The following is a 111,249-nucleotide window of genomic DNA, read 5'->3' as shown; positions in this document are numbered from 1 at the left end:
CGCGACGGCCGCTCGCAGATCAGCATCACCTTCCGCCTGGACCGCGACCTGGACGCCGCCGCCAACGACGTGCGCGACGCCGTCAGCCGGGTCTCGGCCAACCTGCCCGACCAGGCCGACCCGCCGCAGATCGCCAAGGCCAACGCCGACGCCTCGCCGATCATCATCCTGAACCTGACCTCGACGACCCTGGATCCGCTGGAACTGGCCGACTACGCCGACCGCTACCTGGTCGAGCGGATGTCGACCATCGACGGCGTGGCTCAGGCCAACCTGTTCGGGGCCAAGATCTACGCCATGCGCATCTGGCTGAACGCCGACGCCATGGCCGCCCGGGGCGTGACCGTCAGCGACGTCGAGGACGCGCTGAACGCCCAGAACCTGGAACTGCCGGCCGGTTCGCTGGAAAGCAGCGCCAAGGACTTCACCATCCGCGTGGCCCGCGCCTACGCCACGCCGGCCGACTTCGCCCGCCTGCCGATCCGGGCCGCGGACGGCAACGGTTTCGTGCTGCGCCTGTCGGACGTGGCCCGCATCGAGGAAGGCCCGGACGAGCGCCGCCGCCTGTTCCGGGGCAACGGCGTCGACCAGGTCGGCATCGGCCTGACCCGCCAGTCGCAGGCCAACGACGTCGCCATCTCCGACGCCGTCCGCAAGGAGGTGGAGGTCATCAACCAGACCCTGCCGCCCGGCACCAAGCTGGTGGTGGCCGTGGACAACTCGGTGTTCACCGCCGAGGCCATCCACGAGGTCTGGATCACCATGGGCATGTCCGTGGCCCTGGTGGCCCTGGTCAACCTGATCTTCCTGGGCAGCTGGCGCTCGGCGCTGATCCCCTCGATCGTCGCGCCGATCTGCATCCTGTCGACCTTCATCGTGCTGGCCCCGCTGGGCTTCTCGCTGAACCTGCTGACCTTGCTGGCCCTCGTGCTGGCCGTCGGCCTCGTCGTCGACGACGCCATCGTCGTGGTCGAGAACATCCAGCGCCGGGTGGACGAGGGCGAGCCGGCCCTGATCGCCGCCCAGCGTGGCTCGCGCCAGGTGTTCTTCGCGGTGGTGGCCACCACGATCGTGCTGATCTCGGTGTTCGCGCCGCTGATGTTCCTGCCCGGCTATATCGGCCGCCTGTTCGTCGAACTGGCCGTGGCCATCGCCGCGGCCGTGGCCTTCTCGGCGCTGCTGGCGCTGAGCCTGTCGCCGATGATGGCCTCCAAGCTGCTCAAGCCCGCGCACGGCGGGGGCTGGTTCAACAAGCGCATGGACTGGGCGATGGATCGGCTGAAGGAAAGCTACCGCGCCTCGCTCGAGAGCCTGCTGGGGGTGCGCGCCGCCAGCTTCGCCGCCGGCGGGGCGGTGATCCTGCTGGCAGGTTTCGCGGCGCTGCTGTTCGTCAGCCTGCCCAAGGAACTGGTGCCGGCCGAGGACCGCGGCCGCGTCGACATCCAGATCAGCGCGCCCGAAGGCGCCGGTTTCGACTACACCGCCGGCATCGGCGCCAAGATCGAGAAGATCATGGCCCGCTACCGCGAGGACGGCATCGCCGAACGCACCATCCTGACCATCCCGCGCTTTGGCCAGAGCCAGTTCAACTCGGGCAACGGCGTGGTGGTGCTCAAAGGTTGGGGCGAGCGCGACAAGACCGCCGACGACGTGGCGGCCGAGCTCAACAAGGACCTCTCGAAGATCACCGGCGTGCGCGCCGTGGCCAGCGTTCGCGGCGCCTTCCAGCGCGGCGGCGGCGGTGGTGGCGGGGGCGGCACCAATGTCGACCTGATCGCCGTGGGCAACGACTACGTGCAGCTGTCCAACTGGCTGAAGCCGATCCTGGCCGCTGCTCAGGAGAACCCGGGCTTCTCGCGCCCGCGCATCGACTACGAGCCGACCGCGCCGCGCCTGTCGGTGCAGATCGATCTCGACAAGGCCGCCAGCCTCGGCGTCTCGGCCCAGGCCGTGGGCCGGGCGCTGGAGACCATGTTCGGTTCGCGCCAGGCGACGACCTACATCAAGAACGGCCAGGAATACGACGTCATCCTGCAGACCGAACTCGATCAGCGCCGCAGCGTCGCCGATCTCGACAAGCTGCAGGTGCGCACCAACGCCGGCGGCCTGGTGCCGCTGTCGACGGTGGTGAAGACCGAGCTGCGCGGCGACACTCCGGATCGTCCGCGCGTCGACCGCCTGCGCTCGGTGACCCTGACCACCCAGCTGTCGCCGGGTTACACCGTCGAGGACGCCGTGAGCTTCTTCCAGCAGCAGGCCTCGCAGCATCCGACCCCCGGCGTCAGCATCAAGTGGGGCGGCCAGGCCAAGGACTACCTGGAAGGCTCGGGCGGCATCGCCATCGCCTTCGGCCTCGCCCTGCTGCTGGTCTTCCTGGTGCTGGCCGCGCAGTTCGAAAGCTGGATCCATCCGGCGGTGATCATGCTGACCGTGCCGCTGGCGGTGCTGGGCGGCCTGTTCGGCCTGGTCATGGCCGGCTCGACCATCAACACCTACAGCCAGATCGGCCTGATCATCCTGATCGGCATCGCCGCCAAGAACGGCATCCTGATCGTCGAGTTCGCCAACCAGCTGCGCGACGAGGGCCTGAAGGTCACCGAGGCGGTGATCGAGGCGGCGGCCCTGCGCCTGCGCCCGATCATCATGACCTCGATCGCCACGGCCATGGGCGCCTTGCCGCTGCTTCTCTGGACAGGGGCCGGGGCGGGAAGCCGCCAGACGATCGGGGCCGTGATCTTCTTCGGCGCGATCGTGGCGACCCTGCTAACGCTGTTCATCGTTCCGGTGTTCTACAACCTGCTCGCACGCTTCACGAAATCTCCGGAGTGGACGGCGCGGCAGATCGAGGACTATGAAGCGCGCGAAAAGGCGGGCGAGGGGCATACCTCACCCGTATAAACGGGTGAGGAAGCATGGCTGACGGGTCTCTGACGGCCAAGCGGCAGGAAATCGCGCTGCTGCGGCGTCTCGAGGAACGCATTCTCTGGCTGGCGTCGTGGACGATCCACAACGCCAACCACCTTCGCGAAAGCCGCGACGGGCTGAAGGTCGGCGGTCACCAGGCCTCCTGCGCCTCGATGACCACCCTGATGACGGCGCTCTACATGAAGGCGCTGCGGCCGCAGGATCGGGTGGCCGTCAAGCCGCACGCCAGCCCCGTCTTCCACGCCATCCAGCACCTGTTCGGCCGCCAGAGCCTGGACAAGCTGAAGGCCTTCCGCGCCCTGGGCGGCGCGCAGTCCTATCCCTCTCGCACCAAGGACGTCGACGACGTCGACTTCTCGACCGGCTCGGTGGGCCTGGGCGTGGCGGTCACCGCCTTCGCCTCGCTGGCCCAGGACTACCTGGCCGCGCGGGGCTCGGTGAAGCCCGAGAGCATGGGGCGGATGATCTCGCTGCTGGGCGACGCCGAGCTGGACGAGGGCAACATCTACGAAGCCCTGATCGAGGCCTGCAAGCACGACCTGCGCAACACCTGGTGGATCGTCGACTACAACCGCCAGAGCCTGGACGCGACGACCAAGGACCGGATGTTCACTCGCTACGGCGAGATCTTCGAGGCCGCCGGCTGGACCGTCGAGACCCTGAAGTGGTCCAAGCGCCAGCGCGAAGCGTTCGAGCGGCCGGGCGGGGCGGCGCTGAAGGCCTGGATCGAGACCGCGCCCAACGACCTCTATTCGGCCCTGACCTATCAGGGCGGGGCGGCCTGGCGCGAGCGGCTGGCCACCGACCTGGCCGGGGACCCCGACGCCCTGGCGCTGATCGGCGCATACAAGGACGTCGACCTCGGTGAGCTGATGACCGAACTGGGCGGCCACTGCCTGGAGACGATCCTGGAGGCCTTCGAGCGGGCCTCGCGCGACGACGCCCCCCGGTTCTTCATCGCCTACACCGTCAAGGGCCTGCGGTTGCCGTTCCAGGGCCACAAGGACAACCACGCGGGCCTGATGAACCCCACCCAGATCGCCGAGCTGCGCGAGCGGCTGGGCGTGGTCGAGGGCGAGGAGTGGGACGCGCTGTCGGGCCTGTCCTCGGCCGAGCGCACGGCCCTGAAGGGCCTCGTCGCCCGCGCGCCCTTCGCGGTCGCCAACGATCGCAACTACACGGCGGCGACCGTGGCGACGCCGACGCCGGACGAACTGCTGTCCGCGGTGGCCGCCAAGGGGGAGGGAAGCGGCGAGCAGTCGACCCAGGCCGCCTTCGGCAAGGTCATGTTCGACATCGCCGCCCGCAAGGACGAGTTCGCAGGCCGGGTGGTGACCACCTCGCCGGACGTGACGGTGTCGACCAACCTGGGCGGCTTCGTGAACCGGCGTGGCGTGTTCCATCGCCGGGCCCACGAGGACGTCTTCAAGCGCCGCCGCATCCCCTCGGCCCAGGTGTGGTCGATGGGCGAGACAGGGCAGCACGTCGAGCTGGGCATCGCGGAGAACAACCTGTTCATCGCCCTGGCGGCCCTGGGCCTGACCGCGCCGCTGTTCGGCGAGCGCCTGTTCCCGATCGGCACGCTCTACGACCCCTTCATCGCCCGGGGCCTCGATGCCCTGAACTACGCCTGCTACCAGGACGCCCGCTTCCTGCTGGTCGCCACGCCCTCGGGCCTGACGCTGGCCCCCGAAGGGGGCGCGCACCAGTCGATCGGATCGCCCCTCATCGGCATGAGCCAGCCAGGGCTGGATGCTTACGAACCCGCCTTCGCCGACGAGACGGCGGTGCTGATGGCCCACGCCTTCGAACGGATCCAGGCCGCCGACGGGTGCTCGACCTACCTGCGCCTGTCCACGCGCTCGATCGCCCAGCCCGAACGCGGCGACGCGGCCTGGAAGCAGGGCGTGGTCGAGGGCGCCTACTGGCTGAAGCCCCCGGCCCCGGATGCGCGCCTGGCTATCGTCTACAGCGGGGCCCTGGCCCCCGAGGCGCTGGAGGCGCACGCGGCGCTTCTGGAGGACGAGCCGGGGGCGGGCCTGCTGGCCGTGACCTCGGCCGACGTGCTGCACCGCGACTGGACCGCCGCCGGCCGCTCGCGCTGGACGCTGGGCGAAAAGCAGGTCTCGACGGTGGAGCGGCTGCTGGCCGACCTGCCGCGCGAGGCGGGCCTGGTGACCCTGGTCGACGGCGCGCCGGCGACGCTGTCCTGGCTGGGGTCGGTGCATGGTCACCGCCTGCGGGCGCTGGGCCTGGAGACCTTCGGCCAGTCGGGGGATTTGCCGGATCTGTATTCGAAGTACCGTCTCGACGCGGAGGCGGTTCTGGACGCCTGCGCGGACCTGCTGGCTTAGGGGGAGGGCCCCCTCCGGCCCTCTGGGCCACCTCCCCCCAGAGGGGGAGGATCTGGTCAACGGGATGCTCCCCCCTCTGGGGGAGCTGTCGCGGAGCGACTGAGGGGGCCGCCGAAGGCGGTCTACCGCGTACCAGGATCCGGCAGCGGGTCGATCCCCACGATAAGGTCGTCGCGGATCAGGTAGGCGATGATGGCGGTGTTCTGCGACCACAGGCGGCCGTCGGGGCGGCGCAGGGCGATCTCGACGTCGGCATGGACCCAGCCGTCGGTCTGGCGGCGCACGCGCATCAGGCTGATCTCGACGCCGGCCATGGCGAACTGGCGCTCGAAATAGCCTCGCGCGGCCTCCAGGCCCACCACTTCGCCGCCTTCCAGCACGTTGGCGAAGGCGACGTCGGGATGCAGCTGGGCGACCACGGCTTCGAGGTCGCGGCGGCGCGTCGCCTCGAAGTGCCGGGTCAGCAACACTTCCGCCTTCGCCATGCTTACGCCTCGTCCAAACGCTCGACGATATCCATGCGCGACACGCGCTCGCCTTGGAACGTGTAGATATGTCGCACGCAGCTGTCGGACCAGAGCCGGCCCTCCAGGTTATGCACAGTCTGGTTCGTGGCGACGGAAACGCGACCGTCCTCCAGAACCGTGAACTCCATGGGCGCGGCCTCGACCCGGACCATGCCGTCGCGCCGCGCCCAGAAGGCCCGCATCGCCTCGACCCCCACGACCCGGCCGCCGCCGATCTGGTCTGGCCAGTCGACGGCGGGATCCAGCTCGGCCGCGAAGGCGTCGAAGTCGCCCTTGTTGTAGGCGTCGTAGAGCCGGGTCAGGAGGGCGATGCGGGGTGTCATGGGGCCGATGGGGCGGGGGGCGGCGTGGCGGGGGCTGTCGCCGTTGCGGGCTCGGGCGTGTAGCCGGTCTCGACCTTCAGATAGGCGATCAGGTCGATCCGGTCCTTGGGATTGGACAGGCCCGCGAAGGTCATCTTGGTGCCCGGCAGGAAGGTGCGCGGGTTGTCGAGCCAGTGGTCCAGATGCTCGGCGTCCCAGGTGAAGCCGGCGTTCTTGACGGCGTCCGAGTAGGCGTACTTCGGATGGGTCCCGGCCTTGCGGCCGAACACGCCGTAGAGGTTGGGACCGGTCATGTTGGGGCCGCCCGGCGTGATCGTGTGGCACGAGCGGCAGAGGGCGAACTTGCTCTGGCCGTTCAGCAGGTCGCCGGTGTTGTAGGGGGCGGGGAGGGCGGCCAGGGCGGCGGCCTTCTCGGCGGGGGTCGGAGGCGGCGCGGGCGGTGGCGCGGCGGCGCCTTCACCGGAGGTTTCGCCGCCCTTCGAGCAGGCGGCCAGAGACAGGCTGATGGAAAGGCAGAGCGTCGCGGTGGCGACGACGGTGAGGGTACGCATCACAATCCCCGTAGGCGTTATGTCGCAAGGCTTGCGACGCCGCGCCGCATTCAAATCCAAGCCGGTTTCTGACCCGTGAATTCATCGCGGAACGACGTTATTCGGTCAAGGTCTTGCCGCAGTTCAAAACGGCTCCCTGCGACATCGTCTGCTATCCACCGGGATTCGTTCGGAAAATGTGATTTCGAGAACCGTGGGTATGCACGGAAGAATTTGACCGTCGTTAACCATGATTCTACCGAAGAAGGGCGGGGGCTGATCCCGCACCCTTAAGAAGCGGAAACCGTCATGGACTGGAACGAGGAACGTACCGCCACGCTCAGGAAGTTGTGGCTCGAAGGGTTGAGCGCCAGCCAGGTGGCGCGCCAATTGGGCGGCGTCAGCCGCAGCGCCGTCATCGGCAAGATCCACCGCCTGGGCATCACCGTCCGCGAAACGCCGGTGCGCCAGCGCGCCGTCACCGTCCGGGTGTCGCGCCAGGCCCCGCGGGCCCGCACCAGCGCCCCGGCCCAGGCTCGTCCGGCCGCCCGGGCCCTGACCTCGGTGATGGAAGAGCTGACCCCCACGGCCGGCATTCTCGACCTGTCGATGCACTCGTGCCGCTGGCCGATCGGCAATCCGGACGCCGGCGACTTCGGCTTCTGCGGCCGCGAAACCACCAGCAAGCGCGCCTCGTACTGCCCCGACCACACCCAGGGCGCCTTCCGCCGCTTCCAGAGCTCGGCCGACATCGACGCCTGGACCCGCCAGAGCCTGCCCCAGGAACGTCGCGTCCTCTGACGCGCCCTTAAGCCCTCTCAGAGAGAGACATCCCATGATCCTCATCGAGAACGCCGCCGGCAGCAGCCAGGTGATCACGATCATCCAGGAATTCGCGGGCCACTCGGTCTCGCGCGACCTGCAGCCGGGCGACGCCGCCCGCATCCCGGTCGGCCAGTTCAAGTCGATCGTCGTGCGTGAGACCTATCCCGAAGACTGGATGAGCCGAGTGCGCAGCCGCCAGGCCGCCGCCTGAGATTCGACCAGCGGTACGATCTTCGCGGAACAGCGCGCTCGCCCGTAGGGAGGCTGGAGCCAAGCGCTGAGGATCGCGAAGCCGGACCGGCGCAGTACGTCTAGACAGTCCGCGTAAAGAACGACCCCCGCGAACCCGGTTCGCGGGGGTCGTCTTTTGTCAGGCCCGGGACAAGCCTCAGACTTGGGGCGAGGCCGGCGCGGTGGCGCGGATCAGCTCGTTCAGCAGCAGGCGGCCGCGCGGCCAGGCGCCGTGGCCGGAGTCGACGTTGATGTGGCCGGCCCGGCCCAGGTCGACGAAGCGCGAACCCCAGCCCCGGGCGAAGGCCTCGGCCCGGTCGATGGCCACATAGGGGTCGTCGCGGCTGGCCACCACCAATGAAGGGAAGGGCAGGCGCGGGCGGGGGATCGGCGAGAAGCCGATCAGCAGGCGCCCGGCCGGGCCCTCGCGGTTGACGTCGGCCGGCGCCACCAGCAGGGCGCCGCGCACGCCCCGGCCGCCGGTCACGTGGGCCAGGTGGCAGACCAGGGCGCAGCCCAGGCTGTGGGCCACCAGGATCGCGCCGGGCCGGCTGCGCACGGCCTCGGCCAGGCTGATGGTCCAGTCGCCCAGGGCGGGCCGCTCCCAGTCGACCTGGTCCACGCGCTCGGCGTTGGGCAGGGCGCGCTCCCAATGGCTCTGCCAGTGGTCGGGGCCGGAGTTGTAGAGGCCGGGCACGATCAGGATCGGCGGATCGGCGGCGGGATCGGGCGACGAGATGAAAGACATCGCTGAACTCTTCAAGACGGGACCGCGCGAAGCGGATTTGTGCTGCTTGTCGCTCCCGCGAGGCGGGAGGATCAAACCAGATCAATTCAATAGGAATTGAGAAGTGCTGATGACACCATGCTGGCAGCAGGCCGCCTTGCCCTCGATCCGGGGAACGCCCAAGCTCGCGATCCGTTTTGGACAACGGCCCGCGCGCGGGGCCGGACAACGCCAGGAGCGTGCATGAGTCCCGACGACACCTTCGTCCTGACGTCCGTCGCCGAGGCCGCCGATACGCCGCTGGCCCGCTATCGCGCCGTGCGCGAGCGGACCGAGGCCCTGGCCGCGCCGCTATCGCCCGAGGACCAGGCGGCCCAGTCGATGCCCGACGCCAGCCCGACCAAGTGGCACCGGGGCCATACGACCTGGTTCTTCGAGACCTTCCTGCTGGCCCCGTACGCGCCGGGCTACAAGCCGTATGACCCGGCCTTCGGCTACATCTTCAACTCGTACTACGAAGCCATGGGGCCGCGGCAGCCGCGGCCGCAGCGGGGACTGCTGACCCGGCCCTCCTGCGCCGAGGTCGGGGCCTATCGCCGGCACGTCGACGCGGCCATGGCCCGGTTGCTGTCGGGTCCGCTGTCGCCCGAGCTGATGGAGCGGCTGGACCTGGGCCTGGCGCACGAGGAGCAGCACCAGGAGCTGCTGCTGATGGACATCCAGCACCTGTTCGCCCAGTCGCCGCTGTATCCGGCCTATCGCGAGCGCCCGGATCCGCCGCGGCCGGCCGTCCCGGCGCCGGGCTTCGTCGGCTTCGAGGGCGGTCTGGCGACGATCGGCGCGGACGAGGGGGTCTTCGCCTTCGACAACGAGCGGCCCCGCCATCGCGTGTTCCTCGAGCCCTTCCGCCTGGCCGACCGCCTGACCACCAACGGCGAGTGGCTGGGCTTCATGGAGGACGGCGGCTACGAGCGGGCCGAGTTCTGGCTGTCGGACGGCTGGGCCACGGTCCAGGAGCAGGGCTGGCGTGCGCCGCTCTACTGGCGCCAGGACGAGGACGGCGCCTGGAGCGAGTTCGGCTTGGCCGGCCGCCGGCCGTTGGATCCGGCCGCGCCGGTGGCCCACGTCAGCTATTACGAGGCGGCCGCCTTCGCGGCCTGGGCCGGCGCGCGCCTGCCCACCGAGGCCGAATGGGAGCTGGCCGCGCGCTCCGGCAAGGACCTGCGTCAGATGTCGGGCGAGGCCTGGCAGTGGACCGCCAGCGCCTATGCGCCCTATCCGGGATTCCGGGCGGGGGCAGGGGCCCTGGGCGAGTACAACGGCAAGTTCATGGTCAACCAGATGGTCCTGCGCGGCGGGGCGGCGGGTACGCCGCCGGGCCATGCGCGGGCCAGCTATCGCAACTTCTTCCATCCCGCCCTGCGCTGGATGTTCTCGGGCGTGCGCCTGGCGCGCGACGGGGCGGGCGGCCGCGAGAAAGCCATGGACGCCGGATTCCGCGAAGACGTGCTGGCCGGCCTGACCGCCAGCCCCAAGAGCCTGCCCAGCAAGTATTTCTACGACGCCGAGGGCTCGCGGCTGTTCGAGGAGATCACGGTGCTGCCGGAATATTATCCGACCCGCACCGAGACGGCGCTGCTGCGCCGCATCGCGCCCGAGATCGCCGCCCGCATTCCGGAAGGCGCGGCGATGATCGAGTTCGGCAGCGGGGCCAGCACCAAGACCCGCATCGTGCTGGACGCCGCGCCGCAGCTGGCCGTCTACGCGCCGATGGACATCAGCGCCTCGGCCCTGGACGCGGCGGCGGCCGCGATCCGCGCCGACTATCCCAAGCTGGCCGTAGCGCCGGCCGTGGGCGATTTCACCCATCCGCTGGGCTTGCCGGCCGCCGCGCGCGGCCGGCCGACGGTCGGCTTCTTCCCGGGCTCGACGATCGGCAATTTCCCGACGGACGAGGCGACCGCCTTCCTGGTCGCGGCGCGCGAGTTGCTGGGGCCGGGGGCTCTGTTCGTGGTCGGGGCCGACATCGCCAAGGGCGAGGACGTGCTGATCCCGGCCTATGACGACGCGGCGGGCGTGACCGCGGCGTTCAACAAGAATCTGCTTGTCCGCATCAATCGCGAACTGGAAGGCGGCTTCGACCTGGCCGCCTTCGCTCACCGGGCGGTCTGGAACGCCGTCGAGAGCCGGATCGAGATGCATCTGGTCAGCCTGCGCGACCAGACTGTGAAGATCGCCGGCCGGTCCATCGCCTTCGCCGCCGGCGAGACCATCCACACCGAGAATTCCTACAAGTACGACCCCGACGCCTTCGCTTCGATGGCGCAGAAGGCCGGTTGGCGCGTCGAGGCGCGCTGGATCAGCGAGGCGCCGGCGTTCGGCGTCTTCGCGCTTCGCTCCTGAGAAGCGGAAAAGAAGAAGTCGCGGCCGGCCGCTGGATGGCGGACAGCCCAAGAGCCCGGATCGGCAAGACCGATCCGGGCTCTAAAATCCTGATACGTGCGCCACCACCGTCGGCTGCGTCGCCCGTCCCCCCCTCGGCCGCGGCATTCCTAGAGGTCGCGAGCGCCGAGGCGGCCGCCGCCACGCGACGAGGAACCGCCCTTGCGGCCGGCATTGGCGGCCAGGTCGCGGTCCTTGGCGAAGCTGCGCTTCTCACTGGGGACGCTGGCGCCGCCCTTGCGAGCTATCTCGCGGCGGCGTTCCGGATCCATGGCGGCGAAGCCTCGGCGGCCGCGGGGCCGTTCGCTGTCGAGGTCCATGTCTTGCTCCTAATCGGGACTGGTAACGGGAGGGAACGGGGCCGGAGCGGCGTCATAGGGCCGATCGTCGCCCGGCTGCACCGGAGGCGGCTGCAGCGGGACTTCGTCGGGCGTCGAGCCCGGCGGATCGTCCGGCGTTTGCGGCTCCAGCGGAGGCGGTGCGTCGGGGTCGGTCATGGCGTCGTTCCAGTGTTCCGGTGAAGTAACCGGTGAAGCCGAGTTCGGTTTCACGTGTCAGGCGAGACAAATGCAGCGTTAAGGACGATTGTCTGGGGAAAAGGCAGGCTGAGAGCGATGCGCAAGAGCACCTTGGAAGGTGGTAAATCCTCATTAATTACAAGGCACTGGAGGCTCTTTGTCGGCGTTCTGGCGGGGCTTCTTGGATGGCTTTTCGCCCGCCAGATAAATCTGCCCGAAAGCACGCATATTTTGATCGGGTGGGACTTCGGCGCCGCGATTTACGCCGTTCTGCTGTGGCGCCTGTTCCTCACCGCCGACGAGGCGACGCTGCGGGCCAAGGCGGCGGCCGAGGACGAGGGACGTTCTTTGATCCTGCTGATCGTGCTGTCGGCGATCGCCGCCAGCCTGGCCGCGGTGGTGGCCGCGATGATCGGGGCGCGCGCGCAGGCGGCCTTCGCCAGGAACCTGACGGCGGCCTGCGCGGGGGTGACCCTGGTGCTGTCGTGGATCGTGCTGCACTCGGTGTTCGTGCTGCACTACGCCCACCGCCATTTCGGCGCGGGGGCGGGGAAGGGCGGGTTCGGCTTTCCCGGCGAGCCGGCCCGCACCTACAAGGACTTCGTCTACCTGGCCTTCAGCATCGGGGCGACCTTCCAGGTCTCCGACAACGACGTGCGCACCGGGGCGCTGCGCAACCTGGTCACCGCTCACGCCGTGACGGCCTATTTCTACAACACCGCCATCCTGGCCCTGGGCATCAACATCATCGCCGGGGTGGTGGCGGGGTGAGGGGCGCTAGCGGGGCGGGCGGCGGCCGCCCTTGCCGCGCCGGCCGCCTTCGCGCGGATCTTCCTCGCCGCTCATGATGCGCTGGACGCGGGTCTGGGGCAGTTCGGCCAGGGTCAGGCGGCCGTCGCCGTCCTTGTCGAGCAGCTTGAAGCGGGCGTTGGCCGCGCGGGTCGCCTCGTCGCGGGTGATGCGACGGTTGAAGTCGGCGTCGGCGCCCATCACCGGCTGGGGCTCGGCCAACAGGGCGTAGGGCGTGGCGCCCAGCAGCATGTTGCCAAGGCCGCCGTCGCGGCGGGGGCGCGGACCCTCGCCGTCGGGGCCGTCGCCGCCCGAGGGCGGGGCCTGCTGCGGCATGGCCGAGGCCTGGACGATCTCGGGGGCGATGTCGCGTTCGTAGGCCGAGACCTCGAAACCGTCGAGGACGCCCGACCTGTCGGTATCGAGCCTGTCGAAGAAGCGCAGGGAGTCGGCGACGAACTCCTCGCGGGTCAGCACGCCGTCGTGGTCGGCGTCGGCGCCGGAAAGCCACAGGGCGACCGGGTAGGGCTGGCCCGGATCGGCGCGGAACGGCTCGCCGGCCGGGCTGATGAACACCTGCTTGCCGCCGCCCATGCGCGGGCCGCTGGGGCCGCCGGGGCCGCCTTCGCCCGGAGGCGGACCGCCGCCGAAGCCGGGACGGCCGCCCGGACCGCCGGGGCCGCGGCCGCCCGGTCCATCCGGCGGGGCGTGGCCGCAGGCGGCGAGCGAAAGGGCGGCGAGGGCCAGGAGAGGCAAGGCGCGTGCGGTCATGGAAAGAAGCTCCTTCCCTCCGCTTGAAGCCCCGCCGCATTGCGCGGTTATGTCGTCACGGCCGCGCTTGATTGCGCGGCCGCAACAGACGTCAGGCCGGCAGGATCACGCGGGCCCGCAGGCCGCCTTCGGAACGGTTCAGCAGGGTCACGTCGCCGCCGTGGGCCCGAGCCAGCGAGCGGACCACGGCCAGGCCCAGGCCGATGCCGCCGGTCTCGCGATTGCGCGAAGGCTCGCCCCGGAAGAACGGCTCGAACACGCGCTCGAGCTCGCCGGAAGGCACGCCGGGACCGTCGTCGTCGATCTCCAGGATCGCGCCGCCGCCCTGGCGATAGACCCGGCCGCGCGCGGCGCCGCCGTACTTGAGGGCGTTCTCGACCAGATTGGTGACCAGGCGCTTGAGGGCGATGGGGTCGCCCTCGATGACGATCCTCTCGCTCTCCTCGGCCGTGGCGTCGCCGCCGGTCTCGGCCGCCTCGTCCATGACGCTTTCCAGCAGCGAGGCCAGTTCCAGCTTGGTGCGCTCGGCCGGACGGCTGGTGTCGCGCACGAAGGCCAGGGTAGCCGAGATCATGGCCTCCATCTGGTCGATGTCGCTCTCCAGCTTGCTGCGGACGTCGTCGGGCGTGGTCTCGATGCGGAAGCGCAGGCGGGTCAGCGGGGTGCGCAGGTCGTGGGCCACCGCGCCGATCATGGCGGTGCGGTCCTCGACGTAGCGGCGCAGGCGCTCCTGCATCTCGTTGAAGGCGTTGGCGGCGGCGGCCACCTCGGCCGAACCCGACAGGCTGAGCGGCGGCGCGCGCGGGTCGCGGCCCAGGCGCTCGGCGGCGGCGGCGAAGGCGGTGATCGGGCCGGCCAGGCGACGGGCGAACAGCCAGGCCAGCGGCGACACGGCGACGACCGACAAGACCAGGATCAGCAGGATCCGCACCTGCCAGGTGTCGCGCAGGACGGTGAACTTGGGCTCGACCACCAGCCAGCGGCCGTCGGTCTGTCGAATGCCCAGCTCGAAATCGCCGAACAGGAAGGGCTCGTCGCGCATGACGGCCGCGATGCGGTCAGCGAGGATCTGGACGCCGGGAGGCTTCGGGCCGGCCGCGCCAGGCGGCGGCGGCGGAGGGCCGCCGGGGCCGCCTGGCCCAGGACCGGGGCGCGGACCGCCAGGACCTGGCGGGGGCGGCGGCCCCTTCTGCCGGGCGGTGCGGACGAAGAAGCGGGGGCCGTTCTCGGTGCGGATCGAGATCCGGTCGACCGGCACGTTCAGCTCGCGGCCGATGGCGGCTTTGAACTCGGCGCGGCGCTGGGAGTCCTCGCCGTCGGGCTTGATGCTGGCGCGGTGGCGGACCGTCAGGGGGCGACCGTCGCGGGGATGCACGGTTTCGCCGGTCTTCAGCGCCCGGCTGATCTCGCTGAGCTTATAGAGCTCGGGAGGCGGGGGCGGCACGTTGAACACGACCGCCACGCAGATCAGGATCGTAGCGACCAGTGTGACGAGCGCCAGTCCCAGGGCCTGGGCGAACAGGGGCGCGCCGCCGCGCCCCGGGACTGCGAACTTCATGGCGTGCGGGTGACCTTGGGCGTGAACATGTAGCCCTCGCTGCGGATCGTGCGGATCAGCTCGCCGCCGCCGCCGTCGTCGAGCTTGCGGCGAAGCCGGCTGATCTGGACGTCGATGGCGCGATCATAGGCGTCGCTGTCGCGGCCGCGGGCGAGATCGAGCAGCTGGTCGCGGGTCAGCACGCGCTGCGGGCGTTCGACGAAGGCGCGCAGCAGCGAGAACTCGCCGCTGGAGAGATTGACCACCACCGACTGCGGCGAGCGCAGTTCACGGCGGACGAGGTCGAGGCGCCAGCCGGCGAACTCGCAGGCAGCCCCCATGGTGTCGTCGCTGGAGCGCGGCTCGGTGCGGCGGCGCAGCACGGCGCGCACGCGGGCCAGCAGCTCGCGCGGATTGCACGGCTTGGGCAGGTAGTCGTCGGCGCCGAGCTCGAGGCCGACGATGCGGTCGGTCTCCTCGCCCATGGCCGAGAGCATGATGATGGCGGGGCCGTCCTGGGCGGCCAGGCGGCGGCAGATGGCCAGGCCGTCTTCGCCCGGCAGCATGACGTCGAGCACCACCAGGTCGACCGGGCCCTTGGCCAGGGCCTGCTCCATGGTGCGCGCGTCCTGGGCCGTGTCGACGACATAGCCATGGCGGACGAGGAAATCGGACACGACGTCGCGGATGCCCGGATCGTCGTCGACGATCAGGATGCGGGCGCCGGCGCCCTTGGCGGTGTCCGCGACGGCGGCGGACGAGGCGGTGGTCGGGGAGGTCTCCATGCCGATGGTCCTTTCATGCCCCTGTCACCGTCAGATTTCACGCTTGCAACAGGCGCGCAACCTGATCGTGGCCCCCTAGCGTCAAATCGCCACGGAGCGTCTTCATGAACCGACTCGTTTCCACCGTCCTTGGATTGTCGTTGCTCGGGGCCGCCGCGGCCCACGCCCAGCCGGGTCCCGGCATGCGCGGCCCGGACGCCGACGGCGACGGCGTGGTCAGCGCCGCCGAGTACGAGGCCTCGGCCCTGCAGCGCTTCGAGCGCATGGACGCCAACAAGGACGGCGTCGTCGACGCGGCCGAGATCGAGGCGATCAAGCAGCGCTTCGCCCAGCGCGAGGGGCAGGGCGGTCCCGGCGGCGGTTTCGGCGGCCGGATGCTGGCCCAGCTGGCCGCCCAGGACGCCGACAAGGACGGCAGGATCACCAAGGACGAGGCCCTGGCCGCCGCCCGCGCCCAGTTCGCGGCCGCCGACAAGGACGGCGACGGCAAGCTGACCGGCGACGAGTTCCGCCCGGGCCCGCCCGGTGGCCCGCCGCCGCGTCAGTAGGAAGGTCTCACCCCGGCGAGCGGTTCACCGGAGCCGTGTAGCCGGGGCCCTTCATGGCCGCGACCGCGCGGTCGCCGACGAAGGGGTTGGTGCGCCGCTCGGCGCCGAAGCTCGACATCGGGCCGTGACCCGGCACGAAGCGGATATCGTCGCCCAGCGGCCACAGCTTGCCGGTGATGGCGTCGATCAGGTCCTGGTGGTTGCCGCGCGGGAAGTCGGTGCGGCCGATCGAGCCCTGGAACAGCACGTCGCCGACCTGGGCGAATTTGGTCTCGCGGTGGAAGAACACCACGTGGCCCGGCGTATGTCCCGGGCAGTGCAGCACCTCGAACTGCGTCTCGCCCAGGGTGACGACGTCGCCGTCCTCCAGCCAGCGGTCGGGCACGAAGATGCGCGCCTCGGGCATGCCGTACATCTCGCCGCTTTCCTGGATGCGGTCGATCCAGAACTGGTCGTCCTTATGGGGGCCCTCGATCGGGACGCCGGTCTTGGCCTTCAGCTCGGCGGCGCCGCCGGCGTGGTCCATGTGGCCGTGGGTGATCCAGATCTTCTCCAGGGTCAGGCCCTGGTCCGTCAGCGCGCGCAGCAGGCGGTCGACCTCGCCGCCCGGATCGATGATCGCGGCCTTCTTGGTCTTGGAGCACCAGACGATCGTGCAGTTCTGCTGCAACGGCGTGACCGGGGCGATGACGGCGCTGATGGGCGACGGGGTGGTCAAGGTGTCGGCTCCAAACGAAAACGGGCGGGAACCGGAGTTCCCGCCCGTCTGAACTAGAGACTACTGTCTCGAGATCAAGACCGTTCCTCGGGCGAGCCCGGGGCCGGAGCGCCCGGCATCGGCGGGACGGCCGTCGCCGGCGCGTTCGGATCCAGTTCCGGCACGTCGATCAGGCCGCGGCCCAGATGGCTCTTGCGGATGCCGTAGGCCAGGTAGATCGCCATGCCGATGGCGCCCCAGATCGGGAGCACCAGCATGGCTTCGGCCGGCAGGTTGAAGTAGAGGGCCGCGCAGCCGACCATGGCCAGCGGGGCCACGACCCAAACCAGCGGGGTCTTGAACGGACGGTGGCGGTTCGGATCCTTCACGCGCAGCACCATCACCGCGATCGCCACCATGAAGAAGGCGAACAGGGTGCCCGAGTTCGAGATGTCGGCCAGCTGGCCCACCGGGAAGAAGGCGGCGGCGATGGCGACGAAGATGCCCGTGACGATGGTCACGATGTAGGGCGTCTTGAACTTCGGGTGGATGGTGGCGAGCTTTTCCGGCAGCAGGCCGTCGCGGGCCATGACGAAGAAGATGCGGGTCTGGCCGTAGATCATCATCAGGATGACCGAAGGCAGGGCCAGGTTGGCGGCCAGGCCCAGCAGGTTGCCGACCACCGGCCAGTTGATCTCGCGCAGGACGTGGGCGAGGGCTTCGTTCGAGCAGACCAGGCGGCCGCTGTTGTCGGCCAGGGCGCAGGCGGCCTGGAAGGCGGCCGAACCGGGCTGGACGGCCGAGCCGTCGGCGCCGAACACCGGCTGGGCGCCGATGGCGCCGATCGCGCCGGCGGCGACCAGCAGGTAGAAGACGGTGCAGAGCGCCAGGCTGCCGATCAGGCCGATCGGCACGTTGCGCTGCGGGTTCTTGGTCTCTTCGGCGGCGGTCGACACCGCGTCGAAGCCGACATAGGCGAAGAAGATCGAGGCGGCGGCGCCGACGATGCCCATGCCGCTGGTGCCTTCCGGACCGAACCAGCCGTTGGGGGCGAAGGGCGAGAAGTTGCCGCTCTTGATGACCGGGATGGTCAGCACGATGAAGGCGGTCAGGGCGGTGACCTTGATGGCCACGAGCACGGCGTTGACGCGGGCGCTCTCGGTGGTGCCGAGCACCAGCAGGCCGGTCACGGCCAGGGCCACCAGGATGGCGGGGATGTTGACGATGCCGACGCTGAAGTCGGCCACCGGGATGAAGCCGTTCATCGACCAAGCCGGACCGGCCTTGAGGAGGGCGGGCCACTGGAAGCCCAGCGCGTTCTCGATCAGGCCGAGGAAGTAGCCGGACCAGCCGGCCGACACGGCGCTGGCCGCCACGGCGTATTCCAGGATCAGGGCCCAGCCGACCATCCAGGCCAGCGGCTCGCCCATCACGGCATAGGAATAGGTGTAGGCCGAGCCCGAGACGGGGACCATCGAGGCCAGTTCGGAGTAACAGAGCGCGGCGATGGCGCAGACGGCGCCGGCGATCACGAAGCTCCACATCATGCCGGGGCCGGCCTTCTGGGCGGCGGCGGCGGTCAGGACGAAGATCCCCGTACCGATGATGGCGCCCACCCCCAGCAGCGTCAGCTGGATCGGTCCGAGCGAGCGATGAAGGGATTTTTTCTCAGCCGTCGCAAGGATCGCATCAAGCGATTTAACGCGCCACATAGTTCCTCCTGGATAGGCAAGACTCCCCCCCGGGGGTCGCCTTTGGAAAATTTTGCGGACGGTGACCCGTTTATGAGCATGGGGTCAAGGCCGCGCCGCCGAAGCGCGTAAATGTTCTCCGCCGGGGAGGCTAGTCCAGTCCTGCTTGGCGTTGATCCCCAGCCCGGCTAAAGGCGGCGCGATGCTGCCCATTTTTCAGGCCATTCCCGCGCTCAAAGGCGCCTTGTCCGACCGCGAGACCGCCGTTCTCGTCGCGCCCCCCGGGGCGGGCAAGACCACGGCCGTTCCCTTGGCCCTGCTGGAGGAAGCGTGGGTCGGGCAGGGCAAGATCGTCATGCTGGAACCCCGCCGCCTGGCGGCCCGGGCGGCGGCCGCGCGCATGGCCCAGACCCTGGGCGAGGCGGTCGGCGAGACGGTCGGCTTTCGCGTGCGCCTGCAGTCGAAGGTGTCGGCCAGGACGCGCGTCGAGGTGGTCACCGAGGGCGTCTTCACACGGATGATTCTCGACGACCCCGGCCTGGACGGCGTGGCCTGCGTGATCTTCGACGAGTTCCACGAGCGCAGCCTGGACGCCGACCTGGGCCTGGCCCTGGCCCGCGACAGCCAGGGCCTGCTGCGCGAGGACCTGAAGATCCTGGTGATGTCGGCCACCCTGGACGGCGCGCGCGTCTCGGCCCTGCTGGGCGATGCGCCGGTGGTCGAGAGCGAGGGACGGATGTTCCCGGTCGAGACCCGCTATCTGGGCCGCGACGATCGGCAGCGGTTGGAGGAAAGGGTCGGTCGCGCGGTCGAGCGGGCCCTGGCCGAGGAGAGCGGCTCCGTCCTGGTCTTCCTGCCGGGCCAGGGCGAGATTCGCCGGGCCGAGAGCTGGTTGGCCGAGCGCCTGCGCCGCCCGGACGTCGATCTCGCTCCCTTGTACGGCGCGTTGGAGCCGGCCGAGCAGGATCGCGCCGTGCAGCCGGCGCCGGCCGGCCGCCGCAAGGTGGTGCTGGCCACATCGATCGCCGAGACCAGCCTGACCATCGAGGGCGTGCGGGTGGTCATCGACGCGGGCCTCTCCCGCGTGCCGCGCTTCGACCCGTCCAGCGGCTTGACCCGGCTGGAGACGGTGCGCGTGGCGCGCGCCGCCGCCGACCAGCGCCGGGGCCGCGCCGGCCGCACCGAGCCGGGCGTCTGCTACCGCCTGTGGGACGAGCCGGAGACCCGGGCCCTCACACCCTTCGCCCGGCCTGAGATCCTGGAGGCCGACCTGTCGCGCCTGGCCTTGGACCTGGCGCGCTGGGGCGCCAAGGACGCTGAAGGCCTAGCCTTCCTCGATCCGCCGCCCAAGGCCGCGTTCAGCGAGGCGCGGTCGCTGCTGAACCGCTTGCAGGCGCTTGACGCCAATGGCGGGCTGACGGCGCACGGCAAGGCGCTGTCGAACATGCCGCTCGCGCCCAGGCTGGCCCACATGGTCGCCCGCGCGGCCGCCAGCGGACAGGCGCACCGCGCCGCCGAGATCGCCGCCGTGCTCAGCGAGCAGGGCCTGGGCGGGCGGAGTGTCGATCTGCGCCAGCGGCTGGAGGGCTTTGGCCGTGACCGCACGCCGAGGGCCCGCGACGCCCGGGCGCTTGCCGAGCGCTGGTCGCGCCAGGCCGGCAAGCCCAGCGGCGCCGAGCCCCTGGACGACGCCCTGCTGCTGGCCGAGGCCTATCCCGAGCGGGTGGCCCGGGCCCGCGGCAAGCCCGGCGAGTACCAACTGGCCAGCGGCCGCGGCGTCTATCTGGAACCGACCGACGCCCTGGCCCGCGAGACCTGGCTGGCCGTCGGCGAGCTGGGCGGCGGCGACGCCCGCGACCGCATCCTGCTGGCCGCGCCTCTGGATGAAGAAGCCTTGCGCGCCGCCTTCGCCGACCGCCTGGTCGCCGAGGACCGGCTGGAGACCAGCGGCGGCGGCAGGCTGCGCGCCAAACGCCTGCTGCGCCTGGGCAAGCTGGTGGTCGACGAGAAGATCATAGAGAAGCCCGACCCGGCCCTGATCGCCGGGGCCCTGGCCGACCAGGTGCGGGCCGAGGGCCTGGCCGCCCTGAAGCTGGGCGAGCGGGGCAGGGGGCTGCTCGACCGCGTGGCCTTCCTGCGCGCCAACGATGGAGAGGCCTGGCCGGATCTGTCGGAAGCGGCCCTGGTCGCGCGGCTGGACGAATGGCTCGAACCCCTGCTGGCCGGGCGCTCGTCTCTGGCCAGCCTCGACGAGGGCACACTGGAGGCGGCGATCAAGACCCTGATCCCGTGGGACATGCAGGGCCGCATCGAGGCCCAGGCCCCCGCGCGCTTCACCGCCCCCACCGGCTCGACCTTCGCCATCGACTACGGCGCTGAGGGCGGCCCGCGCGTCGAGGTGCGGGTGGGCGAGCTTTACGGCCTGGCCGAGCACCCCTGCGTGGCCCACGGCAAGGTCCCCCTGACCCTGGCCCTCCTGTCGCCCGCCCACCGCCCGATCCAGATCACCAAGGACCTCCCAGGCTTCTGGAAGGGCTCCTGGCGCGAGGTGAAGGTCGAGATGAAGGGGCGCTATCCCCGGCACGTCTGGCCCGACGATCCGGCCAGCGCCGCGCCGACGACGCGGGCGAAGCCGCGGGGGAAGTGAGGGGCGTTGACGCCCAACGGACCCTCGCAAGATTTGCTTGTTGGCGACAGACTTCATGGTCTTCGCTGAGCAATTAAGGTCACTCTCCGGTGGGGGGATTTTGATCGGAAAAGTTGAATTTAGCCGCTAAAGTGAGTCATGGCCCGGGAACATGACGAAGATCACTGCCCTCTCGCCGCTGTAGATCGGCGGTTAGGTGACCTGCACCGCCTGTGGCATCAAGCTGCGGACGCGTATTTTGATCCGGATGCTTTTCGTGTCGCCATCCAGGGCGCGATCCAGACTATGCGCTCGGTTACCTTCATTCTCCAGAAGAACAAGGCCCAGATTCCGGACTTCGATCGCTGGTATGGCGATTGGCAGAAAAAAATGGGTGCAGATCCATTGATGGTCTGGATGCGCGACGCGCGAAATTCCATCGAGAAGGAGGGCGATCTCGAAGCGCATAGCTTCGTGCGCGCCGAGATCGTCGCATCGTATCTGGAGAACGGCCCCAGGATCGATGTTCCGGCCAAGCTTTCAGACGCACCGCTTAAACTTGTGAAGAGCATTCCGGTGGGCGCACTGGGCGACCATATCCGGAAGGACGGCATCGTCAGAATTCAGCGGCGATGGGTGGAGAACACGCTACCCGAATATGAACTCCTTGACGCCGTCGCGATCGCCTACGGAAAATTATCGTTGCTTGTCGACGCGGCTCACGAACAGCTTGGGCTATCTAAGCCAAGGCCTACAAATGTAGAGACAGGTCAGGCTTTTCATGAGGGCGACCGCGGCGGACGACTGCCCTGCATGATCGGTCACGCCGATAGCCGGACACTCGACATTTGGCTGGCGACGGGCGCTCCCGTCGAGTTCGAGACAATAGAGCGGCGGCTGGATCTATCTGAGGCACTCAAGCTGGAAGCCCGCTATGGCGTAAAGCCAGCTGGAGTTTTCGGCGTAGACAATGCGCCGGAGGAGCGGCTGCGGAGCCTCTTCGCGACCGCTCGGAAGATGTTCGAGAAGGACGGTCACCACATCATGATCGCCTTTCTGCTCCGGCAGGGTAAGCCAGTCGACATTCGGGAGCTTCGTCCTGGCGAGCATGGGCATAAGTATCTCATGATGCGCTCACTAGCCCATGAGGTGGTCATCCATGGTGCCGACGCAGTTATCATGATCAGTGAGTCCTGGTCCGCACCCTATAATCCGGCGAAACCGATGAGACGCGCCGCCGATGCGCCAGACAAGATCGAACTGTTGACCGGCACGTTGGTTACAAAAGTCGGAGAGCCTCTATACCTCGTGGCACAGATCAGGCGCGATGGTAGGGCTGTGAAGCTGGACACGACTGTGGAGCGACAGGGGGGATCACATTACCTGTTCGCGCCAGTCTACGAAGTCTGGGGCAAGCCTGTGCCCAAGGAATGGATTGAGCATCCCGAGCGGGATGGGGCTCGCGAAAGATAGGCATCTTCACTCGGCCGGCCCTGGCCTATGTGTTGGCGGCTAAGGAGTTCGCTAACGACATCAGCACACGATGTTCAAGCGTGATTTCAACGCCCGGATTACGGCGTGATCCTCCGCGGCCAAATGTCTGGAGATTGCCGGCACGCCAACAAGTAGTTGATGGTGCATTGTTGTTGCTTTTCGTTCGCTCGCTCGGCGAGGGGCTACTCGCTGGGGGAGGCGAAGTGATGAAAGGTCGGGGGCAATGCCCTTGGCCCCTCAACAAACCACCCCGCCAGCCTTGCGCTCAACGACCCCCACGGTGCATGAGGAACCTCTGAAACGGCGAGGCCTCTGCTTCGCCGCCCGCGCTAACCGGCCTTCCGGCGACGGAGGGAGGACAAGAGACATGACCGAAGCTGCTTCCAAGACGATCAAGGGTCGCACCGGCGACTGGGAAATTGTGCTGGGCCTCGAGGTCCACGCCCAGGTGGCCAGCAAGTCCAAGCTGTTCTCGGGCGCCGCCGTCGGCTTCGGCGCCGGTCCCAACGAGCAGGTCAGCCTCGTGGATGCGGCCATGCCGGGCATGCTGCCGGTGCTGAACCGCTTCTGCGTCGAGCAGGCGGTGAAGACGGGCCTGGGCCTGAAGGCGCAGATCAACCTGAAGAGCCGCTTCGACCGGAAGAACTACTTCTATCCCGACCTGCCGCAGGGCTACCAGATCAGCCAGTTCGACCAGCCGATCGTCGGCGAGGGCGTGGTGACCGTCGAGCGCGACGACGGCACGACCTTCGACGTGCGCATCGAGCGCCTGCACCTGGAACAGGACGCCGGCAAGTCGCTGCACGACCAGGACCCGAACGCCACCTATGTGGACCTGAACCGCGCGGGCACGGCGCTGATGGAGATCGTCTCCAAGCCCGACATGCGCACCTCGGAAGAGGCGGCCGCATACGTCAAGAAGCTGCGGACGATCCTGGTCTATCTGGGCACCTGCGACGGCGACATGGAGAAGGGCAACCTTCGCGCCGACGTCAACGTCTCGGTCTGCCGTCCGGGCGACTACGAAAAGTTCCGCGAGACCGGCAGCTTCAAGCACCTGGGCACGCGCTGCGAGATCAAGAACGTCAACTCGTACCGCTACATCCAGCAGGCCATCGAGTACGAAGCCCGTCGCCAGATCGAGATCCTGGAAGACGGCGGCGTGATCGACCAGGAAACCCGCCTGTTCGACCCGACCAAGGGTGAGACCCGCTCGATGCGGAGCAAGGAAGAGGCGCACGACTACCGCTACTTCCCCGACCCGGATCTGCTGCCGCTGGTGCTGGACCCGGCCTGGGTGAAGGAGATCGAGACCACGCTGCCGGAACTGCCGGACGCCAAGAAGGCGCGCCTGCAGTCGGAGTATGGCCTGTCGGCCTACGACGCCGGCGTGCTGATCATCGACGCCGAGCGCGCCGACTACTTCGAAGCCGCCGCGAAAGGCCGCGACGCCAAGCTGACAGCCAACTGGGTGACCAACGAGCTGCTGGCCAAGCTGTCGGCCGCCGGCACGGCGTTCCCGGACTCGCCGCTGCCCTCGTCGGATATCGCCCAGCTGGTCGAGCTGATCGAGAACGGCACGATCTCGTCGAAGATCGCCAAGGAGGTCTTCGAGCACATGTGGGCCGGCGAAGGCCGCCCCGCCGAGATCGTCGAGAAGCGCGGCCTGGTGCAGATCAACGACACCGGCGCCATCGAGGGGGCGATCGACGAGCTGATCGGCGCCAACCCCGACAAGGCCGCGGCCGTAAAGGAAAAGCCCCAGGCCATCGGCTGGTTCGTCGGCCAGGTCATGAAGGCCACCGGCGGCAAGGCCAACCCGGGCACGGTCAACGACCTCTTGAAGGCCAAGCTGGGTCTCTGATCCCGGCTTTCAGGCAAAAGAAAGGAAAAGGGCCCGTCGCGAAAGCGGCGGGCCCTTCTCTTTGTCGGAGGGGGGACTCGAACAGGGACGCGCCTATTGAGGTGTGGTCGGGTCCTGCGCGGACGCGCCGGCCGCGGCCGGGTCGTCGTGCTTCTTGTGCTTCTTGGACTTCTTTTCGGGCTTGGCCGCGTCCTCGGCGGCCGGGGCCGTGGTGGTCGAGGTCTCGCCCGGGGCCGTGGCCGAGGTCGGTTCGCCCGCGCTCGCGGCGCTGTCGGCCTGCGGGGTGGTGCTGTCAGTGGTCGCCGGAGCGGTGGTCGAGGCCGACGGATCCGTGGTCGTGGTGGACGAGCCCCAGCTGCTGCTGGACGAAGGCGGGGTGGATTGGGCGGAAGGGTCGGCCGGGGCCTGCTGGGCCAGGGCCGAACCGGCGTAGCCGGCGGCGGCGAGGGCGAGGACGGCGGCGGAGATGCGCAAGCTCTTCATCGGTAAGCGCCTTCGTGTCTGCTGCGTCGGACTGTGACGCGAGGCCTACGCTGGCGACTGGATACGGCCGAAATGACCCGACAATCGGGCTTTGCGGCCCGATGCGTGGCGCGCGCGCGGCGAGCATGGCGCAAAAACGGCGCCCCAGGTGGAGTTCCCGGGGCGCCGCAAGACTTTTCAGATACCGGTGATCGAGTTCGATCTAGTTGTTGATGATCTCGAAGATCAGGCCGGTGGCGATGGCGGCCAGCACGTAGTCGTTGCCGGCGCGGTACCAGTAGTAGCCGCGGGGCGGCTGGCGCAGGTGGTAGCGGCCGTAGTCGTGCACGACATAGCCGCCGCCGCGATAGTAGGGCGGCAGGTAGCCGCCGCGGCGCCAGGCGTTGTAGCCCGGGCGATAGTCCGGGCGGCCGTAATAGTGGGCCGGCGGAGCGCCGTAGTGCCAGCGGTCGCGGTAGTAGTAGCCGTTGTAGCGGCGGTCGTCCCAGCGGCCGTGACGGTCGCCGCGGCGGTCGTCCCGACGATCCCAACGGTCGTCACGGCGGTCATCGCGACGATCCCAGCGGTCGCCGCGACGGTCGTCACGGCGGTCCCAGCGGTCTTCGTGGCGATCGCCGCGGCCTTGGGCCGAGGCGTCGGTGGCGACGGCGGCCATCGGGCCCGCGACCGAGGCCACGGCGGCGATGGTGAGCAACAGACGTTTCATGTGTACGTCTCCTTGTGGTCAGCGGTCGCCTGGAGGCGGCCTAATCCCTCGACCTTGGAAACAAGATTGATCCCCGGCGCCTGAACCGTCGCTGAACGGTCATGTCAGGATGGATATTGGCGTCGCGCGCGCGGATGGCCATGTTCTGCGTCACCAAGACCGACATCAGGGAGTCGCGTGCATGACCAGTCCGATCGAGCTGCACTATTGGCCCACGCCCAACGGCTGGAAGATTTCCATCGCCCTGGAGGAGATGGGCCTGCCCTACGAGATGATCCCGGTGAACATCGGCACGGGCGAGCAGTTCAAGCCGGAGTTCCTGGCCATCAGCCCCAACAACCGCATGCCGGCCATCGTCGATCCCGACGGACCCGACGGCCAGCCGATCTCGATCTTCGAGTCCGGGGCCATCCTGCAATACCTCGCCCGCAAGTCCGGCCAGTTCTACGGCCAGGGCGAGCGCGACCGGGTGAACATCGACCAGTGGGTGATGTGGCAGATGGGCGGCCTTGGCCCGATGGCCGGCCAGACCCACCATTTCCGCCAGTACGCCGGGGCGATCATCGCCGATCAAAGACAGCTGGCCTACGGCGCGATCCGTTACACCAACGAGACCCACCGCCTGTACGGCGTGCTGAACAAGCAGCTGGCCGGGAAGGATTTCGTCTGCGGCCAATTGTCCATCGCCGACTTCGCCATATGGCCATGGGTCGTGCCGTGGAAGAACCAGGGCATCCAGATCGAGGAGTTCCCGAACATCCAGGCCTGGTTCGAGCGCCTGAACGCGCGCGAGGCCGTGCAAAGGGGCTTCAAGCTGGGGGCGGAGCTGCGTTCCAGCGGCCTGCAAGCGTCGGGAAAAGCTGCCGAAGAAGCGCGCAAGGTTCTGTTCGGCCAGCGGGCGCGTTAACCACCCGTATACCCGTGTTTATCGGGTGTTACTTCAGTGATCGAGGCGTGTTGTCGCGCCTCGATTCATGATCTCTGCGCGCTTAACTATATGTTCAGCGAGCAAGGTTTTCTCTGTGTTCATGGCCGAGCTGGACCACTGGGGACCAGCCGGAAGGACTGGGGAACTGAAGTCATGATGATGAGCATCGAACCGCCCGCCGCCGTGATGGGCCTGCCGCTGCCGACCGCCGAATCCACGGGCGACGAGCTGTTCCGCATGGGCATGCTGTATTCGACCGGCCAGGGCGGCGCGCCGCTGGACTACGTCTCGGCCCACATGCTGTTCAACCTGGCCGCCATGCGCGGTTCGGTCGAGGCCAAGGTCTATCGCAAGGAACTGTCGCAAGAGATGGCCAGCGAAGACGTCGCCGAAGCCCAGCGCCAGGCGCGCCAATGGCTGGCTCACGGCTGAACCACGGTTCAGCCGTTTCTACTCTCGGGCCGGACGCTCTCTGGATCCGGCCGTGACTTTCCAGCTCAGTTGCTGAAGCCGTTGATGGCGTAGCTGAAGCTGATCGGCAGCAGGTCTCGGAAGTACTGCTGCATGAACAGGCCCGTCTCCGCCGCCCCGCTGCGCGGCACGTAGACGATGTCGAAGCGGCGAAGCGGCACCAGGTCCGCGCCGCGCGGGTCGGTCAGACCCTTCAGAAGATCCGCCGTCCGCATCATGGCCCGGCCGTCCGGGCCGCGCCGGATGATGATGACCTGGCTGCGCTTGGACGAGCTCTTGAACCCGCCGGCCTGGATCACGGCCCGCAGGGCGTCGCCGTCGCCGGCCATGTCGTAGACGCCGGGATTGCCGACCTCGCCGCCGACGAACACCTTCAGCGGGGCCGTCGCCTTCACCGCCACCTGCACCTGCGGGCGCAGCAGCTGCTGGCCGTAGGCCCGGGTCAGAGAGTCCTCGAGTTCCTCGATCGTGCGGTCGGCGGCCATCACCGGTCCGACCAGCGGCAAAGCGACGCGGCCGTCGGGCTGCACCACCACCGACTTATTAAGCTCCGTGGCCGAAGGTACGGTCACCTCCAGCTCGTCGCCCGGATAGAAGCGATAGGCTGGCTCGCTCTCGCTCCAGTCGGCGTAGCCGATGTTGGGAAACTGGCCGGTGGGCCGCGGGGCAGGCGTCAGCGGCTCGCCGTCGACGTGGCCGCAGGCCGAGAGGCCGGCGCTCGCGAGCGACAGGGCCAGGGCGGTGGAGAGAGCGATGCGCCGATCCATGCGACGACTCTTACCAAACATAGGTAACCAAACCTTAAGCCCGGGAGCCCCAGGGTCGTGTGGAAGTTTGGACCCATTGGATTCGCATGTCGACGAGCGCCTGGACCAGCGTGCCGCACGACCCGCCGTCGCGACGCGACTGGGCGGCGCGGGCCCGCTATGCGCCGACCGATTTCATCACCCTGCTGTGGCGTGAACGCTGGCTGATGCTGGGCGTGTTCCTGGTGATCCTATTCCTGGGCGCTGCCTTCGCCTTCACGCTGAAGAAGTCCTACACCGCCAGCTCCAGCCTGTTCGTCCGCCTGGGCCAGGAATATGTCTACGAGCCGCGCGCCGGCGACGCCGCCCGCGGCGCGGTGCCCGACGTCGACCAGGTGATCCAGTCGGAAAGCGAGATCCTGGGCAGCGGCGAACTGCGCGAGCGGGTGATCCGCAAGCTGGGCTTCGCCACCGTGTTCCCGGACGCCGGCGCCAAGTACGCCGCGGCGAGCCCCGACCAGAAGCGCAAGATGATCGCCCAGGGACGCGACAGCGTCGGCCGCAGCCTGAAGATCGAGACCGCGCCCGACAATTCGATCATCCGCCTGTCGTACCAGCACCAGGACCCGGAAACGGCCGAGAAGGTGCTGAACACCCTGCTGGAAGAGTACCTGATCTATCGCCGCAGCCTGCTGATCAACGACGACGACAAGGTGCTGTCGCGCCAGCGCGACAGCTTCGAGCAACGCCTGGCCGAGACCGACACCGCCTATCAGGCTTTCCTGCAGACCAACGACATCGGCGACTTCACCGCCCAGAAGACGGCCCTGACCCAGCTGCAGGCCCAGGTCGAGGCCCAGAAGTACTCGATCGACGCCCAGTTGCAGGATCGCCAGGGGCGTCTTGCCGCCGTGCAGGCCGAGCTCTCCCGCACGCCGTCGGAGGCCGTGCTCTATCGCGACCAGGACATGTCGGCCTCGAGCAAGCTGGCCCAGCTGAAGCTCGACCGCGAGGGCCTCTTGGCCCGCTACCTGCCCAACGCCCAGCCTGTGCGCGACATCGACGCCCAGATCGCCCAGCTTGAGCAGGGCGTGGCCAGTGGTCGCACCAACGGCGAGGGCGCGCGCCGCAGCGGTCCCAACCCGATCTGGCAGACCCTGCAATCGACCCGCAACGACCTGTCGGCGGAAGTCGCCGCCCTGCGCGAGTCGCAAGGCGCCTACGCCATGCAGGTGCAGGAAGTGAACGAGCGCCTGCTGCGCCTGGCCCAACTGGAGCCGCAGTTCAACCAGCTGACCCGCGACCGCGACGTGCTGTCGGCCAATGTCCGCGACTTCACCGTCAAGGAGCAGCAGGACGAGGCCCAGCGCCAGATGTCGGCCGAGAGCAGCGACAACATCCGCATCGTCCAGCGCGCTGTCGCGCCGTCGGAGGGCAAGAGCCTGAAGAAGCCGGTGCTGGTGCTGGCCTTCCTGTTCGCGGCCTTCACCGCCGCCTGCGCGGGCCTGGTGCGGATGCTGCTGCGCCCTGGCCTGCAGACCCCGGCCTCGGCCTCGCGCACCCTTGGCCTGCCGGTCCTGGCGACCGCCGGCGTCAAGCGCGCGGCCTAAGGTCCGAGTGGGCGATTTGGTCGCCTTTCGCGCGAACATGGTTAGGCATTAGTTTCAACGGTCTTCAACGCGCGGCGATTCGGGCGAATGGTGGATTTGAACGTGGAAATGGCGGAACTGTGGGGGTCGCTCGGCGCCCCTGCGGCCGGCCGTGCGCACGTCGTCCAGTTCGTGTCGGCCAGGCGCGGGGAGGGGACCTCGACGGTCGCCCGCGAGTTCGCCCGCTTCGCCTCCAGGCGCGCCGGCCGCCGGACCTGGCTGATCGATCTGGATCTCACCACCTCGCCGCAATACCAGGCCATCGCCGCCCAGCCCGACCGCTACGGCCAGCTGGGCTCGGGCGCGGCGGCCAGCCCCGACGGCTCGATGTTCTTCACCGTGCAGCCGCCGGCGCCTCGTCCCGACGGCGGCGTGTGGCCCGACGCCAAGTACATCGCCGCCCATAGCGTCGGCGGACCGCGCCTGTGGGTCACCCGCTTCAAGCGCGAGGCCCTGCGCGGCCGCCAGAAGGCCCACATCCTGCCGGGCGTCGAATACTGGGCCGGCTTGCGCCGTCACGCCGAGATCATCGTCGTCGACTGCCCGTCGGCCGACAGTTCGCAGGCGGCGCTCACCATCGCCCAGCACATGGACCAGACCATCCTGGTGGTCAGCGCCCAGGAGGCCGACGTGCGGCCGCCGGGCCTGCTGCGCGACGCCCTGGCCTCGGCCGGCGGTCGCTGCGCCGGCGTGTTCTTCAACCAGGCCTCGGTGACGCCGCCGAGCTTCCTGCGGGCCATACTGCCGTGACCTCGTCCTACGGCGGACCGGTCAGCGTCGCGCCGCCGAGGCTCCTGTTTCCCCAGATCGCCATCTTCACCGCCGCGGTGTTCCTGCTGCTGCTCTACAGCGGCGGCTGGGAACTGCCGCTGGTGGGCGAGAACGCCGACGAGGCCGGCTCGGCCATCCTGCGCGTCGCCTACCTGCCGGCCTATGCCGCGGGCTTTGGCCTGATCGCCCTGGACCCGCGCAACAGCCTCCGCGCCAGCATCCGCCAGCCGTTCCTGTTCGCCCTGATCGGGATCGTCTGCCTGTCGACCTTCTGGTCGATCGCGCCGGACGTCACCACGCGCCGCGCCTTCGCGGTGACCTGCACGACGCTGGGCGGCGTGGCCCTGGCCGCGCGCTTCCGTTGGCGGGAGCTGGCCGAGGTATTCGCCGCCACCTTCGCGGTGCTGATCATCGCCTCCTACGTGGTCTGCATCGCCGTGCCGCGCATCGGGGTGATGACCGAGCTGTTCCCCGGCGCCTGGCGCGGCCTGTGGCGCGAGAAGAACGGCCTGGGCGGCATGATGGCCTTCGGCTTCTGCATCGTCTCGGCCGCCGCCCTCCTGAACCCCAGGCGGGCCAAGATGTGGTGGGGCTTCGCGGCGCTCGCGGTCGGCCTCGTCCTGATGTCGACCTCGAAGACCTCGCTGGTGTCGCTGATGCTGGGCGTGGCGGCCCTGGGCTTCGTGCTGATCGCCCGGCGCGGCCCGGCGGCGGGCACGGCGGCGACCTGGACGGCGGTGACGGGCTTTGGCCTGCTGATCGCCTTCGTCGTGCTGGCCTCGGACGTGTTCTTCGCCATCCTGGGCAAGGACGCCACGCTGACGGGCCGCACCAAGATCTGGAGCGCGGCCCTGGTCGAGATCCAGGAGCGGCCGTGGCTGGGCTTCGGCTATCACGCCATCTGGGGCGACAAGAGCGGCTGGGGGCCCTTCGCCTGGATCAGCAAGAACGCCGGCTTCCAGGCCCAGCACGCGCACAATTCCTGGCTGGAGCAGTGGCTGGGCATGGGCCTGTTCGGCATGGCCGCCTGGGGCCTGTTCTATATCCAGACCATGACGCTGGCCTTGATCGCCGTGTTCCGCGACCGGGGCGCCTTGCTCGCCTTCCCGTTCCTGGTCGTCTACAGCCTTGTGGCCCTGACCGAGAGCATCGCGGTGGCGTACAACGACTTCCGCTGGGTGCTGTTCGTGGCCCTGGCGGTGAAGCTGGCGTTCCCGGATCGGGAACTGGAGCGGTAGGGTGTCTTCCTCCCGAGCCATTCCATTTCTCCCGTCATTCCCGCCCTTGTGGCGGGAACCTCTGAGTCCGTTCGCACGTGAGGCGCCAGCGGCGTGCTCAGCACGCCGCCCCATCCGTCCTTGTGGCTGATGGAGGGTTTCCCGCCACAAGGGCGGGAATGACGGGAGGATAGGTGGGAGGGGAAGTCGGTCTAAATCTTCGACCACATAGCCGGCCGCTCGGGCGTCTTGCCCAGCCGGTCCAGCGTCGCCGAGCGCAGGGCGACGATGCCGCCTTCCAGCGCGCGCCAGGCCTTCATCCGCCCACTGACGACCACGCGCTCGTCCCAGGCGGCAGGGCCGGCCGAGACCACGTCCAGGCCGATCTGGCGATAGACGCCGCGGGCCGCCGCGATCGCCCAGGCAGAACGGACGGGCAGGTCGCGCAGGCCCCAGCGGGCCGAGGCGTAGTAGGGCTCGGCGGCTTGCACCAGGCGACGGGCGAGGGAGGCGACGTCGGCGCGGCGGGGCGGGTCGGTCAGCTGCTCAACGGGCAGCGAAAGCTCAGCCAGCCAGGCGCGCGGGACGTAGACCCGGTCGTTTCGGGCGTCCTCGACGATGTCGCGGGCGATGTTGGTCAGCTGGAAGCCCAGGCCCAGGTCCTGGGCCCGGCGCAGTGTCGGCAGGTCGCTGGCCGGCACGCCCATGACGATGGCCATCATCGCGCCGACGACGCCGGCCACGCCCCAGCAATAGGCCAGCAGGTCTTCCAGCGTCTCGTAGCCGCGGCCTTCGACGTCCATGGAAAAGCCGTCGATCATGTCGAGGGCGTAGCGCTCGGGAATGCCGCGTCGCAGGGCCACGGTCTGGAAGGCGGCGAACACCGGATCGCTGGGGGTCTCGCCGGCCAGGGCGCTGCGCGTCTGGGCGTAGAGCGCGGCCAATCGCGCCGGCGCGTCGGCCACCGGGCTCATGCCGTGACCCAGGGTCTGGCCGTCAATGACGTCGTCGCAGTGCCGGCACCAGGCGTACAGCATCTCGGCGTCGGCGCGGGTCTGGGCGTCGAACAGCGCCGCGGCGGCCGCGAAGCTCTTGGAGCCCTTCTGGATCGCCTCGCGGCTCTGGGCTTCGAGATCGGATGCTTCCAGAGCGCTCATTCGGCCGCCGAAGCCTGGGTGGCGAAGTCGTCGATCATCAGCCCGGCCGTGGCCTTGGCGCTGCCCACGACGCCAGGAATGCCCGCGCCCGGATGGGTGCCAGCGCCGACGAAGTAGAGGTTGGGGATCACGTCGTCGCGGTTGTGGGTGCGGAAGAAGGCGCTCTGGGTCAGGATCGGCTCCAGCGAGAAGGCCGCGCCCTTCCAGGCGTTGAGGTCCTTCACGAAATCGTCCGGGGTGATGAAGCGGCTGGTGACCAGGTCGGCGGTCAGGCCCGGAATGTAGTGCTCTTCCAGATAGGCCAGGATGCGGTCGCGGTACTTGGGCCCCTCGACCGACCAGTCGATGTCGGCGGTCTCGAGATTGGGCACGGGCGAGAGGGCGTAGAAGGTCGAGCAGCCTTCCGGGGCCATGTCGGGGTCGCTGGCGGTGGGGTGGTGCAGGTAGAGCGAGAAGTCCTCGGCCAGGGCGTTCTTGCCGTAGATCTCGCCGATCAGCTCGCGATAGCGGTTGCCGAAGCAGATGGTGTGGTGGCGGATCTCGGGGTGCTGGGTCTTGAGGCCGAAATAGACCACGAACAGCGACGGGCTCCAGCGCTTGTTCTCCAGCGCCTTGCCCACCTTCTGGCCGCGCGGCTCCTCGCGCAGCAGGTGGCGGTAGGTGTGCATGACGTCGGCGTTGGAGGCGACGGTGTCGAAGGCCTCGAAGCCTTCTCGGGTCACAACGCCCGTGACTCGGCCCTCGCGCACGGCGATGCGCTCGACGGGGTGCGACAGGTGCAGCTTGCCGCCCAGGTCGGTGAACAGCTTGGCCAGGGCCCGCACCAGGGCGTGGGTGCCGCCGCGCGGGAACCAGACGCCGCCGCGACGCTCCAGCGCGTGGATCAGGGCGTAGATCGACGAGGTGGCGAACGGGCTGCCGCCGACCAGCAGGCTATGGAACGACAGGGCCTGGCGGACATGCTCGTCCTTCACGAAGCCGGCGACCTTGTCATAGACGCTGCGCCAGGCCTGCAGCTTCATCAGCGACGGCGCGGCGGCGATCATCGAGCCGAAGTCGAGGAACGGCACCGCGCCCAGTTCCACATAGCCCTTCTGGTACAGCTCCTCGGAATAGTCGTGGAAGCGGCGGTAGCCCTCGACGTCGGCCGGGTTGCGGGCGGCGATCTGGCGGTCCAGGCCCTCCTGGTCGTTGACGTAGTCGAAGACGTCGCCGTCTTCCCACAGCAGGCGATAGAAGGGATCGACCGGCAGCAGGTCGACATAGTCCTCGATGCGGCGGCCCGAGAGTTCGAACAGTTCCTTCAGGCAGTCCGGGTCGGTGACGACGGTGGGGCCGGCGTCGAAGGTGAAGCCTTCCTGCTCCCAGACATAGGCGCGGCCGCCTGGCTTCTCGCGACCCTCGTACAGTGTGACGTCGAAACCCTGCGACTGCAGGCGCACGGCCAGCGACAGGCCGCCGAAGCCGGCGCCGATGACGGCCGCCTTGGGACGGGGCGGGACCGGGGCGTGGGCGTTCATGCGTCTTGTCCTCCGAACACGGAACTCTCGCTTATGCACTTCATGGCGGCGCCGATCGGCACCGGCGGCTTGCCGATCAGCACCCTGGCCTTGTCGCGCCAGGTCAGGCGCGCCGCATAGAAGCGCTGAATGAGCGGGACCGATAGCCGGTAGAACCGCTCCAGCACTCGATAGCGCTCTTCCGGCGCGCAGGCGCGGAACAGCATGCGGTTGAGCAGGCGCAGGAAGCGCCGCTTGCGCCAAGTCGCCTTGGAGTAGGCCTCGACGCAGGCGCGAACGCTGGCGCTGGTGATGCGGGGCAGGGCGGCGACCCTGTCGGCCAGCCGGGCGGCGTCGGGCAGGGAATAGCCCGTGGTCGGCTGGAAGAGGGCGGCGCGCAGGCCGACCTCGGCCACCTGTGGGCGGGCTTCCTGCCAGTAGGCGTCGATGTCGCCGCCAAGGGCGATGGGCAGCACGCCGTGCTCCTCGCGCTCGACCGCCTCGATGGTCCAGCCCTGGGCCTTGGCGTAGTCGGCGATGGCGGCGCCCAGCGAGGTGCGGTCGAGGCCGGGGCCGTCGCTATAGCGGGTGTCCTCGATCAGCAGGCGATGGGCGTCGAGCGGCAGGACGTAGACGAAGCGGTAGCCGTCGGTCTGCGGCACCGTGGCGTCCATGATGATCGGGGCGGCAAGGCCGTGGGGCGCGGAAAGGCGCAGGTCCTGGCCGACGAACTTCTGCCAGCCGAGCGCCAGGCGCTTGCTGCGGCGGGCCCCGCGGCCGTCGATCACCGCGCCGGCGACGATGCGGCGTCCGTCGGCCAGGGTCACCTGGTGCGGATTGACGTCGACGACGGCGATGCTCGTCCAGGCGTCGGGGCCGAGCATGCGGCTCACCACCTCGTGCAGGCGCTTCGAGGTGATGGCCAGATAGGGGGTGGGCAGACTGCGCCTGTGGGCGGGGAAGCGCACTTCGTAGCCGGTCCAACGGTGCACGATCAGCGGCCGCAGCCAGCCGCCGATGGCCGCGTCGACGTCGGTCTCGAAGTGGCACCAGGTGTGTTCGCCGCCGATGGTGGGCTCGCGTTCCAGCAACAGCACGCGCAGGCCTGGCCGCAGCGCCTTGAGGCGCAGGGCGATCAGGCTGTTGGCCAGTCCGCCGCCCACCAGGACGACGTCGGCGCGAAGCGCGGCGGAAGCGGATTCCATCGTTCTGGCTCTAGCACGAAAGAACGACGCTCACGCCAGCGCCGTGACGCAAAGCGGGCGCCCGTTTGGACGTTGCACCCAGGCGGGCGAGACGTTAGGGGAGCGCGCACAGGAGCGCCCCCACATGTCAGAAGCCGCCATCATCGACGGGAAGGCCTTCGCCGCCCGCCTGCGCCAGACCATCGCCGCCGAGGTCGCGGCCCTGAAGGCGGAGCACGGCCTGACGCCCGGCCTGGCCGTCGTGCTGGTGGGCGAGGATCCGGCCAGCCAGGTCTATGTGCGCAGCAAGGGCGAGCAGACCCTGGAAGCGGGCATGCATTCGGAGACCCATCGCCTGCCGGCCGAGACCTCGCAGGCCGAGCTCCTGGCCCTGGTCGAGCGCTTGAACTCCGATCCGGCCGTGCACGGCGTGCTGGTCCAGTTCCCGGTGCCCGACCACATCAGCCAGGCCGACGTGGTCGCCGCCATCTCGCCCGACAAGGACGTCGACGGCCTGACCGTGGCCAACGCCGGTCGCCTGGCCAGCGGCCTGCCGGCCCTGACGCCCTGCACCCCGACCGGCTGCATGATGCTGCTGCGCGACCAGCTGGGCGAGCTGTCGGGCAAGCGAGCCGTGGTCATCGGCCGCTCGAACCTGATGGGCAAGCCGATGGCTCAGCTGCTGCTGGCGGCCGACTGCACCGTCACCATCGCCCATTCGCGCACCAAGGACCTGCCGGCCGTCGTCCGCGAGGCCGATATCGTCGTGGCCGCCGTCGGCCGTCCCCAGATGGTCAAGGCCGACTGGGTCAAGCCCGGAGCGGTGGTCATCGACGTCGGCATCAACCGCATCCCCAAGGACGACGGCAAGACCCGCCTGGTGGGCGACGTGGCCTTCGACGAGGTCAAGGCCGTGGCTTCGGCCATCACCCCCGTGCCGGGCGGCGTGGGACCCATGACCATCGCCTGCCTGCTGGCCAACACCGTTCTGGCCGCCAAGCGCCTGAACGGGATCGGCGAGTAGTCGAGGGCGCGGCCCAGAACGAAGAAAGCCGGGGCGATGGCCCCGGCTTTCTTGTTTTCAGGTTCTGTATCCGACCGATCAGCCGGCCAGGTACTCGGCCACGCGACCTTCCAGTTCCAGCGCCAGGGCGCGGCCCACGGGGTGCTCGTCGGTCTTGATGTCGTCGCGGACGCAGGCCTTGATCGCGTCGATGTGGGCGTCGACCAGGAACATCGGCGCCTGCAGGCGCGTCGCCGGATCGTCGATCAGCTTGCACAGCGAGGCGGCCAGGCGCGTGATCAGCGGGAATTCGTAGGTGGCCCCCAGGCCCTTCAGGTCGTGGGCGCGCAGATAGAGGGTTTCGACGGTCTGGGCGTTGAGGCCGTCGGCGCGCACGCCCTGGCGGGCGGCTTCCAGCTTGACGATCTCGTCGTTCAGCCATTGGGCGAAATTGCCCGACAGGCTCTTGAGCGCGGCTTCGGCCTTGGCGATCGCGGCCATGTCGATGCCGCCGCGTCCGCCCACCTTGAGCTTGAGCATGTTCGGCACCTGGATCACCTCAGCGGTGGGCTTGTTCATCGGGTCGCCTCCCCGTCGGCGTTACTTAGGGAACGGTCACACGACAGGCGTTAACAATGAGTGAGACGAAGGTTTCACTCCACAGGCCCGTGTCGGGTTTCCGACGTTCCCGGCTAGGCCGAGAACTGTTCTGTCAGTACGCGCTCCTCAAGACTGCGGCCCGCGTCGAACAACATCGACAGGGTCGAACCCCGGTCCTCGGAGATATGCACCTCGACGACGTCGCGGACCTCGTAGTTGTCGGCCACGGCGCTGACGGGTCTCTTATCGCATTCCAGGACCTCGAACGTCACCCTCGCGCTCTGCGGCAAAAGCGCGCCCCGCCACCTACGCGGGCGGAAGGCGCTGATCGGGGTCAGGGCCAGCACCTGGGCGCCGAGCGGGATGATCGGTCCATGGGCCGAGAGATTGTAGGCGGTCGAGCCGGCCGGGGTGGCCACCAGGGCGCCGTCGCAGACCAGTTCGCCCATCCGCACCTTGCCGTCGATCGAGATGCGCAGTTTGGCCGTCTGGCGGGTCTGGCGCAGCATCGAGACCTCGTTGATCGCCAGCGCCCGGTGCTGTCGGCGGCGCGAGTCGATGGCGACCATGGCCAGCGGATGGATGACGGCGCGCTCGGCGGCGTTGATCCGCGCCAGCAGTTCGTCCTCGCTGTATTCGTTCATCAGGAAGCCGACCGAGCCGCGGTTCATGCCGTAGATGGGCTTCTGGTTCAGGATCGTCTCGTGCAGCATTTCCAGCATGAAGCCGTCGCCGCCGAGGGCGACGACGATCTGGGCGTCATCGCCGGCGTCGCCGTAGCGGGCGGCCAGGCGCTCGCGGGCCTCCTGGGCTTCGGGGCGGTCGCTGGCCTTGAAGGTCAGGCGAGTCGAGTACGGCTGGGCTTGGAACATGCCGCCCCAAGTGGCGGGATCGCCGCCTGCTTGTCAAACGGCGCTCTCGCCGGCTCCGTCAGGCGGCGCTGACGGCCTGGCGAAAGGCCATGGCGGCGATGTCGGGGCGGAACGGGCCGAAGGCGCCGCTGGCCTTGCGGGCGGCTTCCGCGCCGCCGCCGGGACGGCCGCCGTTCAGTTGGCGCACGTGCTCGAGGATGGTCGGAAAGACGCTGCGGTCGATGCCGACCGCCGAGCAGGCGAGAGCCAGCAGTTCGGGGCGGTTGCTGTCGATGGCGCGGCGCACCTGACGCACGTCGAAACGGCCAAGGCGCGCCATGGCGAAGACGAACAGCGGCAGGCGGCCCTCGCGCAGCACCCGCAGCAGGTAGCCCGGGCGCAGCTGGCCGGCGGCGTCGAGCTTCTCGACCAGCGCGGCCTCCATCTCCTCGCGATCGGCCTCGTCCTCGATGGCCACCGCGGCAGGGGCGGAGGGCAGAAGGCCCAGGTGGGCGGCGTGGGTGGCCTCTTCGACGGCGGCCTGCATCTTGGCGGGATCCAGGTCGAAGCGGCCGGCGAGGGCGTCGCGCAGGGCGCGGCCGACCCACAGATAGAGCTGTTCGGCCAGCAGGGGCGACAGGCCGGGATGGCGGGCCAGGGGCGAGCGCAGGGCCACGACCTCCTTGGCCTGGGCCACGAGGCGGCCCATGGCGTCCTGGTTGATCTCGGCGCTGGCGTTGCCGGCCAGGGCGGTCAGCACGGCTGGCTCGCTCTGCGAGAGGATGGCCTCGACCACTGGCGCGCGCAGGCCGGGGCGGCGCGCGACCTCGATCTGGTGCTCCAGGGTGGCCTGCACCAGCAGGCGGATCAGGTCGTGGTCCTGCAGCACCGGACTGCGGGCGATGATCGGGCGGGCGATCTCGATCTCGTCGAGGGCCAGGATGTTGACCAGGGCCGACGGGGCCCAACTCGCGTCGGCCAGGCGTTCGGCCAGCCGCTGGCGGATATCGCGCTCGGCCTCGACCACCAGGGTCATGAAGATCGAATCGAGCAGGACCTGGATCTCGGGGGCGGCGGGTCTGCCCTGCGCCTCGCCCGCTTCACAGAGGTCGACGATGCCGGCGAGCAGGCGTTCGCGGTCTTCCGGCTCGCGGCTGCGGGCCAGGGCAAGAAGTTCGGCGGTCTGTACGGCTTGGCTCACGACCCTCCTCGGGCGCCAAACGAGACTGTGGCTACCTTGGTGTTCCCAGATGAAAACATGCTTAAACAGGTCAAGCCACGGAACCCGGAGACTAGCGGCGCTCTGTCGCAGGTGAAACCGGGGATGTGAAAGAGGAAACGCGTATGGGGCGAGCACTGATCCTGGCTCTGGACCAGGGAACGACCAGCACCCGGGCCATCCTGTTCGACCACGAGGGCCGGGCGGTCGCCGAAGCCGGGCGTCCGCTGCGCCAGAGCTATCCCCATGACGGATGGGTCGAGCACGACGCCGAGGAGATCGCCGCCGCCTGCGTGGCGGTTATCCGCGAGGCGGTCGAAAAGTCCGGCGCGGACCTGGGCGAGGTCGCGGCCCTGGGCATCACCAACCAGCGCGAGACGGTGGTGGTCTGGGACAAGGCCACGGGCCGCCCGATCCACCCGGCCATCGTCTGGCAGGACCGCCGCACCGCCGAGGCCTGCGAGAAGCTGCGAAACGACGGCAGGGAAGCACAGGTGACCGCGGTCACCGGCCTGCTGCTGGACCCTTACTTCTCGGCCACCAAGATCGCCTGGCTGCTCGACAACGTGCCGGGCGCTCGGGCCAGGGCGCAGGCGGGCCAGTTGCTGGCCGGGACGATGGACACCTGGACGATCTGGAAGCTGACGGGCGGCGAGCGCCACGTCACCGACGCCACCAACGCCTCGCGCACCTTGCTGTTCGACATCCAGGCCCAGGACTGGTCCTACGAGATGCTGGAGCTTTTCGGCGTGCCGCGCGCGCTGCTGCCGCAGGTGCTCGATTGCGCGGCCGACTTCGGCGAGGTCGGCGCGCAGGTGCTGGGCCGGCCGCTGCCGATCCGCGGCGTGGCCGGCGACCAGCAGGCGGCGCTGATGGGGCAGGGCTGTATCCGCCCCGGCGAGATGAAGGCCACCTACGGCACCGGCTGCTTCATGCTGCTGAACACGGGCGCGACGCGTCCGGTCTCGGCCTCGCGCCTCCTGACCACGGTGGCCGCGCGGGTGGGCGGCCAGGCGACCTACGCCCTGGAAGGCTCGATCTTCGTCGCCGGCGCCGCGATCCAGTGGCTGGGCGAGGGGCTGGGCGTCACCGGCGGTCCGCGCGCGGCGGAAGCCCTGGCGCGCGCCGCCAAGGCCGACCATGGCGTCGTCGTCGTGCCGGCCTTCACGGGCCTCGGCGCGCCCTGGTGGGACGCCAAGGCGCGGGGCGCGATCTTCGGCCTGACCCGGGACGCTGGCCTGCCCGAGATCGCCGCGGCCACCTACGACGCCTGCGCCCTGCAGAGTCGTGACCTGATCGAGGCGATGCGCGCCGACGCGCCCGACGCCTTCGCGGGCGAGGCCCAACTGCGCATCGACGGCGGCATGTCGAAGAGCGCCTGGTTCAGCCAGCGGCTGGCCGACCTGACCGGCCTGCCGGTGGCCCGCTCCAGCTACCAGGAGACCACGGCCCTGGGCGCGGCGCTGTTCGCGGGGCTGGGCGCGGGGCTTTACGACTCTCCGGAGGCGGCCGCCCAGGCGCGCCCGTCCGCCGAGGACTTGAAGCCCGCCATGGCCGTCCACGCCCGGGAAGCGGCCTATGCCCGCTGGCTGGACGCGGTGCCGCGCGTCCGCTCCTGATCCGTCAAATCGCGCGCCGCGTTGCGAAAGGCGTCTCGCCAACCTGGGCGGGCATTGCTATGACATCGCTGTCATAAGCAAGAACCACAAGGGAGGCCTCAACGCATGACCGCGACGCGCCGCACCGTCACGCTGGCTCTGGGAGCCGGCGCCGCCATCGCCGCCGGAGGCCTTTCCATGTCCGCTCAAGCCGCCGCCCAGACCCAGGGCTCCATCCGCCGCCTGTCGCCCGCGCTGGACGCGGTGATCGCCCCCGATGCGAAGATCGAGAAGCTGGCCGACGGTTTCGTCTGGTCGGAGGGGCCGGTCTGGGTGAATGACGGCCAGTACCTCGTCTTCTCGGACGTGCCGGCCAACATCATGTACCGCTGGAGCCAGAAGGACGGCAAAGACGTCTTCCTTTCGCCCTCCGGCTACGACGGCCCGCCGACCAAGATCTTCCGCGAGCCGGGCTCGAACGGCATGGCCCTGGACGCACATGGCGACCTCTTGGTCTGCAATCACGGCTACCGCGCGATCACGAAGCTCGATCTGAAGACCAAGGCCCGCTCGGTGGTCGTCGACCGCTACCAGGGCAAGCGCTTCAACAGCCCCAACGACCTGGCCGTGGCCAGGTCGGGCGCGATCTACTTCACCGACCCGCCCTACGGCCTGGAAGGGCTGGACGCCTCGCCGGTCAAGGAACTGAGCTTCAATGGCGTCTACCTGCTGCGCGCCGACGGTTCGCTGGCGGTGGTCGACGACAAGCTGACCTTCCCCAACGGCGTGGCCCTGAGCCCCGACGAGAAGCGCTTGTACGTGGCTGTCTCCGACCCGAACGGGCCGGTGATCATGGCCTATGACCTGGGCGCCGACGGCCTGCCGACCTCGCGCAAGGTGTTCTTCGACGCGGCCGCCCTGCACAAGGCCGGCGGTCCTGGCCTGCCCGACGGCATGTGCCTGGACACCGAGGGGCGGCTCTACGCCACCGGCCCGGGCGGCGTGTTGGTGATCACCCCGGCGGGCGAGCTGATCGGCGTCATCGAGACCGGCGGCCCGATCGCCAACTGCGCCTTCGGCGAGGACGGCAAGACTCTGTTCCTGACCGCCGACAAGACCCTGGCGCGGGTGCGGCTGAAGACGACCGGACTGGTCTGGTGAGCCAGAATTCCTCGCCCTTCGACAAGCTCAGGGTGAGGAATCCAAAGCGAGCGTCGAGCTAGCATTAGCCCTCATCCTGAGCTTGTCGAAGGACGAGGGCGCTCCACGAAGGGAGGCTGTTTTGATGAACAAGCGCACGTTCCTGCAGGCCGGCCTCGCGGCCGGCGCTATGGCCGCCACGGCCCCGGCGGCCGCGTTGGCCCAGGCCAAGGCCGAAGGCCGCAAGCTCGGCTACGCGATGCTGGGCCTGGGCTACTACGCAACCCAGATCATCATGCCGCGCTTTTCCGAATGCGAGCACTCCAAGCTGACCGCCCTGGTCAGCGGCACGCCGGACAAGCTGGCCAAGTACGGCGCCCAGTACGGGATCCCGGAAAAGAGCCGCTATTCCTATGACACCTTCGATCGGATCATCGACGATCCGACCGTCGACATCGTCTATGTGGTCACGCCCAACAGCCTGCACCGCACCTTCACCGAGCGAGCCGCCAAGGCGGGCAAGCACGTGATGTGCGAAAAGCCGATGGCGACTTCGGTCGCCGACGGCGAGGCGATGATCGCCGCCTGCAAGGCCGCCGGCCGCAAGCTGATGATCGGCTATCGCAGCCGCTTCGAGCCGCACAACCTGGACGCCATCGCCCTGGCGCGCGGCGGGGCGCTGGGCCCCGTGGCCACCATCGTCGCCGACCACGGCTGGACCGCCAGCGATCCGAACATGTGGCGGGTGAAGAAGGCGCTGTCGGGCGGCGGCAGCCTGATGGACATCGGCATCTACAGCCTCAATGCCGCCCGCTACCTGACCGGCGAGGAGCCGATCGCGGTCAACGCCATGGAGTCGACCGATCGCTCCAACCCGGTGTTCGCCGAGGTCGAGGACACCATCAATTTCCAGCTGTTGTTCCCGTCCGGGGCGACGGCCAACTGCGTCTCGACCTACAGCGCCAACTGCAACCGCTATCGCGTGTCCGGTCCCAAGGGCTGGGTCGAGATCGATCCGGCCACCAGCTACGGCGGCCAGACGATGCGGGCCAATCTCGACGGCCAGGCCAAGCCGCGCACGCCGCCGGCGGTGCAGAAGAGCCAGTTCGCCGGCCAGCTCGACCACCTGTCGGAATGCATCCTCACCGGCCGCGACCCGATCGTGCCGGGCGAGGAGGGGCTGAAGGACCTGCGGATCATCGAGGCCATCTATCAGGCCGCCCGCGAGGGCCGGACGGTGAAGCTGTGATGCGCCGCCTGATCCTCGCCGCCGGCGTCGCGCTGGCTCTGCCCGCCATGGCCCAGGCCCAGCAGCGCGTGGCCCTTTGGCCGAACGGCGCGCCGGACTTCGAGGCCCGCAAGGCCATCCCCGAGCAGTCGGCCGAATACTGGGCGAAATCGATCAACGACCCATCGGTGACCGCCTATCTGCCGCCGGCCGACAAGGCCACGGGCGCGGCGGTGATCGTGCTGCCGGGCGGCGGCCACAAGATGCTGGTCATCCACCCGGAGGGGACCGACGTCGCCAAGGTCCTCAATCCGGTGGGCGTGGCCGTGTTCGTTCTGAAGTACCGCCTCAGCCAGGAGGAAGGCTCGCCCTACACGATCGACCATGCCCGCCAGGACGCGGTGCGGGCCGTTCGCGTCGTCCGCTCACGCGCCGCCGAGTTCGGCGTCGACCCGAAGAAGATCGGCCTGATGGGTTTTTCCGGCGGCGGCGAGATCGTCGACCTGGCGGTCTATGCCTCGAGCGCCAAGGATCCCAAGGTCGACGCCGTCGACCGGGTCAGCGGCCGGCCGGACTTCCAGGTGCTGATCTATCCCGGCCCGACCGGCATTCCCGACAAGATCCCAGCCGACGCGCCGCCGGCCTTCATCCTGGCGGCCAACGACGACGAGTGCTGCTCGGCGCCGCCGGTGGAGCTGCTTGCGAAGTTCCGCGCCGCCAGGGTTCCGGTCGAGTTCCACCTGTTCCAGAGCGGTGGTCACGCCTTCAACATGGGCTTCCGCACCGAGAAGGCCGCGATCAAGGTCTGGCCGGAGCGGCTGCGGGATTGGATGGCCGACAACGGATGGCTCGGGAAGCGATAAAACCCGCCTCGGCTTTCTTTCATTCGCCTCCCTGAACCATGGGCCCTCGCCACAGGGGCGAGGGAGGAGGTTGTAAGGTGGGGCGCAGCGCCTCAGTCCGCCGCGTCCACATAGGCCCGCACCCGCGCGAACAGCTCCTCGAACATCGGCGTCGTCAGCCGCCCCGTGTTCGTGTTGAGCCGCGAGCAGTGATAGCTGTTAAAGATGCGGTAGGGGCCGGCCTGGAACTCCGAGCCGTGGCCGGGAATGCCGGCCGAGGCCTTCAGGCCCAGGGTCTTGAGCACATTGCGGCGCGAGACGTCGCCCAGGGTGACGATGGCCTTGAGGTTGGGGAACATGTCCAGCCGCGCCTTCAGGAACGGGCGGCAGGTGTTTTCCTCGCTGGTCTCGGGCTTGTTGCCGGGCGGGGCGCAGCGCACGGCGTTGGTCACCGCGCTGCCGACCAGCTTCAGGGAGTCGTCGATGCGCGCCTCGAACTTGCCGGTGGCGAAGCCGTACTTGATCAGCGTCTCGTAGAGCAGGGTGCCGGCATAGTCGCCGGTGAACGGCCGGCCGGTGCGGTTGGCGCCCTTGCGGCCGGGCGCCAGGCCCACGACCAGCAGGCGGGCGTCCTTGTCGCCGAACGACGGGGCCGGGCCGTTGAAATAGTCCGGATAGAGTTCCTGGTTCTCGCGGCGATAGGCCACCAGGCGCGGGCACAGCGGGCAGTCGCGCGGCGGTTCGGCCGGGGAGGGGACGACCTCTCCGACGATGTTGGAATGCTGCATTGGGTCGGCCCTTAGTATTCGTCTTCGGCTTCGCGCTCGGCCGGCGTGCGCTGGTCGGCCGAGGTGTAGCGCTGTTGCGGCGCGCGTTGCGGGCGGCCGATGATGTTGCCCAGGTCGTTGAGGTCGACGAAGTTGTCGGCCTGGCGGCGCAGGTCGTCGCTGGTCATCGGCGGCTGGCTCTTCATGGTCGAGACGACGGTGACGCGGCGGCCCTTGCGTTGCACCGCCTCGACCAGGGCGCGGAAGTCGCCGTCGCCCGAGAACAGCACCATGTGATCGACCGTCTCGGCCATCTGCAGCATGTCGACCGCGATCTCGATGTCCATGTCGCCGCGCCAGCGCTTGCGGCCCTGGCTGTCGGTGTATTCGCGCGCCGGCTTGGTCACCAGGGTGAAGCCGTTGTAGTCCAGCCAGTCCACCAGCGGACGGATCGGCGAGTAGTCGTCGTTCTCGGCGATGGCGGTGTAGTAGTAGGCGCGCACGAGCAGGCCGCGCTTCTTGAACTCGTCGAGGAGCTTTCGATAGTCGATGTCGAAGCCCAGCGCCTTGGCGGCGGAATAGAGGTTGGCGCCGTCGATGAACAGCGCCAGCCGCTCGGTCGGATAAAAGGTCACGGATCAAATTCCTTGAAAAATCGGCTGGATAAAAATGGTCGGGACGCGACCGTGGTCGTCGCCCTGGGCTGTAATCTGCCGGGAGCCTACACGAGTCGCGAGGCTCTGTTGGAGGCGGCCGTGGCGGCGCTGGCGGGCGAGGGGCTGGCGGTGGTCGCCCGCTCGGGCTGGTGGACCTCCGCCGCCTGGCCCGATCCCGCGGGGCCGGCCTATCTGAACGGCGTCGTGCTGGTGGAGACCGACCTTTCGCCTGCCGAGACGCTGGCGGCCCTGCATCGCATCGAGGCCGAGTTCGGACGGGCCAGGTCCGAGCGCAACGCCGCCCGCACCCTCGATCTGGACCTGATCGCCCATGGGCGGACGGTGACGGACGGAAACCTCGTCCTGCCTCATCCTCGGGCCCACGAGCGCCTGTTCGTCATGGGGCCGCTGGCCGAAGTGGCGCCGGACTGGATCCATCCGGTGCTGGGGGAGAGCGCCGCGGCGCTGGCCGCCAGCGCCAGCGTGGGGGCGGATGCAAAGCCCCACCACCCGTAAAATCCCCGCGGAAGCGGGGATTTTACGGAAGGGTGGTGTAAGGCCCGTTCGCCGAACCAAGCCTTTCCCTTGTTCCGACTGGACTTTGGCTCCTGGAGAAGGCATACACGTCGCCTCGCGAAAGCTGGGTGACAACCGAAGCGGCGTTGCGTGACGCCGCACGGAGCCCTATTTTGCAAGAGCCAACGCTCAGACCGAGGAATTCATGGCCCGCGTCACCGTCGAAGATTGCGTCGAGAAGGTTCCGAACCGCTTCGCGCTCGTCCTGCTGTCGGCGCATCGCGCTCGCGGCATCTCGGCCGGCGCGGCCCTGATGGTCGACCGCGACAACGACAAGAACCCGGTCGTCGCCCTGCGCGAGATCGCTGACGACGTGATCGATCACGAGGGGCTCAAGGAGCACCTGATCACCACGCTGCAGCGCGTCGACGAGCACTCGGAAGCCGAGGAAGAGGCCGAAACCCTCGCCCTGCTGGCCGACCCGACCCACATGCAGATGAGCGAACTGGAACTCGTTCGCGCGCTGCAAAGCGACCGCGACGGTGGTCAGGAGGAGCGGTACTGAGCCCCGACGGCGCAGACCCTCTAGCTATCGAAGCGGCGTTCGCCGCCGCTCCGTCCGAACGCGCGCCCGAATCCTCTCCTTCGCTTGGGGGGGAATCGGGCGCGTCTTCGTCTGAGCCCCAGGCCCAACCGGCGCCCGAGGCTCCGCCGGCTCCCAAGCCGCGCAAGTTCCTTCGCCAGTACGAGCTGATCGAGCGGGTCCACGCCTACGACCCGACGGCCGACGAGGCCCTGCTCAACCGCGCCTACGTCTTCGCCATGCGCATGCACGGCAGCCAGACGCGCGCCAGCGGCGACCCTTATTACGCCCACCCGATCGAGGTGGCGGGCATCCTCACCGAGTACCGGCTCGACACCGCGACCATCGTCACGGCGCTGCTGCACGACGTCATCGAGGACACGCCGGTCACCAAGGAGGAGATCGGCAAGCTGTTCGGCGAGGAGATCGCCGAACTGGTCGAGGGCGTCACCAAGCTCTCGAAGCTGGAGCTTCAGGCCGAGCACACCCGCCAGGCCGAGAACCTGCGCAAGTTCATCCTGGCCATCTCCAAGGACGTCCGCGTCCTGCTGGTCAAGCTGGCCGACCGTCTGCACAACATGCGGACGCTGCACTTCATCAAGAATCAGGCCAAGCGCGAGCGCATCGCCCGCGAGACGCGCGACATCTACGCGCCGCTGGCCCGCAACATCGGTTGCCACCGCATCTGCACCGAGCTGGAGGAACTGTCCTTCCAGCACACCAACCCGGTCGCCCGTGACGCCATCGTCCGGCGCTTGGACGCCCTGCGTGTCGAGCAGGGCGGGGCCGTGACCCTGGTGAATCAAGAGATCATGGCCCGTCTGGAGACGGCCAACCTGCCGGCCCGGGTCTTCGGGCGGGAAAAGTCGCCCTATTCGATCTGGCGCAAGTTGCAGCGCAAATCGATCGGCTTCTCGCAGATGTCCGACATCTACGCCTTCCGCGTGATCGTCGACAGCGAGGAAGACTGCTACCGCGCCCTGGGCGTGGTGCACCGGGCCTGGTCCAGCGTGCCCGACCGCTTCAAGGACTTCATCTCGACGCCCAAGCGCAACAACTACCGCTCGCTGCACACCACGGTGGTGGGGCCGCGCGGCATGCGCATCGAGATGCAGATCCGCACCGAGGCCATGGACCGCGTCAACGAAGAGGGCGTGGCCGCCCACTTCCGCTACAAGGACGCCTCCTACGGCCTTGACCTGGAAGGCATGGAGGCCGCCGGGGGGCGCGACCCGCTGGCCAACCTGCGCCAGCTGGTGCAGGTGCTCGAGCACGGCGGCGACAGCGAAGAGCTGGTCGAGCACGCCAAGCTCGAGATGTTCCTCGACCAGGTGTTCGTGTTCACCCCCAAGGGCAAGCTGGTCAGCCTGCCGCGGGGCGCGATGCCGCTCGACTTCGCCTACGCCGTCCACACCAGCGTCGGCGACACCTGCATCGGCGTGAAGATCAACGGCGAGCTGAAGCCCCTGCGCACCATCCTGACCAACGGCGACGTGGTCGAGGTGATCCGCGGCTCCAAGCCCGTGGTGCCGCCCGACTGGCGCTCGCTGACGGTGACGGGCCGCGCAAGGTCCGCCATTCGGCGTCATATCCGCCAGACCGAGAAGGAAGAGTTCCTGCGCCTGGGCCGGGTGTCGGTCGAGCAGACCTTCGAGCGCGCCGGCAAGAACCTCAAGGACGTGTCGCTGCGGCCGATCCTCGAACGCTTCGCGCTGGAGAGCGAGGAGACCCTGTTCGACGCCGTCGGCCGTGGTCGCGTGACGCCCAGCCAGGTGCTGGAGACGGCGTTCCCCGGCATGGTCGACGCCGATCGCGAGGCCGCCACGGCCCGTCGCAAGATCGAGGGCGGCAAGGGCGCGCGGCTCTACGTGCGCGGCGGCGGGCTCACCCCCGGCGTGTCGCTGCACTTCGCCCACTGCTGCAGCCCGGTTCCGGGCGACCGCATCGTCGGCATCCTGCGCGAGGATGGGGCCAAGGAACAGGACGGGGGACTCGACGTCCACACCATCGACTGTCCGAAGCTGGCCGAATACGAGGACCGCGAGGACCTCTGGCGCGACCTCAACTGGACGCCCGAAGCCGAGCGCGACACCGTCTCGCTGGCCCGCCTGCACGCCACCATCGGCAATGCACCCGGCGTGCTGGGCCAGGTCTGCACGATCATCGGCGAGGCGGGCGGCAACATCGTCAACCTGCGCATGCACCATAGGCAGAGCGACTTCTTCGACACCGACATCGACGTCGAGGTGCGCGACGCCAAGCACCTGACCAACATCTCGGCGGCGCTGCGCACCTGCCCGTCCGTCGAGACGGTGGACCGGACGCGGGGGTAGAACGCCTCTCCCGGAGGGGAGAGTGAGGGGCCCATGCGAAGCATGGGAGGGTGAGGGGTTACACCCTCACCGCATCGCCCTGGATCGTGCCGGCACGCCGGCCGGCCTCGTAACCCCTCATCCTCCCACGCCTTCGGCGCGGGCCCCTCCTTCTCCCTATGGGAGAAGGGGCGTTCAGGCCGCCTTCGCCGGCTGTTCGATCCAGAGGCCAAAGCCCACCGCCAGGCGGTTCCAGCCGTTGATGACGTTGATCATCAGGGTCAGCTTGACCTGGTCTTCTTCCGTGAACTCGGCCGTCAGCGCGGCATGGGCGGCCTCGTGCGTGTGACCTTCCGACAGGCGGGTCAGGGCCTCGGTCCAGGCCAGGGCGGCGCGTTCACGCGGGGTATAGCAGGGCGCTTCGCGCCAGGCCGACAGCAGGTAGATGCGCTGTTCGGTCTCGCCCTGGGCGCGGGCTTCCACCGTGTGCATGTTGATGCAGTTGGCGCAGGCGTTGATCTGCGAGGCGCGGATCTTGACCAGTTCGACCAGGCTGGGCTCGAGACTTGCGGCGATGGTGGTCGAGGCGGCGAACCAGGACTTCATCACAGACGGAGCGGCGGCGAAGGGATCGAGCTTGGTGGTCATGGCGGGTCTCCTTTGAGAGGGTTGCGCCGTCATGACGAGGCAAGGTCCGCGCGTGTGACGCGGCCCGCCGAAAAAAGTTCAGCCTGCGCCGCGCAGCGCCGCAACAGCGTCCTGCGTCGCCTGGGTCAGGGGCGAGGGCAGGGCGTCCAGCGCAAACCAGCCCCAGTCGGCGAGCGCTTCGGGCTCCTGGATCGCCGGCTCGCCCTCGCAGCCGTCGGCGCGATAGGTGACGGCCAGCCAGTGGCTGTCGGCGGTGATCATGTCGGTCACCGCCAGCACCGGGCCGGCGACGATCTCGATGCCCAGTTCCTCGCGGATCTCGCGCTCGGCGCAGGTCCGGCCCGGTTCGCCCCAGTCGAGCTTGCCGCCCGGCTGGCCCCAATGGCCGGCTTCCGGCTGGCGACGGCGCTGGACCAGCAGGATGCGGCCCTGGCCGTCGATGATGGCCGCGCCGCAGCCGACGCGAGGACGGGGAGGGGAGTCGTTCATGGCGGCTGTCCTACGCCCCTTTGAGGGTGGTTTGTAGACTCGCCGCGCTGGTCTATATCCACGCCTCATGACCAACGACGACGTCCTCGAAGAATTCCGCGCCGCCGGCGCCCTGCGCGAAGGCCACTTCGTGCTCTCCAGCGGCCTGCACAGCCCGGTCTTCCTGCAGAAGAACCTGGTGTTCATGCGCCCCGAGCGCTGCGAGCGCCTGTGCAAGGCCCTGGCCGACAAGATCGTGGCCACGGTGGGCCATGTCGACGTGGCGGTTTCGCCCGCCGTCGGCGGCATCATCCCCGGCTATGAGACCGCCCGTCACCTGAACGTGCCGTCGATCTATGTCGAGCGCGAGGGCGGCGGCTTCAAGTTCCGTCGTGGCTTCCACATCGAGCCGGGCCAGAAGGTCGTGATGGTCGAGGACATCGTCACCACCGGCCTGTCGTCGCGCGAATGCATCCAGGCGATCAAGGACGCCGGCGGCGATGTCGTGGCCGCGGCCTGCATCGTCGACCGCTCGGGCGGCAAGGTCGACGTCGGCGTGCCGCTGATCGCGCTGGCCAGCCTGGAAGTCCCGGCCTATCCGGCCGACGCCCTGCCGCCTGAACTGGCCGCGATCCCGATCGAGGATCCGGGCAGCCGCCGGCTGAAGGGCTGAGCCCCATGCTCCGGCTCGGCGTCAACATCGACCACGTGGCCACGATCCGCAACGCGCGCGGGTCGAGCTATCCCGAGCCGGTGCGCGCCGCCGAGCTGGCGCTCGCGGCCGGCGCCGACGGCATCACCGCGCACCTGCGCGAGGACCGCCGCCACATCAGCGACGCCGACATCGCCGTCCTCACCGACCTCTGCCTCAAGCGCGGCAAGCCGCTGAACTTCGAGATGGCGGTCACCGACGAGATGGTCGGCATCGCCATGAACGCCAGGCCGCACGCGGCTTGCCTGGTGCCTGAGCGGCGCGAGGAGGTGACCACCGAGGGCGGCCTCGACGTCGTGAAGGGCGCCAACCGGATCGCCGACGCCACCGGCCGCCTGCGCACCGTCGGCGCGCGGGTGTCGCTGTTCATCGAGCCCGACCACGCCCAGATCCAGGCCTCGGCCGACGTCGGGGCGCAGGTGGTCGAGCTGCACACCGGCGCCTATTGCGACGCCGCCCGCGCCGGCGAGACCGAGCGCGCCGCCGCCATCCTCGAACGCCTGAAGTCGGGCGCGGCCTTCGCCGCCTCGCTGGGGCTGGAAGTCCACGCCGGCCACGGCATCGACTACGCCACGGTCAAGCCGGTGGCGGCGATCCCGCAGATCGTCGAGCTCAATATCGGCCACTTCCTGATCGGCGAGGCGATCTTCGTTGGCCTGCCCCAGGCCATCCTGCGCATGCGGACCTTGATGGACGCGGCGAGACTGGAGAGCGCGGCGTGATCATCGGCATCGGTTCGGACCTCAGCGACATCCGCCGGATCGAGAAGACCCTCGAACGGTTCGGCGAGCGCTTCACCAACAAGGTCTTCACCGAGATCGAGCGCAGGCGGTCCGAGCGCAAGCCCGACCGCGCCTCCAGCTACGCCAAGCGCTTCGCCGCCAAGGAGGCCTGTTCCAAGGCCCTGGGCACGGGCTTGAAGCAGGGCGTGCACCTGGGCGACATGGGGGTGGTGAACCTGCCCTCGGGCAAGCCGACCATGGCGCTGACCGGCGGCGCGGCGGCCAAGCTGGCGCAGTTGATCCCCGAGGGCATGGTTCCGGTGATCCACCTGTCGCTGACCGACGACCACCCTTACGCCCAGGCCTTTGTGATCATCGAGGCCGTGCCGGCGAGCTAGCTAGGCCCCCGGCGTCGCTCCGCGCCGAAAGCGCGAGCCGCCGCCTTCGTAGCCGACCGCCTCGAAGGCGCTGACCGCGCCCTTGGCGTCGCGCTCGAACACCACCCGACGGCCCGACTCGCCCGCCACCGTGAAGGTCTCGCCGCCCAGAGGCAGCAGCACGGTCAGCGGACGGCGGCCGCGCTTCATGGCCAGGCGTCCGTCGACCTGCACGATCTCGACCGCGCCATAGGCCCCGACATAGTCGGCCAGGGGGCCGGCCGCGGGCGGCGCGGCCTCGGCGCGAAGGGTCTCCAGCGCCCAGCGGGCGTCCTGGGCGGCGGGGCCGGCGGCGGTTTTCAGCACGGCTTCCAGCGCCAGGCCGCGGGCGGTGTCCAGGGCCTTGGCGGCCGGGACGGCCACGTCGGGCTGCACCCCGTCGCCTTCCCAGTTGGTCTTGGTGATCGGGCTGACCGGCGAGCCGTTGGAGACGAAGATCGAGAAGCCTCCGGCCACCGGTACGGGGCCGCCCGGATTGGCCGCGCCGCCGCTGGCCTCGCCGACGATCACCGCCCGCTTGGCGTTCTTCAGGGTGTAGGCCAGGGCCTCGGCCGCCGAGCCGGTGCGGCCGCTGATCAGTACGTAGAGCGGCGTCTCCAGGCGCGGAGCCGGATACCAGTCCTTGGGGGCCTCGCTCTCGGTCCCCTCGCGGTACTTGAAGGTGTTGTAGATGTCGGCGCCCCTGGGGGTGAAGGCGCTGGCCAGGTAGCCGACCATGGCCGGCGAGCCGCCGCCGTTGTCGCGAAGGTCGATGATCACCGCGTCGGCGCCCGCCACCATCTGCAGAGCCGCCTCGATGGCCTTGCGGGCCGGCGCGTCGGGCTGGCCGAACTCGAAGTGGGCGAACATCCGCATGTCGATGTAGCCGAGATTGCCGTTCAGGATCTCGACCCGGCGGATCCCGTAGTTGGCGCGCTTGATCGGATCCACGCGCGGCGGGCCGGGAACCGCGGCCGCCGAGGGGCCGGGCGCGGGACGCAGGGCAGGGGCCGGCCCGGCCGACCAAGAGACGTTGAAGTGATGGTCCAGCGGCCGCAGGCGCTCGCTCAGCGTGGTGGCCAGGTCGCGCGGGTCGGTGAGGCGGTCGTAGGTTCCCTTGGCGGCCTCGGCCCGCAGTTCCGCCGCGACGGCCGCGCCCTTGGCGGCGTCGTAGTAGTTGTCGGCGATGGCCTGGGCCACGCCGTCGACCACCGGGCGGGGCGCGACCTCGGCGGACTTGGCCTGCCACGCGGCCATCAGGCCGACAGCGAGGATGAACAGCGGGGCGAGCGAGCGCATCGGCGGGGTCCTGGGCGAAATCAGCGCCGGGAGAACATCACTCGCCAAACGCGGCGGCCAATGAATAATCTTTAAGGCGAGCCGGGCGCGCGGCGCCAAACGGGCGCCACGAAGCGTCACTATCGCCGGCGGTGCTTGCCCGAGACGACAACCGCGTCTAGCAAGACCTGTCGGGCTCGCCCGACCCCCATTCGCAAAGAGCCCCGCGCGCATGACCGAAGCCGTCGAGACCACGCCCCCCGAAGAAGAAAAGGGCGGCGCCGTCAACGAATTCATCGAGATCATCAAGACCGTGGCCTACGCCCTGGGCATCGCCCTGGTGCTGCGGGTGCTGCTGTTCCAGCCGTTCACGATCCCGTCGGCCTCGATGGAGCCCAACCTCTATCAAGGCGACTACATCATCGTCTCGAAGTTCTCGTACGGCTATTCCAAGCACTCGATCCCGTTCAGCCCGCCGCTGTTCAAGGGCCGTATCCTGGGCTCGGCGCCCAAGCGGGGCGACATCATCGTCTTCAAGCTGCCGCGCGACGGCCACGTCGACTACATCAAGCGGCTGGTCGGTCTGCCGGGCGACAAGGTCCAGGTCCGCGGCGGCGCGCTCTACATCAACGGCAAGGCGGTCAAGCGGCAGGAGCAGGCCGACGTCCTGGTCGACAGCGGCTACGGCTTCACCCAGCCGATGAAGCGCATCCAGGAGACCACGCCCGAGGGCCGCACCTACCTGACCCAGGCCGACGCGGGCCCGGACACGCAGGGCGACAACACCGGCGTCTATGAAGTGCCGGAAGGCTGCTATTTCTTCATGGGCGACAACCGCGACAACTCGGCCGACAGCCGCTTCAACCCGGGCATCTCGCCGTTCAAGACGGACTCGGGCGCCTGCAAGTGGAACTACGAGAACGACCAGTTCACCGGCGACGCCATCGGCGTGGGCTTCGTCCCGGCCGAGAACCTGGTCGGCAAGGCGCAGATCATCCTGCTGTCGTGGAACGCCGACGCTCACCTCTTCAAGCCTTGGACCTGGTTCATGGACGCGCGTCCGAGCCGCTTCTTCCGCGTGTTGAAGTAAAACCATGGCCGTGAAGGACAGACGGGTCGCCGCCGTCGGCGACCTGGAGCGCCGGATCGGTCATCGGTTCGAGGATCGCGAACTGCTCGAGCAGGCCCTGACCCACGCCAGCGTCGGCGACGGCGCCAAGGCCAAGGTCCGCGACAACGAGGTGCTGGAGTTCATCGGCGACCGGGTGCTGGGGCTCCTGGCCGCCGAGGCTTTGGCCGAACGCTTCCCCAAGGCCAAGGAGGGCGAGCTTGCTCCCCGCCTGAACGCCCTGGTCAGCCGCGAGACCTGCGCCCGCGTGGCCAAGGGCGCCGAGCTTGGTCCGGCCCTGCGCCTGTCGGCCTCGTCGAGCAAGATCGGCGGACGCGAGACGGAATCGATCCTGGCCGGCGCCTGCGAGGCCCTTATGGCCGCGCTCTACCAGGACGGCGGGCTGGAACTGGCCCGCAAGGTGTTCCTCGACCTTTGGTCCGAGGAGTTCGACCGGGCCGGGCAGGGGCGTCCGCGCGATCCCAAGACGGCGTTGCAGGAATGGGCGCAGAGCAAGGGGCGGCCGCTGCCGAGCTACCGCGTGCTCGACCGCACCGGTCCCGATCACGCGCCCGAGTTCACCGTCGAGGTCAGCGTCAAGGACGTCGATCCCGCCATCGCCAAGGGCAAGTCGAGACAGGAGGCCGAGAAGGCCGCCGCCAAGGCGCTGCTGGAGCGGGTCCAAGGCAGCTGAGGAGACATCTCCCTTCCCCCTTGATGGGGGAAGGGTCGGGGATGGGGGTGATGCGGCGGCTCAGCCGGCAAGGCCCGAAACCACCCCCACCCAACCCTCCCCCATCAAGGGGGAGGGCTTTTGCAGTGCTCTGTGCTACACGCACGCCCAATGACTGAAAACACCTCCAACACCCGCGCCGGGTTCGCCGCCATCATCGGCGCGCCGAACGCCGGCAAGTCCACCCTGGTCAACCGCATGGTCGGGGCCAAGGTCTCGATCGTCACCCAGAAGGTGCAGACGACGCGCTTCCCCGTGCGCGGCGTCGCCCTGGCCGGCGACACCCAGATCGTCCTCGTCGACACCCCCGGGATCTTCAGCCCGCGCCGCCGCCTCGACCGCGCCATGGTGCGCTCGGCCTGGGCCGGCTCGGAAGAGGCCGAGGTCACCGTCCACCTCGTCGACGTGCAGGCCGAACTGGCCGACTGCGCCCGCAACGCCACGCCCGCCGAACACCGCGCGGTGCAGGACGTCCAGACCATCATCGAGGCCCTCAAGGAGAGCGGCCGCAAGGTGATCCTGGCGCTGAACAAGATCGACGGCATCAAGCGCGACACCCTGCTGGCCGTGGCCAAGGACTTCTTCGACACCGGCGTCTACACCGACGTCTTCATGATCAGCGCCGAGACCGGCGCGGGCGTCGACGACCTGACCGCCAAGCTGGCCTCGATGATGCCGGAGAGCCCCTGGCTCTATCCGGAGGACCAGACGACCGACCTGCCGGCCCGCCTGCTGGCCGCCGAGATCACCCGCGAGAAGATCTATCTGCGCGTTCACGAGGAACTGCCCTACGCGGCCTCGGTGGAGACCACCTCGTTCGAAGAGCGCGCCGACGGCAGCGCCCGCATCGAGCAGACCATCTATGTCGAGCGCGAGGGCCAGCGCGCCATCGTCCTGGGCAAGGGGGGCCAGGTGCTGAAGTGGATCGGCCAGGCTTCGCGCGAGGAGCTGCAGGACATCCTGGACCGCAAGGTGCACCTGTTCCTGCACGTGAAGGTCAAGGAGAACTGGGCCGAGGAACGTGGCCTGTTCAGCGACATGGGCCTCGATTTCGATGTTTGACGCGGCGGCGGTCGCTGCGGTGGACCTCGACGCCTACTTCGCGCGGATCGGCCATGCCGGCCCGCGCGAGCCGACGATCGAGACCCTGCGGTCGATCTGCCAGAAGCACCCCGACGCCATCCCGTTCGAGAACCTCGACGTGCTGCTGGGGCGGGGGATCAGCATCGTTCCGGCCGACGTCGACGCCAAGCTGATCGCCGCCGGTCGCGGGGGCTACTGCTACGAGCAGAACAGCCTGCTCAAGCGGGTGCTGGCGGCTCTCGGCTTCCAGGTCGAGGGCCTGATGGCGCGGGTGCTGTGGATGGCGCCGGAAGGCGCTCCGCCGCGTCCGCGCTCGCATCAGGTGCTGGGCGTTACGATCGACGGCGAGACCTGGCTGGCCGACGCCGGCTTCGGCGGCTGCGTGCTGACCGCGCCGCTGCGCCTGTTCGCGGACGGCGACCAGGCCAGCCCCAATGGCGCCTTCCGCGTCGTCGATGCGGAGTGTGACGGCGTGGGCGAGCGCCAGGTGCAGGCCGACCTGTCCGGCCGCTGGGCGCCGCTCTATCAGGTGGCCCAAGGCGCCTGGGCGAGCGTCGACTACGAGCAGGCCAACTTCTTCACCTACACCCACCCCAGCTCGCACTTCACCTGGAGCATGACTGTGGGGCGCACCACGCCCGCGGCGCGCTACGCCCTGAAGAACAATCGCCTGACCCACCGCGACGCCACCGGCGCCCTGGTCGAGCAGCGCGACCTGTCGGTGGACGAGCTCGAAGCGATCCTGCGCGACGTCATCGGCCTGCCGGTCGAGGCCGAATGGCGTCCGGTGCTGGAGAAGGTCGTGGCCTGGGGGACGCCGCCGTAGTGGAGCTGTCCCGGTGATGGAGTGGGAGGACGACGCTTTCGTGCTGTCGGCGCGGGCGCACGGCGAGACCGGCGCCATCGTCGAGCTGCTGACCCAGGATCGGGGCAAGTTCGTCGCCCACGTGGCCGGCGCGGCCTCGCGGCGGATGAAGCCGTTCCTGCAGGCCGGCGCGCGGGTCATCGCCCGCTATCGCGCCCGGGTCGCCGACCAGATGGGCTCGGCCCAGCTGGAGCCGATGGGCGAGGGGCCGTCGTCGCTGTTCGACGATCGCCTGGCCCTGGCCGGCCTGCAGTCGGCCGCGGCGGTCGCCGCCGGGGCCTTGCCCGAACGTGAGCCGCATCCCGGCGCCTTCCTGGCCCTGGAGACCCTGATCCGGGTTCTGGAGATCCCCGACATCTGGCCGGCGGTCTATGTGCGCTACGAGGCGGGGCTGCTGCAGGACCTGGGCTTCGGCCTCGACCTGTCCAAGTGCGCCGCCACCGGCGAGGTCGACGATCTGGTCTATGTCAGCCCGCGCACGGGGCGGGCGGTCAGCCGCAAGGCCGGCGCGCCCTATCAGGACAAGCTTCTGCCGCTGCCGCCGTTCCTGCTGTCGTCGCAGGGAGGGCTTTCCGACGGCGACGTGAAGGCCGGCCTCGACATCACCGGCCACTTCCTCGAGCAGTTCGTGTTCGGTCCGCTGAACAGGCCGCTGCCGCCGGCGCGCATGTGGTTGCTGGACCGGCTGGGCGAGGCGGGGCGGCTTTAGAAGCCACCCCAGCCAATCCTAGAAGAACACCTTGCGCACGCTCAGGCGCACGCTGCGGCCCAGCGGATCCAGATAGTCTTCCTGGTAGGTGATCGGCGTGCCGCCGGCGGCGTTGCGCACCTCCTGCTTCTCGTCGAACAGGTTGGTGACGCCGAGGGTCACCCGCGTGCCGCGCAGCACCGGATACTTGGCCACCAGCTCGCGACGGGCGCCCAGGTTGGCGAACAGGCGCAGGTTCACCGTCGTCAGGTCGGAGAACTTCAGCGTGCCGTTGGCGCTCGTGCCGCCGTCGACCTCGGTGGCGCTGCGCCAGTTGGCGGTCAGGCGCATGCCCATGCCGTTCTTGGTCAGGCCGGCCTGGGCCTCGACCTCGTTGCGGGGCGAGCCGCCGCTGTTGCCAAGGGCGTCGCCGTCCAGCAGGTCGAGCGGGGTTCCGCCGTCCGTGATGTAGATCCGGTCGCGCAGGCGCACCGTGTGGAAGAGCGCCAGTTGCAGCCGCGCCGCGCCGAAGCCTGGGGGCGGACCGCCGAAGCCGCCCGGACCACGACCGCCGAAGCCGCCGCCCGGACCGCCGGGACCACCAAAGCCGCCGCCGGGGCCGCCCTGGTCGCCGCCCGGACGCGGGCCGTCGGAAGGCGGTTGGGCGTTGTCGCCGCCGGCGCGCTGTTCTCCGCCCCGGTCGCCGCCCTGGCGCATCGCGCCTTGCAGCAGGTCCATGCCCGGAGGCTGGGCGCCTTCTGTCGTCTGGGCCTGGCTCTGGGTCGCCTGGGCTTGAGCCTGTTGCCCGCTCGCGGCCTGGCCGTCCTGGCCGCGACGGCCTTCGCCGCGCCCTTCGCCCTGGCCCTGGCGCTCGCGCCAGCGCTGCATTTCCTCGGGCGTAGGGGGCGGGCGCGGGGGGGTCTTGCCGATCTGGCGATTGAAGTTGAAGCCCCAGCGGATCTGGTCGCTTTCGCGCTTGGCGAAGTTTACCGGGCGGGCGTCGATGCGGATCAGGCGGCCGACCGGATCGTCCACCGTCGGGTCCTCGCGGAAGAAGCGGTCGGGGAAGGCGGCCTCGGTCGCGGCCGTGGCGCTGGGGAACGACGAGATCGGATTGTCGGTGCGCGAGTGGGTGTAGTTGGCGTTGATCGACAAGCCTTCGACGACCGGCGGCTTGAGCGTGATCCCGACGCGCAGGACCTTCTTCTCCTCGGCCTTCAGGTCGGGATTGCCGCCGCTCAGGCGGATGATCTGCACGCTTTCGCCGCGCACGTAGTCGAACACCTGCACGTCGGGCGTGGTGACCTGCGCGCCGCCCAGCTGCGACATGCTGGGGGCGTTCTCCTGGTTGTTCATCGAGACGATGAAGCTGACCGGCTTGATCGGCGACCAGTTCAGGCCGTAGCCGATCGAGGTCAGGGTGCCGAAATCCGACAGCTGGTTGACCGACAGGTTCAGGTTGGCCGACAGGTCGCCGGCCTTGGCCATGAAGTTGTTCTTCCGGCTGGTGATCGGCACGTCGAAGCTGACCTGGGCGTTGGCCGTGCCGCGCGACAGGTCGACGCTGTTTTCCACGCCGTTGCGACGCGACCACGAGTCGACCCAGGCGCCTTCGGCCCCCAGCTTGACGCTGGTCGAGATGTCGCCGGCCGGCAGGCGCTTGAGGGCGCCGTTCATGACCAGCTGGGTGTTGACCGTGTCGTTGGTCGAACTGGCGCGGTCCTTGATGAAGCTGCCGGTGGGCAGGCCGGCGCGAGGATCGAAGGTCGCGTCCAGGGCGTCCAGCCGGTCCTGCAGTTCGTCGATGTTGGGGGTGCGGTCGGTGCTGGTGCGGCTTTCGTCGTGGTCGTAGTTGCCGGTCAGGTTCCAGCGCCAGGACTTCATCGCGCCGTCGAGGGTGAAGCCGCCGTGGGCGTTCCAGGAACGGCTCCACTGCTCCATGGCGCCCAGGTCGGTCAGGTAGCGGTAGACCGTCTCGTCATCGCCCGACAGCGAGAACGGGCTGGCGCCCGGCACGTCCAGCTCGGCCCGCGCCAGGCCCGACAGCGACTGGCTCTGGTCGTAGGACAGGCTGCCGTTGACCGTCGCCGAAATCCCGTTCTCGAGCACGCGGTTGTAGACGGTGTTGTACGACAGGCTGTCGGTGCGCGGACGCAGCGTGCGGAAGGGCGTGACGTCGCCGACGTAGTTGTTGCTGGCCGATCGCGAGATGATGTCGCGGTCGCTTTCCAGCAGCTTGTCGCTGTGGGCGTACTTGAAGGCGGTGTTCAGGCGGCCCTGGCGATTGAGGCGCAGGGTGCTGGAGTCGATCTGCTGGGTGGTCTGGCCGCCATCGGTGGGAGCGGCCAGGCTGATCTCGCCGGTGCGGGCGCGGAAGCGCTGGCGCAGCACGACGTTGACCACCTTCTGGTCGGCCGAGTAGCCGTACTTGAGGGCCACTTCCTCGGGCAGGACCTCGACCCGCTGGATGGCTTCGGTTGGGATGTCGCGGATCTCGCCCATGCCCGAGATGCGCCGGCCGTTCAGCAGCACGACGGGCGCGCCGCCGCTGGCGCTGGCGGTCTGGGCCGACAGTTCCGACAACAGCTCGGTCACCGAACTGACGCCCAGCGAGCGCACGTCGGCGGCGCTGAAGGTGGTCTCCGGCTGGATGTCGCCCAGCACCGCGCCATACTGGCGCTGGCCGGTGACGACGATGCCCTCGACCTCGGTGTCGAGGTCGGCGTCGGACGGGGTCTGCTGGGCCGACTGGCGCGGGGTCTGGGCCGGCTTGGCCGTTTCCTGGGCATGCAGCATCGTCGGCGTGATGCAGCCCAGCAGGCCCGCCAGAAGGGCCATCTTCCTCGTCATTTCCTAGTCCCCACGGTTCGAACCGAATCCCTCGATTGCAGCCTCTGTAACGCACCCAACCTCGACGTAGCCTGAACGAACTGGTTCAGGTTCGGTTTGGGTTCGTCGGCTAAAGAATTGCGGATGCGCATCCTGTTGGTCGAAGACGACGCGCCGCTGGCCGAAAGCATCGCCCAGGCCCTGCGCGAAGAGCAGTTCGCGGTGGACATCGCCGCCGACGGCGAGACCGGCGCGCACCTGGGTTCCACCGAAACCTACGCCGCCGCCGTGCTGGACCTGGGCCTGCCCAAGCAGGATGGCCTGTCGGTGCTGCGAGGCTGGCGGGCCCAGAACCGGCCGCTGCCCGTGCTGATCCTCACCGCTCGCTATGGCTGGACCGAGAAGGTCGAGGGCTTCAAGGCCGGCGCCGACGACTATCTGACCAAGCCGTTCCGGGTGGAGGAGCTGGTCATGCGCCTGCGGGCGCTGGTGCGCCGTTCGGCCGGACATCACGGCCCGCGCATCGTCTGCGGCCGCCTGACCTTCGACGCCCAGATGGGCGGGTTCGAGTTCGACGGCATGCCGTTGAAGCTGACCAGCTTCGAGTGGCGGGTTCTGTCGTGCCTGATCCTGCGCAAGGAGGTGGTGGTCGAGCGGATGGACATCCTGGAGCAGGCCTACGAGGGCGACGCGGGCGGGGACTCCAACTCGCTGGAGGTCATCGTCGGCCGGCTGCGGCGCAAGATCGGCCATGAGATGATCGAGACCGTGCGCGGTCGCGGCTATCGCCTGACGGCGGGCGCGGCGTGAAGGGCGTGTTGAACTCCATCCGCGCCAGGCTGCTGATCAGCGGCGTGCTGTTCACCGTCGTTGCGGTGGTGCTGGCGGCCCTGACCATCCGGCCGACGCTGGACCAGTTCGTGCGCCGCAACGTCGACGCCAGCCTGGAGTCACAAATCTCGGTGCTGGCGCGGGCGGTGAAGTCCGACGGCTCGCTCGACCAGGACCGCATCCAGTCGGTGGGCCCGTTCATCCGCCGCGGCGCGGGCTGGGCCTGGGTGGTCAAGGGGCCGGCGGGCGTGCTGCGCTCACAGACCGTGGCCGCGGTCGAGCCGAGGCAGGGGGAGGGGCCGCCGCCCTGGCCGCGTCCGGAGCGTGACCGCGACCGGGACCGCATGCCCCAGCGCGAGATGCGGCCCGACAAGCCGCCGACCGCGCCGTTGAAGGAATCCCGCCGCTGGCGCTCGCGCAGCGGCTGGAACGAGAGCTTCTACTTCCGCACCCTGACCATCAGCACCAGCCGCGGGCCGGTGACGGTCACCGCTGGCGCGCCGCGCTACATTCGCGACCGCATGCGCGACGAAGGCCTGAGGCCGCTGCTGCTGTCGCTTGGCGTGCTGGGCGTGGGCCTGCTGGCGGCCATGATCGGCCAGTTGGAACTGGGCCTGCGGCCGCTGCGCAAGCTGGGCGCCTCGCTGGCGGCCGTGCGCGCGGGCGAGCAGCGCCGGATCGACGACAAGCAGCCGCGCGAACTGGAGCCCGTCGTCGCCGAACTCAACGCCCTGCTGGACCACAACGAGCAGGCCCTGGCCAAGGCGCGCAGCCACGTCTCCAACCTGGCCCATGGCCTGAAGACGCCGCTGGCCACCCTGGCCGTGCGCCTGGCCGAGCCTGGGCGCGATCCCGACGGCAGCCTGGCCAGCCTGATCGCCCAGATCGACGGGGCCATCGGCCATCACCTGGGCCGCGCTCGCGCGGCCTCGCCGGGCGCGCCGGGACGGCCGGCCCTGCCGGTGCGGTCGCGTCTCGACGACCTGGTGGCGGCGCTGTCGCGGATCCACGCCGCGGCCGGCGTGCGGGCCGAGCTGGACGTGGCCGACGACCTCTATGTCGCCTGCGACCCGCAGGACTTCGACGAGATGACGGGCAATCTGCTCGACAACGCCTGGAAATTCGCCGAGCGCACGGTGCGGGTCGCCGGCCGTCGCCAAGGCGCGCGGGTGGTGCTCGACATCGACGATGACGGCCCGGGCCTGACCGACGAGGCCGCCGCCGCCGCCCTGGTGCCGGGCAGCCGCCTGGACGAGCGCGGGGCTGGACATGGCTTCGGCCTGCCGATCGCCCTGGAGCTGGCCGAGCTGCACGACGGCGCCCTGACCTTGGGCCGCGCCCCGATCGGCGGCCTGCGCGTGACCCTGGCCCTGCCGGCCCGTAGCGCCGAGTCCTGAGAAGCGCCAGCGTTCCCAATGCCGTGATCGGTCGGGCAGGCGACCAACGGCCGCGCTTGGCGTGGTAAAGTCACGGCGAGGACCGTGATGAAAACCTACACCTTCGTCTGTTTGGCCGGAAACCAGGTCGCCACGGCGGTCGATATCCAGGACCTGGCCGAGGACGCCTACCGGCGCCATGCCTTGTCGCTGCTGCGTGACCACGCCAGCGCCGAGACCATCGAGGTGTGGCGGGACGAGGCCGTTATCGCCCTCGTCGAGCGGGCCGGGGCGGTTCTCGGGGCGCCCGCGGCAGGATAAGCCGCAAAAACCCCGTCGCGCCTCGAATCGAGCGCCGCATATCTGCTAGGCTGACGGGCCGAAACGAATCTGACTGATGAACAAGCCCGTCCTTCCTCCCCCCGGCGGTCCCGGCGACGGCGACCGCATCCTCGAAGAGCCGCTGACCGAAGCGCTGTCCAAGCGCTATCTGGCCTATGCGCTGTCGACCATCGGCTCGCGGGCGCTGCCCGACGTCCGCGACGGCATGAAGCCGGTGCACCGTCGCGTGCTCTACGCCATGAGCAACATGCGCCTGAACCCCGAGTCCGCCGCGCGCAAGTGCGCCAAGGTGGTCGGCGAGGTGATGGGTAACTTCCACCCGCACGGCGACCAGTCGATCTACGACGCCCTGGTGCGCCTGGCCCAGGACTTCTCCCAGCGCATCCCGCTGGTCGAGGGGCAGGGCAACTTCGGCAACATCGACGGCGATAACGCCGCGGCCATGCGTTACACCGAATGCAAGATGACGGAGGCGGCGACGCTTCTGCTCGACGGCATCGACGAGGACGCGGTCGATTTCCGGCCGACCTACGACGGCCAGGACGAGGAGCCGGTGGTCCTGCCGTCGGGCTTCCCCAACCTGCTGGCCAACGGCTCGGCCGGCATCGCCGTCGGCATGGCCACCTCGATCCCGCCGCACAATCCGGCCGAGCTGATCGACGCCTGCCTGTTGCTGCTTTCGAACCCCGAGGCCACGACCGCCGAGATCCTCGAGCGCGTGCCGGGACCGGACTTCCCGACCGGCGGCGTCATCGTCGAGCCGGCCGCGTCCCTGCTCGAAACCTACGAAACCGGCCGCGGCGGCGTCCGCACCCGCGCCAAGTGGGAACGCGAGGAGACCGGCCGCGGCGCCTACCAGATCGTCGTCACCGAGATCCCGTATCAGGTGAAGAAGTCGGATCTGGTCGAGCAACTGGCCGACCTGATCGAGAGCAAGAAAGCAGCCCTCTTGGGCGACGTCCGCGACGAGAGCGCCGAGGACATCCGTCTCGTCCTCGAGCCGAAGTCCAAGAACGTCGAGCCCGAAGTGCTGATGGAGAGCCTGTTCAAGCTCTCGGCGCTGGAAAGCCGCTTCTCGGTCAACATCAACGTGCTGGACGCGCGCGGCACGCCGGGCGTCATGGGCATCAAGTCGGCCCTGATGGCCTTCCTGGCCCACCGCCGCGAGGTGCTGACCCGTCGGGCCCGCCACCGCCTGGCCAAGATCGAAGCCCGCCTGCACATCCTCGACGGCCTGCTGATCGCCTACCTCAATCTCGACGAGGTGATCCGCATCGTCCGCTACGAGGACAAGCCGAAGGAAAAGCTGATCGAGGCCTTCGGGCTCTCGGACATCCAGGCCGACGCCATCCTCAATACCCGCCTGCGCCAGCTGGCCAAGCTGGAGGAGATGGAGATCCGCCGCGAGCACGCCGAACTGGTGGAAGAGCGCGACGGCATCCTGGCCATGCTGGCCAGCGACAAGAAGCAGTGGGACCTGGTCGGCACGGGCCTGCGCCAGGTGCGCGCGTCTCTGATCAAGATCAAGCATCCGCTGGACAAGCCGCGCCCCACCGGCGTGACCGGCCGCTCGGTGTTCGATGTGGCCCCGGTGGTCGACGCCGACGCCGCCATCGAGGCGATGATCGTGCGCGAGCCGATCACGATCATCCTGTCCGAGCGCGGCTGGATCCGCGCCGCCAAGGGCAAGATCGACGACCCGTCCGAGCTGAAGTTCAAGGAAGGCGACAAGCTGGGCTTCCTGGTCCCGGCCGAGACCACCGACAAGCTGCTGCTGTTCACCTCGGACGGCCGGTTCTTCACGCTGGGCTGCGCCAACCTGCCGTCGGCGCGCGGTCACGGCGAGCCGGTGCGGATGATGATCGAGCTCGACGACAAGGTGAAGATCATCGACGTCTTCCCGTTCAAGGCGGGCCGCAAGCGCATCCTGGCCTCCAAGCAGGGCTACGGCTTCCTGCTGCCGGAGGAGGAGGCCCTGGCCAACCGCAAGGCGGGCAAGCAGGTGCTGACCGTCGACGCCGCCGGCGCGGCCTTCTGCCTGGAAGCCGTCGGCGACCAACTGGCCGTGGTGGGCGACAACGGCAAGATCCTGATCTTCCCGCTGGAAGAGCTGCCGGAAATGCCGCGCGGCAAGGGCGTCAAGCTGCAGGCCTATCGCGAAGGCGGCCTGCGCGACGGCCTGTCGTTCAACGCCGAGACCGGCGGCTACTGGATCGACACGGCCCTGCGCCGTCGCGAATGGACCGACTGGCAGACCTTCGTCGGCCGCCGGGCCGGCGCCGGCAAGCTGGCGCCCAAGGGCTTCCCGACCCAGAAGCGCTTCCGTCCCAAGTGATGTGATATGGCGAGAGCCGGCGTCTTCGGCGCCATGCTCTCGCCCACCCTCTGAGAGATAAGTCGACCTATGAGCTTGTGGCGCAAGTCCGTCGGGGCCCTGGCGGGGTTCCTGGGCCTGACCGCCGCCCATCCGGGCGTGGCGGGCGCCTTGCCGCGCGCCAAGCCCGAGGCGGTGGGCTTCTCGTCCGAGAAGCTCAAGCGCGTCGACGAGACCATGCAGCGCCTGGTCGACCAGGGCCAGATCGCCGGCGGCGTCACCCTGCTGGCCCGCCACGGCAAGGTCGTCAGCCAGACATCCTACGGCAAGCGCGCGCTGGACCAGCCCGAGGCCATGCCGGCCGACGCCATCTTCCGCATCCGCTCGGAGACCAAGCCGGTCACGGGCGTGGCCATGCTGATCCTCTATGACGAGGGTCGCTGGAAGCTCGACGACCCGATCACCAAGTTCATCCCCGAGTTCGAGGGGCTGCGTGTCGCAAGCGGCGTCGACGCCTCGGGCCGCCCGATCCTGTCGCCGATCAGCCGCCCGCCGACCATGCGCGAGCTGATGACCCACACGGCTGGCTTCGCCTACGGCATCGCCGACGATCCGGGCAGTCAGGCCGACCAGGCCTACTACCGCGCCGGCGTGCTGCAGTCGGACTCGCTGTTCTCGATGGTGCAGAAGATCGCCGGCCTGCCGATGTACGCCGAGCCCGGCAAGCTGTGGCGCTATAGCGTCGCGGCCGACATCCAGGGCCTGATTGTCGAACGCCTGTCGGGCCAGGCCCTGCCGGTGTTCATGCAGCAGCGGATCTTCAAGCCGCTGAAGATGAAGGACACCGCCTTCTGGGTTCCGGCCGACAAGGCCGCGCGCCTGGCGGCGATCTACGACGCCGATCCCGTCACCGGAAAGCTCGTGCCGGCGGTAGAGGGCGGCTGGCGCGACGTGACGAGGCCACCCCCGGCGCCGTCCGGCGGCGGCGGCCTGCTGTCGACGGCGGGCGACTTCGCCCGCTTCGCCCAGATGATCCTCAACGGCGGCGACCTCGACGGCGTGCGCATCCTCGAGCCCGAGACGGTGGCGATGATGCGGCTCAATCACCTGCCGCCCAGCTTCCAGGTCACCACCGACGGCACGTCGGGCGTGCTCAAGCCCGGCCAGCAGAAGGCGTTCCCCTTCGCGCTGGGCATGGGCTACGGCATCGACGTGGCCGTGGCCGTGGATCCGGCGGCCTCGGGCGCGCCGGTCGGGCCCGGCACGATCAGCTGGGGCGGCAGCGCCGGCACCTGGTTCTGGATCGATCCGGCCAACGACCTCTTCTTCGTCGGCATGATCCAGCGCCTGGGCGGAGTGGGCCCCGGCCTCGACGCCGAGACCCGCAAGTGGGTCTACCAGGCCCTCGAAAGGCCGCCGGTCCGCCAGGCCGCCAACACGCCGCCTCACGCCCCGCCCGCGCCCGCCAAGGGCGGCTCCAGCGGCCGCGCGCCCTCCATCCGCTGAGGCTTTCGGCCCAAGCGCTTGGATTTCCCGTCTTTCCTCGCTATCACGCCCGCTTCGGCGGGCCGTCCCGCCCCAAGATCTCGAAAGCCGACCCGATGAGCGATACGCCTCCCGACCGCCTGTCCGCCAACCCCGACAGCCCGTACTACGACGCCGAAGCGCTCGAGCGCGGCGTCGGCATCCGCTTCAAGGGCGTCGAGAAGACCAATGTCGACGAATACTGCGTCAGCGAAGGCTGGGTGCGGGTGACCGCCGGCAAGACCGTCGACCGCAAGGGCAACGCCATGACCATCAAGCTGCAAGGCGAGGTCGTGCCGTACTTCCGCGACGCCGAAGCCTCGGCCGAGTAGGACGCGCGTGAGCGATCCCGACCTGCAGGCCATGGCCGACGACGAGCTGTCGCGGGCCATGACCCTGTCCTGGCGCGAACTGTCGAAGGTGATTCCCTGGGGAGACACCTTCGACGGCATCTCGCCCGCCGGCCGCAACGTCGAGGTCGAGCGCAACTACCTGTGGGCCGCCCAGGAAGGCGGCGACATCCTGTGCGAAGTCGCCGTCTATGGCGGCGAGACCCGCTATGACCAGGGCGCCCGCGCCCGCGGGGTGATTTCCCGCCGCTGACCTCAACCTTGGCCGTGCAAGCGTCGCGAGCATGCGTTAACCATAACGATGCTCGTCGAACGGCGCATGCGGGAGGGGTGGGGTGTATCAATCCGAGTTTCCGGTCGAGACGCCGGTGCCGATCTTCGATCCGACCCTGTTGGCCGGCATCGCCCTGATCACCCTGGCCGTCGCGGCCCTGGCCTTCTGCGCGGGGCGCTTCACCGGTCGCAAGGGCAGGGACGAGCGCTGGCGCGACGTGCCCAAGACCATTCACAAGGCCATCCTGGTCCGCTGCGTGGCCGCCACCAGCGCGCCGACGGGCGAGCTGCTGCGCCGCGCCGAGGAGCTGGTCGCCGAGGTCGAGGCCCGGGTCGGGGCGCTGATCGAGTTCGCCGCCTGCGGCAAGGCGCTGAAGAGCCTTGAGAAGGCCTGCCTGGGCCAGTTTCCCAAGCCCGAGGTCAAGCACGAGCCCAAGGCCCACAAGCCCTGCACCTGCGGCCACCAGGCCAGGGAGGAGGGCAAGCATGGCCATGAGGCCGCGCCGGCGTCCGCGCCGTCCTCCACCTGCAAGGCCCCGGCGCCGTGCCAATGCGTGATCTGCTGCGTGCCGGTCACCGTCGGCGGCCTGGCCCTGGCTACGCCGCAGGTGAAGATCAGCAGCAAGCAGACCGTCATCGTCAACGCCAACTGCGCGCCCGCCCAGGCTCCGGCGCCGAGCGCCCACGTCTGCACCTGCGGAGCCGCCGCCCACGGCAAGAGCCAGGAGGACGAGCACAAGCCCGAGCCGCCGCTGGAGTGGAGCGAACACATGCGCCGTCTGCGGCTGGCCGTGGTCGAGTTCGCCGACGTCTGGAACAGCCCCGACAACCTGCGTCTTCTGGAGCGCTGCCAGAAGCAGCTCACCCATACCGAGGCCGCGCCGAAGGTCGGCCACGGGCGCGACGACGGCCACGGGGGCGGTCACGGTCACTAAAGGCGCCGCTTGGTTGAGCGCGGTTAGGTGCGTATGCTCATGCGGCGGGCGAAACGCCCGCTTTCCGCCATGGTTGAAGGCGGTCGATTGAGAGCGTTTTCATCGCGGCGCCAGATCGAGGTGCGCCTGCGGTGGGTTGCCAGGGCGTGATTCGGCGTAGAGACGGCTCCGTCTTCGCGGGCCGCAGGCCGGAGCAGGAGGAAAGGAACAGGCATGGCCGCGACGGTCTCATCCCTGACGCCGGGTACGCCGGACGTCGCCAGTGAACAGCTGTCGCTTTCGGACTATGTGCCGTATCGCCTGGCGACGGCCTCCAGCGCCGTCAGCCGGCTGATCGCCCGCGCCTATGAAGACCGCTTCGGGCTGTCGATCCCGCAATGGCGCCTCATGTCGATCCTGATCGAGGGCCCGCTGACCCAGCACCAGGCCGTGGCCCGCACGGCCATGGACAAGGTGCGCGTCAGCCGTGCAGCCCAGGACCTGGTCGAGCGCCGCCTGGTGGCGCGGATCACCAACCGCACCGACCGTCGCTCGCACACGCTGGAACTGACCGCCGCCGGTCGCCGCCTGTTCGCCGAGATCCGCCCCCTGGCCCTGGCCTACGAGGCCGCGCTGCTGGCGGGCCTGGCGCCGGGCGAGGTGGCGACCCTCAAGCGGCTGATGGGCCGCCTGGAAGCCGCCGCCGTCCAGCTCTACGGCGCCGACGCGCCGCCGGAAGTCGCCCCGGTCACCGAGGACTGAACTTCGGAAAGCTGGGCCTCGTAGGCCCCGCGAGCGATGGCGCGCGCCAGGGTGTCGGCCGCCGCCGAACCCAGCCTGGCCAGCGCGATGGCTCGTCCCGGCCCTTCGCCCAGGCTCTGCGCGCCCGAGGCCAGGGCGAACACGATGTCGCCGTCGAAGGGCGTGTGGACCGGCCGGATGGCCCGCGCCAGTCCGTCCTGGGCCATCATCGCCAGCCGCGTGCACTCGGCCGTGGTCAGGTCGGCGGTGACGGCGACCACGGCCAGGGTGGTGTTGGCGCCGGCCTGCAGGCGGCCCAGCGCCGCCAGCTTCGAGTCCTCAGGGATCGGCTCTGCCTCGACCGATGCGTCGGGCGCGGGCCGCCCGCCGCCGAACTCGCCGTCGATTTCCCAGGGCCAGGCCCAGAAGGTCTCGCCGTCGGCCATCCGCACCGAGCCCACCGGATTGACCGCCGCCAGGGCGCCCACGACCAGGCCCTCGCCCAGGTCGAGCGAGGCGCTGCCGATCCCGCCCTTGGACAGGCCCGCCATGGCGCCGAGGCCCGCGCCGGCCGAGCCCAGGGCGAAGTCCTTGTCGGCCGCGGCGGCCGCCTCGATGCCTAGCCAGCGATAGGGCGGGTCCAGGCCCCAGTCCTTGTCGCCGCCGTTGCCCAGGTCGTGCAGCACGGCCGCCGGCACGATCGGGATGGCCGGCGAGGTCGGGGCCAGGCGGATGCCGCGCCCGGACGCCGAGAGCGCCGCCACGACGCCGTCGGCCGCGCCCAGGCCGAACACCGAGCCGCCCGACAGGCAGATGGCGTGGGCCTTGCTGAAGTTGTTCTCGGGCCTCAGCACGTCGGTCTCGCGCGTGCCCGGCCCGCCGCCGCGCACGTCGACCCCGGCGGTCCAGGCGTCGGGGCAGAGCAGGGCGGTGACGCCCGAGCGTACGGCCTCGTCCTGGGCATGGCCGACCAGCAGGCCCTCGACGTCGGTGATCAGGTTGCGGGGACCGGGACGGGGCATGGGCGGGGCTCCGATGAGAACGCCCCCGTGTTTGAGACGAAAACCTCGTCATTCGACAAGCTCAGGATGAGGTTTTTTGAGCGCGGTGTTCTGCCCGTCGACTGAAAGGGGAGGCTAACCCGCCGCCGGCGCGTAGCTCAGCCGGCAGACGGTCCAGCCGTCGACGCGGGCCATGGTGAAGGCGCCGCCCAGCTGGCGGGCCATGGCGTGGACGATGCGCAGGCCAAGGCTGGGCGAGGCGGCGGGCTCGAAGCCGGCCGGTGGGCCGGCGCCGTTGTCGCGGATTGTGAGCACGTGGCTGTCGCCTTCCTGGTCCAGCGCCACGACGATGCGGCCGTCGCTCCCGGCCGCGAAGGCGTGCTCCAGGGCGTTGTTGAAGCACTCCAGCATCACCAGGGTCACGGGCGTGGCCTGTTCGGGGTGCAGCGGATCCTCGCCGCCCTCGACGCGGATGGCGTGGCGGGCGCCGAAGGCCTGGCCGGCGTCGTCCAGCAGGGCCTCGGCGAAGGCCCGGAACGGGGTCGGCTCGCCGGTCTGGTCGTGTAGTTGGCGCTGGATCTTGGCGATGGTCTCGATGCGGCCGCCGGCCTCGACCAGGGCGTGGCGGGCGTCCTCGTCCTTCATGCCGGCCGATTGCAGGCGCAGCAGGGCGCCGACCATCTGCAGGTTGTTGCTCACCCGGTGGTGCATTTCGCGATAGAGCAGGTCGCGGCTGCGGGCGAGCTGCGCCTGGGCCTCGCGCTCTCGCGACAGGTGGCGCATGGCCTTGCGCATGCCGTCGATGAAGAAGATGTCGACCGCCGCCACGAAGACGTAGAACGTGATCGCCACCGTCGTGGCGAAGTCGACGTGGAAGCTGTCGTACGGCGGGATGAAGAAGTACCAGGCGCACAGGCCCGACAGGGCGGCGCAGAGGATGCCCGGGCCGCGCCCCGCGAAATAGGCGGTCAGGACGATGGCGGGAAAGAAGGTCAGGTACGGAAAGCCGGGCGGGAACCAGCTGTTGAGCGCCAGGCGCACGCCGAAGGCGCCGCCGGCCGCGGCGGCCGCCAGGGCGTAGCCCCACGCGGCAGGAAGAGGCGTGCTCGCCCGCGACATGATCTTCGAAGAGCCCCGACTCGTCCGGCGACGAACGTTCCGCCGCCGTGGGGAGAATATTTCCTAAAAAGACTTTCGGGTCACGGCAAATCCCGGTGTCGGGCTCTGGATACGGAAAAGCCCGCCCATCGTGAGATGGACGGGCCTCCGAAGTCATCTTCCGCTCGCGGATCAGAACCGCTTGGAGACGTTCATGTACCAGTAGCGACCGGTCGAGTTGTGCAGGGCGCCCGAGTAGCCGAAGTTGCTCGAGGTGACCGGCGGCTCCTTGTCGGCGATGTTGCGCACGCCGACCCGCAGGGTCGAGCCGTCGAACTGGCCGTTCTTGAACGCGTACTGGCCGTACAGGCTGACCGTGGTCCAGTCCGAGATCGGGAAGTACTGGCCGTTCACCTGGGCGGGACCGGTGTCGTAGGTCTCGCCGACATAGTTCACGAAGGCGCCCGCGCCCCAGCCGTCCTTGCGCCAGGTGAAGCTGGCCGTGCCGCGGAATTCCGGGAAGCCGTCCATCTTGATCTGGCTGCCGGCCGACGAGACGGTCAGGCCCGCCAGGGCGCCGCTGGCGATCGCCTCTTGCAGGATCTGCTCGATCGGGCTGGCCGACTGGTCGTACTTGGTCAGCTTGGCCACGTTCAGGTTGAAGCCGAAGTCGCCCCAGGGGGTGTCGTCCAGGTCGTAGGCCAGCGAGAAGTCGACGCCCTGAACCACGCGCGGCTGCAGGTTCATGTAGGTGTCGCTGATGTACGAGATGGCGCCGACGGTGTTCGTGCCGACCGGGGCGTCACGCACGACGTTGGGGTTGAAGCTGCCCTGCTGGCGCAGCAGCAGGTCGTAGGCGATCTGGTTGTAGCCGCCCAGGATGCCGATGACGTTCTTTTCCCGGATCGACCAGAAGTCGGTCGTCAGGGTCAGGCGGCCGTATTCCACCGGGATGAACTTGGGCTGGTAGACGAAGCCGATCGAGGCGTTGTCGGCGTCTTCCGGCTTCAGGTCCTTGTTGCCCTGGCGAACTTCCAGCGTCGAGGTGCTGGCGCAGGTCGTGGCCGTCGGGGTGTTGATCCGGCAGAAGGCGTAGTCGGGACGGCCGTTCGAGACGGTCGAGCCCTCGCTGTAGAACTGCGGCAGGTTCGGCGCGCGGAAGCTCTGCGAGACCGAGGTGCGGAACGAAAGGCCTTGGCCGACCTTCCACAGCAGGGCGCCCTTCGGCTTCAGCACGTTGCCGAAGTCCGAATAGTACTCGTCGCGGGCGGCCAGTTGCAGGGTGACTTCCTCGACGAACGGGATGTTCATCTCGGGCGAGATGATCGGCACGGCCAGTTCGGCGAAGGCCGAGCTGATGACGCGGTCGCCCTTGATGTCCGGCGAGCCGGAGGCCCCCAGGACGTCGCTGTTGTAGGTCACGCCGGTGACGCTGTTGGTGTAGGTCGTCGTGCCGTCCAGGCGGTCGTCACGGTCGTCCTTGTAGGTCTCGCGGCGCACTTCCACGCCCGAGGCGAAGCCGACGTCGCCGCCCGGCAGGGTGAAGAGGTCCTTCTTGGAGACCTTGAAGTCCCACATCGCCAGCGAGGTCTCGCTGATGCGGTAGACGTCGATCAGGAACGAATTGATCGTCGCCTGGCTGTTGGGCGTGCCGTCCTCGCCCGACCAGTTGGTCTGCGAGCCGCCGTTGAACGGGTTGTAGGCCGTCGAGTCCGTACGGTTCAGCGCCTGCTGGAAGAGCGTGCTGCTGATGGCGTTGTGCGTCTTGTCCTTCGTGCGGGCGAAGGAGTAAAGGCCGGCCGATTCCCACTTCCAGCCGTCGCCGAACGCGCCCTTCAGGCCGCCCAGCAGGCGGTAGCTGTCGTCGGTGACGGTGTAGGTGCGCGGACCCGCGTCCACCGGGCGGTAGGTGGTGATGTTCATCGCCACGCCCGAGGCGCCGACGCCGGTCAGGCCCGACAGGCGGTTGGGATTGACGCTGCCGTTGGCCAGGGTGGTCGGGCCGAAGGGGTTCCAGTAGGCGTTGGCCGCGATGCTGATCGGGGCCGACGAGATCGGCGCCGACTGCTCGCGCTGGCCAGTGAACAGGGCGTGGTAGTAGCCGGCTTCACCGAAGAAGGTCATGCCGTTGTCGAGGTCGCGCTCGACGGTGCTGAACAGGTTGGTCCGCTCCAGGCCGCCCTTGAGGGTGCGCTGGGGGTTCTCGTCGTAGCGCAGGTCACGGTCGGCGGCGCCGGTGATCGTGCCCGACCTGATGCAGAGGTTGCCAGCCAGGACGGCGCTGCTGCAGCCGGCGGCGGTGTTGGCCGTCGGCTCGATGTGGAACACGCCGGACGTGGTCAGGGCCACGCCGTTCTGGCGGGGCGCGGTCGACGACGGGATCAGCGTGAACGAACCCCAGGGGCTGGAGGTCGAGCGGTTGTCGAAGCTGGTGTTGCCGGCCCAGGGGGTGTTCGCGACGCGGTCGCGGTGGTCTTCGCTGGCGGCGTAGTCGCGCTCGTCGGCCATCATGCGGCTGTGGGCGGTGTACGAACCGAAGAAGGTCAGGCGCGTGCCGTCCTCAAGGCGCGTGCCGGCCTTCAGGTTCACGGTGCCTTCGCGATAGCCGGTGCCTTCCGAGCCGCCGACCTGGGCTTCGACGCGCAGGCCCTGGAACTTGGTGTCGAGCACGGTGTTGACCACGCCGGCCACGGCGTCCGAGCCGTAGAGGGCGCCGGCGCCGTCACGCAGCACTTCGACCCGCTTCACGCCGGCCACGGGCAGGGCGTTGGTGTTGACGGTCTGCACCGGCACCAGGTTTTCGGTCTGGGTGCCCGGGTGCAGCACGGCGCGGCGGCCGTTCAGCAGGGCCAGGGTGTTGCCGGTGCCGAGGCTGCGCAGGTTCAGCGACGAGACGTCGCCACGGGCGTCGTTCAGGTTGCCGGTGGTGCGGGCTTCCTGGAACTGCACGTCGCCGGCCTGCGGGATCGAGCGGAACAGCTCGTCGCCCGAGACGGCGCCGGTGGCGATGATGTCCTTCTCGGTGACCACCGAGACGGGGAGGGCTTCGGTCGTGCGGGCGCCTTCGATCTGGCTGCCGACCACGATGATGGCTTCGACTTCGGCGACTTCTTCGGGAGCCGCGTTAGTCGCGGCGGCTTCCGACTGGGGGCGGGCGGCCGGCGCTGCGCGCAGGGTGATGGTCTTGCCGTCGTCCGAGGCGACGACCAGGCCGGCGGCGTCGGCCAGGCGCTTGAGGGCCTCGGCGTCCGACAGGTCGCCGGTCACGGCGGGCGTGGTGCGGCCGGTGGCGGCCTCGTACGGGAACAGCACCTGCTTGCCGGTCTGCTTGGCGTAGGTCTGCAGCGCCGACACCGCGTCCTGCGGCGGGATGTTGAAGGTGTGGCGCGAGCCCTGGGCGGCGGCCTGACCGGCGATGGTCAGGACGGCGGCCGAGGCCAGCAGCAGGCCGCGGACGGTCCGGCGGCGTTGGTTCGTACGCATGGACAAGTTCGAATTACCCCTTTGTCCGCCGCGCCCCCTCGACGCGGCGTTCTTATCGCCTTCGACGGGGGACCGTGGGGAAACCTCCAGTCGGCGACCGAAATTTTGTGGCGGCGGTGTGACGAGTGTGGCGCCGGCGCCACTTTCTCGGAAACCTCCCCCGTGGGGGGGATCGCGTCAGCGATCGGTGGGGCGGGACTTCCAGCTCATTGCAAGCTGAAAACGTCCCCCCTCCGGCCCTTCGGGCCACCTCCCCCAGAGGAGGATCTTCGGCTATCCCTTCCGGGCCAGGCGGATCACGCCGTCCTCGCCTTCGCTGGCCCGCACCGGGAAGGTGTGGGTGACGGCGGTGACGAAGGCCATGGGTTCGGTGCTCTGGAAGTAGCCGGCCAGGCGCAGGTCGGCGATCGACGGATCGGCGATGCGGACCTTGCGGCGGTTGTAGCGGTTGAACTCGGCCACGGCCTGGCTGAGCGACTGGCCGTTCAGCGCGATCGCACCCTGGCGCCAGGCCAGGGCCCGCTCGATCTCGGCGTCCGACAGCGGCTGGGCGTGGCTGCCGGCCGGGCCGTAGATCATGGCCGTGCCGGCCGCGACCTTGGTCTCCCTGGCCGGGCCCTTGCCATCGGGTTCGACCTCTACCGCGCCGCGACGCACGGTGACGGCGGCGTTCTCGGCCCCCAGGCGGACGGACAGTTCGCCGCCCCTGGTTTCGATGCGGGCGTCGCGGGCCTTGACCACGAAGGGGCGGGCGTCGGCGGCGGCCTCGAACAGGGCCTCGCCCTTGACCAGCTTCACCTCGCGCACGCCGCCGCGATAGCGCACGACGACCTTGCTGTCGGTGTTGAGCTCGATGCGGCTGTTGTCGGCCAGCACCACGACGCGGCGCTCGCCGATGTCGGTGGCGTAGGCCGTCGAGGCCGTGGCGGTCATCACGCCGGTTCCGACCACGCCCGAAATGGCGGCGAGCACGGCCATCAGCGTCCAGGGCGAGCGGCGGTCGAAGGCGCGGCGCGGGGGGTCTTGCGGCGCGAACAGGTCGGCGTCGGGTTTCGCAACGCCCGGCTTGAAGGCGCGCAGGCGTTCGGTCCGCTCCCAGGCGGCGTGGGCGCGCTCGAACGCGGCCTCGTTCTCGAAGCTTTCGGCGCGCCAGGCCTCGAAGGCCGCGCGCGTATCAGCCGCGCAGGCGGGATCGGACAGCCGCACCGCCCATTCGGCGGCGGCCGCTCTCACCGCTTCGCGTCGCGATCCCGCTTCCCGGCCCATGAACGCCCTTCGTCGATACGCACTGCTTGGGTCGCGCCCGCGCGGCCCAGCTTTTCGGAACAATAGCGAAGCCCCTTGATCAGGTGCTTCTCCACCGTTGAGACGGACAGACCCATGCGGACCGCTATCTCGCCCGGCGACAGGCTATAAACTTTCCGAAGGGTGAATACACGCCGACATTGTGTCGGCAGTTCCGATATCGCCTCGCGAAGCTGGCGCAACTCGTCGCGCGACACCAGCGTGGCCTCGGGACCGGGCGTCTCGTCCATGCCGCCGATCAGCTCGAAGTCGGCGACGGCGGTGATGGTCAGCACCTTGCGGCGGCGCAGGCCGTCGAAGGCCACGTTGCGCAGGGTGCGCGAGGCGAAGGCGGCCGGATTGGTGATCTCGCGCCAGGTCTTGCAGGCGATCACGCGGGTGAAGGCGTCGTGGACCAGATCCTCCGGATCGGTCTCGCCGTCGCGGCAGAACTTGCGCGCATAGGCCAGAAGCCTCGGCTCCAGGGGCAGGATCTCTCTCCGGAACCAGGCGCGCCGCTCTTCGTCGTCTGCTGTCATCGCCCCTCTTCCCCGGCCGGGAACCAACCCCGGCAGCGCCGTCGTGGCAAGAGGCGATGGAGCGCCCCGGGCGGCGGGAAGGGCTTATGCGCCTCGTTCCGGCGCCAAGTATTACGAGGCGGGGCAAGGGATTGCGCGCGAACGGGCGTCGCCAAAAGATTGAGCAGATTTTTTGCGCGCAGCGCTCGCCAGGCGGGCGGCTTTGCTCGCTTCAGTCGATCAGTTTCGCAAGCTCGCCCGCAAGGCGCAGGTCTTCGACGAATTCGGCGCGGGCCCGCTCGCGCGCGTCGGCGTCGGGCAGCCGCAGCAGGAACGAGGGGTGGTAGGTGACGACCAGTCGCGCCTGGTCATTGCCTTGATCTGGCAGTTGCAGCGCCTTGCCCCGATTGGCGGCGATGGGCGTCGCCTTTCCGGTCACCGCCAGCGCCGCCGTCGCGCCCAGGGCCACGATCACCCGGGGGCGCACCAGCCGCCGCTCGGCGTCCAGCCACCAGCGGCAGGCCTGCACCTCGCCACGATCGGGGGCCTTGTGGATGCGCCGCTTGCCGCGCGGCTCGTGCTTGAAATGCTTGACGGCGTTGGTGACGAAGGCGCGATCGCGCGGCACGCCGGCTGCCTTCAGCGCCTGGTCGAACACCTGGCCGGCGGGACCGACGAAGGGCAGGCCGGCCAGGTCTTCCTGGTCGCCGGGCTGCTCGCCGACGAACATCAGCGGGGCGTGGGCCGCGCCTTGCCCGGGCACGGCCTGGGTGGCGTCGCGCCACAGGTCGCAGCGCCGGCAGGCCTGCACGGCCGCGGTCACTTCGTCGAGGCTGGTGGGGAGGTCGCCGTTGAACGCGCCGTCGCGGGCCTGGCGCAGGGCGGCCTTCAGCACGCGGTCGGGCGGCGGGGAGGGGGCCGCGGCGACCATGGCGGCGGCGCGCGCCTGGGCGGTTTCGACCAGCTGCGGAATGAGCCGCGCCTCGGGAAGGTTGCGCCAGTACCGCTTGGGCATCTCCTGGCGCATCATCTTCTCGTTCAGCCGGGCTGGATTGAAGATCGAGGCGTAGTAGGTGCGCCAGAGCTCTTCCTGGGCGTCCTCCGAGGGCGCGTCGGCGGGATCGGCGCCGTCCGACACCTTCAGCTTCCGGCCGTCCCAGGCCACGCAGGCGTCGGGCGTCAGGATCGTCCAGGTCATGTTGGCGAAGCGCCGCACGAAGAACGGCGCGGCGGCCTCGGTGACGCGATGGGCCGGCTCGAACCAGGCCGCGTAGGTCTCGGGCTCGGTCTCGACGAGCCGAAAGCGCACGAAGGCGTGCATCTTGTGGATCGCCCGGGCGACGGCCTTCTGCATGTCGCGGGCCCTGGCGACGTCGATATCGGCCGGATTGTCGATCAGCCGCGGCTCGCGCTCCAGCCGCCACAGCAGCCGATAGAGCAGGGCGAAGCGCTCGCCGGAGCGGTGAAGCACCACCGAGCGGGCGAGTTCCACGAAGGCGGGCGGCACGGTGAAGCCCCTCCCCCTTGCGGGGAGGGGTTGGGGTGGGGGAGCTGGCTCTGAATCGGCCATCTCCGCGCCCACACCCCCACCCCCTGACCCCTCCCCGCAAGGGGGAGGGGAGAAGAGGTCTCTTTCCGCCGTCCAAGCGACGGTTTCAGGCGCTGCGCCCTCTGCGCGCAGCCGGCGGGCCGCGAGCCGCCAGCCGTCGAAGTCGATCTCCGAGGAAAGCCGCACCACCCGCATCAGAACAGGCTCAGCTGGGCCGGTTCGACGAGGCGGGCCTTCAGGTGCTCGCCGTCGGTCGCCGCGCCCGGCGTCCAGCCTTCGGCGACGACGAAGGCCCTGGCGCGCTTGACCACCGCGCCCACGCGCTTGAGGTCGTCGATGGTCAGGCGCGCCTGCCTGCGGGCCGCAAGGATGCGGTCGACGGCCTTGGCGCCCAGGCCGGGCACGCGCAGCAGGGTCTCGCGGTCGGCGGCGTTGACGTCGACGGGGAACTTGTCGCGATTGCGCAGCGCCCACGCGGTCTTGGGATCGACCGACAGGTCGAGGTCCTCGCCCTGGCCGATGATCTCGGGCTGGGCGAAGCCGTAGAACCGCATCAGCCAGTCGGCCTGGTAGAGGCGGTGCTCGCGCAGCAGGGGCGGGCGGGCCGAGGGCAGGCGGTGACTGGAGTCCGGGATCGGGCTGAAGGCCGAGTAGTAGACCCGGCTGAGGCGATAGGCGCCGTACAGCGAGGCGCTGCGGGCCAGGATGTCGCCGTCTTTCGCCGCGTCGGCGCCGACGATCAGCTGGGTCGACTGGCTGCGGGCGAAGCTCTTGCGGGGCGCCTTGCGGGCCGGCTCGGCCTTGTCCTCGATCGCCAGGCGCATGCGTCCCATGGCCCGCTTGATGTCGCCGACATCCTTCTCGGGGGCCAGGGACTTCAGGCTGTCGTCGCGCGGCAGCTCGATGTTGATCGACACCCGGTCGGCATAGAGCCCGGCCTGTGTCGCCAGTTCCGGCGAGGCCTCGGGGATGAGCTTCAGGTGGATGTAGCCGCGGAAGTCGTGGTCCAGCCGCAGGCTTTTGGCGATGCGGACCATCTCCTCCATCGTGTAGTCGCCGCTCTGGATCACCCCCGACGACAGGAACAGGCCCTCGATGTAGTTGCGCTTGTAGAAGTTGAGGGTGAGGTCGACGACCTCCTTCACCGAGAACCGCGCCCGGGGCGTGTTCGACGACACCCGGTTGATGCAGTAGGCGCAGTCGTAGATGCAGAAGTTGGTCAGCAGGATCTTCAGCAGGCTGATGCAGCGGCCGTCCGGCGCGTAGGCGTGGCAGATGCCCATGCCCTCGGTGGAGCCGACGCCCTTGCCGCCGACGGAGTCGCGCTTTTCGCCTCCCGATGAAGCGCAGGAAGCGTCGTACTTGGCGGCGTCGGCGAGGATGGCGAGCTTGCGGCGGATATCGAGAACGGCCATCCGCACAGTCTATAGTTCTTATTTTGTTCCGTCGAGTTTCGCGATGTCGCACCGGCGGCGGAACCGGGCGAAGGCTCCGCGCGATCCCTTATCCAGCAACGGAGTTTCGCCATGGCGCGCCGCAAGGATGACTGGCCCTCGACGATGATGGACGCCTGGGCGCTGGGCGTGGAGGCCTCGACCGTCATCGGCCTGCGGACCATGGTCCTTGCCGGCGGCGGGGCGAAGGCCCAGGCCGAGGCGGTGCGCATGACCACCGAGAAGATGGCCGCCGCCGCCGACATCGGCCTGAAGTTCTGGACCGGCGGCCTGCCCCAGGCGCCCGACGCGGCGACCCGGGCGGTGGTCAAGCACTACCGCGCCAAGGTGCGGGCCAACCGCAAGCGGTTGGGCGGGGGCAGGTAGAGGCGGCCGAGTTTGATCTTCCATGCAGCGCCATTTGACGCTGCCGGGCGGCGGCCCACCTAGGGCTCATGGCCGACGAGCCGCCGCTCTCCCAGCGTTGTCGGACGACGATCGCATCGCTTCTGGCGTCTCAGGTCTCCGGAGCAGACGCACAGGGCACGTCACTAGCGGTCCAGTCGATGTCATAGGTCGCGGGAACGCTCGCTCCATCCCCCACGGCGTTCTTGCCCGCCGCCGAGGGGCGATAGAAAATCCAGCCCATGCTGTTGTCGAACGCGGGGATCCTGTCGTTGTCGCGCAGGGCGGTGGCGGACGTGATCTCCGGCTGCTCGATGCGCGATCCGCGGATCATGCGAATTGCGCCCTCACGCAGCTCCCAAGCCCGATGATAGTTGCGACCAAAGATGCGCGTGTCGTAGCTCTTCTCGGAAGACCATTGGTTCGGCTTGGTCGAGCTCGGCAGCCGCACCGTCGTGACGTGGCAGCTGTATTCCGGCTTGGTGTAGAACGGCACATCCTTGTGATCGATCCTAACCCGTCGCTCCGGAGGGTTGAACCCGCCCCCAGGAAGCGCCAGGGACTTCTTCCCGGAGCCGTCATCCTCCCAATCCACGGCCGCCGTGCCGCTGATCGTCAGGATGCTTGCACCCGCCTTTTGGTCATAGCGCCACTTGACGTCGTCGATCGTTTGCCAAGCGCCGCCAGTTACGCCTTGGCGAAAGAGTTCAAGTAGCTGTCCTTCGCTTACCGCGGAAAACTGCACTTGCTGTTCCAGGGCGGGCACGCCCCGGACGATTTCGGTGGAGACGATCCGCGCCGGCTTGTCGAAACCCGCGCGCGCGTCGATCTCGAACAGGCTGATCTCCTCGGGCGCGGTGGCTGGACGCCATTCCATTCGCTCCAGATCGCCGCCCTGCGCGGTCACGGGCAGGACCCATCTGAACGGGAAGATGGGCTCCGCGCTGGGCGAAGCCACCGGCGGCAGGGTGCCGTCCAGCCAGTAGACCTTGCCGTCGATCCGCGCGCGTACGAGCACATGGTCGAACAGCTGGGGGATGGGCAGGCGCTGATCGAAGCCGTCGTCGACCCCGTTGGAGTTCACGAGAACCGCTTCCGCGTCGATGCCCAGCTCATGCAGCAGGGCCAGCAGGAGTACGGTCTTCCCTTTGCAGTCCCCATAGCGGCGGCGCCAAGTTTCATCGGCGGAGGCGGGAACCAGATTGCCGCCATTGAGACCCACATAGATGTATCGCACGTTCTGCTGAACCAGCTTCAGCGCCGCGCTGGCGCGATCAAGCTGGCTCTTGTTGGCCGAGCGAAGGCGGGCGGCTTCGAGCTTGAGAGAGGATTCCGGGGCGAGGGTCGACGCCTTCGCGTACAGCGGCGCAAAGTGGCGTGAAAGAGCAGGCCAGTCGTGGAAATCGCTGTACTCCACGACGCGCTGCCACTGGTAGCGGATCGGTGCATCATTCGGCGCGGTCTGTAGGCGCGGATTGTCGAACTGGAAGTGGATCGCCCGTTCGCTGCTCTGCATGGCCGCGGTCATGTCGGCGGTCATCTTGAGGTCGGGCTTGTGCCCTTCGTCCCAGCTCAATCCGAGGCGATATCGGCCCGGCTGCGGACTGGGTCCAAGCAGGAGCAGGCCGGACTCATTGGTCCCGAGGGCAGGGCTGTGCTGGAACGTCGTCAGTTCGACCTCCAGCTCGTCGCCAACCCGAAGGTCGGGAACACGGAGCACCGCCGTCAGCGTCCCGTCCAGCTTGGCCTGCTCGAGTTGATCCTCGCGCCGCAGGATTTCGAAGGTGGCGTTTTTCAGCACATCGGTGGTTTGCTCGTCGCGAAACACCTTGATGCCATGGACAATCGGAGCGCTGGCCGATGGATCCCAGGCGATCGAGATATTGCCGAACTGCAGGGCGCTGGGCTGGAGGATCTTGACGCGATAGCCGCTATACTGCGCTTGGCCTTGATCGCTCAGATGAATTTCCGCGTCCTGGCGACGGAAGAACACCGACCCGGTGGCGGTCTCCGGCACGGGCATGAGCGAGGATGCGACCGCCCAGGTCGGGACAGGGCCCCGCCTGACCTCTTGTGACTGTGCGAAGGCTGGCGTGGCGACGAACACGCAGGCCGAAAACAACAACGAAACTTTCAAAGCCATAAGCACCCCCTGCCGGACTAATGCGGCAGAACAGCCAAGCTTTCAAGACGCCTGCTTTCACCCCGTCATCCGCAGGTCTCGCCGACTTCAAATTCCGTGAGGAGGAAGGACCAAGTGTTCGTCGCCTAACCTTCGCGCACCTTCTCGGGGCGGGCTTGGCGCGGTCACTTCGCACCTGTAGTTCGGCAGCGCGTTACCTGACCTGTCCGATGTCAGAAGTGTCCATGTCGGTTGAGGATTTCACCCCTACGGCGGGAACGACGCGAAGGCGAGCTCACCCGCCCGCCCGCCGTGCATAGGCCTCGCGCGCCCGGCCCGAACGTACGAACACCCGGGTGATGCGCTTGTCGACGCCCTGGATCAGGTCGGCGAAGTGGTCGCTGGCGGCTTCGATGTCGGCGGCGGTCAGGTGGTCCTGGAAGTTCAGGGTGACGCCGAGCAGGATCTCCTGGGGCCCAAGGTGCATGCTCAGCACTTCGGCGACGCTGTCGATGCGCGGGTCGGCCTCGAGGACCTTGCGCACCTCCGCCACGATGCGCGGGGAGGCGGCCTCGCCGGTCAGCAGGCCGTGCCGTCGGCCCAGGCCAAGCCCCGCACCGCGCCCGCCACGCCGAGGGCGGCGATGGCCAGGTTGCCGGCCAGGGCCGCGTAGACGACCACATGGGCGCTGCTTCTGTTCGCGGTCGAGGCCATGGTGCGGCAACGCGGCCTTGGCGCGCGCGTTCCTCCCGCGATCGCCGTTCGCGCCCTTTACCCGCGAGCGGCGAGCCCTTACGCAGGGCGCTCTTCATCGGGCCGCACTGGGCGGCCGAATCCACGCAAGGTCCTTTCATGCCCTCGGGTCTCGTCGCGCTTCTGGATGACGTCGCCGGCATCGCCAAGATCGCCGCCGCCTCGGTCGACGACATCGGCGCCGCCGCCGGCAAGGCGGGGACCAAGGCCGTGGGCGTGGTCGTCGACGACGCCGCCGTGACCCCGGGCTACGCCATGGGCTTCACGCCCGACCGCGAGCTGCCGATCGTCGCCAAGATCGCCGTCGGCTCGCTGCGCAACAAGCTGCTGTTCCTGCTGCCCGGCGCGCTGGCGCTGAGCGCCTTCGCGCCCTGGGCGGTGACGCCGATCCTGATGCTGGGCGGCGCCTACCTGGCCTTCGAGGCCACCGAGAAGATCATCGAGATGTTCGTCCCCCACGGGCACGAGGTCGCGACCGACGAGCTGGCGCTCAGCGGGCCGGAACTGGAAAAGCAGAAGGTCGCCGGCGCCATCCGCACCGACCTGATCCTGTCGGCCGAGATCATGGCCATCGCCCTGGCCGACGTCAGCGACAAGCCGCTGGCGATCCAGGCCGCCGCCCTGGCCCTGGTCGGCGTGGTGATCACCATCCTGGTCTATGGCGTCGTCGCCCTGATCGTGAAGATGGACGACATCGGCCTGCACATGGCCAAGAGCCCGCGCGCCCCGACCCGGAAGTTCGGCCGCGGCCTGGTCAAGGCCATGCCGGTGGCCATGAGCAGCCTGGCCTATATCGGCACCGCGGCCATGCTATGGGTGGGCGGCGGCATCATCGTCCACGGCCTGCACCATTTCCACCTGACGCCGATCCCGGCCTGGGTGGAGGGCGCCTCGCACTTCGCCGGCCAGGTTCCGGGGATCGGCGCGGTCACCGGCTGGCTGGCCACCGCGATCGGCTCGGCCATCGTCGGCCTGATCGTCGGCGGCGTCATCGCCGGCGTGCTGCACTTCATCCCGCGCAAGAAGGCGGCGCACTAGGAGAGGGCGGTTGGCCGAACCCAAGCCGAAAGCCGCCCCCAAGGCGACCAAGAAGGCCGCGCCGCGCAAGTCGGTCAACGCGGCCAATCTCGCGCATCTGGGGCCCGAGGCCCTGGCGGCGCTGCTGATCGAGGTCGCCGACGGCCATGCCTCGATCAAGCGCCGCCTGAAGCTGGCCCTGCTGGGCGAGGTGGGGGCGGCCGACCTGGCCGCCGAGATCGACAAGCGCATCGACGCCATCGCCGGCAGCGGCGCGCGCATCAACTGGCGCAAGTTCAAGGACTTCGTCCGAGACCTCGACGCCCACCGCGCCGCCGCCGGCGGCAAGCTGGGCGAGCTGGATCCCAACATCGCCGTGCCGGTGCTGGTGCGGCTGGTGCGGGTTTCCGAAGACCTGGAAGGGCGGATCAAGGACCCCAAGGGCGAGCTCGCGGCCGTGTTCGACCAGGCCGTGGCCGACGTCGCGCGCCTGTCGCCCAAGGCCCTGACGCTGGACAGCCGCTACCTGGCCGATGCGCTGCTGGCCTTCGTGGAGAGCGCCTCGACCAAGCTGTCGGTCGACCTGCTGCGCGCTGCCGCGCCGGCCCTGGCCGACGACGCCGTGGCCGTGCTGCGGGGCAAGGTGCGCGAACGCCTGGCGGCCCAGCGCCGTCCCGATCCGCGCCTGCGCGCCGCCGCCCAGGTGCTGGCCGACCTGGAAGGCGACGTCGAGGGCTTCGCGGGCCTGTTCACGGCCTCGCAGCAGGTGCTGCCGCCGATCGGCGCCCAGATCGCCCGCCGCTATCTCGCCGTCGGCCAGGTGGCGCAGGCCCTGGCCGCGCTCGATCGATCGGCCCCCGGACCGAGCCTGGCCGAGCAGGCCGATGTCGGCGCCGTCGCCTGGAGCGAGGCCCGCATCGCCGCCCTGGAAGCCGCCGGCGAGACCCTGGAGGCCCAGGCCATGCGCTGGGCCAGCTTCAAGGCCACCCTGTCGGTCGACGCCCTGCGCGCCTTCCTCAAGGGCCTGCCCGACTTCGAGGACGTCGAGGCCGAGGAGCAGGCCCTGGCCTACGCTCAGACCTATCCCGACCCCTACAAGGCCCTGGCCTTCCTGATCGCCTGGCCGTCGGCGGTCGAGGCGTCCAGGCTGGTGATGGAGCGCGGCCCGGCCCTGCACGGCGATCGGCCCGAGGTGCTGGAGCCGGCCGCGCGGCTGCTGGAGCACCGCTATCCGCTGGCGGCCACCGTGCTGCTGCGGGCCATGGTCGACGACGTGGTGCGCTTTGGCCGGGCCGACCGCTACGCCGACGCCAACCGCTGGCTGCTGGAGGCGGAGTCCCTGGTCCCCGGCCTGCCGGACGACGCGGCGATCGACGACCACGCCGTCTGGGTCCGGCGGGTGGCGGGTTACCGGCGGCTGTAACCGCGACATCGCGCCACACCGGGCGCAAGTGCCTGATCATCAAGCCTTAAAGATGCCGGGCGCACGACGGAGCGACAATCAACGCGACCGCTCGATGCTCCGATTCCCCTGGCCCAGACCCGTCCCGTCGACCCCCGAGCTGCTGAGGGCCCAGGTGCGTGCCTTCTCGCGCCAGGTGCCGATGATGTACGCGCTGGTGCTGGTCAACACGATCGCGCTGTCGGCCACCCACCTGCACAGCTCGCCGCCGGTGCTGACCCTGGGCTTCCCCGGCCTGCTGGCGGTGGTCAGCCTGGCGCGGCTGGTGATCTGGTGGCGGGCGCGCCGGACGGCGATCGACACGGCCGGGGCCGAGCGCCTGCTGCGCCAGACCATGGTCTTCGCCGGCATTCTGGGCGCCGGCTTCACGCTGTGGGCGTTCAGCCTGTTTCCCTACGGCGACGCCTTCGCCCAGGCGCACGTCGTGTTCTACATGGCCATCACGGCCATCGGCTGCGTCTTCTGCCTGATGCACATGCGGGCGGCGGCTTTCCTGCTGACCGGCATCGTCGTGGGGCCGATCACCGTCTTCCTGATCGCCAGCGGCAAGCCGGTGCTGGCGGCCATCGGCTTCAACATGGCCCTGGTGGCGGTGACCATGCTGGTCATCCTGCTGATCGCCTATCGCGACTTCTCGCGGCTGGTGGAATCCCGGCGCGGCCTGGAGGAACGTCAGGCCGAGATCCAGAGCCTCAGCGACGACTACCTGCGCCTGGCCAATCTCGACGTCCTGACCGGCCTGCCCAACCGCCGCCAGTTCTTCGCCCGGCTGCAACGGGTGACCGACGCGGCCGCCGCCTCGGGCGCGCGCTTCGCCGTCGGGGTCATCGATCTGGACGGCTTCAAGCCGGTCAACGACGCCTATGGCCACGCGGTGGGCGACAAGGTGCTGGTCGAGGCCGGCGACCGCCTGAGCCGCGACCACGGCCAGCCGCTGTTCGTGGCCCGGCTGGGCGGCGACGAATACGGGCTGATCATCGAGGCCGACCTTGACGCCGACGCCCTGCAAGCCCTGGGCGCGGAGCTCTGCGCGACCCTGCGCGAGCCCTACTGCTTCCCCGGCGTCACCGCCCAGGTCTCCGGCTCGGTGGGCTTCGCCGTCTATCCGAGCGCGGCCGCGGCGCCGAACCTGCTCTATGAGCGCGCCGACTACGCGCTCTATCACGCCAAGCAGAACGTGCGCGGCGCGGCGGTGGTGTTCTCGGCCGACCACGAGACGGCGATCAAGGCCTCGGGCCTGATCGAGCAGGCCCTGCGCCACGCCGACATGGACGCCGAGTTCAGCCTGGCCTTCCAGCCGCTGGTCGACATCAAGAACGAACGCACCGTCGGTTTCGAGGCCCTGGCCCGCTGGACCAGCCCGACCCTGGGCGTGGTTTCGCCCGGCGACTTCGTGCCGGTGGCCGAGCGCTCGGGCCTGATCGCGGCCATGTCGCCGGTGCTGCTGTCCTGGGCGCTGAGGGCGGCGGCGACCTGGCCGGACGACGTGCGGCTGTCGTTCAACCTGTCGGTCCGCGACATCGCCTCGCCCGAGCAGATCGCCCGCATCGTGGCGATCATCGAAGAGAGCGGCGTCGCGCCCGAGCGCATCGACCTGGAGATCACCGAGACGGCGGTGATGCGCGACTTCGACCAGGCCGCCCGCTCGCTGGCGACGCTGAAGGCGCTGGGCGTGCGCATCGCGCTGGACGATTTCGGGGCGGGCTATTCCAGCCTCAGCTACGTGCACCGGCTGCCGATCGACAAGCTGAAGATCGACGGCAGCTTCATGCGCGGCCTGCAGGCGGCCGACAAGCGCCGGGCCATCGTCAAGACGATCCTGGATCTGTGCCGCAACCTGGGCCTCGACTGCGTGGTCGAGGGCGTCGAGGCGCCGGAACAACTGGTGCTGCTTCAGCCGCTGGGCTGCCGCGTGGTGCAGGGCTTCCTGTTCGCCCGTCCGATGCCGCTCGAGGCGGTGGCGGACTACCTGGCTGCCGAGCGCGGAGATGGCGTCGCGCTGAGGTCGGCGGGGTAGGGCTATGTGTGACCCTCTCTCGATGAGAGAGGGATTTTATGGCTAACGCCGATAGACGAAATCGTACCCATTTTCCCAAACTGAGTGGCGCCGTGCGCGAACCTGTGATTGCATCGTCAAAAAACAGGGTGGAAACAAATGCAGATGGCTCAATGGCCGGCGCTGATCGTATTGGCGCTCAGCGTCATCGTGTGGGGCGGCATCATTCTCTATCGTGGAAGACGGGACGGCCCGCAGACGGCCGAGGAAGATCTCGACCCGCTTTCGGGCGACTGAGGCGCTCGTCGCTGCCGGCGACCTGATCCGAAATTCCAGTCAGCGCGAGCCTTCGCCAAGGCGGGCTCGCGCCTTGGCGCGTGGACGGCGTCGCGCGCGAATCCTGGCGTCGACCGGCGGCCTCGCCTAGCTTGCGGCCATGACCACCACGCCTCTTTCCGCTCTCAAACCCATCGTCCTGACTGATGAGGCCGGGGTCGCCTTCCTGCGGCGGCATCCGGCGACTCGCGAGGTGGCGACCAGCGACTCGGGCAACGGCCTCTTGCAGGCGGCCCTGCATTTCGTCGACGCCGTGGAGCCTCCGCCGGCGGATGACTGGGTCATGCCCAACGCCGGCGTTCCGCAGGACCGGCCCCACGACCTGAGTTTCGAGAACGACGGCCACGCGCCGCCCTACGGCTTCTGGATCACCCATCCCGACGTGCTGGCCTGGACCACGGAGCTGACCGAGGACGATCGGCCCGACTGGTGGGTCAAGGTCTGGCTGAAGGGCGAGCGCCGGCCTTAAGAGGTCCGAAAGGCCGCCGGCCACGCCACTCTCAAGACCACATGGACACCTACGGCCACCTCTGGGCGAATCCGTTCGCCGCCGCCGAGGCCGCGAAGCGGAAAGAAGCGCTGCTGCTGGGCAACGGCGCGTAAAGGTTACATTATCTCCGACTGCGCCCAGGAACGCTGACGGCGCTGTGACGGAGGCGACCTTGGACGACGATCTAGTTTACGCGCTTCACAGCAAGGCTATCGAACGCGCTACCGAAGACGACAAGCGTTGGTTCGAGTTAAATCCCCACAGAATGTACAGGATACGCGACCCGTTTCCGATGGAAATGAACGGTCCCATCGCCAAAAGCCCCAAAGGGTACTCAACGCGAATTGTCGTGGCTAAAATCCATAGCGAAGTCCGTATGCGGAATACGATCGGCGTTCTTGAACAGGTACCGAACGAAGGAGCCTCGGATGCAAATCTCGAAAAGCTTCTGCGCGACAACATGCCGGAAGCTCTAGCCATGATCGAAAAGGCACGCAGAGCGGTCCGCGACCAAGGTCTTTAGGGAGAACCTGGAGTCTCGGACGGCACCCTTTGGGCAGCACTTCCGGGCTCACAGAGTTGGAACAGGGGACGAATTTTTGTGCGCTTACTGGGCGCTCAAAATTCAGCAAGACCCGTGAAGAACCCTGAAAACACATGGAAAACCGGCAATCATGGCAAAGCGCACAATTTCGGCCGGTTCTCCGCGCCACAATCGGCGCAAACCCTTACTGGATAAGTTGGTGCGGGCGGTCGGGGTCGAACCGACACTCCTTTCGGAACCGGATTTTGAGTCCGGCGCGTCTACCAGTTTCACCACGCCCGCGCCTCGCCGGGCCGCGGCCCGAAGCGAAGAGGCGACTACCTAGCAGTGGTCGCGGGGAAGTTCCAGAGGCCTTTCACCTCATCCCAGCCACGGGGCCTTGGCCAGCCGCTCGGCCAGGAACTCCATCAGCACGCGCACGCGGGCGGGGCGGATCGGGTTGGGCGGGGTGACCAGGTGCATGGCGATGGCCGGCGGGGTCCAGTCGGCCAGGACCTGCTCCAGCCGGCCAGCGGCGACGTCGTGCCAGGCCATGAAGTCGGGCTGCATGGCGAGGGCCTGGCCGTCCAGCAGCAGGGCGCGGAAGACGTCGGCGTTGTTGGCGCGCAGCGGGGCGGGCACGCTGATGGCGTACTGGCCGTGGGTCTTGTGCTCGAACCGCCAGGCGTCGCGCGAGCGGCCGCCGGTGTAGAAGAGGGCGCGATGGCGGACCAGGTCCTTGGGGTGCTCGGGCCGGCCGTATTTGTCGAAATAGGCCGGCGAGCCGACCAGCATCACCCGCACCGGGCACAGCCGCCGGGCCAGCAGGCTCGAATCCTCCAGCGCCGAGATCCGCAGGGCCAGGTCGAACCCGTCCTCGACGATGTCGATCAGCTGGTCCGAAAGCGACAGTTCGACCGACACCTCCGGATAGAGGGCGAAGAAGTCCGAGAGGGCAGGGCCCAGGTGGGCGATCCCGAACGACATCGGCGCGGCCATCCGCACCAGGCCTCGGGGAACCGCCGACTGGGCCGAGGCCTCCAGCTCCAGGCTTTCGCCGTCGGCCAGCAGGCGGCTGGCGGCCTCCAGCGAGCTTTGGCCGCTGTCGGTCAGCGACAGCCGGCGCGAGGTGCGGTGGAAGAGGGTGGCGCCCAGCCGCTGCTCGAGCCGTGAGACGGCCTTGGACACGGTGGCGTTCGACAGGCCCAGGTCTTTGGCGGCCCGGGCGAACGAGCCGGTCTCGGCCACCTTGGCGAACACGGCCCAGGCCTCGAAGTCGGGAAGTTTCATGATGTCATTTTTGGAAATGGTTTCTTTCGACCATTTCTATTTCGGATCAAGCGATCTGTCTCCATCTTCCTCGTCAACGGAGAGGCCAACACGGCCAGCCACACAAGACACTCCAGGAGATCGACATGATCGAAGTTCGCAAGTTCGACAGCCTGGGCGGCGCCAATCACGGTTGGCTCGACGCCAAGCACCACTTCTCGTTCGCCGGCTACCATGATCCCAAGCGCGTCCACTGGGGCGCCCTGCGGGTCTGGAACGACGACACCATCGCCGCCGGCACCGGCTTCCCGCCGCACCCGCACAACGACATGGAGATCATCACCTATGTCCGCGAGGGGGCGATCACCCACCAGGACAGCCTGGGCAACAAGGGCCGCACCGAAGCGGGCGACGTGCAGGTGATGAGCGCCGGCACCGGCATCCGTCACTCGGAATACAACCTCGAGCCGGGCGTGACCAAGATCTTCCAGATCTGGATCATTCCGGACCGCGGCGGCGAACCGCCCGCCTGGGGCGCCAAGCCTTTCCCGAAGGGCGACCGCTCCGGCAAGTTCGTGGCCCTGGCCAGCGGCTTCTCGGATGACACCGACGCCCTGCCGATCCGCACCGACGCCCGCGTCCTGGGCGCGACGCTGAAGGCCGGCGAGGAAACCGAGTACGCGCTGGGCGCCGGCCGCCACGCCTATCTGGTGCCTTCGACCGGTTCGATCGAAGTCAACGGCGTCAAGGTCGACACCCGCGACGGCGCGGCGATCGCCAACGAGAACACCATTCGCGTCAAGGCCCTGGCCGACGCCGAACTGGTCCTGGTCGACGCCGCTTAAGAAAAGCGTCGCGACATTCCTTCAAGACGCGGCTGTCGCAGCCGCGTCTTTTCCTCCCCAACCTCAAAGAAGACTTCTCTAGGAGACTCTCATGGCCAAGGTTCTGGTCCTTTATTATTCGTCGTACGGCCACATCGAGACGATGGCCAAGGCCATCGCCGAAGGCGCTCGCAGCACCGGCGCCACCGTCGACATCAAGCGCGTTCCGGAAACCGTGCCGGAAGAGATCGCCAAGGGCGCTCACTTCAAGCTGGACCAAGAGGCTCCGATCGCCACCGTCGCCGAACTGGCCGACTACGACGCTATCATCGTCGGCACCGGCACGCGTTTTGGCCGCATGAGCTCGCAGATGGCCGCGTTCCTCGACCAGGCCGGCGGCCTGTGGGCCCGCGGCGCGCTGAACGGCAAGGTCGGCGGCGCCTTCGTCTCGACTGCCAGCCAGCACGGCGGCCAGGAAACCACGCTGTTCTCGATCATCACCAACCTGCTGCACTTCGGCATGACGATCATCGGCCTGCCCTATAGCCACCAGGGCCAGATGAACAATGACGAGATCGTCGGCGGCGCGCCCTATGGCGCCACCACGGTCGCCGGCGGCGACGGCAGCCGCCAGCCGACCCAGATCGACCTGGACGGCGCCCGCCACCAGGGCGAGCTGATCGCCGCCGCGGCCATCAAGCTGCACGGCTAACAGGACCAAGGACCGCCGGGTTCCTCCCCCATCCCGACCCGGCTGTCCGATCCGCCGCGTCGCGCTTCATCCTCCCCCAAGGAAGCGCGGCGCGGCTTTTCTTTTGGAAAACGGCTGCTTAACCGCGTTTGTGAGCGTCGTGTTCAGCCTGATGCGTGAAGATGCCCGTACGCAGGGGACAGCGAGGCGGGCGTGGCTAAGAAGATCAAGGCAGCGAAGCGGAGGTCGGGAATGGCCGACTTCATGACGCTCCTGGTCTGCGTCGGCTGCACCGTCTGGGCCTTCAGGACAATCGTCGGCCTTGGCGGCTGATTAGCGCTTGGCCTGAAGGCCGGATGGCGGCACTTGAACGGTAAAGCCGTTTCAAGACCAGGACATCGCCGCCCATGACGACCCAATCCCTTTCGGGCGTGACCATCGTCGACCACCCGCTGGTGCAGCACAAGCTGACCCTGATGCGGGACAAGGAAACCTCCACCAAGACCTTCCGCGCCCTGATGCGCGAGACCGCGACCTTGATCTGCTACGAGGTCACGCGGCAGCTCTCGATGGACGAGGTCGAGATCCAGACCCCCGTCGCGCCCACGAAGGCCAAGGTCATCGCCGGCAAGAAGCTGGTGTTCGCGCCGATCCTGCGCGCGGGCCTGGGAATGGCCGAGGGCATGCTCGACCTGGTGCCGGCCGCCCGCGTCGCCCACATCGGCCTCTATCGCGATCCGGAGACGCTGGAAGCGGTCGAGTACTACTTCAAGACCCCGGAAGACATCGCCGACCGCCTGGTGATCGTTGTCGACCCGATGCTGGCCACCGGCCACACGGCCGTGGCGGCCATCGACCTCCTGAAGAAGCGCGGCGTGCGCGACCTGCGCTTCGTCTGCCTGCTGGCCTCGGTCCCGGGCGTCGAGACCCTGCGCGCGGCCCATCCGGACGTCGAGATCTGGACGGCGGCGGTGGATCCGCAGCTCAATGACCACGGCTACATCGTTCCGGGCCTGGGCGACGCCGGCGATCGCACTTTCGGCACGCGGTGATCTGGCGGTGCGCGCTGACCCCGGATCGGGGGCAAGTGTGCGCTTGAGCACTTGCGCGACTCCGCCGGCGCGGTAAGCAGCAGCGTTAACCTTTTTCGAGTTCGCATGCTGGTTACGCCGCCTCAGATCTATGTCGCCGACGACGACGCCCTGACGCGCGAGCTGGTCGAGATCCAGCTCGGTCGCGGCGGCTATGGCGCGCGCACGTTCGAGACGGTCGAGGAGCTGCTGTCGGCGGTGGCCGCCGCGCCGCCGTCGCTGATCCTGCTCGACGTGCGCATGCCCGGCCTTTCGGGCCTGGACGCCCTGCGCAGCCTGAAGTCGGCGCAGGGCGCCGAGGACATCCCCGTGCTGATGCTGACGGGGGAGGGGCGGCTGGACCGCATCGTCCAGGCCCTGCAGCTGGGCGCGGTGGGCTACGTGATGAAGCCTTTCACCGGCAAGGCGCTGGTCGACAAGATCGGTGAGGTGCTCGGGGCCTGAGCCTTGTTGCCCGGTCACGCTGTACGCGCCATAGCTGAGCTTTGGTGAGTATTCGCGGGGGCGATGGTGTTGCGGAAGGCATGTTTGGCGACGGGTGTCGCCCTGGTTTTGTTGGCGTCGCAGGGAGCCTGGGCCTTGGCGGCGACCGCTCCGGCGGTCGCAGCCGAAGGCGGCGCCTCGACGACTTCGGCCCTTCTCGATCGCGTGCAGACGATAACCAGCCTGGTCGACCAGCTGGGCCAGAGCGTCCAGGGCGTCGACTTCAGCGCGATCTACCGCACGCCCGGCAAGGAGGGCATTGCAGCGGTGGTGGCTCAGCTGGATCAGGCCGAAGTCCAGGCGACTGCAACGGCGGGCCGATTGCGCGCCTTGCCCGCCTGGACGGGGGCGAGTGAAGAGGATCGTATGGTCGCCGCCACCACGCGGGACGCGACGGTCTATGCCGATGACGTGGTCGGTCTGATCAAGAACATGCGGCAGTTGCTGGTCGCCGCCCGGAACGGTGACGACACGGCGCTGCAGAAGGCGATGAGCACGCTGATGAGCGGCGGCGTGAAGATGACCGCCGGCCAGGCGCTGGCCGCCCGGGCGCGGGCCGCGATGCTGCCCAGGGACTCATCCGACCGCCAGATTGTCCTGGCCCAGGCCGAGCTCTACGACGGCGTGGCGGCCCTGCTGAGCTATGGCGGCGAAGTCAGCGACGGCGCCGCCACGGCCCAGGCCCTGCGCCGCGCGGAAACCAACATCCGCAGGTTGGCGGCGCTCGGCAGGGAATGCGAGATCGCCCAGGCCAAGCTCGATCGCGCCGAGTTGGCCGACGGCCTGAAGGATGCGGCGCTGGCCGCGGCCTTCGAGCGTCAGCATCGTCTCCAGCTGGATGTCCTCCAGTCTCTGGAACGGAGCGCCGTCGGGGTGGGGGCCATTGCCGCCAAGCTTGAGGCTGCGGGGCCAGAACGCCTGCGCGTGAGGGACGACATGCTCCCGATCGGGCGGGAGGAGACTCTTCAGGCGCAGCTGATGCAGGACCAGATGGCGGCCTACCGCGAAATGATCGAGCGGGCGAAGCAGATCAGCCGATAGGGACAAACAAGAAAGGCCGGGGATCGCTCCCCGGCCTTTCGTTCTTCAGGGGCGTAAGCCCGATCAGATTTCCTGGTTGTACTTGCCGACCCGGTCGCCCAGGCGCGGCTTCACTTCCTGGCGGAAGAGGGCGCGCATGTCGTCTTCCGACTGGGTGCTCTCGACCACGACCACCACTTCGGGCTTGTTCGACGAGGCGCGGACCAGCACCCACGAGCCGTCTTCCAGGTGCACGCGCACGCCGTTGACGGTGATCACCTCGGTGATCTTGCGGCCCAGGATCGAGCCGCCGGCGGCGAACAGGTCCTCGTATTCCTTCACCACATCGGCGACGACGCCGTACTTGACCTCGTCGGCGCAGTGCGGGCTCATGGTCAGCGAGGTGAAGGCCACCGGCAGGGCCTTGCGCAGGTCCGACAGCTTCTTGTCCGGGTTGCGGTCGAGCATGGCCAGCACGGCGGCCGCGGCGGTCAGGCCGCAGTCGTAGCCGTAGCCCAGCGGGGCGTTCATGAAGAAGTGGCCGCTCTTCTCGAAGCCGGCCAGGGCGCCGGTCTCGGCGCTCTTGCGCTTGATGTAGCTGTGGCCGGTCTTCCAGTAGATGACCTTGCAGCCGTGCTCCTTGAGGATCGGGTCGGTGGCGTAGAGACCGGTCGACTTGACGTCGACCACGAAGGTCGCGCCCGGGTGCAGCGGGGCCAGGTCGCGGGCCAGCATCAGGCCGATCTTGTCGGCGAAGATTTCCTCGCCCTCGTCGTCGACCACGCCGCAGCGGTCGCCGTCGCCGTCGAAGCCGAAGGCCAGGTCCGCGCCGTGCTCACGGACGGCCTTGGCCATCTCGTGCAGCATCTCCAGGTCTTCCGGGTTCGGATTGTACTTGGGGAAGGTGTAGTCGAGATCGGTATCCATGCCGATCACGTCCGACACGCCCATGCGCTGCAGGGCGTCGACGGCGAAGGCGCCGGCGGTGCCGTTGCCGCAGGCGGCCAGCACCTTCAGCGGGCGGGTCACCTTGGCGCGGGTCGCGACGTTGGCGATGTAGCGCTCGGCCTGGCCCTCGACGCGGATCAGCTTGCCGCCGTCGCGCTCGACGAACTTCGCGCCCAGCACGATGTCCTTCAGCTTGCCCATCTCGTCGGGGCCGAAGGTGAGGGGCTTCTGGGCGCCCATCTTCACGCCGGTCCAGCCGTTTTCGTTGTGGCTGGCGGTGACCATGGCCACGCACGGGATGTCGAGGTCGAACTGGGCGAAGTAGGCGGTCGGCGACAGGGCCAGGCCGATGTCGTGGACTTCGCAGCCGGCGCTCAGCAGGCCCAGGATCAGGGCGTTCTTGATCGACGAGGAATAGGAGCGGAAGTCATGGCCGACGACGATCTTCGACTGGCCCAGTTCATGAATGTAGGTGCCCAGGCCCAGGCCCAGCGCTTGAACGCCCAACAAGTTGATCTCGGGGCCGAACAGCCAGCGTGCATCGTATTCGCGGAAGCCCGTCGCCTTGACCAGCGGCTCGTTTTCGTAAGCGGCGGTATTCGGAACCAGATCGGCGCGGGGAATCGAGAACATTGGAGCTCGCTTCAATGAGTGATGGGGTGCGTTTAGCTGTCGGGGTGGTTGTTTTCCACCCTCTTCGTACGACGATGATCGATCAATGTGACGATTGATCGATAATGGCGCGAGAAGAAGCGGCTATTGCGACGGGTCGCCGCTGGCCGCGGCCGCCGCGGCGGCTTCCTGGGCGCGCCGCTGTTCGCTGCGGCGGGCGGCGGTCTTTTCCTTCTCGATCAGCGCCTTCATCTCCGGAGTCTGCTGGATCGGCGTGGAGCCGAACGGGCCCGGCGAACGCTCGCCGTAGCCCTGCGGCCAGACCATGGAAAAGGCGATCATCGCCAGGGCGACCAGCGCGCAAAGGGGCATGAAGATGCGATCGGGCATGGTCCGCCTATACCACGCCCCTTGTGGCTGGATAGGGGCGATGCTTGACGCGAGGTCCCGCGCGCCTTAGCCCGCCATGACCAATTCCAAGGAGCTCAGATGCCCGTCCTCGTCCTGCTTCGCCACGGCCAGAGCCAGTGGAACCTCGAGAACCGCTTCACCGGCTGGGTCGACGTCGACCTGACCGCCGAGGGCGAGGCCCAGGCCCGCAAGGGCGGCGAACTGATCAAGGCCGCCGGCCTCGACATCGACGAGGCCTTCACCTCGGTCCAGACCCGCGCCATCCGCACCTGCAACCTGGCGCTCGACGCGGCCAGCCAGAGCTTCGTGCCGGTCACCAAGGACTGGCGCCTGAACGAGCGCCACTACGGCGGCCTGACGGGCCTCAACAAGGCTGAAACCGCCGAGAAGCACGGCGAGGAGCAGGTGACCATCTGGCGCCGGTCCTACGATGTTCCGCCTCCGGAGCTCGCCCCGGGCGGCGAGTACGACTTCGCCAGCGACCGCCGCTACAAGGGCGCGAGCCTGCCGTCGACCGAAAGCCTGGCCACCACGCTGGTGCGCGTGCTGCCCTACTGGGAAGAGGCCATCGCGCCCAAGCTGAAGGCCGGCGAGAACATTCTCGTCGCCGCCCACGGCAACTCGCTGCGCGCCATCGTCAAGCACCTGTTCGCCGTGCCCGATGACCAGATCGTCAAGGTCGAGATCCCGACCGGCAACCCGCTGGCCATCGAGCTGGACGCCGACCTCAAGCCGACCGGCGCCCGCTATCTCGACGAGGCCCGCGCCGAAAAGCTGCCGGCGATCGGCTGACTTCAGGCTCTCGGGTAAGATTTCCCAGGGTTCCTTTCGTCCGAGGGCGAAAGGAACCCTAGGTCGTTTCAGGTCTTGTCTGCGCGCAGGAAGTGCCTGGAAACACGACGTTAATGCTGTCAGGCGCATCAAGTTGGCTTACCCTTCGGGGAAACGACGCGAGCTTGCATGAACACCCCGGCAGCGGCAGGCCAGGAACACCGGCGCCTGACGCAACAAGAAGTCGACGTGATCTGCGCCAAGCACGACCGCCTGTGGTCGGCTAGGCTCGGCGGCGCGCGCGCGGTCTTCGCCTTCTGCGACCTGTCGGGCCTGGTCCTGGCCGGGCGCAATCTGTGCGACGCCGACTTCACCGGCGCGCTGCTGGTGGGCGCGGACCTGCGCCGCTGCAAGCTCGACAACGCCAATCTCTACGGCGCCGACATGCAGGGCGCCGACCTCACCGATTCCTCGCTGCGCCGGGCCGACCTGCGCGGCTCCAGCCTGCGGGGCGCCAACCTGACCGGCGCCGACATGTTCGAGGCCGACCTGCGCGAGGGCCAGATCGCCGCCGCCGACCGCGAGAAGGGCTACCGCATCATCGAGCCGGTGCAGCGCGAGGCCTACGCCATGGGCGCCAACCTTTCGGGGGCCAACCTCGAACGCTCGCGGCTGTCGGGCATCGTCGCCACCAAGGCCGACTTCAGCGACGCCATCCTCAAGGACGCCAAGCTGGTCCGGGCCAACCTCAAGCAGGCCAACTTCAACGGCGCCAACATGGCCGGGGCCGACCTGTCGGGCGCCAACCTGGCTGGCGCGGACCTGCGCAACACGGTGCTGGTCGGGGTCAAGACCATGTCGTGGAACGTCACCGGGGCCAGCATGGAAGGGGCCCTGACCGACAAGGCCCTGGGCGTCGACGTCTCCGACATGCCCTACGAGCAGATGATCGCCGACCACGCCCGCTGGTGCGAGACCGGAGGCGGCGAAGGCAAGCCGTCGGTGTTCGACAAGGCCGACCTGCGCAACCTGAAAAGCATCCGCGGCTTCAACCTGACGGCCCTGTCGGCCAAGAACGCGGTGTTCTACGGCCTCGACATGGAGGGCGTGCAGATGCAGGGCGCCCAGCTCGAAGGCGCCGACCTTCGGGCCTGCAACCTGCGCCGGGCCGACCTGCGGGGGGCGCGGCTGAAGGGCGCCAAGCTGTCGGGTTCGGATCTGCGCGACGCCCAGCTCGGGCCGCTGCTGATCGGCAAGGAGCGGCTGCTGCCGGCCGACCTGACCGGCGTGCTGCTGACCAACGCCGACCTGGCCAGGGCCGACCTGCGCGGCGCCAGCCTGGTGGGCGCGGATCTTTCGAGGGCCAACTTCACCAACGCCAACCTCAAGGACGTCGACATCACCGGAACCATCCGGCTGGGCGCCCGAGGGCTCGAAGACCTCATCTGAGCTACCCAAATTGAGAAGTGTGCAGCGACCTTAACCGTTCGCTCGTCGATTCCTGTTATCCGATTGTCCGCTAGTGATTTTCCAGTAAGACGGGAGGGGGTCCCGCAATGAACGCCGCACAGAGTCTCGCGGGCCGCCGCAAGCTCAGTCAGGCCGAACTCGACATGATCGTCACGGCCCACGAGAAGTTCGTGACCGGCAAGCAGGGCGGCAAGCGCGCCTCGCTGCGGTTCATGAACCTGTCGGGCCTGGACCTGTCGTTCCGCAACCTGACCGACGCTGATCTGTCCGCCTCGATCCTCGACGGCTGCCGCATGGTGCGCGCCAAGCTGGATCGCGCCAGCCTGTTCGGCTGCGACCTGCGCAAGGCCGACCTGCGCCAGGCCAGCCTGCAACGCGCCGACCTGCGCGGCGCCTGCCTGCGCGGGGCCAATCTCTCGCAGGCCGACCTGACCCAGGCCGACTTCCGCGAGGGCCAGATCGCCATTCCGCACCCGCGCAAGGGCCTGGACACCGTCAAGCACGAGACCCGCAACGGCGAGGTCGACGAGGTCAACTTCTCGGGCGCCACCCTGGACGGCTCGCAGTTCACCGGCGTCTCGGCCTTCAAGGCCGACTTCTCCGACTGCTCCCTGCGCGGGGCCAAGCTGTCGGGCGCCAACCTGAAGGAAGCCAACCTGGTCGGGGCCATCCTCGACAACGCCGACGTCAAGGGCGCCAACCTCGAGGGGGCCAACCTGCAGGGCGCGGTGATGTCGGGGGTCGACACCTCGACCGCCCGCGTCCACGGCGCGCACATGACCGGCGCCCTGACGACCTCGACCCCCGAGGCGGTGAACAAGGCGCGCGAGCTCTATGCCCGGTGCCTGGCCAACCAGCAATGGTGCCAGACCGGCGGCAAGGAAGGCGCGGCCGCCCGTCTCGACGGCGAGGACCTGCGTCCGATCGGCGATCGCCTCAAGGGCCTGCGCCTGACGGCCATGAGCGCCAAGGGGGCCTGCTTCGTGGGCATGGACCTGTCGGGCGCCCAGCTGCAGGGCGCCAACCTGCAGAACGCCGACCTGCGCGCGGCCAACCTGCGCGGCGCGGACCTGCGCGGGGCCAAGCTGACCGGCGCCAACCTGACCAAGGCCGACCTGCGCCAGGCCTTTCTGTCGCCGCTGCCGCTGGGACCCGAGCGCAAGACCGTCGGCAACCTGGCGGCCGCCCGCCTGCGCTACGCGATGCTGCAGACCGCCGACCTCTCCGAGGCCGTCCTCGACGGCGCCGACCTGCGCGGCGCCGACTTCACCGGCGCCCGCATCGCCAAGGCCAGCTTCCGCGACTGCGACGTCGGCCAGGCCCAGGGGCTGGAGTTCGGGGCGGCATAAGGGGGCTAGCTAGGGAACCTCCCCCTTTGGGGGAGGCGGCCGCAGGCCGGCGGGGGGAAGTTCTCAGCTTCAGCCGCCTTGGCCGATTGCCCCAAAACGCCCCCCACCGATCGCTTTGCGATCGCCTCCCCCACAGGGGGAGGTTCGCAGATCCAGATCTTCCCCTTTGCGGCGACCGGCCTATTTCAGTCCCAGCGTCACCGCGTTCGTCGTCCGCACCAGCGCCTTGGGCGGGGCGTCCTGCGAGGCGACGGTCTGGTCGGCGGCCTTTTCGGCGGGCACGGCCTCGCCCTTGGCGTCGACGAAGGCGGCGGTGAACCCGCGGGCCGACAGCGCGGCCACGGCCGCGGCGCCGGTCAGTCCGCGCACCTCCGGCATCGGGGCGGCGTCGTCGAGGGCGGCGGGCGGAGGCACGGGCACGATCTTGAAGGTCAGCTTGGCCGCGCCGCTGGCCTGGAAGGCGTAGCGCTGCTGGAAGGCCGCGTCGACCGGGGTGACATAGGTGCGGGCCTTGCCGATCGCCCCGGCCTGGCCCGACGTGCCGGCGCTGCCGTCGGCGCCGCCGGTGCCGCCGATGTGCATCGAGACCTGCACCTCGCAGGTGGTCTCGGGCAGCACGTAGAAGGTGGGCTGGTAGCCGATCGAGCGCAGGGTCTCCAGGCCCTCGTCACCGTCGCTCTCGTACATCGCCAGGGTGGCGGCCAGCGAGGCCTGGTCGAGCGCGGCCTGGGCCTCGGCCACGCCGCGCCCGACGGCGGCGATCACCTCGCCCAGCGGCGTGGCCAGGCTTTCGCTGAGCAGATCGGCGGCGTCCTGCGACATCGGTCAGGCTCCCTGTTGGTCGGCGAAGATGACCATCACCCGCGCGCCGCGGGCGATGATGGTTCCGGCGCCCGGCGACTGGACCATGGCCTGGCCGGGCGCGACGGCGGGGTTCAGGCCGCGCGGACCGGTGCTGGCCTCCAGCACCAGGCCCACGGAGGTCAGCACCCGGCGCACCGCGCTTTCGGTCAGTTGCAGCACGTCTGGCACGCGCGGCCCGTCGTCGCTGGTGGGGACCTTCTCGGGGATGAACTGGAACTTCAGGTCGCTCAGCGAGTCCTGCGGCAGGGCCTTGAGGGTCTCGGTGTCGGGAAACTCCATGCTGCCGGTGTCGCGCAGCACGCCCTTGGCGCTGATCTGGATCGTGCCCAGCGAGAAGCCGGTGGGCTTCAGGGTCTTCTGGGCGGTGTCGAGCTGGGTGGCCATGTCGGTGGCCAGGTCGGTGACGGCGACGGTCCGCATGGTGGCGAGGGCGGGATTGATCGTGGCGGTGGTCCCGGTCGTGCCAGTGGTCGTGCCCGTGGTCGTACCTGCGGGCGGTCGGGTCTTGATCTCGTCGATCTCGAGGTCCTTGGCGACCAGGGTGGCGCGCAGGCGGGAGATCTCCTTCGCCTGCTCGGCGGCCGTGCGGCTGCTTTCGACCAGTTGCGCGTCCCGGCTCGCCAGGTCCTGGTCGCGCTGGGCCAGCCGGGCGTTGAGGGTCTTGGTCGTCTCGTCGGCGGCCTTGGCGGCGTCGGCCTTCTCGGCGCGGACGGCGGCGATCTGGGCGTCGCGCTCGGCCAGTTGCCTGGTCTGGGCCGAGAGCTGGGTGTCGCGGGCGGCGAGGTCCTGGTCGCTCTTGGCGCGGACGGCGGCGATCTGGGTGTCGCGTTCGGCCAGTTGCTTGGCCTGGGCCGAGATCTGGGTGTCGCGGGCAGCCAGGTCCTGATCGCTCTTGGCCAGGCGGGCGGTGAAGGTCCTGGTCGTATCGTCCACGGCCTGGGCCCTGACGGCGGCGACGTCGACGCTGGGCGTGGCGACCGGGGCGTCGGTGGCCACCACCCCGCCGATCGGCGTCGCCGTCCGCAGGGTGCGGGCCGACAGGGTGCGGGCGATCGCCGTCTCGGCGGGCGCCAGGCGGCGGACCTGGCCGAAGTCGATGGTCAGGGCGCCGGTGCGGGCGTTGCGGGTGAATTCCGGTGCGGCCGAGATCACGCCCGCGCCCTCCACCAGCCGGAAGGCCGGGGCGAAGGGCAGGGTGTCGTCGGCGATGGCGCCCGCGCCCTTGGCCGTGCCGGTGGCGTCGGTCTTGGCGCTGGAGGCGCTGGCCCAGGCGCCGGTCTTCAGGTCGAACAGCTGAACGTCCAGCGACGCGCCGACCGCGACATTGCCGTCGGCGTCGGTCAGGCGGGCGGTCCAGGAGAAGGCGGTGCTCATCCCACTTCCTCCATCCCGACCACGCCGCGGCCGCTGTAGGCGCCGATCGAGGCGACCACCACGACGACGGCGCGGGGCGGCTCCTTGGCGATCGACAGGGTCGCCAGGGCGCGGCCGTCGGAGCCGGTGCGCAGCAGGGCCTGCTGCAGGCGGGTGCCGGGCTGGCGCACGAAATTGGCCACGCCGCGCGCCGCCGACAGGGTGGCGCTGGCCGCGTCGTCGATGTTCAGCTCAACCGGCTGGTCGGCCAGCACCTCGCCGGCGCTGTTGGTGACCAGGATCGAGAGGTTCGCCACGCCGCCGATATTGCCGCCGCCCGAGGCGGCGATGCGCGGCGTGGGCAGGCCCTCGCCCGGCGGGGTGGCCACCAGCCGTCCGCTGATCGTGCTGGAGACCTGCTGGTTGGTGCTGTTCTGGTCCTTGGCGGTGAACAGCAGGGCGATCGGCCGGCCGCCGCTGTCGGCCTTGGTCTGCATGTCGACCTTGATCGAGAAGTCGAGGAACGGCAGCTGGTACCCGCCGATCGGCGCGCCGCTGGCGTCGACCTTGGGGCCGCTGTTCAGCGCCAGCTGCGCCTCGCGCACCCCCTCGGCGAGGGCCACGAGCAACTCCTCGATCGAATTGCCGACGAAGCGGCTTTCGGCCGGCATCAGGCGTCTCCCTCGGACTCTTCGGAGCGCTTGGCCTTCAGGCGCTCCAGGGCGCGGTCGCGACGGGCGTCGTCGCGGGCCTCGTCGGCTTCCTTCAGCTCTCGCACGTCGCTGGCCATTTCGCGCAGGCGGTCGGCCTTGTCGGCGAAGTCGGCGACCTCGCCCACATAGGACGACAGCTTGCGGGCCGTCTCGCGCACATATGGATCGGCGCGGCCCAGGCCGGGGATCTTCTCGCGGGCCCGCTCGATCCAGTCGGACGGGATGGCGTCGCGGGCGCCGTCGAGCGCGCGCTCGGCGGCGGCGTAGGCCTTGCGGCCGCGGCTGACCATGTCGCGGGCCTTGGCCAGGCGGCGGTCGAGCGGATCGGTGGCGGTCGCCGCGCGAGGGCGCTCGGCGGGATCGCGCAGCGCCCGGCCGGCGTCGCGCAAGCCCCGCCCGGCGTCGGCCAGGGACGACAGGCGGCGCGAGGGCTCGGTCAGCGGCTCGGCCTCGCGCCGGGCCGCCAGGCGTTCCCACGGGGCCTCGCGCGACGCCGCGGCGGCGGGACGTTCCCAGGGGGCGTCACGGGGCGGGGCGGCGGGGCGTTCCCACGGCGTTTCACGAGGCGAGGCGGCGGGCCGTTCCCAGGGCGCCTGGCGAGGAGAGGCGGCCGGCCTCTCCCACGGCGCCTCGCGCGGGGCGGCGGCGGGGCGCTCGAAGATCTCGGTCGGAGTGAAGCGTCGAAGATCGGGCGTCAGGCCTCCGGGCGTCGGCCGCACCTGTTCGCCCGGCGTGGCGCGCAGGCCTTCGCCGGCGGTGGCCCGCAAGGCGTCGGCCGCGGTGCCGCGCAGCGCCGGCGGCAGGGCGGGCGGATGCGGGTCCGGGCGTGGTCCGGCCTGGGCCCGGGCGACATCGCGGCTCGCGCCCCAGCGCTCCAGTTCGGCGCGGCGCTGGTTCAGCGGGGTCACGGCGTAGCGCGGATCGCCGAGCGCGCCCTGGCCGGTCAGCTGGGCCATCTTGCTTTCCAGCGCCTGGCGTTCGGCCAGCAGCCGCGCCAGGTTCGGAGACAGGGCGGCCGGATCGGCGCCCGGCGGCAGGCCGACGGCCGGAGAGGGGGCCGCGCGGGCCGGCGTCGGCGCCGGCGCCTTGGCGCGACGCAGCGCGTCCTTCCAGGGCGGATCGCTCATCCGTCGTCGGGGTCCTTGGGCGGCGGCGCGCGTCGCTGCTCGATCAGCGCGCGCACCCGTTCCTCGAACAGGGCCGGCGGCGGTATGGGCACCAGCTTGGTGCGCATCAGGCTCGAGCCCTCGGCGCTGTACTGGTACTTGGCCGCGTAGCTGGCGCTGACGCTGCTGGCGCTGACCGCCCCGCCGCCGCCGAACGGCGTCCAGAAGCCGCCCGCCTTGACCGTGGTGGCGCTGCTGCTGCGCTTGATCTCGGTCTCGGACTTGAACGAGATCGACATCTTCAGCTCGATGACGGTGTCGACGAACTGATAGAAGGTCGGCGTGAAGCCCAGCTCCAGCAGGCTGTATTCCTGCCCGTCGCCGAACTTGACCATGTAGCTCTTGGACTTGGCGCCTTCGCCGTCCTTTTCCTCGTCGGCGTCCTCGTCATAGCCGGCCATCATCCGGGCGATGCGGAGCGACACGAGGTCGAGTTGAAGCTGGGCGGTGGCGATGCCGACCCCCAGGCGCTGCACCATCTCCGGGAAGGGGACGGCGAGCAGTTCTGTGCCCACGCTCATGGCGCGTCCTCCGTCCGGGGATTAGTCGTCCTTCTTCTCTTCCTTGCCCAGCTTGATATCGAGCAGGCGGCGGCGACGCTCGACCTCCTCGTCCAGCTGGCGGCGGATGCGCTCTTCCAGGATGGCCGGCTGCGGGATCGGCACCAGCTTGGTGCGCAGCAGGCTCGAGCCCTCGGCCGAATAGCTGTATTTCGACGAGTAGGTGGCGTCGACCTGGCTGGTTGAGACCTGGCTCGTGTTGCTGGTCCCGGCGCGGCCGCGGAACAGGCTCCAGCTGAAGCTCGCCCCCTTGGTGGTCACCTGGTTGGTGTTGCGCGAGCTGTGGCTCGACTCGCTGGTCCGGGTGATCTTGATGGCGATCTTCACCTCGATGATCGTGTCGACGAACTGGTAGAAGGTCGGCGAGAAGCCCAGCTCCAGCATCGACAGCCGCGTCGGCACGCGGATCAGGGTCTTGGGATCTTCCTTGTTCTTGGCCAGTTCGGCCTTCTGGGTCTCGACGACCTTGACCAGGGCCGCGGTGTCGCCGCCCGAAATGGCGTTGTCGGCCTCGATATAGGCCAGGGCGTCCGAGGGGGTCATCAGGTCGTAGCCGAAGAAGATCCGGCTGTCGTCGAAGGTGGTGTTGCCTTCGTCGTCGGTGACCGCCTGCAGGCCGCCCATCATCTCGGCGACCTCGATGCTGTTGGCGTCGAGCTTGATCTGGCCCTCGGCGATGGCGAAGGCCATCTGGCGGATCATGTCCCCCATGGGGACGTTCAGAAGTTCTCTTCCGATCGACATGTCTGGTCCTTCCTACGGTGGGGGGGCGGGCGCCGGCGCGGGGGCGGGCTCGCTGATCTTGCGGAGCAGGGTTTCGAGGTTCTCGGGCGGCGGCAGGCTGACCAGCCGGGCCGCGATAGAGCTCATGCCCTCGGCGCTGACCGAGAACTTGCGCGCGTAGCTGACGTTGACCGAGGCGGCGACCATGACGAAGCCGGCCTGCACGCCGACCGTCGCCCCGGCCGACACGCCGAACTCGGTGCTCTCGGTCATGCTGAACGAGAGCTTGGCCTCCACCGTGGCCTCGGTGAAGCTGTAGAAGGTGGGCGTGAAACCCAGCGAGATCAGGTTGTGCGTCTCGCCGCCCAGCTCGACCTCGGCCTCGGCCATGGCCTTGGCCGTCTCGATGCTGTTGCGGTCGAGCGCGGACTGCGCCTGGGCGATGGCGATCCCCAGCCGCTCGATGATCTGCGGCAGCGGCGCGGAGAGCAGCTGCCGGGTGACGGACGCGGTCTCGCTCATGGGGTGGGCGTCGGGGTCGGGGTCGCGTCTTTGGCCCGCGCGAGGAAGGTCTTGATCTCGTCGAGGAACTCGACGGGCGCGGGCACGGCGACGATGCGGGCCGAGATGCTGCTGTTGCCGTTGATCGACTGCTCGAACTGCCGGCTGGTGCGATAGTCGACCGACAGGCCCACGGCGACCGAGACCTTGGGCTTGTCGCCGCTGGCCGTCGGTGCGGCGGCGATCTTGTCCAGGGCCTTGGTGACACTGGCGCCGTCGGCGGCCGACAGCGCGATGTCGTTGGCCGACAGGGTGACGAGGTTGATGATCACCGCGTCCTTGGCGTCCGAGAAGCTGACCACGCCGCCCTTGCGCACGGCGCGGACGCCGTGGGTGGCGCTGCCGGCGTTGACGTCGCGCGCCAGGTTGAAGGCGTAGGCCTGGGGCGAGTTGGCGTCGAGCGTCGTCCCGCCGTCGCTGGCGGCCGTGCCGCTGATCGCCACCGAGGTTTCCGAGGCGCCGACCTTGACGGCCGTGCCGTCCACCGGAACCGCCGAGAAGTGGCGCACGATGATGAAGCCGTTGCCGCCGCCGGAGCTGGTCTTGTCGGGCGTCGGCGTGGTCTGCAACTGCGTGCCGGCGGACTCGACCACAATCAGCAGGTCGTTGGAGTCGGCCAGCAGCACCTCGGCCCGGCGGAACTGCTGGTTGGCGACGTTGTCGACCGCGCCCTGGGCTTTCCAGCTGGCCTCGCCGCGGCTTTCGACCTTGCGGATCTGGCCGGGCGCGACGCCGTTGTCGCGCAGGAACTCGGCCACCTTGTTGGCGCGGTCCAGGCCCAGCTTCTGATTGTAGGGATCGGTGTCCACGCGGTCGGTGAAGCCGACGACGTCGACCGTCGCGCCGTTGGCCTTCAGAGCGCGGGCCACCAGGGTCAGTTCCTCGACGGCGGCCTGCTTCAGGTCGGACTTGCCGCTGTCGAACAGCGCCAGCCCCAGCGTGCCGCCGCCGACCGGCAGGTCGGAGCCGACCGGATCGCGCAGCAGCTTGGCCTTGAAGCCGCCCAGCGTGTTGATCTGGCTGGCGACGGCGCGCGCGTAGAGCAGGTTGTTGGCCTTGGCGTCGACCTTGGTGCTCTTGCCCGCAGCCAGCACGAACTCCTCGCTGGTGTTGTTGGTCGGGGTCTCGACGATGCGGATGACGCCCAGGCTGGCCTCGGAGGCGGCGTAGAACGCCACGCTGGTGTCGGTCTTGATCGGGTTCTTGGCGGTGTCGGGCTCGAGCTTGAACGGCACCTTGGTGCGCTTGGCGCTGACATAGGCGCGCTCGAACTTGCCGGTGGGCGCGCCCAGCTTCTTGGCCAGGTCCTCGGCGGCGGCCTCGACATCGGCGCCGGCGGCGTCGGTCTTGGTCCCGTCGACGGTGACGCTGGCCGGCAGGCTCTTCAGCGTGACCTGGGCCTCGCGGGCGTTGGCGGGGGCCTGGGGGCCGCCCTGGCCGAAGCCGAAGTCCAGCTTGCCGCCGATGCCGAAGGCGCTGGCCTCGCCGACCTTCATGGTCAGCTGCATCGAGACCGACAGGTCGGCGTGCTGGTAGTGGTAGAACGGCGGCGACAGGCCCAGTTGCAGCAGGCTCTTGCCGCCGAGGCCGGGGCGCGGTTCGACGTACTCGCCGACCTGGGCCAGGCTGTTGAGGTCGAGCGCCTTCTGGGCGTCGGCGATCGACAGGCCCATGGCCTTGATGAACTCGGCGACGCTGGCGTCGGCCAGGATCTGGCCCGGCGTCATCTTCTCGATGGGGTTCTTGTCAGCCATTCATCGGCTCCTTGATCCGCGGCGCCTGGGGCCCCGTTGGGGACTCGCAGGCGCGCGCCTTGTCGACGGTGTCTGCGCGCACGGTCCAATAGCCGTGGACGCGCTGGGCTTCGGACAGCCGGCCGGCGGGCACGCCGAGGCCGCGGGCGGTCCAGGCCAGGAGGCTGCGGGACAGGGGCAGGGCCTCGTCCAGGGAGACGGCTGCGGCCAGGCTTTCGCGGGCGGCGGTCACGTCGCCGGCCTTGAGCTCGTTGACGCCCTTGCGCTCCAGCAGGCAGGCGCGGTCGCGGCGCTGGAAGTCGCTGGGCGTTCCGTCGCCCAGCTCGGCGGCGGCGCTGCTGGCGGCCTCGCCAGCCAGGACGGCGGCCTGCTCGTGGGCCCCCGTGCGCTCCAGGCTTTCCAGGACGCAGTGCAGGTAGTGGCGGGCGAAGATCTGCGGCGCGCGCACCCCGTGGGCCAGGCGCAGCGCCTCGCGGTACTTGGCCAGGGCCTGGTCGTGACGGCCCTTCAGCGCCAGGAGCTTGCCGGTCTCGGCGACGCCGGCGTGCAGGCGATGGATGTCGAGGGCGCCGGTCATGCGCGGAGCTCGGAGAACAGCACCTCGGCGCCGGCCGCTTCCAGCCGGTGGCGTAGCAGGCGCGCGCGCGGCAGGGGCATCAGGCCCGTGGCGAGCGGGGCGACGCCGGACAGGCCGACCTCGGCCAGGACCGCGGCGGGGGCCGACAGGATGTCGAGCGCCTGGTGCGAGAAGGTCTCCAGCTCGGCGCGCACCGTCAGCCCTGCTTCGGCGTAGGCGGCCAGGCGGCCCTCCAGGTCGGCGAAGGCGACGCCGGCCTCGATGGGCACGGGCAGGGCGTCGCGCAGCAGGTCGAAGTCCTCGGCCGGAACGCCGGCCAGGGCCTCCAGCGCCGCGGCGGCTTGCGGCGGCGCGGCGACGAGGTCCAGGGTGAAGCGCAGGAAGGCCTGGTCGACGATCCGCACCTGCTCGGGCGCCTTCAGTCGCCGCCACAGGGCGTCGGCCTCGCCGCGGCTGAGGTCGAAGACGGTGGCCGAGCCGCCGGCCGAGACGTCCGCGCCCGCCGGCAGTCTCTGGCGCAGGACGCTGGCCTGCAGGTGCGACAGGTCGCTGGCGAAGAGGGCGAAGCGGGCCTGGTCCGGCCGGCTGGCGGTCAGGCGCACGGCGCCCGGCGGCAGGGCCGTTTCCAGCGCCCGCACGGTCGGCTCGGTGACGGCCCCCAGGATCACCCCCGGCGGGGTCAGCAGCAGGTCGAGGGCGGCGGCGGGCTCCATGCCCAGGAAGCGCCCGAGGATGGCGGCGACGGCGTCGGCGGCGTCGAGGTCGATCAGCTCGGCGGCGAGGTCCATCGTCGGGGCGCGGGCGAGGGCGGCGCCGGCGGGGGCCACCGAGGCCTCGACGCCGAGCGTTCCGATCAGCGCGGCCAGGCGTGTCGCATCGGCCGCCGGCAGGTTGGCCAGCAGTCGGGCGGGGGCGCGATACAGGGCGTCGACCACCGTCTCGACCGGCAGTTCCAGGGCCTGGCTGAGCACCGAGGCCGCACGGGGCGAAGCGTTCCCGATGCTGGTGATCAGCAGGTCGGCGGCCTCAGGTTCGACGCTTGGATACGCTACGCTGGGGGACACCGACGACTCGAGCACCAACACCTCCCATAAGGCTGGTTTCGACCGGGCTTATCCACGCTCTAGTTGGCGTGGCGATGGACTCGTGTCAGAGTTGTAAAGCTTTGTAAAGTTCGGAAGTCTTGCACGTGGTGAATTTGCGCCCTGTGCGATCGGCCGCATGCGGACGATCGGGGTCAGCGCCTCGCCAGCAAGGCTCCAGCTCCGGCCAGGGCGGCCAGGGCGGCGGCCGCGAAGACGCCGCGCAGGTCGCCGCCGGTCGAGGCCACGGCGATCCCCAGCAGCGGGCCCAGCGCCTGTGACGCCGCCACCGCCACGTTCATCAGGCCAAGGTCCCGGCCGTTGCGCGCGTTGTCGGGCAGCACCTCGGCCACGAGGGCCAGGTTGCTGGTCGAGTAGACGCCGTGGCCGACGCCGAAGACGATCTGCGCGACCAGCGGGCCGGGCCACTCCGGCGCCAGCAGCAGCAGGGCGACGCCGCCGGCGATCAGCACGCCGCCGGCGATGACGACGGGGCGACGTCCCAGCCGGTCGGACAGCGGGCCGCTCATCGCGCCGGCCGCCAGCATCCCCAGGGTCGAGGCGGTCAGCAGCAGGCCGAACGCGGCCTCGGGCGCCACGCCGGGCAGCCGGCCGGCCAGGTCGCCGCGGTCCTTGAGGTAGAAGAACAGGTACAGCGTATGCAGCGCCACGGCGGTCTCGACCAGCAGGCGCGAGGCGAAGACCATCCGGAACCCGCGGTCGCCGAAGGCGGTGAGCCGGAGGCTTGGCCAGGCGACCGGGGCGCGGGCCGGGGCGGGCGGCTCGCGCAGGGTCAGGGTGAAGGGCAGGACGAGCAGGGCGGTCGCGGCGATGACGGCGGCGTAGCGGCTGGCCGCCGAGACCAGCAGGGCGCCGACGACCAGGGCCGTGAACAGCTTGGAGGCGGGCAGGGCCAGGCCCGCCCAGGCCGCCGCCGCGCCCTTCTGGTGGTCGGGCACGAGGTCGGGCAGCACCGCCGCCAGCGGCGCGTAGAGGGCGTTGACCGCCAGTTGCAGCACCACGACCGCGCCCAGCATCTGCCATGGGGTCTGGGCCAGGCCGACGAGCACCAGGCCCAGCGCCGTGGCCGCCCAGCCGCCGAGGATCCAGGGGCGACGCCGGCCGAAGCGGCTGCGGGTGGCGTCGCTGAGCGCGCCGAAGGCGATGTGGGCGACGGCGGCGGTGACGGCGCCGACGATGGAGATCTGGCTGAGGGTCAGGTCGCGGGCGTGCGGCGCCACCTCGGCGGCCTTCAGCGGCGCCAGCAGGGTCAGGAACGGGATGAAGGAAACGAAGGCGCCGGCGTTGGCCAGGCCATAGCCCGCGAGGAAAAGTCGCGAGCGCCGCTGGGCGGGTTCGGCTTCTGTAAATGGGCGGCCGCCTTGATCCATCCGTGGTTTATGCGATCAGGACAGCTTGCGGTCGAGCTATTGTCAGCCTGGCCGTTCGTCACCATCGTGTCGCCCAGCGTTCGGTTCGGAGAGTTCATTGACGGCAAGACGGCCCACCATCGACGACGTCGCGCGCCTTTCGGGCGTCGCGCGGACGACGGTCTCGCGGGTGCTCAACGACGGCCCCAATGTCCGCGACGAGGTGCGGGCCCGGGTGATGGAGGCGGTCAAGGCGCTGGACTACAAGGTCAATCCGCAGGCCCGCTCGCTGGCCGGCGGCGGCAGCCGGCTGCTTGGCCTGGTGTTCGCCTCCGACCTCGAGAGCGAACCGAACTCGTTCTACCATTCGGCCCTGGAACTGGGCGCGCTGCGCGGCTGCCTGGAGCTGGGCTACCAGCTGGTGACCCGCCACATCCCGCTGCAGAGCGCCGACCGCGAGCAGCAGGTCTATGACCTGATCGCCACCCAGCGCTGCGAGGGGCTGATCTTCACGCCGCCCTATTCGGACGACGCGGGCCTGATCGCCGAGGTGCTGCGGCGCGGCTGCAAGGTGGTGTCGATCTCGCCGGGCGGGGCGGGCAGGGGCCTGGCCGACGGCGTGGGCATGGACGACGAGGCCGGCGGCTACGACATCGCCCGCCGGCTGATCGATCTTGGCCATCGCCGATTCGCCTTCATGGGCGGCATCGAGGGCCACTTGTCGGCCGACCGGCGCCTGGACGGCCTGATGCGGGCCCTGTCCGAGGCGGGTCTCGGGGACGCCGACCTGATCCAGGTGCGGGGCGACTTCACCTTCCGTTCGGGGGTCGAGCTGACGCCCCGCCTGCTGGACGATCCGCTGCATCCGACGGCCCTGGTCTGCGCCAACGACGACATGGCCGCGGGCGCGCTTTCGGTGGTCCACGGACGCGGCGTGAAAGTGCCGCAGGACCTGTCCGTGACGGGCTTCGACGACACGCCGGTGTCGGCCATCGTCTGGCCGCCGCTGACCACCGTGCACCAGCCGCTGAAGGACATGGGACGCCGCGCGGTGGCCCTGCTGGCCAGCCGCCTGACGGGCGGCCGGGCCGAGGCCGAACCTGAGTTCGACTGCCTCGACCACGCGGTGGTCGAACGGGGCACCGCAGCCTCCGCCCCCTGATCGAACCTCGATCCCCTTGACAAGGCCGACGCGTTGCGGCCTTTGTTGGAAGCGCTTCCAATTCACGAAAGCGCGGCTTTTCGACGCCGAATCCGCAAGAGACGGGGCGAGGAGGGCCAGGGAAGAGACGCAGTAGGGGAGAGTACCTTGATCCATCACGCCCATTCGGCCGCGCGCGCCCGCGCCGGCGCCCAGCGCTTCAAGCAGCTGGCCTATGCCTCGGCCGGAGCCCTGTCTCTGCTGGCCGGCGCCGCCCACGCCCAGGACGCCGCCCCGACCCAGGAAAACACCGCCGTCGACGAGGTGGTGGTCACCGGCTATCGCCGCAGCCTGGAGAAATCCGCCGAGATCAAGCGCCGCGAGGTCGGCGTGGTCGAGGCGGTGTCGGCCGAGGACATCGGCAAGCTGCC

At 69.3% G+C, this 111,249-nt stretch carries 107 protein-coding genes, 1 tRNA gene and 1 pseudogene (2 of these 109 running past the window's edge); 58 read left to right on the top strand and 51 right to left on the bottom strand.

The window, feature by feature from the left end; translation table 11 throughout:
• Both V6S85_RS08860 and V6S85_RS08855 read left to right on the top strand, forming a co-directional pair.
• On the top strand, nt 1-2,898 hold the 3' portion of the coding sequence (locus V6S85_RS08860) for an efflux RND transporter permease subunit (RefSeq protein WP_334348718.1). It extends 249 nt beyond the left edge of the window; only the last 2,898 of its 3,147 coding nucleotides appear in the window; its start codon lies off the left edge, out of view; it ends in the stop codon at nt 2,896-2,898.
• Nucleotides 2,899-2,912: 14 nt separating this feature from the next.
• On the top strand, nt 2,913-5,279 hold the full coding sequence (locus V6S85_RS08855; RefSeq protein WP_334348717.1) for a transketolase: 2,367 nt from the start codon (nt 2,913-2,915) through the stop codon (nt 5,277-5,279).
• A gap of 122 nt (nt 5,280-5,401) precedes the next feature.
• Here the strand turns inward: V6S85_RS08855 and V6S85_RS08850 are convergent, their stop codons facing one another.
• The 3 genes from V6S85_RS08850 to V6S85_RS08840 are packed head-to-tail and all read right to left on the bottom strand — an operon-like array spanning nt 5,402 to nt 6,680.
• Nucleotides 5,402-5,764, bottom strand: coding sequence for a nuclear transport factor 2 family protein (locus V6S85_RS08850; protein WP_116570090.1), 363 nt, complete (start codon nt 5,762-5,764; stop codon nt 5,402-5,404).
• A 2-nt stretch (nt 5,765-5,766) separates the two neighbouring features.
• Nucleotides 5,767-6,129, bottom strand: coding sequence for a nuclear transport factor 2 family protein (locus V6S85_RS08845; protein WP_116489424.1), 363 nt, complete (start codon nt 6,127-6,129; stop codon nt 5,767-5,769).
• Nucleotides 6,126-6,680: a c-type cytochrome gene (locus V6S85_RS08840; protein ID WP_334348716.1), complete on the bottom strand. Its 555-nt coding sequence runs from the start codon at nt 6,678-6,680 to the stop codon at nt 6,126-6,128. Before V6S85_RS08840 ends, V6S85_RS08845 begins: the two co-directional genes overlap by 4 nt.
• Nucleotides 6,681-6,968: 288 nt before the next feature.
• On the opposite strand from V6S85_RS08840, the gene V6S85_RS08835 reads away from it, so the two are divergent.
• Nucleotides 6,969-7,460, top strand: coding sequence for a GcrA family cell cycle regulator (locus tag V6S85_RS08835; RefSeq protein ID WP_116570088.1), 492 nt, complete (start codon nt 6,969-6,971; stop codon nt 7,458-7,460).
• Nucleotides 7,461-7,494: 34 nt separating this feature from the next.
• The gene (locus V6S85_RS08830; protein ID WP_058350547.1) at nt 7,495-7,695 is read left to right on the top strand and encodes a hypothetical protein; all 201 of its coding nucleotides are present in this window, start codon (nt 7,495-7,497) and stop codon (nt 7,693-7,695) included.
• A gap of 177 nt (nt 7,696-7,872) precedes the next feature.
• Here V6S85_RS08830 and V6S85_RS08825 read toward each other — a convergent pair whose 3' ends face one another.
• The gene (locus V6S85_RS08825) at nt 7,873-8,463 is read right to left on the bottom strand and encodes an alpha/beta hydrolase (RefSeq protein WP_334348715.1); all 591 of its coding nucleotides are present in this window, start codon (nt 8,461-8,463) and stop codon (nt 7,873-7,875) included.
• A 222-nt stretch (nt 8,464-8,685) separates the two neighbouring features.
• On the opposite strand from V6S85_RS08825, the gene egtB reads away from it, so the two are divergent.
• Nucleotides 8,686-10,845, top strand: coding sequence for an ergothioneine biosynthesis protein EgtB (egtB, locus tag V6S85_RS08820; RefSeq protein ID WP_334348714.1), 2,160 nt, complete (start codon nt 8,686-8,688; stop codon nt 10,843-10,845).
• Between the two features lie 149 nt (nt 10,846-10,994).
• Here the strand turns inward: egtB and V6S85_RS08815 are convergent, their stop codons facing one another.
• Complete coding sequence (locus V6S85_RS08815; protein WP_058350544.1) at nt 10,995-11,204, bottom strand: KGG domain-containing protein; 210 nt, start codon at nt 11,202-11,204, stop codon at nt 10,995-10,997.
• A 9-nt stretch (nt 11,205-11,213) separates the two neighbouring features.
• Nucleotides 11,214-11,381, bottom strand: a complete 168-nt coding sequence (locus tag V6S85_RS08810; protein WP_165829092.1) for a hypothetical protein — start codon at nt 11,379-11,381, stop codon at nt 11,214-11,216.
• A gap of 252 nt (nt 11,382-11,633) precedes the next feature.
• Between V6S85_RS08810 and V6S85_RS08805 the strand changes: the two genes are divergently transcribed.
• Complete coding sequence (locus V6S85_RS08805; protein ID WP_334348713.1) at nt 11,634-12,173, top strand: DUF1345 domain-containing protein; 540 nt, start codon at nt 11,634-11,636, stop codon at nt 12,171-12,173.
• 6 nt (nt 12,174-12,179) lie between these two features.
• On the opposite strand, the gene V6S85_RS08800 is transcribed toward V6S85_RS08805, so the two are convergent.
• The 3 genes from V6S85_RS08800 to V6S85_RS08790 all read right to left on the bottom strand — a co-directional run bounded on the left by V6S85_RS08800 (nt 12,180) and on the right by V6S85_RS08790 (nt 15,284).
• Complete coding sequence (locus V6S85_RS08800) at nt 12,180-12,962, bottom strand: hypothetical protein (protein WP_334348712.1); 783 nt, start codon at nt 12,960-12,962, stop codon at nt 12,180-12,182.
• A 91-nt stretch (nt 12,963-13,053) separates the two neighbouring features.
• The gene (locus V6S85_RS08795) at nt 13,054-14,520 is read right to left on the bottom strand and encodes an ATP-binding protein (RefSeq protein ID WP_116570084.1); all 1,467 of its coding nucleotides are present in this window, start codon (nt 14,518-14,520) and stop codon (nt 13,054-13,056) included.
• The gene (locus tag V6S85_RS08790) at nt 14,517-15,284 is read right to left on the bottom strand and encodes a response regulator (RefSeq protein ID WP_101711996.1); all 768 of its coding nucleotides are present in this window, start codon (nt 15,282-15,284) and stop codon (nt 14,517-14,519) included. The genes V6S85_RS08795 and V6S85_RS08790 overlap by 4 nt, the downstream gene beginning before the upstream one ends.
• A 104-nt stretch (nt 15,285-15,388) precedes the next feature.
• Between V6S85_RS08790 and V6S85_RS08785 the strand changes: the two genes are divergently transcribed.
• The gene (locus V6S85_RS08785; RefSeq protein ID WP_334348711.1) at nt 15,389-15,832 is read left to right on the top strand and encodes an EF-hand domain-containing protein; all 444 of its coding nucleotides are present in this window, start codon (nt 15,389-15,391) and stop codon (nt 15,830-15,832) included.
• 7 nt (nt 15,833-15,839) lie between these two features.
• On the opposite strand, the gene V6S85_RS08780 is transcribed toward V6S85_RS08785, so the two are convergent.
• On the bottom strand, nt 15,840-16,550 hold the full coding sequence (locus tag V6S85_RS08780) for an MBL fold metallo-hydrolase (protein WP_116570082.1): 711 nt from the start codon (nt 16,548-16,550) through the stop codon (nt 15,840-15,842).
• 74 nt (nt 16,551-16,624) lie between these two features.
• Nucleotides 16,625-18,241, bottom strand: coding sequence for an amino acid permease (locus V6S85_RS08775; RefSeq protein ID WP_116570081.1), 1,617 nt, complete (start codon nt 18,239-18,241; stop codon nt 16,625-16,627).
• A gap of 181 nt (nt 18,242-18,422) precedes the next feature.
• Between V6S85_RS08775 and hrpB the strand changes: the two genes are divergently transcribed.
• The 3 genes from hrpB (at nt 18,423) to gatB (ending at nt 24,204) form a co-directional block, all read left to right on the top strand.
• Entirely contained in the window at nt 18,423-20,867 is a 2,445-nt protein-coding gene (gene hrpB / locus V6S85_RS08770; RefSeq protein ID WP_334348710.1) for an ATP-dependent helicase HrpB, read from the top strand.
• Nucleotides 20,868-21,005: 138 nt separating this feature from the next.
• Nucleotides 21,006-22,319: a hypothetical protein gene (locus V6S85_RS08765; protein ID WP_334348709.1), complete on the top strand. Its 1,314-nt coding sequence runs from the start codon at nt 21,006-21,008 to the stop codon at nt 22,317-22,319.
• 388 nt (nt 22,320-22,707) lie between these two features.
• Nucleotides 22,708-24,204 carry an Asp-tRNA(Asn)/Glu-tRNA(Gln) amidotransferase subunit GatB gene (gene gatB, locus V6S85_RS08760; RefSeq protein WP_334348708.1) on the top strand — a complete coding sequence of 499 codons (1,497 nt, stop codon included), beginning with the start codon at nt 22,708-22,710 and terminating at the stop codon, nt 24,202-24,204.
• A 93-nt stretch (nt 24,205-24,297) separates the two neighbouring features.
• On the opposite strand, the gene V6S85_RS08755 is transcribed toward gatB, so the two are convergent.
• Nucleotides 24,298-24,687 (bottom strand): proteophosphoglycan 5, encoded by a 390-nt coding sequence (locus V6S85_RS08755; RefSeq protein ID WP_334348707.1) that lies wholly within the window; start codon nt 24,685-24,687, stop codon nt 24,298-24,300.
• A 202-nt stretch (nt 24,688-24,889) separates the two neighbouring features.
• On the bottom strand, nt 24,890-25,393 hold the full coding sequence (locus V6S85_RS08750) for an RcnB family protein (protein ID WP_116570075.1): 504 nt from the start codon (nt 25,391-25,393) through the stop codon (nt 24,890-24,892).
• Nucleotides 25,394-25,574: 181 nt separating this feature from the next.
• Here V6S85_RS08750 and V6S85_RS08745 point away from each other — a divergent pair, with 181 nt between their 5' ends.
• Together V6S85_RS08745 and V6S85_RS08740 are read left to right on the top strand one after the other, a co-directional pair.
• Nucleotides 25,575-26,300, top strand: a complete 726-nt coding sequence (locus V6S85_RS08745; RefSeq protein WP_334348706.1) for a glutathione S-transferase family protein — start codon at nt 25,575-25,577, stop codon at nt 26,298-26,300.
• 174 nt (nt 26,301-26,474) lie between these two features.
• Nucleotides 26,475-26,753 (top strand): sel1 repeat family protein, encoded by a 279-nt coding sequence (locus V6S85_RS08740; protein WP_116570073.1) that lies wholly within the window; start codon nt 26,475-26,477, stop codon nt 26,751-26,753.
• A 65-nt stretch (nt 26,754-26,818) separates the two neighbouring features.
• On the opposite strand, the gene V6S85_RS08735 is transcribed toward V6S85_RS08740, so the two are convergent.
• A complete protein-coding gene (locus V6S85_RS08735; RefSeq protein WP_334348705.1) occupies nt 26,819-27,559 on the bottom strand; it encodes a polysaccharide biosynthesis/export family protein in 741 nt (246 codons plus the stop codon).
• A gap of 86 nt (nt 27,560-27,645) precedes the next feature.
• Between V6S85_RS08735 and V6S85_RS08730 the strand changes: the two genes are divergently transcribed.
• The 3 genes from V6S85_RS08730 to V6S85_RS08720 all read left to right on the top strand — a co-directional run bounded on the left by V6S85_RS08730 (nt 27,646) and on the right by V6S85_RS08720 (nt 31,196).
• Nucleotides 27,646-29,148: a GumC family protein gene (locus V6S85_RS08730; RefSeq protein ID WP_116570071.1), complete on the top strand. Its 1,503-nt coding sequence runs from the start codon at nt 27,646-27,648 to the stop codon at nt 29,146-29,148.
• A 108-nt stretch (nt 29,149-29,256) separates the two neighbouring features.
• Complete coding sequence (locus V6S85_RS08725) at nt 29,257-29,937, top strand: sugar kinase (protein WP_334348704.1); 681 nt, start codon at nt 29,257-29,259, stop codon at nt 29,935-29,937.
• A gap of 44 nt (nt 29,938-29,981) precedes the next feature.
• Complete coding sequence (locus V6S85_RS08720) at nt 29,982-31,196, top strand: O-antigen ligase family protein (RefSeq protein WP_334348777.1); 1,215 nt, start codon at nt 29,982-29,984, stop codon at nt 31,194-31,196.
• Between the two features lie 191 nt (nt 31,197-31,387).
• Here V6S85_RS08720 and V6S85_RS08715 read toward each other — a convergent pair whose 3' ends face one another.
• The 3 genes from V6S85_RS08715 to crtY are packed head-to-tail and all read right to left on the bottom strand — an operon-like array spanning nt 31,388 to nt 35,036.
• Nucleotides 31,388-32,332: a phytoene/squalene synthase family protein gene (locus tag V6S85_RS08715; protein ID WP_334348703.1), complete on the bottom strand. Its 945-nt coding sequence runs from the start codon at nt 32,330-32,332 to the stop codon at nt 31,388-31,390.
• Nucleotides 32,329-33,852, bottom strand: a complete 1,524-nt coding sequence (locus V6S85_RS08710) for a phytoene desaturase (RefSeq protein WP_334348702.1) — start codon at nt 33,850-33,852, stop codon at nt 32,329-32,331. Before V6S85_RS08710 ends, V6S85_RS08715 begins: the two co-directional genes overlap by 4 nt.
• Complete coding sequence (gene crtY, locus V6S85_RS08705; RefSeq protein ID WP_334348701.1) at nt 33,849-35,036, bottom strand: lycopene beta-cyclase CrtY; 1,188 nt, start codon at nt 35,034-35,036, stop codon at nt 33,849-33,851. The genes V6S85_RS08710 and crtY overlap by 4 nt, the downstream gene beginning before the upstream one ends.
• Nucleotides 35,037-35,160: 124 nt before the next feature.
• On the opposite strand from crtY, the gene folD reads away from it, so the two are divergent.
• On the top strand, nt 35,161-36,039 hold the full coding sequence (folD, locus tag V6S85_RS08700) for a bifunctional methylenetetrahydrofolate dehydrogenase/methenyltetrahydrofolate cyclohydrolase FolD (RefSeq protein ID WP_116489403.1): 879 nt from the start codon (nt 35,161-35,163) through the stop codon (nt 36,037-36,039).
• A gap of 78 nt (nt 36,040-36,117) precedes the next feature.
• On the opposite strand, the gene V6S85_RS08695 is transcribed toward folD, so the two are convergent.
• The 3 genes from V6S85_RS08695 to V6S85_RS08685 all read right to left on the bottom strand — a co-directional run bounded on the left by V6S85_RS08695 (nt 36,118) and on the right by V6S85_RS08685 (nt 38,670).
• Nucleotides 36,118-36,597, bottom strand: coding sequence for an Hpt domain-containing protein (locus V6S85_RS08695; protein WP_109099393.1), 480 nt, complete (start codon nt 36,595-36,597; stop codon nt 36,118-36,120).
• Between the two features lie 113 nt (nt 36,598-36,710).
• The gene (locus V6S85_RS08690) at nt 36,711-37,490 is read right to left on the bottom strand and encodes an NAD kinase (RefSeq protein WP_058350522.1); all 780 of its coding nucleotides are present in this window, start codon (nt 37,488-37,490) and stop codon (nt 36,711-36,713) included.
• A gap of 58 nt (nt 37,491-37,548) precedes the next feature.
• The gene (locus tag V6S85_RS08685; RefSeq protein WP_334348700.1) at nt 37,549-38,670 is read right to left on the bottom strand and encodes a DUF2336 domain-containing protein; all 1,122 of its coding nucleotides are present in this window, start codon (nt 38,668-38,670) and stop codon (nt 37,549-37,551) included.
• Nucleotides 38,671-38,813: 143 nt separating this feature from the next.
• Between V6S85_RS08685 and glpK the strand changes: the two genes are divergently transcribed.
• The 4 genes from glpK (at nt 38,814) to V6S85_RS08665 (ending at nt 43,517) form a co-directional block, all read left to right on the top strand.
• The gene (gene glpK, locus V6S85_RS08680) at nt 38,814-40,307 is read left to right on the top strand and encodes a glycerol kinase GlpK (protein ID WP_334348699.1); all 1,494 of its coding nucleotides are present in this window, start codon (nt 38,814-38,816) and stop codon (nt 40,305-40,307) included.
• A gap of 105 nt (nt 40,308-40,412) precedes the next feature.
• Nucleotides 40,413-41,447: an SMP-30/gluconolactonase/LRE family protein gene (locus V6S85_RS08675; RefSeq protein WP_334348698.1), complete on the top strand. Its 1,035-nt coding sequence runs from the start codon at nt 40,413-40,415 to the stop codon at nt 41,445-41,447.
• Between the two features lie 124 nt (nt 41,448-41,571).
• On the top strand, nt 41,572-42,675 hold the full coding sequence (locus tag V6S85_RS08670; RefSeq protein ID WP_334348697.1) for a Gfo/Idh/MocA family protein: 1,104 nt from the start codon (nt 41,572-41,574) through the stop codon (nt 42,673-42,675).
• Nucleotides 42,675-43,517 carry an alpha/beta hydrolase gene (locus V6S85_RS08665; protein ID WP_334348696.1) on the top strand — a complete coding sequence of 281 codons (843 nt, stop codon included), beginning with the start codon at nt 42,675-42,677 and terminating at the stop codon, nt 43,515-43,517. The genes V6S85_RS08670 and V6S85_RS08665 overlap by 1 nt, the downstream gene beginning before the upstream one ends.
• Nucleotides 43,518-43,609: 92 nt before the next feature.
• Here the strand turns inward: V6S85_RS08665 and V6S85_RS08660 are convergent, their stop codons facing one another.
• Both V6S85_RS08660 and V6S85_RS08655 read right to left on the bottom strand, forming a co-directional pair.
• The gene (locus V6S85_RS08660; RefSeq protein ID WP_334348695.1) at nt 43,610-44,284 is read right to left on the bottom strand and encodes a uracil-DNA glycosylase; all 675 of its coding nucleotides are present in this window, start codon (nt 44,282-44,284) and stop codon (nt 43,610-43,612) included.
• 11 nt (nt 44,285-44,295) lie between these two features.
• Entirely contained in the window at nt 44,296-44,898 is a 603-nt protein-coding gene (locus tag V6S85_RS08655) for a LabA-like NYN domain-containing protein (protein WP_334348694.1), read from the bottom strand.
• A gap of 51 nt (nt 44,899-44,949) precedes the next feature.
• Here V6S85_RS08655 and folK point away from each other — a divergent pair, with 51 nt between their 5' ends.
• The 4 genes and pseudogenes from folK to V6S85_RS08635 all read left to right on the top strand — a co-directional run.
• Nucleotides 44,950-45,435, top strand: a complete 486-nt coding sequence (gene folK / locus V6S85_RS08650; protein ID WP_334348693.1) for a 2-amino-4-hydroxy-6-hydroxymethyldihydropteridine diphosphokinase — start codon at nt 44,950-44,952, stop codon at nt 45,433-45,435.
• A gap of 205 nt (nt 45,436-45,640) precedes the next feature.
• Nucleotides 45,641-46,000 carry a DNA-directed RNA polymerase subunit omega gene (gene rpoZ, locus V6S85_RS08645; RefSeq protein ID WP_058350513.1) on the top strand — a complete coding sequence of 120 codons (360 nt, stop codon included), beginning with the start codon at nt 45,641-45,643 and terminating at the stop codon, nt 45,998-46,000.
• A 257-nt stretch (nt 46,001-46,257) separates the two neighbouring features.
• On the top strand, nt 46,258-48,351 hold the full coding sequence (locus V6S85_RS08640; RefSeq protein WP_243410685.1) for a RelA/SpoT family protein: 2,094 nt from the start codon (nt 46,258-46,260) through the stop codon (nt 48,349-48,351).
• A gap of 85 nt (nt 48,352-48,436) precedes the next feature.
• Nucleotides 48,437-48,517: pseudogene (locus V6S85_RS08635) on the top strand (hypothetical protein); the annotation flags it as partial.
• A gap of 8 nt (nt 48,518-48,525) precedes the next feature.
• Here the strand turns inward: V6S85_RS08635 and V6S85_RS08630 are convergent.
• Together V6S85_RS08630 and V6S85_RS08625 are read right to left on the bottom strand one after the other, a co-directional pair.
• A complete protein-coding gene (locus V6S85_RS08630) occupies nt 48,526-48,978 on the bottom strand; it encodes a carboxymuconolactone decarboxylase family protein (RefSeq protein WP_334348692.1) in 453 nt (150 codons plus the stop codon).
• 78 nt (nt 48,979-49,056) lie between these two features.
• The gene (locus V6S85_RS08625) at nt 49,057-49,467 is read right to left on the bottom strand and encodes an NUDIX domain-containing protein (RefSeq protein WP_334348691.1); all 411 of its coding nucleotides are present in this window, start codon (nt 49,465-49,467) and stop codon (nt 49,057-49,059) included.
• Nucleotides 49,468-49,534: 67 nt separating this feature from the next.
• Between V6S85_RS08625 and pyrE the strand changes: the two genes are divergently transcribed.
• The 3 genes from pyrE to acpS are packed head-to-tail and all read left to right on the top strand — an operon-like array spanning nt 49,535 to nt 51,278.
• Nucleotides 49,535-50,119, top strand: a complete 585-nt coding sequence (pyrE, locus tag V6S85_RS08620) for an orotate phosphoribosyltransferase (RefSeq protein ID WP_101712026.1) — start codon at nt 49,535-49,537, stop codon at nt 50,117-50,119.
• Between the two features lie 5 nt (nt 50,120-50,124).
• On the top strand, nt 50,125-50,880 hold the full coding sequence (locus V6S85_RS08615; protein WP_334348690.1) for a pyridoxine 5'-phosphate synthase: 756 nt from the start codon (nt 50,125-50,127) through the stop codon (nt 50,878-50,880).
• Nucleotides 50,877-51,278: a holo-ACP synthase gene (acpS, locus tag V6S85_RS08610; RefSeq protein ID WP_165259497.1), complete on the top strand. Its 402-nt coding sequence runs from the start codon at nt 50,877-50,879 to the stop codon at nt 51,276-51,278. Before V6S85_RS08615 ends, acpS begins: the two co-directional genes overlap by 4 nt.
• Here acpS and V6S85_RS08605 read toward each other — a convergent pair whose 3' ends face one another.
• Nucleotides 51,279-52,595, bottom strand: a complete 1,317-nt coding sequence (locus V6S85_RS08605; RefSeq protein ID WP_334348689.1) for a S41 family peptidase — start codon at nt 52,593-52,595, stop codon at nt 51,279-51,281. It lies immediately after the preceding gene.
• A 211-nt stretch (nt 52,596-52,806) separates the two neighbouring features.
• Here V6S85_RS08605 and lepB point away from each other — a divergent pair, with 211 nt between their 5' ends.
• The 5 genes from lepB to recO all read left to right on the top strand — a co-directional run bounded on the left by lepB (nt 52,807) and on the right by recO (nt 57,072).
• Nucleotides 52,807-53,664 carry a signal peptidase I gene (gene lepB / locus V6S85_RS08600; protein WP_116570054.1) on the top strand — a complete coding sequence of 286 codons (858 nt, stop codon included), beginning with the start codon at nt 52,807-52,809 and terminating at the stop codon, nt 53,662-53,664.
• Nucleotides 53,665-53,668: 4 nt separating this feature from the next.
• Nucleotides 53,669-54,376 carry a ribonuclease III gene (rnc, locus tag V6S85_RS08595; protein WP_334348688.1) on the top strand — a complete coding sequence of 236 codons (708 nt, stop codon included), beginning with the start codon at nt 53,669-53,671 and terminating at the stop codon, nt 54,374-54,376.
• Nucleotides 54,377-54,526: 150 nt separating this feature from the next.
• Nucleotides 54,527-55,477, top strand: coding sequence for a GTPase Era (era, locus tag V6S85_RS08590; protein ID WP_334348687.1), 951 nt, complete (start codon nt 54,527-54,529; stop codon nt 55,475-55,477).
• The gene (locus V6S85_RS08585; protein WP_334348686.1) at nt 55,470-56,324 is read left to right on the top strand and encodes an arylamine N-acetyltransferase family protein; all 855 of its coding nucleotides are present in this window, start codon (nt 55,470-55,472) and stop codon (nt 56,322-56,324) included. The genes era and V6S85_RS08585 overlap by 8 nt, the downstream gene beginning before the upstream one ends.
• 16 nt (nt 56,325-56,340) lie before the next feature.
• Complete coding sequence (gene recO, locus V6S85_RS08580; protein WP_116570159.1) at nt 56,341-57,072, top strand: DNA repair protein RecO; 732 nt, start codon at nt 56,341-56,343, stop codon at nt 57,070-57,072.
• An 18-nt stretch (nt 57,073-57,090) separates the two neighbouring features.
• On the opposite strand, the gene V6S85_RS08575 is transcribed toward recO, so the two are convergent.
• Entirely contained in the window at nt 57,091-59,901 is a 2,811-nt protein-coding gene (locus V6S85_RS08575) for a TonB-dependent receptor (protein WP_334348685.1), read from the bottom strand.
• Nucleotides 59,902-60,024: 123 nt separating this feature from the next.
• Here V6S85_RS08575 and V6S85_RS08570 point away from each other — a divergent pair, with 123 nt between their 5' ends.
• The 9 genes from V6S85_RS08570 (at nt 60,025) to V6S85_RS08530 (ending at nt 68,566) form a co-directional block, all read left to right on the top strand.
• Nucleotides 60,025-60,690 (top strand): response regulator transcription factor, encoded by a 666-nt coding sequence (locus V6S85_RS08570; protein ID WP_116570050.1) that lies wholly within the window; start codon nt 60,025-60,027, stop codon nt 60,688-60,690.
• A gap of 8 nt (nt 60,691-60,698) precedes the next feature.
• Entirely contained in the window at nt 60,699-62,108 is a 1,410-nt protein-coding gene (locus tag V6S85_RS08565) for a HAMP domain-containing sensor histidine kinase (protein ID WP_334348684.1), read from the top strand.
• A gap of 87 nt (nt 62,109-62,195) precedes the next feature.
• Nucleotides 62,196-62,408: a hypothetical protein gene (locus V6S85_RS08560; RefSeq protein WP_116570048.1), complete on the top strand. Its 213-nt coding sequence runs from the start codon at nt 62,196-62,198 to the stop codon at nt 62,406-62,408.
• A 76-nt stretch (nt 62,409-62,484) separates the two neighbouring features.
• Nucleotides 62,485-64,764: a DNA topoisomerase IV subunit A gene (gene parC / locus V6S85_RS08555; RefSeq protein ID WP_334348683.1), complete on the top strand. Its 2,280-nt coding sequence runs from the start codon at nt 62,485-62,487 to the stop codon at nt 64,762-64,764.
• A gap of 69 nt (nt 64,765-64,833) precedes the next feature.
• A complete protein-coding gene (locus tag V6S85_RS08550; protein ID WP_334348682.1) occupies nt 64,834-66,249 on the top strand; it encodes a serine hydrolase domain-containing protein in 1,416 nt (471 codons plus the stop codon).
• 95 nt (nt 66,250-66,344) lie between these two features.
• Nucleotides 66,345-66,599, top strand: coding sequence for a DUF3297 family protein (locus V6S85_RS08545; RefSeq protein ID WP_116570045.1), 255 nt, complete (start codon nt 66,345-66,347; stop codon nt 66,597-66,599).
• A 31-nt stretch (nt 66,600-66,630) separates the two neighbouring features.
• On the top strand, nt 66,631-66,870 hold the full coding sequence (locus V6S85_RS08540; RefSeq protein WP_101717683.1) for a hypothetical protein: 240 nt from the start codon (nt 66,631-66,633) through the stop codon (nt 66,868-66,870).
• Between the two features lie 82 nt (nt 66,871-66,952).
• Nucleotides 66,953-67,825, top strand: coding sequence for a hypothetical protein (locus tag V6S85_RS08535; protein ID WP_334348681.1), 873 nt, complete (start codon nt 66,953-66,955; stop codon nt 67,823-67,825).
• 213 nt (nt 67,826-68,038) lie between these two features.
• A complete protein-coding gene (locus V6S85_RS08530; protein WP_116570044.1) occupies nt 68,039-68,566 on the top strand; it encodes a MarR family winged helix-turn-helix transcriptional regulator in 528 nt (175 codons plus the stop codon).
• Here the strand turns inward: V6S85_RS08530 and V6S85_RS08525 are convergent.
• The 7 genes from V6S85_RS08525 to V6S85_RS08495 all read right to left on the bottom strand — a co-directional run bounded on the left by V6S85_RS08525 (nt 68,518) and on the right by V6S85_RS08495 (nt 78,893).
• Nucleotides 68,518-69,567, bottom strand: a complete 1,050-nt coding sequence (locus V6S85_RS08525) for a P1 family peptidase (RefSeq protein ID WP_334348680.1) — start codon at nt 69,565-69,567, stop codon at nt 68,518-68,520. The two genes, V6S85_RS08530 and V6S85_RS08525, sit on opposite strands and share 49 nt — an antisense overlap.
• 114 nt (nt 69,568-69,681) lie before the next feature.
• Nucleotides 69,682-70,665 carry a sensor histidine kinase gene (locus V6S85_RS08520; protein ID WP_334348679.1) on the bottom strand — a complete coding sequence of 328 codons (984 nt, stop codon included), beginning with the start codon at nt 70,663-70,665 and terminating at the stop codon, nt 69,682-69,684.
• Nucleotides 70,666-70,836: 171 nt separating this feature from the next.
• Entirely contained in the window at nt 70,837-74,127 is a 3,291-nt protein-coding gene (locus V6S85_RS08515) for a TonB-dependent receptor (protein WP_334348678.1), read from the bottom strand.
• 273 nt (nt 74,128-74,400) lie between these two features.
• Nucleotides 74,401-75,360 carry a FecR family protein gene (locus V6S85_RS08510; RefSeq protein ID WP_334348677.1) on the bottom strand — a complete coding sequence of 320 codons (960 nt, stop codon included), beginning with the start codon at nt 75,358-75,360 and terminating at the stop codon, nt 74,401-74,403.
• Entirely contained in the window at nt 75,357-75,950 is a 594-nt protein-coding gene (locus V6S85_RS08505; RefSeq protein WP_116489377.1) for an RNA polymerase sigma factor, read from the bottom strand. Before V6S85_RS08505 ends, V6S85_RS08510 begins: the two co-directional genes overlap by 4 nt.
• A 211-nt stretch (nt 75,951-76,161) precedes the next feature.
• A complete protein-coding gene (locus tag V6S85_RS08500; RefSeq protein WP_334348676.1) occupies nt 76,162-77,673 on the bottom strand; it encodes a UdgX family uracil-DNA binding protein in 1,512 nt (503 codons plus the stop codon).
• The gene (locus tag V6S85_RS08495) at nt 77,673-78,893 is read right to left on the bottom strand and encodes a putative DNA modification/repair radical SAM protein (RefSeq protein ID WP_116570038.1); all 1,221 of its coding nucleotides are present in this window, start codon (nt 78,891-78,893) and stop codon (nt 77,673-77,675) included. Before V6S85_RS08495 ends, V6S85_RS08500 begins: the two co-directional genes overlap by 1 nt.
• A 111-nt stretch (nt 78,894-79,004) precedes the next feature.
• On the opposite strand from V6S85_RS08495, the gene V6S85_RS08490 reads away from it, so the two are divergent.
• Nucleotides 79,005-79,298: a hypothetical protein gene (locus tag V6S85_RS08490; RefSeq protein ID WP_334348675.1), complete on the top strand. Its 294-nt coding sequence runs from the start codon at nt 79,005-79,007 to the stop codon at nt 79,296-79,298.
• Between the two features lie 130 nt (nt 79,299-79,428).
• Here the strand turns inward: V6S85_RS08490 and V6S85_RS08485 are convergent, their stop codons facing one another.
• The 3 genes from V6S85_RS08485 to V6S85_RS08475 all read right to left on the bottom strand — a co-directional run bounded on the left by V6S85_RS08485 (nt 79,429) and on the right by V6S85_RS08475 (nt 82,152).
• Nucleotides 79,429-81,459, bottom strand: a complete 2,031-nt coding sequence (locus tag V6S85_RS08485) for a DUF3857 domain-containing protein (protein WP_334348674.1) — start codon at nt 81,457-81,459, stop codon at nt 79,429-79,431.
• A 274-nt stretch (nt 81,460-81,733) separates the two neighbouring features.
• A complete protein-coding gene (locus tag V6S85_RS08480; RefSeq protein ID WP_334348673.1) occupies nt 81,734-81,982 on the bottom strand; it encodes a hypothetical protein in 249 nt (82 codons plus the stop codon).
• 35 nt (nt 81,983-82,017) lie between these two features.
• Nucleotides 82,018-82,152: a hypothetical protein gene (locus V6S85_RS08475; RefSeq protein ID WP_334348672.1), complete on the bottom strand. Its 135-nt coding sequence runs from the start codon at nt 82,150-82,152 to the stop codon at nt 82,018-82,020.
• Nucleotides 82,153-82,290: 138 nt separating this feature from the next.
• Here V6S85_RS08475 and V6S85_RS08470 point away from each other — a divergent pair, with 138 nt between their 5' ends.
• From V6S85_RS08470 to V6S85_RS08445, 6 genes are all read left to right on the top strand, one after another.
• The gene (locus V6S85_RS08470; protein ID WP_334348671.1) at nt 82,291-83,229 is read left to right on the top strand and encodes a DUF808 domain-containing protein; all 939 of its coding nucleotides are present in this window, start codon (nt 82,291-82,293) and stop codon (nt 83,227-83,229) included.
• Nucleotides 83,230-83,239: 10 nt separating this feature from the next.
• The gene (locus V6S85_RS08465) at nt 83,240-84,631 is read left to right on the top strand and encodes a DUF6880 family protein (protein WP_334348670.1); all 1,392 of its coding nucleotides are present in this window, start codon (nt 83,240-83,242) and stop codon (nt 84,629-84,631) included.
• Nucleotides 84,632-84,725: 94 nt separating this feature from the next.
• Nucleotides 84,726-86,687, top strand: a complete 1,962-nt coding sequence (locus V6S85_RS08460; protein ID WP_116570032.1) for a putative bifunctional diguanylate cyclase/phosphodiesterase — start codon at nt 84,726-84,728, stop codon at nt 86,685-86,687.
• 144 nt (nt 86,688-86,831) lie between these two features.
• Nucleotides 86,832-86,963, top strand: a complete 132-nt coding sequence (locus V6S85_RS08455; protein WP_334348669.1) for a hypothetical protein — start codon at nt 86,832-86,834, stop codon at nt 86,961-86,963.
• 139 nt (nt 86,964-87,102) lie between these two features.
• Complete coding sequence (locus V6S85_RS08450) at nt 87,103-87,471, top strand: hypothetical protein (RefSeq protein WP_116570031.1); 369 nt, start codon at nt 87,103-87,105, stop codon at nt 87,469-87,471.
• 193 nt (nt 87,472-87,664) lie between these two features.
• Nucleotides 87,665-88,015 carry a hypothetical protein gene (locus V6S85_RS08445; protein WP_133244844.1) on the top strand — a complete coding sequence of 117 codons (351 nt, stop codon included), beginning with the start codon at nt 87,665-87,667 and terminating at the stop codon, nt 88,013-88,015.
• A 218-nt stretch (nt 88,016-88,233) separates the two neighbouring features.
• On the opposite strand, the gene V6S85_RS08440 is transcribed toward V6S85_RS08445, so the two are convergent.
• Both V6S85_RS08440 and V6S85_RS08435 read right to left on the bottom strand, forming a co-directional pair.
• Nucleotides 88,234-88,318, bottom strand: a tRNA-Leu gene (locus tag V6S85_RS08440).
• Between the two features lie 78 nt (nt 88,319-88,396).
• The gene (locus V6S85_RS08435; protein ID WP_116570030.1) at nt 88,397-89,305 is read right to left on the bottom strand and encodes a LysR family transcriptional regulator; all 909 of its coding nucleotides are present in this window, start codon (nt 89,303-89,305) and stop codon (nt 88,397-88,399) included.
• Nucleotides 89,306-89,430: 125 nt separating this feature from the next.
• Between V6S85_RS08435 and V6S85_RS08430 the strand changes: the two genes are divergently transcribed.
• The 5 genes from V6S85_RS08430 (at nt 89,431) to V6S85_RS08410 (ending at nt 93,414) form a co-directional block, all read left to right on the top strand.
• Nucleotides 89,431-90,129: a pirin family protein gene (locus V6S85_RS08430; protein ID WP_116489367.1), complete on the top strand. Its 699-nt coding sequence runs from the start codon at nt 89,431-89,433 to the stop codon at nt 90,127-90,129.
• Nucleotides 90,130-90,220: 91 nt separating this feature from the next.
• On the top strand, nt 90,221-90,820 hold the full coding sequence (wrbA, locus tag V6S85_RS08425; protein ID WP_116489366.1) for an NAD(P)H:quinone oxidoreductase: 600 nt from the start codon (nt 90,221-90,223) through the stop codon (nt 90,818-90,820).
• Nucleotides 90,821-91,206: 386 nt separating this feature from the next.
• On the top strand, nt 91,207-91,851 hold the full coding sequence (gene upp / locus V6S85_RS08420; RefSeq protein ID WP_334348668.1) for a uracil phosphoribosyltransferase: 645 nt from the start codon (nt 91,207-91,209) through the stop codon (nt 91,849-91,851).
• A 105-nt stretch (nt 91,852-91,956) separates the two neighbouring features.
• The gene (locus V6S85_RS08415; protein WP_116570028.1) at nt 91,957-92,334 is read left to right on the top strand and encodes a response regulator; all 378 of its coding nucleotides are present in this window, start codon (nt 91,957-91,959) and stop codon (nt 92,332-92,334) included.
• A 135-nt stretch (nt 92,335-92,469) separates the two neighbouring features.
• Nucleotides 92,470-93,414 (top strand): hypothetical protein, encoded by a 945-nt coding sequence (locus V6S85_RS08410; RefSeq protein ID WP_133244843.1) that lies wholly within the window; start codon nt 92,470-92,472, stop codon nt 93,412-93,414.
• Between the two features lie 63 nt (nt 93,415-93,477).
• Here V6S85_RS08410 and V6S85_RS08405 read toward each other — a convergent pair whose 3' ends face one another.
• A complete protein-coding gene (locus V6S85_RS08405; RefSeq protein WP_116570026.1) occupies nt 93,478-94,974 on the bottom strand; it encodes a phosphomannomutase/phosphoglucomutase in 1,497 nt (498 codons plus the stop codon).
• A 123-nt stretch (nt 94,975-95,097) separates the two neighbouring features.
• Nucleotides 95,098-95,343, bottom strand: coding sequence for a hypothetical protein (locus V6S85_RS08400; RefSeq protein ID WP_116570025.1), 246 nt, complete (start codon nt 95,341-95,343; stop codon nt 95,098-95,100).
• 99 nt (nt 95,344-95,442) lie between these two features.
• Here V6S85_RS08400 and gpmA point away from each other — a divergent pair, with 99 nt between their 5' ends.
• From gpmA to V6S85_RS08385, 3 genes are all read left to right on the top strand, one after another.
• Nucleotides 95,443-96,156: a 2,3-diphosphoglycerate-dependent phosphoglycerate mutase gene (gene gpmA / locus V6S85_RS08395; protein ID WP_116489361.1), complete on the top strand. Its 714-nt coding sequence runs from the start codon at nt 95,443-95,445 to the stop codon at nt 96,154-96,156.
• A gap of 168 nt (nt 96,157-96,324) precedes the next feature.
• Nucleotides 96,325-97,584: a pentapeptide repeat-containing protein gene (locus tag V6S85_RS08390; protein WP_116570024.1), complete on the top strand. Its 1,260-nt coding sequence runs from the start codon at nt 96,325-96,327 to the stop codon at nt 97,582-97,584.
• A gap of 107 nt (nt 97,585-97,691) precedes the next feature.
• A complete protein-coding gene (locus tag V6S85_RS08385; RefSeq protein WP_116570023.1) occupies nt 97,692-98,954 on the top strand; it encodes a pentapeptide repeat-containing protein in 1,263 nt (420 codons plus the stop codon).
• A gap of 180 nt (nt 98,955-99,134) precedes the next feature.
• Here V6S85_RS08385 and V6S85_RS08380 read toward each other — a convergent pair whose 3' ends face one another.
• The 11 genes from V6S85_RS08380 to V6S85_RS08330 all read right to left on the bottom strand — a co-directional run bounded on the left by V6S85_RS08380 (nt 99,135) and on the right by V6S85_RS08330 (nt 109,698).
• Nucleotides 99,135-99,776: a hypothetical protein gene (locus tag V6S85_RS08380; protein WP_334348667.1), complete on the bottom strand. Its 642-nt coding sequence runs from the start codon at nt 99,774-99,776 to the stop codon at nt 99,135-99,137.
• A 3-nt stretch (nt 99,777-99,779) separates the two neighbouring features.
• Nucleotides 99,780-101,192 carry a PASTA domain-containing protein gene (locus V6S85_RS08375; RefSeq protein ID WP_334348666.1) on the bottom strand — a complete coding sequence of 471 codons (1,413 nt, stop codon included), beginning with the start codon at nt 101,190-101,192 and terminating at the stop codon, nt 99,780-99,782.
• Entirely contained in the window at nt 101,189-101,842 is a 654-nt protein-coding gene (locus V6S85_RS08370) for a hypothetical protein (RefSeq protein WP_334348665.1), read from the bottom strand. The genes V6S85_RS08375 and V6S85_RS08370 overlap by 4 nt, the downstream gene beginning before the upstream one ends.
• Nucleotides 101,842-103,011, bottom strand: coding sequence for a hypothetical protein (locus V6S85_RS08365; RefSeq protein WP_334348664.1), 1,170 nt, complete (start codon nt 103,009-103,011; stop codon nt 101,842-101,844). The genes V6S85_RS08370 and V6S85_RS08365 overlap by 1 nt, the downstream gene beginning before the upstream one ends.
• The gene (locus V6S85_RS08360; RefSeq protein ID WP_116570018.1) at nt 103,008-103,571 is read right to left on the bottom strand and encodes a hypothetical protein; all 564 of its coding nucleotides are present in this window, start codon (nt 103,569-103,571) and stop codon (nt 103,008-103,010) included. The genes V6S85_RS08365 and V6S85_RS08360 overlap by 4 nt, the downstream gene beginning before the upstream one ends.
• Nucleotides 103,572-103,592: 21 nt before the next feature.
• On the bottom strand, nt 103,593-104,354 hold the full coding sequence (locus V6S85_RS08355) for a hypothetical protein (protein WP_334348663.1): 762 nt from the start codon (nt 104,352-104,354) through the stop codon (nt 103,593-103,595).
• Between the two features lie 12 nt (nt 104,355-104,366).
• Nucleotides 104,367-104,855, bottom strand: a complete 489-nt coding sequence (locus V6S85_RS08350) for a hypothetical protein (protein ID WP_207780824.1) — start codon at nt 104,853-104,855, stop codon at nt 104,367-104,369.
• On the bottom strand, nt 104,852-106,648 hold the full coding sequence (locus V6S85_RS08345) for an OmpA family protein (protein WP_334348662.1): 1,797 nt from the start codon (nt 106,646-106,648) through the stop codon (nt 104,852-104,854). The genes V6S85_RS08350 and V6S85_RS08345 overlap by 4 nt, the downstream gene beginning before the upstream one ends.
• Complete coding sequence (locus V6S85_RS08340; protein ID WP_334348661.1) at nt 106,641-107,225, bottom strand: hypothetical protein; 585 nt, start codon at nt 107,223-107,225, stop codon at nt 106,641-106,643. Before V6S85_RS08340 ends, V6S85_RS08345 begins: the two co-directional genes overlap by 8 nt.
• Nucleotides 107,222-108,304 (bottom strand): hypothetical protein, encoded by a 1,083-nt coding sequence (locus V6S85_RS08335; protein ID WP_133244842.1) that lies wholly within the window; start codon nt 108,302-108,304, stop codon nt 107,222-107,224. Before V6S85_RS08335 ends, V6S85_RS08340 begins: the two co-directional genes overlap by 4 nt.
• A 158-nt stretch (nt 108,305-108,462) precedes the next feature.
• Nucleotides 108,463-109,698: an MFS transporter gene (locus V6S85_RS08330; protein ID WP_334348660.1), complete on the bottom strand. Its 1,236-nt coding sequence runs from the start codon at nt 109,696-109,698 to the stop codon at nt 108,463-108,465.
• A 97-nt stretch (nt 109,699-109,795) separates the two neighbouring features.
• Between V6S85_RS08330 and V6S85_RS08325 the strand changes: the two genes are divergently transcribed.
• Both V6S85_RS08325 and V6S85_RS08320 read left to right on the top strand, forming a co-directional pair.
• Nucleotides 109,796-110,839 (top strand): LacI family DNA-binding transcriptional regulator, encoded by a 1,044-nt coding sequence (locus V6S85_RS08325; protein WP_116570013.1) that lies wholly within the window; start codon nt 109,796-109,798, stop codon nt 110,837-110,839.
• Between the two features lie 147 nt (nt 110,840-110,986).
• Nucleotides 110,987-111,249 carry the start of a TonB-dependent receptor gene (locus V6S85_RS08320; RefSeq protein ID WP_334348659.1) on the top strand. 2,491 nt of this gene lie beyond the right edge of the window, so the window shows 263 of its 2,754 coding nt (coding positions 1-263); its start codon is at nt 110,987-110,989; its stop codon lies off the right edge, out of view.

Origin of the sequence: Caulobacter sp. CCNWLW153 (genome assembly GCF_036889365.1) — a bacterium.
GTDB lineage: Bacteria > Pseudomonadota > Alphaproteobacteria > Caulobacterales > Caulobacteraceae > Caulobacter > Caulobacter radicis.
The sequence above is the reverse complement of the archived record's forward strand: the minus strand, read 5'-3'. Positions and strand labels throughout refer to the sequence as shown.

Coding starts and splice junctions, on each gene's coding strand:
- V6S85_RS08405 (WP_116570026.1), bottom strand. CDS start 94,974: ATGTTCTCGATTCCCCGCGCCGATCTGGTTCCGAATACCGCCGCTTAC.
- V6S85_RS08470 (WP_334348671.1), top strand. CDS start 82,291: ATGCCCTCGGGTCTCGTCGCGCTTCTGGATGACGTCGCCGGCATCGCC.
- V6S85_RS08575 (WP_334348685.1), bottom strand. CDS start 59,901: ATGACGAGGAAGATGGCCCTTCTGGCGGGCCTGCTGGGCTGCATCACG.
- recO (WP_116570159.1), top strand. CDS start 56,341: ATGGAGTGGGAGGACGACGCTTTCGTGCTGTCGGCGCGGGCGCACGGC.
- V6S85_RS08660 (WP_334348695.1), bottom strand. CDS start 44,284: ATGCAGCATTCCAACATCGTCGGAGAGGTCGTCCCCTCCCCGGCCGAA.
- crtY (WP_334348701.1), bottom strand. CDS start 35,036: ATGGAATCCGCTTCCGCCGCGCTTCGCGCCGACGTCGTCCTGGTGGGC.
- glpK (WP_334348699.1), top strand. CDS start 38,814: ATGGGGCGAGCACTGATCCTGGCTCTGGACCAGGGAACGACCAGCACC.
- V6S85_RS08695 (WP_109099393.1), bottom strand. CDS start 36,597: ATGAACAAGCCCACCGCTGAGGTGATCCAGGTGCCGAACATGCTCAAG.
- V6S85_RS08450 (WP_116570031.1), top strand. CDS start 87,103: ATGACCACCACGCCTCTTTCCGCTCTCAAACCCATCGTCCTGACTGAT.
- egtB (WP_334348714.1), top strand. CDS start 8,686: ATGAGTCCCGACGACACCTTCGTCCTGACGTCCGTCGCCGAGGCCGCC.
- V6S85_RS08605 (WP_334348689.1), bottom strand. CDS start 52,595: ATGCGCTCGCTCGCCCCGCTGTTCATCCTCGCTGTCGGCCTGATGGCC.
- V6S85_RS08490 (WP_334348675.1), top strand. CDS start 79,005: ATGGCGCGCCGCAAGGATGACTGGCCCTCGACGATGATGGACGCCTGG.
- V6S85_RS08800 (WP_334348712.1), bottom strand. CDS start 12,962: ATGACCGCACGCGCCTTGCCTCTCCTGGCCCTCGCCGCCCTTTCGCTC.
- V6S85_RS08585 (WP_334348686.1), top strand. CDS start 55,470: ATGTTTGACGCGGCGGCGGTCGCTGCGGTGGACCTCGACGCCTACTTC.
- V6S85_RS08360 (WP_116570018.1), bottom strand. CDS start 103,571: ATGAGCGTGGGCACAGAACTGCTCGCCGTCCCCTTCCCGGAGATGGTG.
- V6S85_RS08730 (WP_116570071.1), top strand. CDS start 27,646: ATGTCGACGAGCGCCTGGACCAGCGTGCCGCACGACCCGCCGTCGCGA.
- V6S85_RS08520 (WP_334348679.1), bottom strand. CDS start 70,665: ATGTCGCGGGCGAGCACGCCTCTTCCTGCCGCGTGGGGCTACGCCCTG.
- V6S85_RS08340 (WP_334348661.1), bottom strand. CDS start 107,225: ATGACCGGCGCCCTCGACATCCATCGCCTGCACGCCGGCGTCGCCGAG.
- V6S85_RS08765 (WP_334348709.1), top strand. CDS start 21,006: ATGGCCCGGGAACATGACGAAGATCACTGCCCTCTCGCCGCTGTAGAT.
- V6S85_RS08740 (WP_116570073.1), top strand. CDS start 26,475: ATGATGATGAGCATCGAACCGCCCGCCGCCGTGATGGGCCTGCCGCTG.
- hrpB (WP_334348710.1), top strand. CDS start 18,423: ATGCTGCCCATTTTTCAGGCCATTCCCGCGCTCAAAGGCGCCTTGTCC.
- V6S85_RS08345 (WP_334348662.1), bottom strand. CDS start 106,648: ATGGCTGACAAGAACCCCATCGAGAAGATGACGCCGGGCCAGATCCTG.
- V6S85_RS08435 (WP_116570030.1), bottom strand. CDS start 89,305: ATGAAACTTCCCGACTTCGAGGCCTGGGCCGTGTTCGCCAAGGTGGCC.
- V6S85_RS08665 (WP_334348696.1), top strand. CDS start 42,675: ATGCGCCGCCTGATCCTCGCCGCCGGCGTCGCGCTGGCTCTGCCCGCC.
- V6S85_RS08750 (WP_116570075.1), bottom strand. CDS start 25,393: ATGAAACGTCTGTTGCTCACCATCGCCGCCGTGGCCTCGGTCGCGGGC.
- V6S85_RS08500 (WP_334348676.1), bottom strand. CDS start 77,673: ATGCGGGTGGTGCGGCTTTCCTCGGAGATCGACTTCGACGGCTGGCGG.
- V6S85_RS08380 (WP_334348667.1), bottom strand. CDS start 99,776: ATGTCGCAGGACGCCGCCGATCTGCTCAGCGAAAGCCTGGCCACGCCG.
- V6S85_RS08790 (WP_101711996.1), bottom strand. CDS start 15,284: ATGGAGACCTCCCCGACCACCGCCTCGTCCGCCGCCGTCGCGGACACC.
- folD (WP_116489403.1), top strand. CDS start 35,161: ATGTCAGAAGCCGCCATCATCGACGGGAAGGCCTTCGCCGCCCGCCTG.
- V6S85_RS08745 (WP_334348706.1), top strand. CDS start 25,575: ATGACCAGTCCGATCGAGCTGCACTATTGGCCCACGCCCAACGGCTGG.
- V6S85_RS08370 (WP_334348665.1), bottom strand. CDS start 101,842: ATGCCGGCCGAAAGCCGCTTCGTCGGCAATTCGATCGAGGAGTTGCTC.
- era (WP_334348687.1), top strand. CDS start 54,527: ATGACTGAAAACACCTCCAACACCCGCGCCGGGTTCGCCGCCATCATC.
- V6S85_RS08735 (WP_334348705.1), bottom strand. CDS start 27,559: ATGGATCGGCGCATCGCTCTCTCCACCGCCCTGGCCCTGTCGCTCGCG.
- upp (WP_334348668.1), top strand. CDS start 91,207: ATGACGACCCAATCCCTTTCGGGCGTGACCATCGTCGACCACCCGCTG.
- V6S85_RS08835 (WP_116570088.1), top strand. CDS start 6,969: ATGGACTGGAACGAGGAACGTACCGCCACGCTCAGGAAGTTGTGGCTC.
- V6S85_RS08785 (WP_334348711.1), top strand. CDS start 15,389: ATGAACCGACTCGTTTCCACCGTCCTTGGATTGTCGTTGCTCGGGGCC.
- V6S85_RS08525 (WP_334348680.1), bottom strand. CDS start 69,567: ATGCCCCGTCCCGGTCCCCGCAACCTGATCACCGACGTCGAGGGCCTG.
- V6S85_RS08350 (WP_207780824.1), bottom strand. CDS start 104,855: ATGAGCGAGACCGCGTCCGTCACCCGGCAGCTGCTCTCCGCGCCGCTG.
- V6S85_RS08475 (WP_334348672.1), bottom strand. CDS start 82,152: ATGGCCTCGACCGCGAACAGAAGCAGCGCCCATGTGGTCGTCTACGCG.
- V6S85_RS08675 (WP_334348698.1), top strand. CDS start 40,413: ATGACCGCGACGCGCCGCACCGTCACGCTGGCTCTGGGAGCCGGCGCC.
- V6S85_RS08670 (WP_334348697.1), top strand. CDS start 41,572: ATGAACAAGCGCACGTTCCTGCAGGCCGGCCTCGCGGCCGGCGCTATG.
- V6S85_RS08515 (WP_334348678.1), bottom strand. CDS start 74,127: ATGCGTACGAACCAACGCCGCCGGACCGTCCGCGGCCTGCTGCTGGCC.
- V6S85_RS08690 (WP_058350522.1), bottom strand. CDS start 37,490: ATGTTCCAAGCCCAGCCGTACTCGACTCGCCTGACCTTCAAGGCCAGC.
- V6S85_RS08625 (WP_334348691.1), bottom strand. CDS start 49,467: ATGAACGACTCCCCTCCCCGTCCTCGCGTCGGCTGCGGCGCGGCCATC.
- V6S85_RS08845 (WP_116489424.1), bottom strand. CDS start 6,129: ATGACACCCCGCATCGCCCTCCTGACCCGGCTCTACGACGCCTACAAC.
- V6S85_RS08850 (WP_116570090.1), bottom strand. CDS start 5,764: ATGGCGAAGGCGGAAGTGTTGCTGACCCGGCACTTCGAGGCGACGCGC.
- V6S85_RS08640 (WP_243410685.1), top strand. CDS start 46,258: ATGCGCATGCACGGCAGCCAGACGCGCGCCAGCGGCGACCCTTATTAC.
- V6S85_RS08495 (WP_116570038.1), bottom strand. CDS start 78,893: ATGGCCGTTCTCGATATCCGCCGCAAGCTCGCCATCCTCGCCGACGCC.
- V6S85_RS08830 (WP_058350547.1), top strand. CDS start 7,495: ATGATCCTCATCGAGAACGCCGCCGGCAGCAGCCAGGTGATCACGATC.
- V6S85_RS08330 (WP_334348660.1), bottom strand. CDS start 109,698: ATGGATCAAGGCGGCCGCCCATTTACAGAAGCCGAACCCGCCCAGCGG.
- V6S85_RS08855 (WP_334348717.1), top strand. CDS start 2,913: ATGGCTGACGGGTCTCTGACGGCCAAGCGGCAGGAAATCGCGCTGCTG.
- parC (WP_334348683.1), top strand. CDS start 62,485: ATGAACAAGCCCGTCCTTCCTCCCCCCGGCGGTCCCGGCGACGGCGAC.
- V6S85_RS08385 (WP_116570023.1), top strand. CDS start 97,692: ATGAACGCCGCACAGAGTCTCGCGGGCCGCCGCAAGCTCAGTCAGGCC.
- V6S85_RS08530 (WP_116570044.1), top strand. CDS start 68,039: ATGGCCGCGACGGTCTCATCCCTGACGCCGGGTACGCCGGACGTCGCC.
- V6S85_RS08795 (WP_116570084.1), bottom strand. CDS start 14,520: ATGAAGTTCGCAGTCCCGGGGCGCGGCGGCGCGCCCCTGTTCGCCCAG.
- V6S85_RS08455 (WP_334348669.1), top strand. CDS start 86,832: ATGGCTCAATGGCCGGCGCTGATCGTATTGGCGCTCAGCGTCATCGTG.
- V6S85_RS08540 (WP_101717683.1), top strand. CDS start 66,631: ATGGCCGACGACGAGCTGTCGCGGGCCATGACCCTGTCCTGGCGCGAA.
- pyrE (WP_101712026.1), top strand. CDS start 49,535: ATGACCAACGACGACGTCCTCGAAGAATTCCGCGCCGCCGGCGCCCTG.
- V6S85_RS08545 (WP_116570045.1), top strand. CDS start 66,345: ATGAGCGATACGCCTCCCGACCGCCTGTCCGCCAACCCCGACAGCCCG.
- V6S85_RS08560 (WP_116570048.1), top strand. CDS start 62,196: ATGAAAACCTACACCTTCGTCTGTTTGGCCGGAAACCAGGTCGCCACG.
- wrbA (WP_116489366.1), top strand. CDS start 90,221: ATGGCCAAGGTTCTGGTCCTTTATTATTCGTCGTACGGCCACATCGAG.
- V6S85_RS08430 (WP_116489367.1), top strand. CDS start 89,431: ATGATCGAAGTTCGCAAGTTCGACAGCCTGGGCGGCGCCAATCACGGT.
- gpmA (WP_116489361.1), top strand. CDS start 95,443: ATGCCCGTCCTCGTCCTGCTTCGCCACGGCCAGAGCCAGTGGAACCTC.
- V6S85_RS08505 (WP_116489377.1), bottom strand. CDS start 75,950: ATGACAGCAGACGACGAAGAGCGGCGCGCCTGGTTCCGGAGAGAGATC.
- V6S85_RS08725 (WP_334348704.1), top strand. CDS start 29,257: ATGGCGGAACTGTGGGGGTCGCTCGGCGCCCCTGCGGCCGGCCGTGCG.
- V6S85_RS08825 (WP_334348715.1), bottom strand. CDS start 8,463: ATGTCTTTCATCTCGTCGCCCGATCCCGCCGCCGATCCGCCGATCCTG.
- V6S85_RS08400 (WP_116570025.1), bottom strand. CDS start 95,343: ATGCCCGATCGCATCTTCATGCCCCTTTGCGCGCTGGTCGCCCTGGCG.
- V6S85_RS08390 (WP_116570024.1), top strand. CDS start 96,325: ATGAACACCCCGGCAGCGGCAGGCCAGGAACACCGGCGCCTGACGCAA.
- V6S85_RS08375 (WP_334348666.1), bottom strand. CDS start 101,192: ATGAGCACCGCCTTCTCCTGGACCGCCCGCCTGACCGACGCCGACGGC.
- gatB (WP_334348708.1), top strand. CDS start 22,708: ATGACCGAAGCTGCTTCCAAGACGATCAAGGGTCGCACCGGCGACTGG.
- V6S85_RS08840 (WP_334348716.1), bottom strand. CDS start 6,680: ATGCGTACCCTCACCGTCGTCGCCACCGCGACGCTCTGCCTTTCCATC.
- V6S85_RS08365 (WP_334348664.1), bottom strand. CDS start 103,011: ATGAGCGATCCGCCCTGGAAGGACGCGCTGCGTCGCGCCAAGGCGCCG.
- V6S85_RS08570 (WP_116570050.1), top strand. CDS start 60,025: ATGCGCATCCTGTTGGTCGAAGACGACGCGCCGCTGGCCGAAAGCATC.
- V6S85_RS08415 (WP_116570028.1), top strand. CDS start 91,957: ATGCTGGTTACGCCGCCTCAGATCTATGTCGCCGACGACGACGCCCTG.
- V6S85_RS08755 (WP_334348707.1), bottom strand. CDS start 24,687: ATGAAGAGCTTGCGCATCTCCGCCGCCGTCCTCGCCCTCGCCGCCGCC.
- V6S85_RS08715 (WP_334348703.1), bottom strand. CDS start 32,332: ATGAGCGCTCTGGAAGCATCCGATCTCGAAGCCCAGAGCCGCGAGGCG.
- V6S85_RS08460 (WP_116570032.1), top strand. CDS start 84,726: ATGCTCCGATTCCCCTGGCCCAGACCCGTCCCGTCGACCCCCGAGCTG.
- V6S85_RS08810 (WP_165829092.1), bottom strand. CDS start 11,381: ATGACCGACCCCGACGCACCGCCTCCGCTGGAGCCGCAAACGCCGGAC.
- lepB (WP_116570054.1), top strand. CDS start 52,807: ATGACCGAAGCCGTCGAGACCACGCCCCCCGAAGAAGAAAAGGGCGGC.
- V6S85_RS08615 (WP_334348690.1), top strand. CDS start 50,125: ATGCTCCGGCTCGGCGTCAACATCGACCACGTGGCCACGATCCGCAAC.
- V6S85_RS08355 (WP_334348663.1), bottom strand. CDS start 104,354: ATGTCGATCGGAAGAGAACTTCTGAACGTCCCCATGGGGGACATGATC.
- rnc (WP_334348688.1), top strand. CDS start 53,669: ATGGCCGTGAAGGACAGACGGGTCGCCGCCGTCGGCGACCTGGAGCGC.
- V6S85_RS08485 (WP_334348674.1), bottom strand. CDS start 81,459: ATGGCTTTGAAAGTTTCGTTGTTGTTTTCGGCCTGCGTGTTCGTCGCC.
- V6S85_RS08710 (WP_334348702.1), bottom strand. CDS start 33,852: ATGAACGCCCACGCCCCGGTCCCGCCCCGTCCCAAGGCGGCCGTCATC.
- V6S85_RS08815 (WP_058350544.1), bottom strand. CDS start 11,204: ATGGACCTCGACAGCGAACGGCCCCGCGGCCGCCGAGGCTTCGCCGCC.
- V6S85_RS08550 (WP_334348682.1), top strand. CDS start 64,834: ATGAGCTTGTGGCGCAAGTCCGTCGGGGCCCTGGCGGGGTTCCTGGGC.
- rpoZ (WP_058350513.1), top strand. CDS start 45,641: ATGGCCCGCGTCACCGTCGAAGATTGCGTCGAGAAGGTTCCGAACCGC.
- V6S85_RS08630 (WP_334348692.1), bottom strand. CDS start 48,978: ATGACCACCAAGCTCGATCCCTTCGCCGCCGCTCCGTCTGTGATGAAG.
- V6S85_RS08775 (WP_116570081.1), bottom strand. CDS start 18,241: ATGTGGCGCGTTAAATCGCTTGATGCGATCCTTGCGACGGCTGAGAAA.